General features: G+C 62.9%; 116 protein-coding genes and 1 pseudogene (2 of these 117 running past the window's edge). 50 read left to right on the top strand and 67 right to left on the bottom strand.

Features of this window, described 5'->3' with window-relative positions:
- Positions 1-126, top strand: the 3' portion of a protein-coding gene (locus ACR0JC_RS11985) for an SDR family oxidoreductase (protein ID WP_170342037.1). Its footprint begins 684 nt before the window's first position; only the last 126 of its 810 coding nucleotides appear in the window; its start codon lies beyond the left edge, outside the window; its stop codon occupies positions 124-126.
- A gap of 69 nt (positions 127-195) precedes the next feature.
- Here ACR0JC_RS11985 and ACR0JC_RS11980 read toward each other — a convergent pair whose 3' ends face one another.
- Positions 196-2,769, bottom strand: a complete 2,574-nt coding sequence (locus ACR0JC_RS11980) for an AsmA family protein (RefSeq protein WP_170342035.1) — start codon at positions 2,767-2,769, stop codon at positions 196-198.
- A gap of 314 nt (positions 2,770-3,083) precedes the next feature.
- Here ACR0JC_RS11980 and ACR0JC_RS11975 point away from each other — a divergent pair, with 314 nt between their 5' ends.
- The 4 genes from ACR0JC_RS11975 (at position 3,084) to ACR0JC_RS11960 (ending at position 6,662) form a co-directional block, all read left to right on the top strand.
- A complete protein-coding gene (locus tag ACR0JC_RS11975; protein WP_254920200.1) occupies positions 3,084-3,353 on the top strand; it encodes a potassium channel family protein in 270 nt (89 codons plus the stop codon).
- 162 nt (positions 3,354-3,515) lie between these two features.
- Positions 3,516-4,595, top strand: coding sequence for an AI-2E family transporter (locus tag ACR0JC_RS11970; protein WP_170342033.1), 1,080 nt, complete (start codon positions 3,516-3,518; stop codon positions 4,593-4,595).
- Positions 4,592-5,656, top strand: a complete 1,065-nt coding sequence (locus ACR0JC_RS11965) for an HlyD family secretion protein (RefSeq protein ID WP_170342031.1) — start codon at positions 4,592-4,594, stop codon at positions 5,654-5,656. The genes ACR0JC_RS11970 and ACR0JC_RS11965 overlap by 4 nt, the downstream gene beginning before the upstream one ends.
- The gene (locus ACR0JC_RS11960) at positions 5,646-6,662 is read left to right on the top strand and encodes a DUF2955 domain-containing protein (protein ID WP_170342029.1); all 1,017 of its coding nucleotides are present in this window, start codon (positions 5,646-5,648) and stop codon (positions 6,660-6,662) included. The genes ACR0JC_RS11965 and ACR0JC_RS11960 overlap by 11 nt, the downstream gene beginning before the upstream one ends.
- Positions 6,663-6,704: 42 nt before the next feature.
- Here the strand turns inward: ACR0JC_RS11960 and ACR0JC_RS11955 are convergent, their stop codons facing one another.
- The 9 genes and pseudogenes from ACR0JC_RS11955 to ACR0JC_RS11915 all read right to left on the bottom strand — a co-directional run bounded on the left by ACR0JC_RS11955 (position 6,705) and on the right by ACR0JC_RS11915 (position 15,887).
- Positions 6,705-6,848, bottom strand: coding sequence for a hypothetical protein (locus tag ACR0JC_RS11955; RefSeq protein WP_244952302.1), 144 nt, complete (start codon positions 6,846-6,848; stop codon positions 6,705-6,707).
- A 6-nt stretch (positions 6,849-6,854) separates the two neighbouring features.
- Positions 6,855-7,169, bottom strand: a pseudogene (locus ACR0JC_RS11950) (cupin domain-containing protein); the annotation flags it as partial.
- A gap of 252 nt (positions 7,170-7,421) precedes the next feature.
- Positions 7,422-8,732 carry a M16 family metallopeptidase gene (locus ACR0JC_RS11945; protein WP_170342026.1) on the bottom strand — a complete coding sequence of 437 codons (1,311 nt, stop codon included), beginning with the start codon at positions 8,730-8,732 and terminating at the stop codon, positions 7,422-7,424.
- The gene (locus tag ACR0JC_RS11940) at positions 8,729-10,069 is read right to left on the bottom strand and encodes a M16 family metallopeptidase (RefSeq protein ID WP_480763950.1); all 1,341 of its coding nucleotides are present in this window, start codon (positions 10,067-10,069) and stop codon (positions 8,729-8,731) included. The genes ACR0JC_RS11945 and ACR0JC_RS11940 overlap by 4 nt, the downstream gene beginning before the upstream one ends.
- An 80-nt stretch (positions 10,070-10,149) precedes the next feature.
- Positions 10,150-10,662 (bottom strand): DUF3035 domain-containing protein, encoded by a 513-nt coding sequence (locus ACR0JC_RS11935; protein ID WP_170342023.1) that lies wholly within the window; start codon positions 10,660-10,662, stop codon positions 10,150-10,152.
- Between the two features lie 50 nt (positions 10,663-10,712).
- Positions 10,713-11,189, bottom strand: a complete 477-nt coding sequence (lspA, locus tag ACR0JC_RS11930) for a signal peptidase II (RefSeq protein ID WP_170342020.1) — start codon at positions 11,187-11,189, stop codon at positions 10,713-10,715.
- Positions 11,189-12,778, bottom strand: coding sequence for a bifunctional phosphoribosylaminoimidazolecarboxamide formyltransferase/IMP cyclohydrolase (gene purH / locus ACR0JC_RS11925; protein ID WP_170342018.1), 1,590 nt, complete (start codon positions 12,776-12,778; stop codon positions 11,189-11,191). Before purH ends, lspA begins: the two co-directional genes overlap by 1 nt.
- A gap of 21 nt (positions 12,779-12,799) precedes the next feature.
- Positions 12,800-14,539: a heparinase II/III family protein gene (locus tag ACR0JC_RS11920; RefSeq protein WP_170342016.1), complete on the bottom strand. Its 1,740-nt coding sequence runs from the start codon at positions 14,537-14,539 to the stop codon at positions 12,800-12,802.
- A gap of 88 nt (positions 14,540-14,627) precedes the next feature.
- A complete protein-coding gene (locus tag ACR0JC_RS11915; protein WP_170342014.1) occupies positions 14,628-15,887 on the bottom strand; it encodes an RsmB/NOP family class I SAM-dependent RNA methyltransferase in 1,260 nt (419 codons plus the stop codon).
- Positions 15,888-15,975: 88 nt separating this feature from the next.
- On the opposite strand from ACR0JC_RS11915, the gene ACR0JC_RS11910 reads away from it, so the two are divergent.
- Positions 15,976-16,158 (top strand): DUF1674 domain-containing protein, encoded by a 183-nt coding sequence (locus ACR0JC_RS11910; RefSeq protein WP_040634455.1) that lies wholly within the window; start codon positions 15,976-15,978, stop codon positions 16,156-16,158.
- 4 nt (positions 16,159-16,162) lie between these two features.
- On the opposite strand, the gene ACR0JC_RS11905 is transcribed toward ACR0JC_RS11910, so the two are convergent.
- A complete protein-coding gene (locus ACR0JC_RS11905) occupies positions 16,163-17,023 on the bottom strand; it encodes a LysR family transcriptional regulator (protein WP_170342013.1) in 861 nt (286 codons plus the stop codon).
- Positions 17,024-17,121: 98 nt separating this feature from the next.
- Here ACR0JC_RS11905 and tmpA point away from each other — a divergent pair, with 98 nt between their 5' ends.
- Both tmpA and tmpB read left to right on the top strand, forming a co-directional pair.
- Positions 17,122-18,258, top strand: a complete 1,137-nt coding sequence (gene tmpA, locus ACR0JC_RS11900) for a 2-trimethylaminoethylphosphonate dioxygenase (RefSeq protein WP_480763949.1) — start codon at positions 17,122-17,124, stop codon at positions 18,256-18,258.
- Positions 18,255-18,845 carry a (R)-1-hydroxy-2-trimethylaminoethylphosphonate oxygenase gene (gene tmpB, locus ACR0JC_RS11895; RefSeq protein WP_170439911.1) on the top strand — a complete coding sequence of 197 codons (591 nt, stop codon included), beginning with the start codon at positions 18,255-18,257 and terminating at the stop codon, positions 18,843-18,845. The genes tmpA and tmpB overlap by 4 nt, the downstream gene beginning before the upstream one ends.
- Here tmpB and dapB read toward each other — a convergent pair.
- The gene (gene dapB / locus ACR0JC_RS11890) at positions 18,842-19,651 is read right to left on the bottom strand and encodes a 4-hydroxy-tetrahydrodipicolinate reductase (RefSeq protein ID WP_170342007.1); all 810 of its coding nucleotides are present in this window, start codon (positions 19,649-19,651) and stop codon (positions 18,842-18,844) included. The genes tmpB and dapB overlap by 4 nt on opposite strands.
- A gap of 92 nt (positions 19,652-19,743) precedes the next feature.
- Here dapB and rbfA point away from each other — a divergent pair, with 92 nt between their 5' ends.
- The 6 genes from rbfA (at position 19,744) to rpsO (ending at position 23,899) form a co-directional block, all read left to right on the top strand.
- Complete coding sequence (gene rbfA, locus ACR0JC_RS11885; RefSeq protein WP_093964142.1) at positions 19,744-20,139, top strand: 30S ribosome-binding factor RbfA; 396 nt, start codon at positions 19,744-19,746, stop codon at positions 20,137-20,139.
- On the top strand, positions 20,136-20,879 hold the full coding sequence (locus ACR0JC_RS11880; RefSeq protein WP_170342004.1) for a phosphodiester glycosidase family protein: 744 nt from the start codon (positions 20,136-20,138) through the stop codon (positions 20,877-20,879). The genes rbfA and ACR0JC_RS11880 overlap by 4 nt, the downstream gene beginning before the upstream one ends.
- 54 nt (positions 20,880-20,933) lie before the next feature.
- A complete protein-coding gene (gene truB, locus ACR0JC_RS11875; protein ID WP_170342001.1) occupies positions 20,934-21,839 on the top strand; it encodes a tRNA pseudouridine(55) synthase TruB in 906 nt (301 codons plus the stop codon).
- Positions 21,840-21,861: 22 nt separating this feature from the next.
- The gene (locus ACR0JC_RS11870) at positions 21,862-22,371 is read left to right on the top strand and encodes a DUF1643 domain-containing protein (RefSeq protein WP_170341998.1); all 510 of its coding nucleotides are present in this window, start codon (positions 21,862-21,864) and stop codon (positions 22,369-22,371) included.
- A gap of 95 nt (positions 22,372-22,466) precedes the next feature.
- Positions 22,467-23,486, top strand: a complete 1,020-nt coding sequence (locus ACR0JC_RS11865) for a calcium-binding protein (RefSeq protein ID WP_170341996.1) — start codon at positions 22,467-22,469, stop codon at positions 23,484-23,486.
- A gap of 143 nt (positions 23,487-23,629) precedes the next feature.
- Positions 23,630-23,899, top strand: coding sequence for a 30S ribosomal protein S15 (gene rpsO / locus ACR0JC_RS11860; RefSeq protein WP_068336567.1), 270 nt, complete (start codon positions 23,630-23,632; stop codon positions 23,897-23,899).
- Between the two features lie 74 nt (positions 23,900-23,973).
- Here the strand turns inward: rpsO and ACR0JC_RS11855 are convergent, their stop codons facing one another.
- A complete protein-coding gene (locus ACR0JC_RS11855; RefSeq protein ID WP_254430787.1) occupies positions 23,974-25,365 on the bottom strand; it encodes a metal-dependent hydrolase family protein in 1,392 nt (463 codons plus the stop codon).
- 48 nt (positions 25,366-25,413) lie between these two features.
- Here ACR0JC_RS11855 and ACR0JC_RS11850 point away from each other — a divergent pair, with 48 nt between their 5' ends.
- Positions 25,414-25,737 (top strand): potassium channel family protein, encoded by a 324-nt coding sequence (locus ACR0JC_RS11850; protein ID WP_170341097.1) that lies wholly within the window; start codon positions 25,414-25,416, stop codon positions 25,735-25,737.
- A 102-nt stretch (positions 25,738-25,839) separates the two neighbouring features.
- Here the strand turns inward: ACR0JC_RS11850 and ACR0JC_RS11845 are convergent, their stop codons facing one another.
- A complete protein-coding gene (locus ACR0JC_RS11845) occupies positions 25,840-27,441 on the bottom strand; it encodes a BCCT family transporter (protein ID WP_170341096.1) in 1,602 nt (533 codons plus the stop codon).
- A 611-nt stretch (positions 27,442-28,052) separates the two neighbouring features.
- On the opposite strand from ACR0JC_RS11845, the gene pnp reads away from it, so the two are divergent.
- Positions 28,053-30,203 carry a polyribonucleotide nucleotidyltransferase gene (gene pnp, locus ACR0JC_RS11840; RefSeq protein ID WP_170341993.1) on the top strand — a complete coding sequence of 717 codons (2,151 nt, stop codon included), beginning with the start codon at positions 28,053-28,055 and terminating at the stop codon, positions 30,201-30,203.
- A 92-nt stretch (positions 30,204-30,295) separates the two neighbouring features.
- On the top strand, positions 30,296-31,027 hold the full coding sequence (locus ACR0JC_RS11835) for a glycosyltransferase family 25 protein (protein ID WP_254430786.1): 732 nt from the start codon (positions 30,296-30,298) through the stop codon (positions 31,025-31,027).
- Here the strand turns inward: ACR0JC_RS11835 and ACR0JC_RS11830 are convergent.
- On the bottom strand, positions 31,024-31,911 hold the full coding sequence (locus ACR0JC_RS11830) for a LysR family transcriptional regulator (protein ID WP_170341991.1): 888 nt from the start codon (positions 31,909-31,911) through the stop codon (positions 31,024-31,026). The genes ACR0JC_RS11835 and ACR0JC_RS11830 overlap by 4 nt on opposite strands.
- Before the next feature lie 133 nt (positions 31,912-32,044).
- Here ACR0JC_RS11830 and ACR0JC_RS11825 point away from each other — a divergent pair, with 133 nt between their 5' ends.
- Positions 32,045-32,740, top strand: a complete 696-nt coding sequence (locus tag ACR0JC_RS11825; RefSeq protein ID WP_170341989.1) for a type 1 glutamine amidotransferase domain-containing protein — start codon at positions 32,045-32,047, stop codon at positions 32,738-32,740.
- 53 nt (positions 32,741-32,793) lie between these two features.
- Here ACR0JC_RS11825 and ACR0JC_RS11820 read toward each other — a convergent pair whose 3' ends face one another.
- Complete coding sequence (locus tag ACR0JC_RS11820) at positions 32,794-33,444, bottom strand: peroxiredoxin (RefSeq protein WP_093964131.1); 651 nt, start codon at positions 33,442-33,444, stop codon at positions 32,794-32,796.
- Between the two features lie 217 nt (positions 33,445-33,661).
- Between ACR0JC_RS11820 and ACR0JC_RS11815 the strand changes: the two genes are divergently transcribed.
- Positions 33,662-35,101, top strand: coding sequence for an aldehyde dehydrogenase family protein (locus tag ACR0JC_RS11815; RefSeq protein ID WP_170341987.1), 1,440 nt, complete (start codon positions 33,662-33,664; stop codon positions 35,099-35,101).
- A 63-nt stretch (positions 35,102-35,164) separates the two neighbouring features.
- On the opposite strand, the gene ACR0JC_RS11810 is transcribed toward ACR0JC_RS11815, so the two are convergent.
- Both ACR0JC_RS11810 and ACR0JC_RS11805 read right to left on the bottom strand, forming a co-directional pair.
- Positions 35,165-35,599: a glyoxalase superfamily protein gene (locus ACR0JC_RS11810; protein WP_170341985.1), complete on the bottom strand. Its 435-nt coding sequence runs from the start codon at positions 35,597-35,599 to the stop codon at positions 35,165-35,167.
- Positions 35,600-35,775: 176 nt separating this feature from the next.
- On the bottom strand, positions 35,776-36,627 hold the full coding sequence (locus ACR0JC_RS11805; RefSeq protein ID WP_170370256.1) for a bifunctional helix-turn-helix domain-containing protein/methylated-DNA--[protein]-cysteine S-methyltransferase: 852 nt from the start codon (positions 36,625-36,627) through the stop codon (positions 35,776-35,778).
- 132 nt (positions 36,628-36,759) lie between these two features.
- Here ACR0JC_RS11805 and nth point away from each other — a divergent pair, with 132 nt between their 5' ends.
- Together nth and ACR0JC_RS11795 are read left to right on the top strand one after the other, a co-directional pair.
- A complete protein-coding gene (gene nth / locus ACR0JC_RS11800) occupies positions 36,760-37,404 on the top strand; it encodes an endonuclease III (protein WP_170341981.1) in 645 nt (214 codons plus the stop codon).
- Positions 37,401-38,390 (top strand): adenosine kinase, encoded by a 990-nt coding sequence (locus ACR0JC_RS11795; RefSeq protein WP_170341979.1) that lies wholly within the window; start codon positions 37,401-37,403, stop codon positions 38,388-38,390. The genes nth and ACR0JC_RS11795 overlap by 4 nt, the downstream gene beginning before the upstream one ends.
- A gap of 224 nt (positions 38,391-38,614) precedes the next feature.
- Here the strand turns inward: ACR0JC_RS11795 and ACR0JC_RS11790 are convergent, their stop codons facing one another.
- Positions 38,615-39,838, bottom strand: a complete 1,224-nt coding sequence (locus tag ACR0JC_RS11790) for a SulP family inorganic anion transporter (RefSeq protein WP_170341977.1) — start codon at positions 39,836-39,838, stop codon at positions 38,615-38,617.
- Between the two features lie 288 nt (positions 39,839-40,126).
- Between ACR0JC_RS11790 and ACR0JC_RS11785 the strand changes: the two genes are divergently transcribed.
- The gene (locus tag ACR0JC_RS11785) at positions 40,127-40,417 is read left to right on the top strand and encodes a glutathione S-transferase N-terminal domain-containing protein (RefSeq protein ID WP_170341975.1); all 291 of its coding nucleotides are present in this window, start codon (positions 40,127-40,129) and stop codon (positions 40,415-40,417) included.
- A 9-nt stretch (positions 40,418-40,426) separates the two neighbouring features.
- A complete protein-coding gene (locus tag ACR0JC_RS11780) occupies positions 40,427-40,825 on the top strand; it encodes a glutathione S-transferase domain-containing protein (RefSeq protein WP_170341973.1) in 399 nt (132 codons plus the stop codon).
- A gap of 35 nt (positions 40,826-40,860) precedes the next feature.
- Here ACR0JC_RS11780 and ACR0JC_RS11775 read toward each other — a convergent pair whose 3' ends face one another.
- Complete coding sequence (locus tag ACR0JC_RS11775) at positions 40,861-41,346, bottom strand: RNA pyrophosphohydrolase (protein ID WP_170341971.1); 486 nt, start codon at positions 41,344-41,346, stop codon at positions 40,861-40,863.
- A gap of 135 nt (positions 41,347-41,481) precedes the next feature.
- On the opposite strand from ACR0JC_RS11775, the gene ACR0JC_RS11770 reads away from it, so the two are divergent.
- Positions 41,482-43,509 (top strand): NADPH-dependent 2,4-dienoyl-CoA reductase, encoded by a 2,028-nt coding sequence (locus ACR0JC_RS11770; protein ID WP_170341969.1) that lies wholly within the window; start codon positions 41,482-41,484, stop codon positions 43,507-43,509.
- 107 nt (positions 43,510-43,616) lie between these two features.
- Here the strand turns inward: ACR0JC_RS11770 and ACR0JC_RS11765 are convergent, their stop codons facing one another.
- On the bottom strand, positions 43,617-44,549 hold the full coding sequence (locus ACR0JC_RS11765) for a glycosyltransferase family 8 protein (protein WP_170341966.1): 933 nt from the start codon (positions 44,547-44,549) through the stop codon (positions 43,617-43,619).
- Between the two features lie 125 nt (positions 44,550-44,674).
- Positions 44,675-45,112, bottom strand: coding sequence for a DUF4399 domain-containing protein (locus ACR0JC_RS11760; RefSeq protein ID WP_170341071.1), 438 nt, complete (start codon positions 45,110-45,112; stop codon positions 44,675-44,677).
- Between the two features lie 229 nt (positions 45,113-45,341).
- Here ACR0JC_RS11760 and ACR0JC_RS11755 point away from each other — a divergent pair, with 229 nt between their 5' ends.
- A complete protein-coding gene (locus ACR0JC_RS11755) occupies positions 45,342-46,247 on the top strand; it encodes a LysR family transcriptional regulator (RefSeq protein WP_093964122.1) in 906 nt (301 codons plus the stop codon).
- 56 nt (positions 46,248-46,303) lie between these two features.
- Here ACR0JC_RS11755 and ACR0JC_RS11750 read toward each other — a convergent pair whose 3' ends face one another.
- Genes ACR0JC_RS11750 through ACR0JC_RS11735 form a run of 4 tightly spaced genes read right to left on the bottom strand, consistent with a single transcriptional unit; the run spans position 46,304 to position 49,214 of the window.
- Entirely contained in the window at positions 46,304-47,203 is a 900-nt protein-coding gene (locus tag ACR0JC_RS11750; protein ID WP_170341964.1) for an OmpA family protein, read from the bottom strand.
- Positions 47,200-47,772: a peroxidase-related enzyme gene (locus ACR0JC_RS11745; RefSeq protein ID WP_170341962.1), complete on the bottom strand. Its 573-nt coding sequence runs from the start codon at positions 47,770-47,772 to the stop codon at positions 47,200-47,202. Before ACR0JC_RS11745 ends, ACR0JC_RS11750 begins: the two co-directional genes overlap by 4 nt.
- 12 nt (positions 47,773-47,784) lie before the next feature.
- Positions 47,785-48,495, bottom strand: coding sequence for a GNAT family N-acetyltransferase (locus ACR0JC_RS11740; protein ID WP_170341960.1), 711 nt, complete (start codon positions 48,493-48,495; stop codon positions 47,785-47,787).
- Positions 48,492-49,214, bottom strand: coding sequence for a competence/damage-inducible protein A (locus tag ACR0JC_RS11735; protein WP_170341958.1), 723 nt, complete (start codon positions 49,212-49,214; stop codon positions 48,492-48,494). The genes ACR0JC_RS11740 and ACR0JC_RS11735 overlap by 4 nt, the downstream gene beginning before the upstream one ends.
- 50 nt (positions 49,215-49,264) lie before the next feature.
- Between ACR0JC_RS11735 and sfsA the strand changes: the two genes are divergently transcribed.
- Positions 49,265-49,972, top strand: a complete 708-nt coding sequence (sfsA, locus tag ACR0JC_RS11730) for a DNA/RNA nuclease SfsA (RefSeq protein ID WP_170341956.1) — start codon at positions 49,265-49,267, stop codon at positions 49,970-49,972.
- 29 nt (positions 49,973-50,001) lie between these two features.
- Here the strand turns inward: sfsA and ACR0JC_RS11725 are convergent, their stop codons facing one another.
- Positions 50,002-50,397 (bottom strand): RidA family protein, encoded by a 396-nt coding sequence (locus tag ACR0JC_RS11725; protein WP_254429964.1) that lies wholly within the window; start codon positions 50,395-50,397, stop codon positions 50,002-50,004.
- A gap of 251 nt (positions 50,398-50,648) precedes the next feature.
- Here ACR0JC_RS11725 and map point away from each other — a divergent pair, with 251 nt between their 5' ends.
- Positions 50,649-51,461, top strand: a complete 813-nt coding sequence (map, locus tag ACR0JC_RS11720; protein WP_170341954.1) for a type I methionyl aminopeptidase — start codon at positions 50,649-50,651, stop codon at positions 51,459-51,461.
- Here the strand turns inward: map and ACR0JC_RS11715 are convergent.
- From ACR0JC_RS11715 to ACR0JC_RS11700, 4 genes are read right to left on the bottom strand one after another with little or no spacing between them, the layout of a single operon-like run.
- The gene (locus ACR0JC_RS11715; RefSeq protein ID WP_170341952.1) at positions 51,449-51,628 is read right to left on the bottom strand and encodes a hypothetical protein; all 180 of its coding nucleotides are present in this window, start codon (positions 51,626-51,628) and stop codon (positions 51,449-51,451) included. The genes map and ACR0JC_RS11715 overlap by 13 nt on opposite strands.
- Before the next feature lie 23 nt (positions 51,629-51,651).
- A complete protein-coding gene (locus ACR0JC_RS11710; protein WP_170341950.1) occupies positions 51,652-52,287 on the bottom strand; it encodes an HAD family hydrolase in 636 nt (211 codons plus the stop codon).
- Positions 52,280-52,843, bottom strand: a complete 564-nt coding sequence (rsmD, locus tag ACR0JC_RS11705; RefSeq protein ID WP_170341948.1) for a 16S rRNA (guanine(966)-N(2))-methyltransferase RsmD — start codon at positions 52,841-52,843, stop codon at positions 52,280-52,282. Before rsmD ends, ACR0JC_RS11710 begins: the two co-directional genes overlap by 8 nt.
- Positions 52,840-54,051, bottom strand: coding sequence for an NAD(P)/FAD-dependent oxidoreductase (locus ACR0JC_RS11700; protein ID WP_170341946.1), 1,212 nt, complete (start codon positions 54,049-54,051; stop codon positions 52,840-52,842). The genes rsmD and ACR0JC_RS11700 overlap by 4 nt, the downstream gene beginning before the upstream one ends.
- Positions 54,052-54,150: 99 nt before the next feature.
- On the opposite strand from ACR0JC_RS11700, the gene ACR0JC_RS11695 reads away from it, so the two are divergent.
- From ACR0JC_RS11695 to ACR0JC_RS11680, 4 genes are all read left to right on the top strand, one after another.
- Entirely contained in the window at positions 54,151-54,636 is a 486-nt protein-coding gene (locus tag ACR0JC_RS11695; protein ID WP_170342425.1) for a peroxiredoxin, read from the top strand.
- A 120-nt stretch (positions 54,637-54,756) separates the two neighbouring features.
- Positions 54,757-55,002: a glycine zipper 2TM domain-containing protein gene (locus ACR0JC_RS11690; RefSeq protein WP_093964393.1), complete on the top strand. Its 246-nt coding sequence runs from the start codon at positions 54,757-54,759 to the stop codon at positions 55,000-55,002.
- Between the two features lie 11 nt (positions 55,003-55,013).
- Positions 55,014-55,361 carry an EF-hand domain-containing protein gene (locus ACR0JC_RS11685; RefSeq protein WP_170341944.1) on the top strand — a complete coding sequence of 116 codons (348 nt, stop codon included), beginning with the start codon at positions 55,014-55,016 and terminating at the stop codon, positions 55,359-55,361.
- A 49-nt stretch (positions 55,362-55,410) separates the two neighbouring features.
- Complete coding sequence (locus tag ACR0JC_RS11680) at positions 55,411-55,722, top strand: hypothetical protein (protein WP_170341942.1); 312 nt, start codon at positions 55,411-55,413, stop codon at positions 55,720-55,722.
- Here ACR0JC_RS11680 and ACR0JC_RS11675 read toward each other — a convergent pair.
- From ACR0JC_RS11675 to ACR0JC_RS11660, 4 genes are read right to left on the bottom strand one after another with little or no spacing between them, the layout of a single operon-like run.
- Positions 55,719-56,012, bottom strand: a complete 294-nt coding sequence (locus tag ACR0JC_RS11675) for a 4a-hydroxytetrahydrobiopterin dehydratase (protein WP_170341049.1) — start codon at positions 56,010-56,012, stop codon at positions 55,719-55,721. The two genes, ACR0JC_RS11680 and ACR0JC_RS11675, sit on opposite strands and share 4 nt — an antisense overlap.
- Positions 56,009-57,196 (bottom strand): GNAT family N-acetyltransferase, encoded by a 1,188-nt coding sequence (locus ACR0JC_RS11670; protein ID WP_170341939.1) that lies wholly within the window; start codon positions 57,194-57,196, stop codon positions 56,009-56,011. Before ACR0JC_RS11670 ends, ACR0JC_RS11675 begins: the two co-directional genes overlap by 4 nt.
- A 47-nt stretch (positions 57,197-57,243) precedes the next feature.
- Positions 57,244-58,011: a glycerophosphodiester phosphodiesterase family protein gene (locus ACR0JC_RS11665; RefSeq protein WP_170341937.1), complete on the bottom strand. Its 768-nt coding sequence runs from the start codon at positions 58,009-58,011 to the stop codon at positions 57,244-57,246.
- Complete coding sequence (locus tag ACR0JC_RS11660; protein WP_005980179.1) at positions 58,008-58,463, bottom strand: RidA family protein; 456 nt, start codon at positions 58,461-58,463, stop codon at positions 58,008-58,010. Before ACR0JC_RS11660 ends, ACR0JC_RS11665 begins: the two co-directional genes overlap by 4 nt.
- 296 nt (positions 58,464-58,759) lie before the next feature.
- Between ACR0JC_RS11660 and ACR0JC_RS11655 the strand changes: the two genes are divergently transcribed.
- Positions 58,760-59,587, top strand: a complete 828-nt coding sequence (locus tag ACR0JC_RS11655; RefSeq protein WP_170341043.1) for an MlaA family lipoprotein — start codon at positions 58,760-58,762, stop codon at positions 59,585-59,587.
- A complete protein-coding gene (locus ACR0JC_RS11650) occupies positions 59,577-60,185 on the top strand; it encodes an MlaC/ttg2D family ABC transporter substrate-binding protein (protein WP_170341935.1) in 609 nt (202 codons plus the stop codon). The genes ACR0JC_RS11655 and ACR0JC_RS11650 overlap by 11 nt, the downstream gene beginning before the upstream one ends.
- 60 nt (positions 60,186-60,245) lie before the next feature.
- Here the strand turns inward: ACR0JC_RS11650 and ACR0JC_RS11645 are convergent, their stop codons facing one another.
- The 4 genes from ACR0JC_RS11645 to ACR0JC_RS11630 are packed head-to-tail and all read right to left on the bottom strand — an operon-like array spanning position 60,246 to position 64,413.
- Positions 60,246-61,343, bottom strand: coding sequence for an ABC transporter ATP-binding protein (locus ACR0JC_RS11645; protein ID WP_170341040.1), 1,098 nt, complete (start codon positions 61,341-61,343; stop codon positions 60,246-60,248).
- A gap of 3 nt (positions 61,344-61,346) precedes the next feature.
- On the bottom strand, positions 61,347-62,246 hold the full coding sequence (locus ACR0JC_RS11640; protein ID WP_170341932.1) for a carbohydrate ABC transporter permease: 900 nt from the start codon (positions 62,244-62,246) through the stop codon (positions 61,347-61,349).
- The gene (locus ACR0JC_RS11635) at positions 62,239-63,111 is read right to left on the bottom strand and encodes a carbohydrate ABC transporter permease (protein WP_093964102.1); all 873 of its coding nucleotides are present in this window, start codon (positions 63,109-63,111) and stop codon (positions 62,239-62,241) included. Before ACR0JC_RS11635 ends, ACR0JC_RS11640 begins: the two co-directional genes overlap by 8 nt.
- 57 nt (positions 63,112-63,168) lie before the next feature.
- The gene (locus ACR0JC_RS11630) at positions 63,169-64,413 is read right to left on the bottom strand and encodes an ABC transporter substrate-binding protein (RefSeq protein ID WP_170341930.1); all 1,245 of its coding nucleotides are present in this window, start codon (positions 64,411-64,413) and stop codon (positions 63,169-63,171) included.
- A 218-nt stretch (positions 64,414-64,631) separates the two neighbouring features.
- Between ACR0JC_RS11630 and ACR0JC_RS11625 the strand changes: the two genes are divergently transcribed.
- The gene (locus ACR0JC_RS11625) at positions 64,632-65,369 is read left to right on the top strand and encodes a response regulator transcription factor (protein WP_170341928.1); all 738 of its coding nucleotides are present in this window, start codon (positions 64,632-64,634) and stop codon (positions 65,367-65,369) included.
- On the top strand, positions 65,366-66,805 hold the full coding sequence (locus ACR0JC_RS11620; protein ID WP_170341926.1) for a sensor histidine kinase: 1,440 nt from the start codon (positions 65,366-65,368) through the stop codon (positions 66,803-66,805). The genes ACR0JC_RS11625 and ACR0JC_RS11620 overlap by 4 nt, the downstream gene beginning before the upstream one ends.
- A 17-nt stretch (positions 66,806-66,822) precedes the next feature.
- Here the strand turns inward: ACR0JC_RS11620 and fliP are convergent, their stop codons facing one another.
- From fliP to fliF, 4 genes are read right to left on the bottom strand one after another with little or no spacing between them, the layout of a single operon-like run.
- Positions 66,823-67,551, bottom strand: coding sequence for a flagellar type III secretion system pore protein FliP (gene fliP / locus ACR0JC_RS11615; RefSeq protein ID WP_170341924.1), 729 nt, complete (start codon positions 67,549-67,551; stop codon positions 66,823-66,825).
- Positions 67,551-67,838 carry a FliM/FliN family flagellar motor switch protein gene (locus ACR0JC_RS11610; protein ID WP_170341923.1) on the bottom strand — a complete coding sequence of 96 codons (288 nt, stop codon included), beginning with the start codon at positions 67,836-67,838 and terminating at the stop codon, positions 67,551-67,553. Before ACR0JC_RS11610 ends, fliP begins: the two co-directional genes overlap by 1 nt.
- On the bottom strand, positions 67,831-68,427 hold the full coding sequence (locus ACR0JC_RS11605; RefSeq protein ID WP_170341921.1) for a FliH/SctL family protein: 597 nt from the start codon (positions 68,425-68,427) through the stop codon (positions 67,831-67,833). The genes ACR0JC_RS11610 and ACR0JC_RS11605 overlap by 8 nt, the downstream gene beginning before the upstream one ends.
- Complete coding sequence (gene fliF / locus ACR0JC_RS11600) at positions 68,427-70,022, bottom strand: flagellar basal-body MS-ring/collar protein FliF (RefSeq protein WP_170341919.1); 1,596 nt, start codon at positions 70,020-70,022, stop codon at positions 68,427-68,429. The genes ACR0JC_RS11605 and fliF overlap by 1 nt, the downstream gene beginning before the upstream one ends.
- A 119-nt stretch (positions 70,023-70,141) precedes the next feature.
- On the opposite strand from fliF, the gene ACR0JC_RS11595 reads away from it, so the two are divergent.
- The 6 genes from ACR0JC_RS11595 (at position 70,142) to thpR (ending at position 75,528) form a co-directional block, all read left to right on the top strand.
- Positions 70,142-70,639: a flagellar basal body-associated FliL family protein gene (locus tag ACR0JC_RS11595; RefSeq protein WP_170341917.1), complete on the top strand. Its 498-nt coding sequence runs from the start codon at positions 70,142-70,144 to the stop codon at positions 70,637-70,639.
- Positions 70,640-70,648: 9 nt separating this feature from the next.
- Positions 70,649-71,203, top strand: a complete 555-nt coding sequence (locus ACR0JC_RS11590) for a hypothetical protein (protein WP_170341915.1) — start codon at positions 70,649-70,651, stop codon at positions 71,201-71,203.
- Between the two features lie 65 nt (positions 71,204-71,268).
- Positions 71,269-71,784 carry a MotE family protein gene (locus ACR0JC_RS11585; RefSeq protein WP_254430785.1) on the top strand — a complete coding sequence of 172 codons (516 nt, stop codon included), beginning with the start codon at positions 71,269-71,271 and terminating at the stop codon, positions 71,782-71,784.
- Positions 71,785-71,830: 46 nt separating this feature from the next.
- Positions 71,831-72,700 (top strand): flagellar motor stator protein MotA, encoded by an 870-nt coding sequence (motA, locus tag ACR0JC_RS11580; RefSeq protein WP_170341910.1) that lies wholly within the window; start codon positions 71,831-71,833, stop codon positions 72,698-72,700.
- Positions 72,697-74,841, top strand: a complete 2,145-nt coding sequence (locus ACR0JC_RS11575) for a hypothetical protein (RefSeq protein ID WP_480763948.1) — start codon at positions 72,697-72,699, stop codon at positions 74,839-74,841. The genes motA and ACR0JC_RS11575 overlap by 4 nt, the downstream gene beginning before the upstream one ends.
- Before the next feature lie 123 nt (positions 74,842-74,964).
- On the top strand, positions 74,965-75,528 hold the full coding sequence (gene thpR / locus ACR0JC_RS11570; RefSeq protein ID WP_170341906.1) for an RNA 2',3'-cyclic phosphodiesterase: 564 nt from the start codon (positions 74,965-74,967) through the stop codon (positions 75,526-75,528).
- Here thpR and ACR0JC_RS11565 read toward each other — a convergent pair.
- From ACR0JC_RS11565 to betB, 3 genes are all read right to left on the bottom strand, one after another.
- A complete protein-coding gene (locus tag ACR0JC_RS11565) occupies positions 75,501-76,859 on the bottom strand; it encodes an MmgE/PrpD family protein (RefSeq protein ID WP_170341904.1) in 1,359 nt (452 codons plus the stop codon). The genes thpR and ACR0JC_RS11565 overlap by 28 nt on opposite strands.
- Complete coding sequence (locus ACR0JC_RS11560) at positions 76,856-79,300, bottom strand: GcvT family protein (protein WP_170341902.1); 2,445 nt, start codon at positions 79,298-79,300, stop codon at positions 76,856-76,858. The genes ACR0JC_RS11565 and ACR0JC_RS11560 overlap by 4 nt, the downstream gene beginning before the upstream one ends.
- Positions 79,301-79,441: 141 nt before the next feature.
- On the bottom strand, positions 79,442-80,896 hold the full coding sequence (gene betB / locus ACR0JC_RS11555; RefSeq protein ID WP_170341900.1) for a betaine-aldehyde dehydrogenase: 1,455 nt from the start codon (positions 80,894-80,896) through the stop codon (positions 79,442-79,444).
- 186 nt (positions 80,897-81,082) lie between these two features.
- On the opposite strand from betB, the gene ACR0JC_RS11550 reads away from it, so the two are divergent.
- A complete protein-coding gene (locus ACR0JC_RS11550) occupies positions 81,083-81,412 on the top strand; it encodes a hypothetical protein (RefSeq protein WP_170341898.1) in 330 nt (109 codons plus the stop codon).
- Positions 81,413-81,431: 19 nt separating this feature from the next.
- Here ACR0JC_RS11550 and ACR0JC_RS11545 read toward each other — a convergent pair whose 3' ends face one another.
- Together ACR0JC_RS11545 and trhO are read right to left on the bottom strand one after the other, a co-directional pair.
- Entirely contained in the window at positions 81,432-81,950 is a 519-nt protein-coding gene (locus ACR0JC_RS11545) for a potassium channel family protein (RefSeq protein ID WP_093964086.1), read from the bottom strand.
- 81 nt (positions 81,951-82,031) lie between these two features.
- Complete coding sequence (trhO, locus tag ACR0JC_RS11540) at positions 82,032-82,937, bottom strand: oxygen-dependent tRNA uridine(34) hydroxylase TrhO (protein WP_170341896.1); 906 nt, start codon at positions 82,935-82,937, stop codon at positions 82,032-82,034.
- Positions 82,938-83,033: 96 nt separating this feature from the next.
- Between trhO and pncA the strand changes: the two genes are divergently transcribed.
- Positions 83,034-83,627, top strand: a complete 594-nt coding sequence (gene pncA / locus ACR0JC_RS11535; protein WP_170341894.1) for a bifunctional nicotinamidase/pyrazinamidase — start codon at positions 83,034-83,036, stop codon at positions 83,625-83,627.
- Between the two features lie 4 nt (positions 83,628-83,631).
- Here pncA and ACR0JC_RS11530 read toward each other — a convergent pair whose 3' ends face one another.
- Positions 83,632-84,165, bottom strand: coding sequence for a hypothetical protein (locus ACR0JC_RS11530; protein ID WP_170341892.1), 534 nt, complete (start codon positions 84,163-84,165; stop codon positions 83,632-83,634).
- A gap of 166 nt (positions 84,166-84,331) precedes the next feature.
- Here ACR0JC_RS11530 and pncB point away from each other — a divergent pair, with 166 nt between their 5' ends.
- On the top strand, positions 84,332-85,624 hold the full coding sequence (gene pncB / locus ACR0JC_RS11525) for a nicotinate phosphoribosyltransferase (RefSeq protein ID WP_170341890.1): 1,293 nt from the start codon (positions 84,332-84,334) through the stop codon (positions 85,622-85,624).
- Positions 85,625-85,630: 6 nt separating this feature from the next.
- Here pncB and ACR0JC_RS11520 read toward each other — a convergent pair whose 3' ends face one another.
- The 6 genes from ACR0JC_RS11520 to ACR0JC_RS11495 are packed head-to-tail and all read right to left on the bottom strand — an operon-like array spanning position 85,631 to position 93,117.
- A complete protein-coding gene (locus ACR0JC_RS11520) occupies positions 85,631-87,076 on the bottom strand; it encodes an aldehyde dehydrogenase family protein (RefSeq protein ID WP_170341888.1) in 1,446 nt (481 codons plus the stop codon).
- Between the two features lie 34 nt (positions 87,077-87,110).
- The gene (locus ACR0JC_RS11515; protein ID WP_170341886.1) at positions 87,111-88,709 is read right to left on the bottom strand and encodes an ABC transporter ATP-binding protein; all 1,599 of its coding nucleotides are present in this window, start codon (positions 88,707-88,709) and stop codon (positions 87,111-87,113) included.
- On the bottom strand, positions 88,706-89,521 hold the full coding sequence (locus ACR0JC_RS11510; protein ID WP_170341884.1) for an ABC transporter permease: 816 nt from the start codon (positions 89,519-89,521) through the stop codon (positions 88,706-88,708). The genes ACR0JC_RS11515 and ACR0JC_RS11510 overlap by 4 nt, the downstream gene beginning before the upstream one ends.
- On the bottom strand, positions 89,518-90,465 hold the full coding sequence (locus ACR0JC_RS11505) for an ABC transporter permease (protein WP_170341882.1): 948 nt from the start codon (positions 90,463-90,465) through the stop codon (positions 89,518-89,520). The genes ACR0JC_RS11510 and ACR0JC_RS11505 overlap by 4 nt, the downstream gene beginning before the upstream one ends.
- A 49-nt stretch (positions 90,466-90,514) precedes the next feature.
- Positions 90,515-91,576, bottom strand: coding sequence for a ligand-gated ion channel (locus ACR0JC_RS11500; protein ID WP_170341880.1), 1,062 nt, complete (start codon positions 91,574-91,576; stop codon positions 90,515-90,517).
- A gap of 53 nt (positions 91,577-91,629) precedes the next feature.
- Complete coding sequence (locus ACR0JC_RS11495) at positions 91,630-93,117, bottom strand: ABC transporter substrate-binding protein (protein WP_480763947.1); 1,488 nt, start codon at positions 93,115-93,117, stop codon at positions 91,630-91,632.
- Positions 93,118-93,288: 171 nt separating this feature from the next.
- Here ACR0JC_RS11495 and panB point away from each other — a divergent pair, with 171 nt between their 5' ends.
- The 3 genes from panB (at position 93,289) to glpK (ending at position 96,526) form a co-directional block, all read left to right on the top strand.
- Positions 93,289-94,128 carry a 3-methyl-2-oxobutanoate hydroxymethyltransferase gene (gene panB / locus ACR0JC_RS11490; RefSeq protein ID WP_170341876.1) on the top strand — a complete coding sequence of 280 codons (840 nt, stop codon included), beginning with the start codon at positions 93,289-93,291 and terminating at the stop codon, positions 94,126-94,128.
- Complete coding sequence (gene panC / locus ACR0JC_RS11485) at positions 94,125-94,976, top strand: pantoate--beta-alanine ligase (protein WP_170341874.1); 852 nt, start codon at positions 94,125-94,127, stop codon at positions 94,974-94,976. Before panB ends, panC begins: the two co-directional genes overlap by 4 nt.
- 71 nt (positions 94,977-95,047) lie before the next feature.
- Complete coding sequence (glpK, locus tag ACR0JC_RS11480; protein ID WP_170341872.1) at positions 95,048-96,526, top strand: glycerol kinase GlpK; 1,479 nt, start codon at positions 95,048-95,050, stop codon at positions 96,524-96,526.
- A gap of 28 nt (positions 96,527-96,554) precedes the next feature.
- Here the strand turns inward: glpK and smpB are convergent, their stop codons facing one another.
- The 10 genes from smpB to ACR0JC_RS11430 all read right to left on the bottom strand — a co-directional run bounded on the left by smpB (position 96,555) and on the right by ACR0JC_RS11430 (position 104,738).
- The gene (gene smpB, locus ACR0JC_RS11475; protein WP_170341870.1) at positions 96,555-97,037 is read right to left on the bottom strand and encodes an SsrA-binding protein SmpB; all 483 of its coding nucleotides are present in this window, start codon (positions 97,035-97,037) and stop codon (positions 96,555-96,557) included.
- A gap of 47 nt (positions 97,038-97,084) precedes the next feature.
- The gene (idi, locus tag ACR0JC_RS11470; protein WP_093964071.1) at positions 97,085-97,627 is read right to left on the bottom strand and encodes an isopentenyl-diphosphate Delta-isomerase; all 543 of its coding nucleotides are present in this window, start codon (positions 97,625-97,627) and stop codon (positions 97,085-97,087) included.
- Positions 97,628-97,815: 188 nt separating this feature from the next.
- Complete coding sequence (locus ACR0JC_RS11465) at positions 97,816-98,229, bottom strand: c-type cytochrome (protein WP_170341868.1); 414 nt, start codon at positions 98,227-98,229, stop codon at positions 97,816-97,818.
- 112 nt (positions 98,230-98,341) lie between these two features.
- A complete protein-coding gene (locus tag ACR0JC_RS11460) occupies positions 98,342-99,355 on the bottom strand; it encodes a P1 family peptidase (RefSeq protein WP_170341866.1) in 1,014 nt (337 codons plus the stop codon).
- Positions 99,356-99,428: 73 nt separating this feature from the next.
- Positions 99,429-100,175 (bottom strand): SDR family oxidoreductase, encoded by a 747-nt coding sequence (locus tag ACR0JC_RS11455; RefSeq protein WP_170341864.1) that lies wholly within the window; start codon positions 100,173-100,175, stop codon positions 99,429-99,431.
- Positions 100,176-100,235: 60 nt separating this feature from the next.
- Positions 100,236-100,655 carry an alternative ribosome rescue aminoacyl-tRNA hydrolase ArfB gene (arfB, locus tag ACR0JC_RS11450; protein ID WP_170341862.1) on the bottom strand — a complete coding sequence of 140 codons (420 nt, stop codon included), beginning with the start codon at positions 100,653-100,655 and terminating at the stop codon, positions 100,236-100,238.
- Between the two features lie 262 nt (positions 100,656-100,917).
- A complete protein-coding gene (locus ACR0JC_RS11445; RefSeq protein WP_093964066.1) occupies positions 100,918-101,562 on the bottom strand; it encodes a queuosine precursor transporter in 645 nt (214 codons plus the stop codon).
- A 91-nt stretch (positions 101,563-101,653) separates the two neighbouring features.
- Positions 101,654-102,538 (bottom strand): esterase-like activity of phytase family protein, encoded by an 885-nt coding sequence (locus ACR0JC_RS11440; RefSeq protein ID WP_170341860.1) that lies wholly within the window; start codon positions 102,536-102,538, stop codon positions 101,654-101,656.
- Positions 102,511-103,374: a penicillin-insensitive murein endopeptidase gene (gene mepA / locus ACR0JC_RS11435; RefSeq protein ID WP_170341858.1), complete on the bottom strand. Its 864-nt coding sequence runs from the start codon at positions 103,372-103,374 to the stop codon at positions 102,511-102,513. Before mepA ends, ACR0JC_RS11440 begins: the two co-directional genes overlap by 28 nt.
- Positions 103,371-104,738, bottom strand: coding sequence for an MFS transporter (locus tag ACR0JC_RS11430; RefSeq protein ID WP_170341856.1), 1,368 nt, complete (start codon positions 104,736-104,738; stop codon positions 103,371-103,373). The genes mepA and ACR0JC_RS11430 overlap by 4 nt, the downstream gene beginning before the upstream one ends.
- A gap of 131 nt (positions 104,739-104,869) precedes the next feature.
- Here ACR0JC_RS11430 and ACR0JC_RS11425 point away from each other — a divergent pair, with 131 nt between their 5' ends.
- From ACR0JC_RS11425 to yaaA, 3 genes are all read left to right on the top strand, one after another.
- Positions 104,870-105,157 carry a YggT family protein gene (locus tag ACR0JC_RS11425; RefSeq protein ID WP_008757771.1) on the top strand — a complete coding sequence of 96 codons (288 nt, stop codon included), beginning with the start codon at positions 104,870-104,872 and terminating at the stop codon, positions 105,155-105,157.
- 76 nt (positions 105,158-105,233) lie between these two features.
- Complete coding sequence (gene recQ, locus ACR0JC_RS11420; protein WP_170341854.1) at positions 105,234-107,273, top strand: DNA helicase RecQ; 2,040 nt, start codon at positions 105,234-105,236, stop codon at positions 107,271-107,273.
- Between the two features lie 34 nt (positions 107,274-107,307).
- Positions 107,308-108,078: a peroxide stress protein YaaA gene (gene yaaA, locus ACR0JC_RS11415; RefSeq protein ID WP_170341852.1), complete on the top strand. Its 771-nt coding sequence runs from the start codon at positions 107,308-107,310 to the stop codon at positions 108,076-108,078.
- Here yaaA and ACR0JC_RS11410 read toward each other — a convergent pair.
- Positions 108,069-108,530, bottom strand: coding sequence for a VOC family protein (locus tag ACR0JC_RS11410; protein ID WP_170341850.1), 462 nt, complete (start codon positions 108,528-108,530; stop codon positions 108,069-108,071). The genes yaaA and ACR0JC_RS11410 overlap by 10 nt on opposite strands.
- Positions 108,531-108,539: 9 nt before the next feature.
- On the bottom strand, positions 108,540-109,753 hold the 3' portion of the coding sequence (locus ACR0JC_RS11405) for a response regulator (RefSeq protein WP_480763946.1). 1,000 nt of this gene lie beyond the right edge of the window; the window shows 1,214 of its 2,214 coding nt (coding positions 1,001-2,214); its start codon lies off the right edge, out of view; it ends in the stop codon at positions 108,540-108,542.

Genomic DNA, 109,753 nt, shown 5'->3' with positions numbered 1-109,753 from the left:
GCCTCGGACATGGCCAGCTATATCAGCGGTACGGTTCTCGCCGTGGACGGGGCGCTGTATCAGCGCGGCTCGGGTCAGTTCGGCCAGATGATGGGGCAGATGCTGCGCAGCATGAAAAAGGGGTGATCCGCGTCCGACAGGCTTGGCCGGCCTTGCCGAACACAGGCAGGGCCGTGGCCGATTGGCAAACCGCCCCTACTGCAACTGCAGGATATCCGGGATGCAGAGCTTTCTTTGTGCCGGCATCTGGTCTGCACCATCCGACCGCTTCAGCCTTTTCGGACCATCCTTGACTTTGACCTTGGGCTCAGCGAGCGCTCCCCTCAGTGTCACTGGCCACGGGCTGCGCGCAAGTGGCTCGCCAATCTTTCTTGGCTGGATGTTAAGGTCCAACACCTTGTCCGTCAGGTCGACAGCGCCAAAGACAACGACCTGAACATGATCTGTTTCCAGCGTCGTCTGTTTCGTCTCGATTTTTCCGTTGGAAATGCTGATCGGCGCGCGCAGGCACACGATTGGCGCCACTTTCTGTTTTTCCTTGGTAAATACCCACGGAAGAATACCCAGCCCGGCCAGATCCAGAAGCTGGGTTTCGATCGAACCGTCGCGCATTGAAACCGTGGCATTGCCACTCATGCTGCCGACGAATTGCTTGACGGTATCCGTGCCCCCCGTAACCGAGAAATCTGCGTACACCGTGCCGCTGGCGCCTTTCTTGAAGTTCAGGTTTTGCAGAAGGTCATCCAACTGCCATCCGCCCGCCTTTCCGGTCAGGGTCAGCAGATGCGCTTCATTCGAAAGATCCATTTGCCCGCTGACGTCGAAATGACCACCTCCGTATTCAAACTTCAGAGGTCCGGCCCGCAGCTCGTTTTCGTCCAGAGTCAGTTCGCTCTGCAGGCTGCTGATTCCCTTTGCACCCTCAATGTGACGCAGGTGTATGTCGACATCTACATTCACACCCGACAGCAAAATGGCCCTCCCGATGGGTTTGAGGGTCACATCCCTCAACGGACCTGTGTCACCGTCGTCTTTCTCGGCATCTTCCTGCTCAGGCGGTGAACCACCTATCTTGCGCAGTTGGGCGGCCGCCTGAACGATGGTTCTGATTTGATCGATTTTTATCAGATCGCTCTCGATCGACCCCTGCAGCACGGGATCGCTTGTTGCATCATCAAGATCCGCCGCGATTTTCAAGACCGACTCGGAAACCTCGACATTGGCTTTGGCATTCCAATCGGTGCCTTCACTTACCAGGTCGATTTCAAGATGGGCCCGACCGGTGTCCACCGGCTCCAGCGACAAGGCCTTCAGAAGGTCCGCGCCCGACGGAACATCCACGTCGATCGCCAGATCCAGATTCTCGAACTTGAGGACATTTTCTACGGACCCGTGCACCTCCAGGCTCCAGACCTCGGTTTCGCTTGTCTGACCATCCAGATTGGTCAAAGCAAGCTGTTCGATGTTTCCGTTCAAATGAAAGTTTCCCGAAAACCTGCCCAGCTGGTCATCGGGGCCCAACAGTTCGGGCGAGATCAGACTGCTTGCCGGAATATCAATCAAACCCTCGGCGGATACGCCCTGCAACTGCAACGCATCCTCGACCGAACCGGTCAGAATGATAAACGGATCGGCGGGGTTTCCGATCCTCAAATTGATGTTGCCCACGCTCAGGGCACCTTCGGGCGTTCTGGCAAGCTCGGAGAATTTGATCGGCGGCGGGCCCTCACCAGAGGTGTCCAGCGTGAAACCGTTCGTCTTGATGACCATCTGCCGTTGCGGGACCTGTCCCGGGACACTGTCGATGACCATATCCACGGCAATAAGCTTGAGGTCATACCGCGAGGCAGCCGGAGCCGGCTCGGCATCCTCAGGATACAGGCGAATGCGGGTCGTCAGAGAAACATCTTCCGGATTGCCCAATTTCCCGATTTGTCCGGTGACGGAAAGGCTTTGGCCACCATCCAGCTCGGCCAGAACAGACAGGTCATCAACCCGTGCGACGCCGTCTGCCAGTTTGAATGTTGCACCAACACTGCCCGAACCCTCCAACACGCGGTTGAGTTTCAAGACATCGAGCAGTTGACCCAACTGATCGACCTCGAGGGTCGCCTTGACCTGAAGGCCGGTCTCCACAGGAATCTGTTGGGCTTCGACCGAAATCTGATCAAAGTTCAATGCCACTTGGAACGGGTCCTGGGGCGGGAACGTGCCCTTCAAGTCAAAACTCTGACCGTTGAGCGACCCCGTTCCGACCGCCGAGGCAACATCGGTTTCGGCATCGCGCTGCAAAACCAGTTCTGGAAGCTGCAAGTCCAGTCCAATGCCGTTCAGGTCGTTCTGATAGAGTACGGTGACATCCTTGAGGTCGATCGTGCGATCCGTCAGGATACCGGCCAAAGGTTGGGTCGGGCGTTCCGAAGTCTTGTCGGTTTCGGCCCCGGTGCGCGAAAAGGACTGCCAGTTGGTCACGCCTTCTTCGTCTGTGATCAGGTTCAGACGAACCCCAGACACTGAAAGACTGCTCACCGACAGCTTGCTGTTCCACAGGTCCCGTGCAGATACGTCGAACTCGATCTGATCAATCGCTGCCAGATCCGCCTTGGGTGTGGCGGGCAATACCAGTCCAGCTGCTGATACCTGCAACTGACGACCAAGGCCCAAACGCACCTCATCCTCAATCAAGACCTGCTGACCCAGCTTCCTTGAGATCAGGTTCTCAACGAAACTGGTCCGCACCGACGAGAACAAAGCGGAAGACAGAAACAACCAAGCCGCGGCAAAAACCACAAGCGCGACCGCGCAACAGATCAAGACACCTTTGACAATTATTCGCACGTTATCCCTCAGCGTCCCGATTCAGCATGTGATTACCCTAGAGCATTTATCCATCATGTTAATGGAATACATGTTTCGCGCGCCTTCTGAGGCCACGAGATTGCCGTTGCCCGGGCCAACTCACCCTTTGGATTCACACAATCATCCAATTACTGCTATACGTGAATTCTTTTGCGAATGAGGGCATGATGAATTCACTGACCAGAATAACGCGTGGGATAGGCGTCGCTTTCAAGGACGGCAGAGTGAAAGGCATACTCGCCTTCACCGTCGGAATGATCCTTTGGGCGTCAGTGTTCTACCATTTTGTCGAGGGGTGGAGCTGGTTGGACTCCGTCTATTTTTCCGTAGTGACGATCTCGACAGTGGGTTTTGGCGACTTTTCTCCTGAAACCGCTGCGGGCAAGATCTTTACGATGGCGTACATAATCGTGGGTCTGGGTATCTTCGTCACCGCCGCTACGACCGTGGCCGACACGATCCTGTCCCAAGACGACGAGACCCCGCAAAAATAGGCTCTGGCAAGGTGAACTACGGCGTGCTTTGCGCCCCGGGATCCGCTTGCATTTCGGGGCTGAGTCAAACACCGCACTGCCGGGCATCCCCTAAAAGCTCAAAAAATATACATATTTACTTTTTTGAGTGTAACATACGGAAAAACATACCAGGGGGATGGAATGGAAAAGACTCAGGACGCAAAGATTGTCGACCTTGCGATAAGGTTGCTGTTTCTCGGGCTGTTTCTCTACAGCGCCTTGGTCATGGTCGCCCCGCTTGCAAGCGTGGTCATCTGGGCCACAATTCTTTGCGTTGCGCTTTATCCGGCCTTCGATTGGCTTCAGTCCAAGCTGGGAGGACGGAAGAAGCTGGCAACGACGATCCTGGTTTTGCTGGGTCTGGTTCTCACATTGGGGCCGGTCGCAACGGCGGTATCTGGGGCCGCGGAACTGGGGTCCGAGTTTGCCGAGCAAGCTGACAAGGGCGAGTTGAAGATACCTCCGGCGCCGGAAGGCCTGAAGGATCTGCCTCTGGTCGGTGCCAAGCTTGCCGATGCCTGGGGCATGTTCGAACGGAACCTGGATGGTGCGCTTGCAAAATACGGCCCGCAAATCCTCGAGATCACCAAATCGCTCTTTGGCAAAGTTCTGGGGATCGGAATCGGGCTTCTCGGCCTTGCGCTGTCGGTGGTGATCATGGGCGCCCTGTTCAGCCCCGGACCGGATCTGGTGCAGGGCCTTCAGCGCTTTGCCAACCGCGTCTTTGCGCCACGCGGCGGCGAATTCGTCACTCTGGCTGGGGCCACGATCCGGAACGTCACCAAGGGAGTAATCGGGGTTGCCGCCATTCAGGCCGTCGTTGTCTGGGTCCTGTTGGCGCTGTTCGGGATATCCTCGGCCGCGACGCTGGCGTTCATCTGCCTGATACTCTCGATCATCCAGATCGGCCCCGGCCTCGTCCTTCTGCCGCTGGTCATCTATGCATGGAGTTCCATGTCCGGCGGTGCGGCGCTGATCTTCACCGTTCTGGCCATTCCCGTCAGCATAATGGACAGCTTCCTGCGGCCGGTTTTCATTTCAAAAGGCCTGGAGACCCCGATGCTCGTGATCCTCATCGGGGTTCTGGGCGGGATGATGGCCTATGGCCTGATCGGCATCTTCATGGGGCCGGTCTTGTTCGCCGTCTTCTACGAGTTGTTCAAGGTCTGGATCGACGCCTCACCAGCGACGGATGACACCGCCGAGGGAGCCGCAAAATGAGGAAGACGATCTGGACGACACTGGCCGTCATTCTCATCTTCCTTATCTGGTATCTGGTTGCTGATCGAAAGACACCGTTCACCGGGAATGCGCGGGTAAAAGCCGTGGCGACCCAAATCGTTCCGCAGGTCACGGGAACCGTGATCGAAGTATTGGTGGAAAACGGACAGATCGTTTCGGCCGGCGATCTGCTGGTTCGGATCGACCCGAGACCCTACGAGATTGATCGCGACAGAGCCCAGGCCGACCTTGAGGCGGCCACTCAGGAGGTCGGCGCATCCTCGGCCGAGGTAAGTGCGGCGCAAGCCAAGTTGGCCCGCGCGCAGAGCGATCTGGATACGATGCGCATTCAGACGGAACGAGTCTTCGCGCTCGAGAAGAAAGGGCTGATTTCCATCTCGAAAGCCGACGATGCCCGAGGCCAGCTGGCCGAGTCCGAGGCGAACTATGAAAACGCCAAAGCAGATCTGGAGAAGGCCAAGCAAAGGCTTGGGGACGAAGGGAATGAGAATCCCAAAATCCAACGTGCCTTGGCGGCTTTGGCCGATGCCGAGCTCAATCTGGAATGGACCGAACTGCGCGCGCCGGCTACGGGCGTCATATCCAACTTGTTGATTGCACCCGGCACATACGCCCGGTCCGGCCAGGATCTGCTGACGTTTCTTGATGCGACGGACGTGTGGATCGAGGCGTATTTCACCGAGAACAATCTGGGGCGCGCCACCGTCGGGTCTCCGGTGGATGTCGTGCTGGATATGCACCCCGGTCAGATCATCCCGGGCAAAATCGAAAGCTTCAGCGCGGCGGTCTCGCTGAGTGGCGGCGACACACCCGGACAATTGGCAAGCCCGCCGAGCGCCAAAGGGTTTCTGCGCGAACCTGAACGGTTTCCCGTGCGCATCATACTGCCGGGCTACGAGGCCGGAAGCGCGGAAGACGACCTCAGGTTTCAGTTGAACGGTCAGGCGGATGTCATCATGTACCTCAGCGACAACGGGATACTGAACGCGGTCGGTCGGACATACATTCGTTTGGTTTCGATCTTTTCTTATGCGTACTGAGGACAGACACGCCGTTTACAGACTTGCACTGGGTGTGACCGCCGTCTTTTCCCTGGGGCTTTTCCTTGGGTGGCCATTGGCGGTTGTCGGCGCGGTGTTCACCGCGCTCTTCCTTCAGGCACCTACCGCATTACCGCTGGCCGCGTTTGCGAAACTGTTCATCTTCTCGATTGCGTTGATGTTCGTTTCTTTCCTGCTTTCATCGGTTTTCGCGCCCTATCCGGTCGTGTTTCTGATACTGGTGGCGATCGGGATAATCCTGTCCTTCATATGGTCCGTGTCTGGTGCCGGTGTCCTGCCGGGCGTCATCGCCCTGATGGGGGCGCTGATGATCCCCAACCTCGTTCTGCAATCTTCGGATCTGGCGCTGGTGCTTGTATTCTGGATCCCGCTGAACCTGTTGTTTGCCGGTTTCGTATCGACGCTGATGTTCACGCTTATTCCGGCCGCCCCCCAGAACGCCACGCAGGCCAAAGACGCATCCGCCGCTGATTTTGACAAGCATCGGCGCATCGTCAGAATGTCGCTTGTCACGGTTCCTTTCGCCCTGGCATTCTTTGTGTCTGGGGCGTCTGCCCTGCTGGTTCTGTTCTTTGTGGCCCTTCTCAGCCAGCAGCTCGCTGCGATGCCTGCCGCCGGCAAAGCCGTGGCCAAGGCGATGCTGACGGCAAACCTGCTCGGCGCAGCAGCGTCCATCATCTGCTACGAAGTCAACGTCATCGCGCCGGTCATTCTCACGCCGATCCTGCTGTGCTTTTTCGCTTGCGTGACGCTGGGCGCGCTCGGCAAATCCCAGATCCCGCTGGCCGCCGCCGCCGGATCGGCCCTGACGACGGTCCTGATTGTCTACGGCGGGTCGATTTCACCGTTTTCGGACGAGGCCGATGTCAAAAGCATCACTCGCGTTCTGCAAGTCGCAAGCGCAGCCCTGTTCGTCATCATAGCCTACGTGGTCGTGGATGAGTTCTGGCCGGAAAAGAAACGCGAAAACCCGGTGAATGCTTGACGCAGCCGCCAACTTTGGCGCCCGCGGTAAATTGGAACGACGTCAAAGCTGCAGGGGCGGCCCCAGAAACTCGATCTGCCATTTCTCGGAGAATGCGTTCAGCACGTCCCGGTCGGGAACTCCGTCTGCCATGATGTCTCCCAGCCCGTTGAAAAAGGCGACCGTGTCGAAGGATGGCAGTATCATGACCAGTTGCCGCGCCGGCCCGTCGGAAAGGTTCCGAAACGCATGCGCGGCGCCCCCGGGGATCGTTACGACGTCCCCTGTTTCTGCAACAAAGCGCCTACCATCGCACTCATAGAGATACTGCCCGTCCAAAACGCGAAAGATTTCAGTTTGTGGGTGACGGTGCAGAGGCGGGCCAAACCCCGGTTCATTTATTGTCTCTATGACCGATATATTCTCGTCGGTGGTGTCGTGCGGTATCCGGACAAACAACTGCAGTCCAATCGCCGGGACGTGGATGGGAGGGTCGGTCAACTTCGAATGCCAGAACTGATAGGGCATCAATGACCCCTCCTTCCTTACCCGCGAAAATAGTTCCGCTTCATGATGACATCTGTCCATCAAATGAAACAAGCCAGTCGGCGGAATCGCATGACCGCGAACACCGTAGAGGTTTCGTGGAACGGGCGCCGGAAACGTGGACGATCCAGAGGTTGCACACGCTTCCGGATCACGGGGTCCCGGGGCGAGCGGCGCTGAATGACCGCTCGTCGGGAATTCTGCAAAAGGCCTGCCGACTGCCGGCCCTTCGCGTCAGTTCGTGGTCTCAAGCCCCTCGGGTTTGCCTACAACCACGAAATGCAGCCCGTCCGGGTCCAGCAGCTCGGCCGCGACGCGGTTCACCTCGTCCAGCGTCACCGCGTTCACCTTGTCGTTTCGGGTCGCGATGTAGTCGATCGGCAGATCTTCCATCTGCATGCCCACCATGATGCCCGCGATCTGGGCATTGCCGTCAAAGCGCAACGGATAGGCACCGGTCAGATAGGTCTTGGCGTCGTCCAACTCTTTCTGGGTTACACCTTCGGTCGCGGCGCGCCGCCATTCGTCGCCAATTACCTCGATAGCCTGCGCGATCCGGTCATTGGCCGAGGATACCGACCCCAGATAGACCGAGGCCAGATCCTTGGGCACCAGATAGGTCCCGACGCCATAGGTCAGGCCGCGTTTTTCGCGCACTTCCTGCATCAGGCGGCTTTCAAAGCCGCCGCCGCCGATGATGTGGTTCAGGATGTAGGCCGCAAAGAAATCCGGATCGTCGCGGTCGATGCCCTTCTGGCCGAACAGCGCCACCGATTGCGGCGTGTCGAACTCGACCACGGTGACGCCGCCGGGGATCGTTACCTCGGCATTCCCGGGAATCGGTTTGCCCGTTTCGGGCAGGTCCGACAACAGATTGTCCAGCAACGCGCCCAACTCTTCGGGTGTGATGTCGCCCACCGCGCCCACATACAGACGGTCCTTGGCGAAGACGCCTTTGTAGGCGTCGATGATGTCGTCCCGGGTCAGGGCCGATACGCTGTCGATCGAGCCTTTGCCGTTGGATCCATACGGATGATCGCCATAGGCCATTTTGGCGAATGCCTCACCCGCGATGTCATTGGGGTCGGTCTGTTCCGAGCGCAGCCCGGACAGGACCTGCGCCCGAACCCTGTCGATCGCGTCCTGATCAAAGCGCGGCTGCTGGATGGTGGTGCGCAGCAGGTCAACGGCGTCGTCCCGGTTTTCAGTCAGGAACTGGGCCGAGATCGCAACACTGTCATCAGTGGCCCTGTATCCGATCGACGCGGCCAGAGATTCCAGCGCTCGCGCATAGGTGCGGGAATCCATGTCGCCCGCGCCTTCTTCGAGGAGGCCGCTCATCAGATAGACCGCGCCGCGTTTGTCGGGATCGTCCAGTGACGTGCCCCCGCGGAACCGCAGTTCCAGCGCAGTGAACGGGATCGAGTGATCCTCGACCAGCCAGGCCCGGATGCCGCCGGGCGAGGTGACCTCCTGAATCTTGATCTCGGCCCAGGCAGGCAGCGCGATCAGCAGGGCGATCAAGGGGGCAAGGAAACGGATCATTGGGTCACCTCGTCATCACGCATCAGCCAGCCGGTGACCGACGCTTCGGGCTGAAGCACCTCGCGCGCGGCGGCGATGATTTCGTCGCCGGTGACGGCCTGCAGGATGTCGGGCCAGGCCTGCACGTCCTCGACCGTCAGGCCGCTGGTCAGCGCCCGACCATAGCGGTTGCCGATTCCATCGACATTGTCTCGGGCGTAGACCTGTGCGGCGCGCAGCTGCATCTTGATCCGGTCCAGATCTTCCGGGTTGACGCCTTCGGCGATGAAATCGGCCACCGCCTGATCCATCGCATCCTCGGCCTCTTGCAGCGACACGCCTTCAGCCGGAACAACGATCAGGTCAAAGGTCGTGTCATCCAGCGACACCCCACGATAAAACGCCCCGGCATATACAGCCAGTTGCTGCTCAAGCTGCAGTTTCTCGTTCAGGTAGGACGTGGTGCTGCCGCCCAGAAGCTCGGCCAGCAGGAACAACGCCGCAGCCTTTTCCTGCGCACCGGCATCACGCTCGGGCGCGAGGTAGCTGCGCTGAACATATGGTTGCGACACCCGCGCATCCTTGAAGGTCAGACGTCGCTCGGCGGTCTGAGGCGGTTCCTGCGATCGGACCCGTTCAGGCAGGTCCGGGTTGGCGGGGATCACGCCATAATACGTATCGGCCAAGGCTTTGACCTCGTCCGGGTCCACATCGCCGGTCACCACGAGGATCGCATTGTTGGGCGCGTAATAGGTCTGGTAGAAGGACAGGGCGTCCTCCATGTCCAATGTCTCCATCTCGTGCTTCCAGCCGATCACCGGAACGCCGTAGCGGTGGTTGAGATACTGCGCCGCGCTCATCTGTTCGCCGTACAGGGCACGGGGGTTGTTCTCGGTACGCTGGTTGCGTTCCTCCAGGATCACGTCGCGCTCGGTGGCAATGTCGCTCTCGGTCAGCCGGATGTTGCGCATCCGGTCGGCCTCCATCTTCATCATCAACTCCAGCCGGTCGGCCGCGACACGCTGGAAATAGGCCGTGTAGTCATACGACGTGAAAGCGTTGTCGTTGCCCCCATTGGCAGCAACGGTGGCCGAAAGCTCACCCGCCTCCATCGTATCGGTGGCCTTGAACAGAAGATGTTCGAGGAAATGCGCCACACCTGACGACCCGATCGGCTCGTCCGCCGATCCGGCCCGATACCAGACCATATGCTGAACCACGGGCGCGCGGTGATCTTCGACCACGACGACATCCATGCCGTTGTCCAGGGTAAAGGTGGTGACGGCCTCGTGCCCGGTTTCGGCCAAAACCGGGGTTGCGGTCATCAAAGCGGCGCAAAACGCCAAGGCCCGAGCCATAGGGCATCCTCCGTTTCGTTACGGTGTTCAAACTACGGTGACGCCGAACGGGTTCAAGAGCGATGACGGAAAGTTAAGAATTATTCATCCGGCGGCGACGAGGGTGTTTCCACGCCCTGTCTGCGCAAAGCTTCGGTCTGCACCTGGGGATCGATGGAATTGCGCTTGTAGACCTGCGAATAGCGGTCCACCTTGAACAGGCGCAACCGCGTCCAGCGGCTTTGACGCTTGCGGAAATCCGCATCTTCCTGCGCCAGAACCTGGCGGGTGTTGGGGGAAACGCCATAGCGGCTGGAAGCCGTCACCAGCGCCCCATCAGACGACGGAATACCAGTGCCGGGGTTCAGCGCCCCGGGATTGCCACCCAACGCAGCCACGGCATCGGCATTCGGGTTTGGGTCGGTCAGGTTCGCGCCACCCGGCGTCGGCGCAGGCAGGAACGCATAATCTTTGGGCTGGGTCAGTGGCTTGACCGGCATGACCGAAAACTCGTCCGGCCCGGGCCCTGGCGCTTCGAGATGGCGCAGGCCGATATCGGAACATCCTGCGACCGCAGCAAGTGTCAGAGCAATAATGGCGCGCGGCATCCGCATCTTGGTCTCCAGCCTGTTTCAGGCGCTTTTATCGCATAACATCCGGCGCGTCACGAGGGCTTTTTGCCTTCGAACAGCACCAACCCGAGGGCACCCGCGAAAATGAACACGTCGGCGAGGTTGAAGACGAACGGGTTGTTGATGCCACAGCAGGACATGTTCAGGAAATCCAGAACGTATCCATACAACACCCGGTCAACCACGTTCCCCAACGCTCCGCCGATCAGCAACCCGCCGAAAACCAGCATCCGCCGCGATGCGGCCGTGCGCCAGAGCCAGACGAAAACGCCGATGCTGATGGCCAGCGAAATAGCGATGAGAAACCAGCGCGCGGCTTCGGAATTGCCCTGAAACAGGCCGAAATTGATGCCGCGGTTCTCGCCGTACCGAAAGGTCAGCAGCGGCGGCAGTACGTCGATGCCGCCGGGCCGGTCGGCCACGCGCAACACGTGGACCACCAGGTACTTGCTGAGCTGGTCGATCACAAATGCGGCCAGCCCGGCCCAGAGCAGAACCCGGACCCGCATCAGTGACGGAAGTGCCGCATGCCGGTGAACACCATGGCCAGACCGGCTTCGTCGGCGGCGGCGATCACCTCGTCATCGCGCATCGACCCGCCCGGCTGGATCACGCAGGTCGCGCCTGCGGCGGCGGCCTCCATCAGCCCGTCGGGGAAGGGAAAGAACGCGTCCGAGGCCACGGCCGAGCCGATAGTCAGCGGTTCGGGCAGGCCCAGACTTTCAGCCATACGCTCGGCCTTCTTGGCGGCGATCAGGGCGGAATCCACCCGGCTCATCTGGCCGGCGCCGACGCCCACCGTGGCCTCGTTCTTGACGTAGACGATGGCGTTCGACTTGACGTGCTTGGCCACTTTCCAGGCAAACAGCAGATCGCGCATCTGCTCGGGCGTGGGGGCCAGCTTGGTCACGACCTTGAGGTCATCCATCTCGATATGCCCGTTGTCCTTGTCCTGCACCAGCAGCCCGCCGGCCACCTGGCGCACGGTCTTGCCGCCGGCGCGCACGTCGGGCAGCGCTTCGGTGGTCAGCAGGCGCAGGTTCTTTTTGGCGGCAAAGATCGCCTTGGCCTCGTCGGTGGCGCCGGGGGCGATCACGACCTCGGTGAAGATGCCGGTGATTTCGCGCGCGGTTTCCGCGTCCAGCGGCCGGTTCAGCGCCACAATCCCGCCAAAGGCCGAGGTCCGGTCGCAGTCGAACGCCGCCTTGTATGCCTCGAGCAACGTGGCGCCCGTTGCAACGCCGCAAGGGTTGGCATGTTTGATGATGGCGCAGGCGGCGCTGTCGCGCGGGTCGAACTCGGCCACCAGTTCAAAGGCGGCGTCGGTGTCGTTGATGTTGTTGTAGCTCAGCTCTTTGCCCTGATGCTGAACGGCTGTGGCGACCCCGGGGCGGCCCGAGCCATCGACGTAGAACGCCGCCTGCTGGTGGCTGTTCTCGCCATACCGCAGGGGCTGTTTCAGTTCGCCGGCGAACACGCGGCGCTTGGGGGTGTCGATCTGCAGCGCGTCGGCCAGCCAGCTGGACACGGCCGCGTCATAGGCTCCGGTGCGGGCATAGGCTTTCTGCGCCAGCCACTGGCGGAAGCCCAGCGACGTCTTGCCGTAGTTTTCCTCGAGCTGATCCAGCAGGGCCGAGTAATCCTCGACATCGACCACCACGTTGACGAAGGTGTGGTTCTTGGCCGCGGCGCGGATCATCGCGGGGCCGCCGATGTCGATGTTTTCGATGCATTCGTCATAGCCCGCGCCCTTGGCCACCGTTTCCTCGAACGGGTAGAGGTTGACCACCAGCAGGTCGATCGGGCCGATGCCATGCTCCTGCATCGCCGCCACATGGGCGTCATTGTCGCGCAGCGCCAGCAGGCCACCATGCACCATCGGGTGCAGCGTCTTGACCCGGCCATCCATCATCTCGGGGAAACCCGTGACCTCGCTGACATCCTTGACCGCAAGCCCCGCATCACGCAGCGCCCTGGCGGTGCCGCCGGTCGACAGCAGCTCGACCCCGCGGTCGGCCAGGGCCTTGCCCAGATCGATCAATCCGGTCTTGTCGGAAACGGAAAGCAACGCGCGGCGCACGGGGTGAAGGTCGGTCATGGGTCCAAAGATCCTTTTGGCTCAGTCGAAATCGGGCTCGTCCCGGTGCACGTCGCGCACGGCATAGGCTGTATCCTGCGCCTTGCTCAGCGTCCACCGGATGCGCGTCGCATACTCGATTGCGCGGCCGGATAGAACGATCTGTTTTGTCGCGCGGGGCTTCAGACGGCCTTTTTCCAGGTAAACGCTTGGCTCAAGAGACAATTTTCCGGCGCCGTCATGGCGAAAAACCCAGATCTCGCCGCTTTTGAGCGCCATCGACACCGCAGATCCCCCCAGATCCAGCGCGGCGTCCACATCCGGATGAAGGTGAAACCGGATGTCAAAACCGATCCCTGACAGCTTGGATGCATCAACCGCCCGGTCAAACTGGCGTTTTGCCTTGTCGGTGGCCGTCAGAAGGATGTCTTCGCCGGTTACCTCGCGCCCGTCAAAGCGCAGCTCGATCGTACGGGCATGGGTAAGTCCGAACACCTTGGCGTACCCATCATGGCCCGCCATCACGCGCGCGCCTTCGAACGAATCCTCGAACTCTACCGGCACCTCGCTCGGGCCATCCACCAGCGCTTCGTTCGCGGTTCCCTTGGTCGGGGCAGCCAACCGGGCGCTGGAGTATCCATCCAGGCAAAGGGTCGAGTGCGAAGGCGTGGCCCGCCCGGCCCGGCGCCACTCCAACCCGAAGCTTTCGCCAGAACCGCAATTGACGATCAATGGCCGACGACCCGAGGTCAGCTCGAAAGCCAGCGTCGAGGCGTGCGCCATGTACGAGGCCGCCCCTTTGGCCGGGGGTGCTGCGTCGATGATCACCGTGGTGCGGGCGGCGGCCAGACGGGCATAGCCCATGGTCAGACCTTTGACGGGTTTGGGCTTGACCCCGCTTTGGGCCAGCGCCTGTTCCAACCGGCCTTCTATACCGCGGCCACCGCCGTGAAACCGGGCCAACCCGCCGTCTGCATGACGCAGGCTGCGCAGGGTCGGGGCAATCCGTTTGATTGCTGCCGTCTGAGCGGCGGGCGTACCGCGCCCCACTTCGCTGAGCGCGGCGGATGTCCAGGCCAGTAGGGTAAAGACCTCGAGCAGTTCCTCCGGATTCCGCGTGGGAATGCCGCCTTGGGCGTCGATCTGAGCCTCGCATTCCCGCGCCAAAGCCCGAACGGCCGGGTCCGAGATGTCTTCCATTCCCTCCAGCGCCAAACCGGCCTGAACCAGGCCGGCCAGCGCCTCGAAACGGGGCAGCCCCGGTGTCGCCGCGTGCCAGCGTTTGGACAGGAACCAGGTCTGCTGTGACAGCGAGCGAAAAAACAGGCGGCTATGGGCCTCGTCCATGCCGCGCAGCAGGAACAGCGCGTGGTTGATCCAGCGGATCAGGCGGCGTCCGGTCAGGTCCGGGGCCCAGCCCGGACTCTGCCCCTTGCCGTGGGTCTCGATCCAGCCCCAGACCCAGCGTTGCGCCTTTTCTCGTGCCGCGGCATCGCCCACCGCGGCCAGATCGTCCAGCCATGCAAACCCGTGCCGCTCGTCGTCGAACGCGGCGTTGGGGGCCACGACCTCCCACAAGCCCGTGTCCGGGGCTTCGACCAAGTAACCCGCAAACAAGAGATTTCCCGCCACCAGTTGCCGCCCGCGCGCAAATGAACCGACGGTGCGCGGCTCGGGCTGACCGACAAATCCACCGACGGGTTTGCGGCGCTGGCTGAGACGCGCATACAGACGGTTCTGAAACCGCACCCATCGGTTGGCCATGGTGTCCGAATTCGACATGACGTGTGTTGCTCTGCCCCTGCCGCTCTGCTGGCGTTTGAACCAACGATAGCCGGGCCGGTTCGTCAAGTCATCGAAAAGCGACCGGTCAGGCCGATTTGTTCAAGCAGGCGATGTAGAACCCATCCATGCCGCCCAGATCGGGCCAATAATCGGGACGCAGGCGCAGCCCGCCTTCCTCGGTCAGCCAGTCGGGCTGAACGCCGGGCACCAGCAGCGCGGCCCGGTCCACCTGCATGTCGGGATGTTGCGGCAGAGCCTCTTCGATCTGCACTTCGCCTTCGTCGGGCAGCAGTGAGCAGGTGCAATAGACCAGTCGCCCGCCGGGTTTCAGCAGGGTCCAGGCATGGGCCAGCATCCGGGCCTGCAACGCGATCAGCCCGCCGAACTCGGAGCCGTCCTTGGCAAAGGGCAGATCCGGGTGACGCCGGATGGTGCCGGTCGCCGAACAGGGCGCGTCCAGCAGGATCGCGTCGTACTGGCCCTGGTGGTCCAGCGCGTCACCGGCGACCACCCGGGCCGACAGACCGGTCCGTTCAAGGTTTTCCCGCACCCGCGCCAGCCGGGCCTCGGAAACGTCCAGCGCGGTGACCTCGGCGCCCGCCGCCGCCAGTTGCAGCGTCTTGCCGCCGGGCGCGGCGCACATGTCCAGAACCTGCTCGCCCGGACGGGGCGCCAGAATCCGCGCTGGCAGGGCGGCGGCGGCATCCTGCACCCACCAGTCTCCGTTGGCATAGCCCGGCAGGGCCGAGACCTGACCCGCATCGGCAACCCGCACCGAGCCGGTCGGCAGTTCGGTGCCCATGGGGATCGCTGCGCCGGGTTTTGGCGTCAGGTCCAGCGGTGCGCCGGAGAAATGGGCCTGCTCCATGCCCTTGACCGCCTCCGTGCCCCAGGCCGCGATCAGCGGTTCGCGCAGCCAGTCCGGCAGGCGCGGCACCCGCATCTTCGGCCAGGCCTCGGGACCTTCGGCGGCGATCTTGCGTAGAACCGCGTTGACCAGCCCCTTGAGCCGCCCGTGCTTGCGCGAGCGGCCGACGATCTCGACCATCGCGTTCACGACGCCATGCGCAGCCTCACCCTGGCACAGTTCGACCGTTCCCAGACGCAGCGCGTTCTGGACGGTCAGCGCCGGTGTGCGCCGCAGATGTCCCTCCAGCAGGCGGTCTGCGCGCTCAAGCCCGCGCAGGGTCTCCAGTGCCAGCCGCTGCGCCCGCGCGCGGTCTTCGGGGGCAAGGCGGTCCAACGCTCCGGCCGCCAAGCATTCGGACAGCAAACGGCCCTCGCCCAGGATCTGATCCAGCAGATGGATGGCGCTGCGCCGCGCCGCTGTCGGGGTGTTGGACATGAAACCGCCTTTGCAAGGTTTTCGCCCGCATTGCCATCAGCGGACGAGGGCGTATATCAAGGACATGCACGGAAAGGAACCCGATGTCATGAGCGACGACCGCACAGACCTGCCACCCGCCGCCCGGCGCGCCCTGGCCGAGGCCGAAGAGCGCCGGCGCAAGGCCGAAGCCGAGGCCAAACCCCTGCCCAAGGAACTTGGCGGGCGCGACGGCCCCGATCCCGCGCGCTATGGCGATTGGGAGAAGAAGGGCATCGCGATCGATTTCTGACCGCTCAGACTGCCGCGCGCAGGGCCTGCAGGAAATCGCCGATCAGGGCCTGCTGCTTTTTCGACTGCGCCCGGTCCCGCGGCCATGTCAGCCAGTATCCGTCGCGGGTTTCCAGGTCGAAACGCCCCAGCCGGATCAGGCGGCCCGAGGCCAGATCCACCGAGGCCAGGGCGACCGACCCCAGAACGACCCCCAGCCCCTGCCGCGCCGCGCTCAGGGCATGTTCCATCGAGTCAAAGCTCAGACCGGCGCGTGGCAGGTCTGTATCGCCTGTCTTCTGCATCCAGTCCTGCCAGCCGGGCCGTTCGCCGCGCAGGTCGATCACCGGCGCGCCCCAGTCGACGCCCGGTGCCGCCATCGGGGTCAGAATCTCGGGCGCGATCAGGTCGGCGGCGCGCCCCGGCCAGTTGCCGCGCCCATAGCGGATCTGAAGCCAGGTCCGCTCGTCCTCCAGCGAGGACCGCCGGGCCACCGAATCCGTGGTGACCTGCACCTCGGGCCGCAGGGCGCGAAAGCCCCCCAGGCTGGGCAACACCAGCGCCTGGATATGCGAGGACAGCCCGGCCACCCGCAGCGCGCGCGGGGCGGTGCCGAACAGATCCTCGGTGTTGCGTTCCAACGCGCGCAGGCTGTCCTGCACCAGCGGCAGATAGCTTTCGCCCTCGACCGTCAGCGACACGCCGCGCGCCTCGCGCACGAACAGGGACCGGCCCAGCCAGGATTCCAGATTGGCGATGCGCTGGCTGACCGCCGCCTGAGTCAGGCCGAACTCGCGCGCCGCGGCCGAAAATCCGCCCAGCCGCCCGGCCGCCTCGAACACGCGCAGCCAGTCCAGCGGGGGCAGGCCGACCTTTTTCTTGCTCATTAGATTTTCCAACCCTCAGATGGAACAAGCCTTAATTGTCGTAATGCCATATCCCGCGTATCTCCTCAATCAAAGCCCGCGCTGAACAGGAGAGCCCCATGCTGCGCCACGCCATCCATGACCCGGCGGTCGTTTCGGTTGAGTTCGAAGACGGCACCCGCGCCCGTTTCCACGCCATCTGGCTGCGCGACAATGCGCTGGACCCGCAGACGCGCGACCCCGGCAACGGCCAGCGTCTGATCACGATCGGCGACATTCCGGCGGGGATCGCGATCCAGGCGGCCGAGGTGGCGGGCGGCGACCTGCAGGTGACCTTCGCCCCCGAAGACAAGACCGTCACCTTTCCCGCAAACTGGTTGGCCGCGCATGTCTATGACCGGGACCAGACCCGCCAGATGGGCTGGCTGTCGCCCGGCATCACCACCTGGGACGGCGGGTTCTCGGCCCCGGCCGGCAACTGGACGCATGTGCACGAAAACCCCACCGCCAAGCGCGACTGGCTGGCGGCGGTCGCCGAATACGGCTTTGCCAAGCTGACCGGCGGCCCGACCGAGCCCGGTTCGCTGCTGAAGGTCGCCGACCTGTTCGGCTATGTGCGCGAGACCAACTATGGCCCCTATTTCGAGGTGCGGACCGAGGTGAACCCGACCAACCTGGCCTATACCGGCCTTGGCCTGCAGGCGCATACCGACAACCCCTATCGCGATCCGGTGCCCACGCTGCAGATCCTCTATTGCCTGGAAAACAGCGCCGAGGGCGGGGAGTCGATCGTGGTCGACGGCTTTCGCGCGGCCCAGCGCCTGCGCGAAGAAAACCCCGAAGGCTTTGCCCTGCTGGCCGGCTATCCCGCGCGGTTCGAATACCGCGGTTCGGACGGGGTATGCCTGCGCGCGCGCCGTCCGATGATCGAGCTGTCGCCAGATGGCGAATTGATCGGCATCCGCTTCAATAACCGGTCCTCGGCCCCGTTCGTGGATGTGCCCTTCGACCGGATGGAGGCCTATTACGCCGCCTACCGCCGTTTGGGCGAGATCATCGACGACCCGGCCATGGGCGTGGCGTTCAAGCTGGAACCGGGCGAGAGCTTCATCGTCGACAACACCCGCGTCCTGCATGCGCGTCTGGGATATTCGGGTGCCGGGTCGCGCTGGCTGCAGGGATGCTATGCCGACAAGGACGGGCTGCTGTCGACCCTAGCCGCGATGCGGATGGCGCAACCGGAGGCGGCGGAATGAAACCCGATTTCCAGACCCTGACCCGCGACAACATCGTGGCCTTCATCGCCGATATCTTCGACCGGCGCGGAGGCGAGGAATACCTGGGCGAGCCGGTCACCATGGCCCAGCACATGCTGCAGGGCGCCACCATCGCCGAGCAGAACGGCATGCCCGAAGAGATCATCGTGGGCGCCCTGCTGCACGATATCGGGCATTTCACCTCGGAATTCGGCACCTACCACCCCGACGACACCGAGGATCGCCACCACGAGGACGCCGGCGCCGAGGTGCTGGAGCGGTTCTTTCCGTCGGTCATCACCGACTGCTGCCGCTATCACGTCGCGGCCAAGCGGTACCTGTGTGCAACCAGGCCCGAGTATTTCAACCGTCTGTCGGCGGCCTCGGTCCATACGCTGGAATTGCAGGGCGGCCCGATGAGCGCCGAGGAAGTCACTGCATTCGAGGCCAACCCGAACCTGAAGGAAATCATCCAGGTCCGGTATCTGGACGAGGCCGGCAAACGGCCCGACATGGACACCCCCGGCTTCGACCATTTCGCGCCGATGGTTCAGCGCATGGTCGACCGGCATCTGGGCGAGGGTTAAAGCCCCAGCACATCCACCATGTCATATTGGCCGGGGGCCTTGCCCTGCCCCCAAAGCGCCGCCTTCAGCGCGCCTCGGGCAAAGATCGCCCGGTCGGTCGCCACGTGGCGCAGCACGATCCGTTCGCCCGCCGCGGCGAACAGCACGTCGTGTTCGCCGACGATGTCGCCACCGCGGATGGCGTGAAAGCCGATATGGCCCCGCTGCCGGGCGCCGGTGATCCCGTCGCGGCCCCGGTCGGCGACATCGGCAAGGTCTACGCCCCGCCCCTCGGCCGCGGCCTCGCCCAGCATCAGAGCCGTCCCCGAAGGCGCATCGACCTTGTGATGGTGATGGACTTCGATCACCTCGATGTCGAAATCCTCGTCCAGCGCGGCGGCGACCTTTTTGGTCAGCTGCACCAGCAGGTTCACGCCCAAGCTCATGTTGCCCGCCCGCACGATCACCGCATGGCGCGCGGCAGGTTCCAGCGCAGCGATCTGTTCATCGCTCATGCCGGTTGTGCCGATCACATGCACGCAGCGCGCCTGCGCCGCCAGTGCGGCGAACTCCAGCGTCGCCTCGGGCGCGGTGAAGTCGATCACCGCCTGGGCTTGCGCAAAGGCCTCGAGCGGATCGTCGGTGACGGTCACGCCCAGCGGCTGGGCGCCCATCGCGGTGCCAACGTCCTGACCGATCCAGTCATGGCCAGCGCGCTCGACCGCGCCGACCAGCCGCGCCTGATCGCTGTCGGTGATGGTTTTGATCAGCATCTGCCCCATCCGGCCCGAAGCCCCGGTCACGACGATTCCCGGAATATGCGTCATTGCGCTGGTCCTTCTTCTGAAATTCGGCTCAAAGCCTCCTACCCGGTTCGGGGCCGCTTGGCAAAGCCCCGCTTTGCGCTTAGATCGGGGACATGGCTAAGAACAAATTCCACGACGGCCCCGGCCCCTCGCAACGGCAACTTCGCGTCGGCGAACTGATCCGCCGCACCCTGTCCGAGGTGCTGGCGCGCGGCGACGTGCACGACCCCGACCTGAACCGCCTGTCGATCACCGTGGGCGAAGTGCGCACCTCGCCCGATCTCAAGATCGCCACCGCCTATGTGTTGCCGTTGGGCGGCAAGGGGCAGGACACCGTGATCGAGCTGCTGGCCCGCAACAAAGGCGAGCTGCGCCGCATGGTCGGCAAGAAGGTCGGCCTGAAATTCGCCCCCGACCTACGCTTCCGGCTGGACGAAACGTTCGACCGCATGGACGACACGCGCCGGATGTTCGAACAGGACGCCGTGCGCCGGGATCTGGACGAGTGATCCGCAGGGCGGCCGCTCTGCTCGCGCTGCTCTGGGCCGGACAGGCCGGTGCGGTGACCTGCGAGCGCGTGGCCCACGAAGACCGGCGCTATACCGTGTGCGAGGTCGACGCCACCACCGAGGACCTGCGCCTGTTCCTGTATGACGACGCGGGCCAAGTACTGGGCCATTTCTCGTCGGTGAACGAGGAACTGGCCGATGCGGGCCAACGCCTGAGCTTTGCGATGAATGCCGGCATGTATCACGAGGACCGCTCGCCCGTGGGCCACTATGTCGAAGACGGGCAGGAACTCATGCGCGTGATTCCCAACCCCGGCCCCGGCAATTTCGGCCTGCTGCCCAACGGGGTGTTCTGCATCCGCGAAGGCCGCGCCGACGTGTTCGAGACGCTGGGCTATTTGGACCGCAAACCCGAGTGCCGCTTTGCCACCCAATCCGGCCCGATGCTGGTGATCGACGGAGAATTGCATCCGCGGTTTCTCGAGGATTCGACCTCGCGCTATATCCGCAACGGGGTGGGCACCAGCGCCGATGGCAGCCGCGCGGTGTTCGTGATCTCCGAGGATTACGTCACCTTCCATGAATTCGGCCGCCTGTTCCGCGACGTGCTGAACACGCCCAACGCGCTGTTTTTCGATGGCAACATCTCGCGCATGTATGATCGGGCGGCGAACCGGTCGGACGTGGGATTTTCGCTGGGGCCGATCGTCGGCGTGGTCGAGGACATCCCGACAAATTGACAGCGCCGGACCGATCCGCTAGGTCGCGCGCCTCAGCAGAATTCTAGGTGCATCATGGGACGCAAACGCAAGGGTCGTGACATTTCCGGTTGGCTGGTGGTCGACAAGCCCGCGGGCATGACCTCGACCGCCGTGGTCAACAAGGTCCGCTGGGCGCTGGATGCCAGGAAGGCGGGCCATGCCGGCACGCTCGACCCCGAAGCCACCGGCGTTCTGGCCGTCGCTTTGGGCGAGGCCACCAAGACCGTTCCCTACATCACCGATGCGCTCAAGGCCTATACCTTTACCGTGCGGCTGGGTCAGGCCACCAATACCGACGATGCCGAGGGCGAAGTGATCGCGGAAAGCGACCTGCGCCCCACCGATGACGAGATCAAGCAGGCCCTGCTGCCCTTCGTGGGCGAGATCATGCAGGTGCCGCCCAAGTTCTCGGCGGTCAAGATCGACGGTCAGCGCGCCTACAAGCTGGCCCGCGACGGCGAGGATGTCGAACTGGCCGCCCGGCCCCTGTGGGTCGAGGAACTGGTGCTGGTCGACCGGCCCGACCCCGACCATGTCGTTCTGGAAATGACCTGCGGCAAGGGTGGCTATGTCCGCTCGATCGCCCGCGACCTGGGTGCGGCGCTGGGCTGCCATGGCCACGTCAAGGAGCTGCGCCGGATCTGGTCCGGCCCGTTCGAGGCGGAGGACGGCCTGAGCATCGAACAGATCGACGAGATGGCGAAATCCACGGCGCTGGATGACTACCTGCGCCCGCTGGAAGAAGGGCTGGCCGACCTGCCCGAGTTGAAATGCACCCCCGAAGGCGCCACCCGCCTGCGCAACGGCAACCCCGGCATGGTTCTGGCCAGCGACGTGGAATACGGCGACGAGGCCTGGGCCTCGGTCGACGGCAAGGCCGTGGCGGTGGGGGTCTACAAATCCGGTGAACTGCACCCCAGCCGGGTGTTCGCCGGCTAGGTCCCGTGCTAAGCGAAGGCGCATGATCACCCGGTCCCACACCAAGGGCGACGCGCCCTCGACAGCCGTCTATTCCGACTGCGAACGCTATCGCTACAGCCTGACCCGCATCTGGGATCCGGCCGGGCGCCGGGCGCTGTTCGTGATGCTGAATCCTTCGACCGCGACCGAGGTGCAGAATGACCCGACCGTCGAGCGTTGCGAGCGGCGCGCGCGGGCTTTGGGGTTCGGGGCGTTCCAGGTGACCAACATCTTTGCCTGGCGCGACACCGACCCGCGCAAGATGCGCGCGGCGGCCGATCCGGTAGGGCCCGAGAACGACGCCGCCATCCTGGCCGGCGTGGACTGGGCCGATCAGGTTATCGCCGCCTGGGGCACCCATGGCGCGCATCTGGATCGCGGCCCGGCGGTCGAGCGCCTGCTGCGCGGCACCGGCCAGCCGCTGTTCCACCTGGGGCTCAGCAAGGCAGGCCACCCCAAGCATCCGCTCTACATCGCGTATACCCAGCAACCCGAACCGTGGAACCGGTGACAAAGGGTTAACCACAGACTCAGGTTGGCTTTGACCAACCCTTTGGCAGCATGGGATATTTCACACTCGGGGCGGCACGCTTTCGGAGGGTTCCCATGTTTCTGCTCGGATTGTTCGGCCTGGCCGCAATGGGCGGCGCAGCATACGCGATCAGCGACGTATTCTCGGGGGATGAGGACGAGGACAACGACGATGTCATCGAAGAAGATGCCGTCGAAGACATTCCCGAAGGAAATCTGCTTGAGATTGACGATTCTTTCGAAGACCCGGCCGAGGCCGAGGATGCGTCCACCGGAACCATACTGTCGGATGTGGACGGAAACCTGGTTATCGCCGGCGGACCGGGCGTGGACAATCTGAGCGGGGCCGAAGGCAACGATCAGATCAACGGCTATGACGGCGGTGACATTATCGATGGTGGCGCCGGAGATGATACGTTGTTCGGCGCTGACGGGGATGACTCACTCGACGGAAACACTGGCGATGATATTCTGCACGGTGGCAACGGTCACGATGACCTCTCGGGGAATGCCGGTGACGACATCTTGTACGGTCATGCCGGCGACGACCAGTTGGTTGGTGGCGAAGGCGATGACGATCTGTACGGCGGTCAGGGCAACGATGACCTTGCCGGGGGTGAGGGCGAAGACGCGCTGCAAGGCGGCGACGGCGAAGACATGCTCGCCGGCGGCGCAGGGGCAGACACGCTGTTCGGCGGTGATGGCAACGACACGCTGACCGGCCGGGACGATGGCGACACGCCCGCCAGCGATTTTCTGAACGGCGGCGCGGGGGACGACACGATCCTGACAGGTGCCGGAGATGTCGTCACCGGCGGTCAGGGAGCGGACCAGATCGCCATCGATGGAACGGGCACCGGGAAGGAAGTCAGCATCGTGGATTTCACCCCCGGAGAAGACAAGCTGCTGATCGAATGGAACGGCCCTGACGCGCCCGAAATCGGGATCGAACAAGACGCGGACAACGCCGATCTGACGCGCGTTCTGGTCAACGGGCGTGAGGTGGCCTATCTGTTCGGCGCCCAAGGTCTTGGGCCCGAGGATATTCAACTGACTCCGGGTCTGGACCCGACCCTGACCAGCCCCATGGGCTGAGATACGCAGAATCCCTTTGCCATTTATTCCGATTGCGCCTATACGCGCCCATCCGCATCGGAATCGGTGCGGTTTTCTCCATGGGCCTGTGCTGGACGACATCCCGGCCTGCGCCATCAACTCTAACCTTAAAGGAGACCCCGATGTCGATCACTGCCGCTGAAAAAGCACGCGTTATGAAAGAGTTCGCAACCAAGGACGGCGACACCGGTTCGCCTGAAGTCCAAGTTGCCATCCTGACATCGCGCATCAACACCCTGACCGAGCACTTCAAGACCCACAAGAAAGACAACCACGGCCGTCGTGGTCTGCTGAAGATGGTTGCTCAGCGCCGCAAGCTGCTGGACTATCTGAAGGGCAAAGAAGAGGCCCGTTACCAGGACCTGATCAAAAAGCTGGGCATCCGCCGCTAAGCGCGGACTACACCGCTTTCAAGTTCGAGACGCCCGCCATTTGGCGGGCGTTTTTTTTCAGAGGCGCGCGGCGCTCAGTCCAGCGTGTTCTTGTAGACCACACCGTCTTTCATGATCAGGTCGAAGTACTCGCCCGGATTCCCAACCAACTCAAGGTTTTCAAGCGGATTACCGTCGACGAGGATCAGGTCGGCATAGGCACCCTCTTTGATGACCCCCAGCGGGCCGTCTTGATACGGGTGCCGGGGGCCGCTCAGTTCCAGCAACCGGGCGTTTTCAGAAGTGGCGATTTTCAACACTTCATACGGGGTGAACCATTCGCCCAATCGCACCAGATAAAGGCTTTGTTGATACGCCTTGGAGGCGTCCAGAAGCTGGTCGGTCCCAAAGGCCAGGTTCACCCCCACCTCTTTGGCCATCGGGTACAGGTTCGCAACGGCATCTGTGACCTGCTTGTATTTTGCCGCGCTGATCGGGCTGTCCCAGACCATGTCCTCTTCTTTCATGGTCTGGGGGCTTAGCCATGCCCCTTTTTCTTTCATGAGCTCGAGCGTTTCACGAGACGCGAAGAAACCATGCTCGATGCTCATGACGCCGGCTTCGACTGAGGTGCGAATCCCGCGGTCCGTCATTACATGGGCCAGTACGTAAGTATTGAAGTTCGCAGCTTCTTCGACGACCGCTTCGATCTCATCAACAGAGTATTCGCTCACATCCAGCGGATCATACTGTGAGGATACGCCACCGCCCGTGGTTATTTTGACTTGGGAGGCACCGTACTTGAGAATCTCGCGGGTCCTTCTGCGAACCTCGGGGACCCCATCGGCCACCATCGCCATCATGTTCTTTTCCCAATAACTCAACTCGGAAGTCGAGTTTCTTGGGTTTTCCAACAAACTGTGGAAATCGGCATGACCCGATGTTTGGCTCATGAACGGCCCCGAAGGCAGAATGCGGTGCCCGGGGTATTCGCCGGAATCGATCAGTCTCTTGATTGCAAATGGATTGCCGCCGGGATCGCGCACTGTTGTGAAGCCGCGCATCAGGGTTTCCTTTGCCCCTGTCATCGAACGAATGGCCACTTCCGACATATCGCCTTGATTGAAGATCAAGACGGTTGCTGGGGTATACGCATATGTCGTGTGCCAGTGCACATCGATCAGACCCGGGATCAGGGTGCGCCCACCGCCATCGATCACCGTTGCACCTTCGGCCGAGATCGGGTCTGTCGACACAGCTGCAATCAGGTTGCCCTCGATCAGAACATTCGCGTTCTCGATGCGCCCGTCGTTGACGCCATCAAATACATGCACATTGGTGATCAGGGTCTGAGCCGGGTCTTGCTGCGCGGAAACCGAGGTGGCGGCAAGCAGCGCCACTAGAAGATGAATTCGCATAAAGTATCTCCTGTCAAACACCGTCATCTTAGCAAATAATCCGATTTGTAAATGCGGAATTTCACTCAAAAACATGCATCCTGAACGTATCCTCGAAACAGCCGAAAGGCGTACAGAATGATAGCTCTGATCCTCAATGCCTACCGTCTGCTCAAGGCGATCGTCCGATCGTGGGATGATCCGCATTTTCGGGGCGGTTTGCTGCTATGTATTCTTATTCTTCTGTCCGGGACGCTGTTCTACAGCAGCGTCGAGGGCTGGCATTGGGTGGACGCGCTTTATTTCAGCGCGACCACTCTGTCGACGGTCGGGTTCGGCGATCTGTCCCCGGCGACCAAGATCGGCAAGGTCTTCACCGTGATCTACATTTTCGTTGGGGTCGGCGTGTTCATCGCAATGTTCATTCAATTTGCGAAGGCTTTGTTGCGAGATCCTGAATAGAGACTTCCGACCCGGGTCAAACCTTTGGAACTATGACTGGGTCCGGTTTAACCGAAAAAACGCCCGCCATTTGGCGGGCGTTCATTGGTCGATGAAGTCGGTTCAGATCTTGGCGCGTTCGGACTTCAGCGCCAGCCACAGGCAGTAGCACATGATCAGCACCACAAGCGTGAACGGGATGCCGGTTGACACCGCCGCCCCTTGCAGTGCGGCAAGCCCGCCACCCAGCAGCAGCGCAATCGCGACCAGACCTTCCAGCGTGCACCAGAACACACGCTGCACCACAGGGGCGTCCATCTTGCCGCCTGCTGTGATCGTGTCGATCACCAGCGACCCCGAGTCGGACGAGGTGACAAAGAAGACCACGATCAAAATCAGCGCGATCGGGGCCACGATGCCGTAGAGCGGAAGCTCTTTCAGGAAGCCGAACAGCGCGCCTTCGGGGGCATAGCTGTCGATCACCGTGGCCTTGACGCCCTCGGCGCCGCCGACGTTCAGCATATCGATGGCCGCGCCACCAAAGGTGGACATCCACAGCGCGCAGACCGCTGTCGGCGCCAGCAGCGCACAAATCACGAATTCACGCACCGTGCGCCCCTTGGAGATGCGGGCAATGAACATGCCCACGAAAGGCGACCACGCGATCCACCAGGCCCAGTAGAAGGTTGTCCAACCGTGGAAGAAGCTGGTGTCTTCCCGCCCGAACGGGTTCGACAAAGCCGGCAGCAGCCTGACGTAATCGGTCATCACGCTGAAATAGCGCGAGATCGCCGTGCCGATCCCGGTCACTGCGATCACGAACAGGAACAGGCCCACGGCCATGATCATGTTGATCTCGCTGAGCCGCTTCACGCCCGCGTCCATGCCCATCAGCACCGAGCCCAGCGCGATCATCGTGATACCTATGATCAGCAGGACGACGACGGTGGGGCTGGGTTCGATGCCGAACACCTCGTAGAGACCGGCGGCAACCTGTTGCGCGCCCAGCCCCAGCGATGTGGTCAGGCCGAACAGGGTGGCAAACACCGCCAGCGTGTCGATCGCATGGCCCCACCAGCCCCAGACACGTTCACCCAGCAACGGGTAGAAGGCCGAGCGCAGGGTCAGCGGCAGACCGAGATTGTAGCTGAAGATCGCAAGGCTCAGGCCCACGGCGGCGTAGACCGCCCAGCCCTCCAGCCCCCAGTGGTGGATGGTACCGACAACACCAATGTATTCATTGCCCGGCACCGCGATGTCGATGCCCAAAGGACGGGCGCCGCCATCCTCGGCGAAATTGTAGTAGACCGGCTCTAACACGCCGAAAAACAGCAAACCGATGCCGATCCCGGCCGCGAACATCATCGCAATCCAGCCGGCGTAGGAGTAATCGGGCTTGGCGTCTTTGCCGCCGATGCGCACCTTGCCCACCGGCAGAACGATCAGGGCCAGGCAGAACAGCGTGATTGCATCCACCGACAGGACGAGGAACCAGTCGAAGGTGCTGGTCAGCCACGGCCGCAGCCAACCGAAGAACGTTGCTGCGGCCTCTTGATTGGCCAGAGCGATCAGCACGAAGGCGAAGATCAGGATGCTTGAGATGAGAAAAACCGGGTTGTGAATATCCAACCCGAATGGGCGAACATTGTCCTGCCCCAGCTCGTATTCCGTTTCGAAATCATAGATCCGCGGATCCGGATCCAGCATTTTCTTGGTCTGAGACATGTGGCCGTCCCTTTCGTTCGCGCGAATTGCAAACGCCAAGGTATTCGGCCGTCGGACGACAGTGAGTAGTCTTACCCCCTTGGCGCCTTTTCGTCGTCTGGACCGCGGGTTCCGTGGTAAGAGGCTACACTGCAATCACTTTTTCACAAAATGCATTCGCCTACGGGAATATGTCTGCGCATGGCCAGCGATGGCCTGACCGAGGTCGAGAGGACGGGGTCGCATTAGTTTCGCGGCTTTCCTACCACCGTCGCAGCCCGGAGTTTCTCTCCAGCCTCTGCCGCGCCGATTTCCGATCTGCATATCCTCGATGACGAGCGATGGTCCTGTTTGCGAGCGGGTGCACGCCAGATGCTATGCGGGCTTACGCATCGGAACGTTCGCGGTGTCGGCTGACGCAAAGGCGAACCACGGCAGATGCAGGACCGTGTGCCTTCTGCGGCCTTATCCCTTTCAATCCGACGCAATCTCATGTATGCGCGCGGTATCTGAGACGTTGTGCCCTGACCCCGGCACTCGAATGGAAGATAAATTGGGGTCGGCGGCAATGGGGCCGCCACGCAAAACGGGAGACCCGCAGGGGCGGGAGTGCTCCCATCTAGGATATGCATATGTTTGATGTAACGAAGAAATCGATGCAGTGGGGCGAGGAAACGCTCACACTGGAAACCGGCAAGGTTGCCCGTCAGGCTGACGGCAGCGTGATTGCCACGCTGGGCGAAACCAGCGTCATGGCCAACGTGACCTTTGCCCGGGAGCAGAAGCCCGGTCAGGACTTTTTCCCGCTGACCGTGCACTATCAGGAAAAATACTATGCCGCCGGCAAGGTGCCGGGTGGCTTCTTCAAGCGCGAGGCCCGTCCGACCGAGAAAGAGACGCTGACCGCGCGCCTGATCGACCGTCCGATCCGTCCGCTGTTCGTTGACGGGTTCAAGAACGAAGTTCTGGTGATGTGCACCGTGCTGAGCCATGACCTGGTCAACGACCCCGACATCGTGGCGATGATCGCCGCCTCGGCGGCCCTGACCATCTCGGGCGCGCCCTTCCGCGGACCGATCGCCGGTGCCCGCGTTGGTTTCGTGGATGGCGAGTACGTCCTGAACCCGACCGTTGACGACATGCAGGACCTGCGCCTGAACCCTGAACAGCGTCTGGATCTGGTTGTTGCCGGCACCAAAGACGCCGTGATGATGGTGGAGTCGGAAGCCTACGAGCTGACCGAAGCCGAGATGCTGGGCGCCGTGACCTTCGCGCACGAACAGATCCAGCCGGTGATCGACCTGATCATCTCGCTGGCCGAAGACGCCGCGAAAGAGCCCTTTGCCTTCGAAGCCCCCGACTACTCGGAGCTGTACGCTGCCGTGAAAGCTGCCGGTGAAGAGCAGATGCGTGCCGCATTCGCAATCACCGACAAGCAAGAGCGCACCGCAGCTGTCGCCGCCGCGCGCGAGGCCATCAAGGCCGCTCTGACCGAAGAGCAGCTTGAGGACTCGAACCTGGGTTCGGCGATGAAAAAGCTCGAAGCCAGCATCCTGCGCGGCGACGTGGTGAAGGGCGGCAAGCGGATCGACGGTCGTTCGACCACCGACGTGCGCCCGATCGTGGCCGAAACCGGCCTGCTGCCGCGAACCCATGGTTCGGCCCTGTTCACCCGTGGTGAAACCCAGGCGCTGGCCGTGACCACGCTGGGCACCGGCGACGACGAGCAGTTCATCGACGCGCTGCACGGCAACTTCAAATCGAACTTCCTGCTGCACTACAACTTCCCGCCCTACTCGGTCGGCGAAGTGGGCCGCGTCGGTTCGCCCGGTCGCCGCGAAATCGGCCACGGCAAACTGGCATGGCGCGCCCTGCAGGCGGTTCTGCCGGCTCCGACCGATTTCCCCTACACCATCCGCGTGGTGTCCGAGATCACCGAGTCGAACGGCTCGTCCTCGATGGCATCGGTCTGCGGCGGTTCGCTGTCGATGATGGATGCGGGCGTTCCGCTCAAAGCTCCGGTGGCCGGCGTGGCCATGGGTCTGATCCTGGAAGACGACGGCGACTATGCCGTTCTGACCGACATCCTGGGTGACGAAGACCACCTGGGCGACATGGACTTCAAGGTTGCGGGTACCGAAAACGGCATCACTTCGCTGCAGATGGACATCAAGGTCGCCGGCATCACGCCCGAGATCATGGAAAAAGCCCTGGCTCAGGCCAAGGACGGCCGTCTGCACATTCTGAACGAGATGAGCAAGGCGCTGAGCGAGACCGCCGAGTTCTCGATCCACGCACCGCGCATCGAGACCATGCAGATCCCGACCGACAAGATCCGCGAAGTGATCGGCTCGGGCGGCAAGGTGATCCGCGAGATCGTGGAAACCAGCGGCGCCAAGGTCGACATCAACGATGACGGCATCATCAAGATCGCATCGCCCGATGGTGAGTCGATCAAGAAAGCCTACGAGATGATCCACTCGATCGTGGCTGAGCCGGAAGAAGGTCAGATCTATACCGGCAAGGTCGTGAAGATCGTCGATTTCGGCGCCTTCGTGAACTTCTTCGGCAAGCGCGACGGTCTGGTCCACGTGTCCCAGATCGAAAACCGCCGCCTGAACCACCCTTCGGACGTTCTGAAGGAAGGCCAGGAAGTGAAGGTCAAACTTCTGGGCTTCGACGATCGCGGCAAGGTCCGCCTGTCGATGAAATGCGTCGATCAGGAAACCGGCGAAGAGATCGTGCCCGAGAAGAAGGAAAAGAAAGAGGAAGGCGCGGAATAATCCGCCCTGCCCCTTGCTTGATCCAAGACCCCGGTTCCGGCCGGGGTCTTTTTTGTTTTACCGAGGCCTTTCCCGGGCCGCAGCCCTGTTCTATGCACGACACCATGCGATCCTTCATCATCCATATGTCCTCCAGCACCGCGCGCCGCCCCAATGCCGAGCAGCTCTGCGCCGACCTGCCCAGTGCCGAGCTGATCGAAGCGGTCAATGGGCGCGATCCGGCGCAGATTGCCGGGGTCACGCTGCATCCGGGCAACCTGCACCGCCCGCACTATCCCTTCGCGCTGCGCCCGGCCGAGATCGGCGTCTTCGAAAGCCACCGTCGGATCTGGCGCAAGATGGTCGACGAGGGGATCGACCTGGCTATCACCGCCGAAGATGATCTGCGCATCGATCCCGACCGGATGAACGCTGCACTGGATCTATTGCGCCCGATCGCGACCCCTGATCACTACATCCGCATCCCGGTCAAGCAGCGCGAAACCGCAGCCCAGACCCTAGCTGAGCGCGACGGCCTTCGTCTGATCCTGCCCAAGGTCATAGGGTTGCAATGCGTCTGTCAGGTGGTGGGACGGAAGGCGGCGGAACGTCTGCTGGCGGCCACCGACCGCATTGACCGCCCGGTGGACACGTTCCTGCAGATGCACTGGATCACGGGCCAGCCCGTCCACGCGCTGTTGGGCAGCGGCAACCAGGAAGTGGCCGGTGAAATCGGCGGCTCGACGATCCAGACGAAACCGCCGTTGACCGATAAGCTGACCCGCGAGTTCAAGCGCGCCGCCTATCGCGCGCAACTGCACCTGCATCCGCAGCGCCCCGCCTAGTCGGGCACCGCATCGCCCAGTTCCTCGACCAAGAAATCCATCGCCCGGCGCACCCGCAGCGGCAGATGACGCCGTTCAGGATAGACGACCCAACTCGCGCGGCTTGGATCTTCGTACCCCTGCAGTATCGGCTCCAGCTCAGGGGGGCGCTTCGCGCCCAGAAAAATCTCGGGCGCGTACATGACCCCCAGACCTTGCCGCGCGGCAGAAAGAACGGCGTGCGGGTTGTTGGCCTGCCACCGGCCATGCACCCGAACCTCGATCGGGTCGCCCGAGCCGGGGTCGCGGAATACCCACCGGTCATTGTTGGTGATCAGGCACTGATGATGCCGCAGGTCGGCCGGATGGGTCGGCCTTCCGTGCCGGTCGAGATAGCCGCGCGCGGCCACGCAGACCATCCGTCGGGTGGCCAACCGCCGCGCGATCAGCCCGCTTTCGGTCAGCGTGCCATAGCGGATGGCAAAGTCGAAGCCTTCCTCTGTCAGGTTCAGAAGGCGCGAATTGAAGTCGATGGTGACCGAGAGCTTTGGGTGCAGGCTTGCGAACCGCGCCAAAGCGGGCGCCACGAACTGTTCAGCAAACGGCCCGGCGGCCGAAACGCGAATGCGCCCTGCGATCTGGGCCCGATCCCCTGCCGCCGACTGGTTCGCTTCTTCCAGACCCGCCACAAGCCCGGCCACACGCGCGTGATAGTCGCGTCCGGCGTCGGTCAGGCGCACCACGCGGGTCGAACGCGCCAAAAGCTTGACGCCCAAACGATCCTCAAGCCGGGCGACCTGACGCGAGACATGACTGGCCGAAACCCCAAGCCGCCGGGCCGCGGCGGTGAAGCCCCCCGTCTCAACCACCATCAGGAATTCTTCCAGCCCGTCCCACAGCGCCATCTCGCAGCCTCATTATTTCATGTCAGCAACAATGCTTTGCCAAATCCGGCACTAATCAACAAGCGGCAACAGCCATATATCCCGATCACACAAGACACGGGCCGGGTGAACCGGCCGAACGAGGAGAAAACACATGGCTTCGACTGCAAAGAAAATTCTGGTCGTCCTGACATCGCATGACCAGCTGGGCGACACCGGAGAAAAGACCGGATTCTGGCTCGAGGAGCTGGCCGCTCCGTATTATGTGTTCAAGGATGCCGGGGCCGAATTGACGCTGGCCTCGCCCAAAGGTGGCCAGCCGCCGCTGGACCCCAAAAGCAGCGCACCCGACAGCCAGACCGACGACACCCGCCGGTTCGAGGCCGACCCCGAAGCGATGGCGGCATTGGCCAACACGGTCAAACTGTCCGAGGTGAACGCCCAGGACTATGACGCGATCTTCTATCCCGGTGGGCACGGGCCGCTGTGGGACCTTGTGTCGGATAAGAAATCGATTGATCTGATCGAGACGTTCTGGTCAGCAGGGAAACCGGTCAGCGCTGTGTGTCACGCCCCGATCGTTCTGGCGAACGCCAAGGCCGCGGACGGGTCGCCGCTGGTCAAGGGTCGTACCGTCACCGGCTTCACGAATGAAGAAGAAGACGCCGTCGGCCTGACCGAAATCGTGCCCTTGCTGGTCGAGGATACGATGAAGGACCGGGGTGCGCAGTTCAGCAAGGTGGACCCGTTCCAACCTCACGCCGTGCAGGACGGCAAACTGATTACCGGGCAGAACCCGGCTTCGTCCGCTGCGGTTGCAAGGAAAGTGCTTGAGGCGCTTGAGGCCTGAGGACGTTCAATGCGGTACGGGGCGGGACATGATGTGCCCCGCCCCTTTCGATGTCAGCTCGGCGCCTTGGTCTTGCGCAGATAGGGGAAGATCGTCTCGAACTCGCCGAACTTCTCCTTGGCTTCGTCATTTGAAACCGACGGCGGGATGATTACGTCTTCGCCCGGCACCCAGTTGGCCGGGGTAGCCACGCCCTTGGCGCTCATCTGCAGGCCGTCGAGCGCCCGCAGAATCTCGGCGAAATTCCGGCCCACGGTCATCGGATAGGTCATCGACAGTTTCAGCTGCTTGTCCGGCCCGATGATGAAGACCGAGCGCACCGTGGCGCTGTCCGCCGGGGTTCGGCCGTCGGGCAGATATGCCTCGGCGGGCAGCATGTCGAAGGCCTTGGACACTGCCAGTCCGTCATCGGCGATGATCGGAAAGCCGGGGTTGGCCTTGCCATAGGCCTCGATGTCTTTCTTCCACTTCTTGTGGTCCTCGACCCCATCGACCGAAACGCCGATCACCTTGGTGTTGCGCTTGGCCCATTCGTCGTTCAACTGCGCCACGGCCGAAAACTCGGTGGTGCAGACCGGAGTGAAATCCTTGGGGTGCGAGAACAGGATCGCCCAGCTGTCGCCGATCCAGTCGTGGAACTGGATGGTGCCCTGGTCCGTTTCAGCGGTGAAATTGGGGACGGTATCGTTGATGCGCAAACCCATGATGCATCTCCTTTCCTATGAAAACCCGAGTCGGTTGATGCAAACCTAATCACTTTGCCCTCAGGTTAAACCATTGATGTGGCACAGGGGCAAAAAACGTACGATCAATAATTTGATCAAATTTCCAGAATTGCCTTGCCCCAAGGGGGCCGCAGTGACAGAGTGCCCGGGAAAACCGACCGCGCGGTCGAATGAATGCGGATCAAGAGGACACGCCATGATCGAGAAACGCGACTTTTACATCAACGGCCAGTGGGTCGCCCCCAGCCAAGCCAATGATTTCCATGTGATCGACCCCTCGACCGAGGAGCCTTGCACGGTGATTTCGCTGGGCGGGCAGGCCGATACCGACGCGGCCGTGGCGGCGGCCAAGGCGGCGCTGCCGGGCTGGATGGCCACCCCGGTCGAAGAGCGCATCGCGCTGGTGGAAAAGCTGATCGAGATCTACCCAACCCGCGCCGAAGACCTCGCGCAGGCGATGTCGATGGAGATGGGCGCGCCGATCGACATGTCGCGCACCCAACAGGTGGGCGCCGGGATCTGGCATCTGAAGAATTTCATTCGCGCTGCAAAGAATTTCCAGTTCGAACGCCCCCTGGGCGACCATGCCCCCAATGACCGGATCATCTACGAGGCGGTCGGCGTCGCCGCTCTGATCACCCCGTGGAACTGGCCGATGAACCAAATCACGCTCAAGGTGGGCGCGGCGGCGATCGCGGGTTGCACGATGGTTCTGAAACCGTCCGAGCAAAGCCCGCTGAACGCGATGATCTTTGCCGAGATGATGCACGAGGCGGGCTTCCCGCCGGGTGTCTTCAACCTGGTGAACGGCGACGGCGTGGGCGTGGGTTCGCAACTGTCGGGGCATCCGGACGTCGACATGGTCAGCTTCACCGGCTCGACCCGTGCGGGCACGGCGATTTCCAAGAACGCCGCCGACACGCTCAAGAAGGTGCATCTGGAACTGGGCGGCAAGGGCGCCAACGTGATCTTTGCCGATGCCGATGACAAGGCGGTCAAGCGCGGCGTGCTGCACATGATGAACAACACCGGCCAGAGCTGCAACGCGCCCAGCCGGATGCTGGTGCAGCGCCCGATCTATGATCAAGCCGTGGAAACCGCGGCCGAGGTCGCCAATAAGGTCACCGTGGGCCCGGCGATGCAGGAAGGCCGCCATATCGGCCCCGTCGTGAACGAGCTGCAATGGACCAAGATCCAGGCCCTGATCACGAAAGGCATCGACGAGGGTGCGCGCCTGGTCGCCGGCGGTCCCGGTCGCCCCGAAGGGTTCAACAAAGGCTATTTCGTGCGCCCCACCGTGTTTGCCGACGCCAACAACCAGATGACCATCGCGCGCGAGGAGATCTTTGGCCCGGTCCTGACCATGATCCCCTTCGATACCGAGGAAGAGGCCATCGAGATCGCCAATGACACGCCCTATGGCCTGACCAACTATGTCCAGACGCAGGACGGCGCCCGCGCCAACCGCATGGCGCGCAAACTGCGCTCGGGCATGGTCGAGATGAACGGCCAGTCGCGCGCTGCCGGTTCGCCCTTTGGCGGCATGAAACAGTCCGGCAACGGGCGCGAAGGCGGTGTCTGGGGGCTGGAGGACTTTTTGGAGGTCAAAGCCGTCAGCGGCTGGACCCCGGAATAACCCCGGCACAGGAAAGGTCAAAATGCGGGGCAAGGCGCGGACAGGCACCTTGCCCCGTTTTCGTCAGGCCGGGCGTACCACCAGCTGCGGTTCGCCGTTCGACGTATGGCGGGCTGACCGACCGTCCCAGCCTATCTGACCGCTGACGCGCTGGCGGAAGGCCGAGAAGGTGTCAAAGGTCACCACGTCGACCGGGGTGTCGAACTGCAGGGTGATCCGCCGGTGCGCACCGTCGCCCAGCATCGTCAGGCCGCGGATTTCCCCTGTGAAGGGCTGGCCCAGATAGGTGCCCTGCACGCGGTCTCCGACCTTCAGGTGCAGCCGGTTTCCGGCCATCGCGTGCAACGTGTTCCAGTCGCGCGCGCCGTGCTGATGAGCGATCATCTCAAGCGATTGCGCATGGCTCAGGGCCACGCCGGCGCCACGCAGTTTCTCGCGCAGGCGTTTGGCCTGCACTTTCAGCTCGCCCACGGGGGCGATGTTTCGGGTCTGTGTCATGTCTTGCCTCGTTTCCAAAACGGGCGCGAGTATTGGACGGGGCTCGCCTTGCCATCCGCGCGCCGGGAAAGGGCAACAGATGTGTTTTGAACCGGGTTTCACCAAAGCCAAAGGGCCGCGAGCGGCAGGAGACCCGAACCTGCGCGCCTTGTGGCAGGCGCGCGGGCCTTAGTCAATCAGGCATCGGCCTGCGCCGCCTCATAGGCCAGCATGGCGCGTTTGACGGGCAACCCCCAGTGATAGCCGCCCAGCCCCCCCGATTTGCGCAGCGCGCGGTGGCAGGGGATCAGCCAACTGACCGGGTTGCGGCCCACCGCCGTGCCCACCGCCCGCACCGCCTGCGGCGTGCCCACGGCCTGCGCGATCTGAGAATAGGTGGTCACCTGGCCCGAGGGGATCTGCATCAGCGCCTCCCACACCTTGATCTGCAAGGGTGAGCCGATCAGGTACAGTGGTGTTGGTTCAAGCCGGTCACTGGCCGCGCCAAAGGCCGACAGGACCCACGGGCGCAGGCGCATCGGATCCTCGACAAAGTCGGCCAAAGGCCAGCGCGACAGCATGTCCTGCATCGCGGCCTCTTCGCCGGTCTCGGCGGCAAAGGCCATGCCGCAGATGCCCTTGGCCGTCCCCATCACCAGCGCCGGGCCAAAGGGGCTTTCGAACCAGCCCCAATAGAGGGTCAGCCCGGCCCCCTTGCGGGCATATTCGCCGGGGCTCATCGCCTCCCATTTCAGGAACAGGTCGTGCAGGCGGCCGCTGCCGGACAGACCGACACTATGTGCGGTCTCCAGCGTGGTAAACCGCTCGCGCAGCAGCGCCTTGGCATGGCCCAGCGTCAGGTATTGCTGGTAGCGTTTCGGCGACACGCCCGTCCAGCGCGAGAACAGGCGCTGAAAATGGGCGGGGCTCATGTCCATCTGGCGGGCCAGTTCTTCCAGCGACAGCGACTCGCCGCCCTGGTCGATCAGATCGATCGCGCGCCGCATCACGTTGTAGTGGTAACCGGATTCGGATGTCTGGACGTTCATGGCATTCACCTTGCTGTGGCTTGCCCCATCCTAGCCGCGCTGGGCCCGACCGTGCGACCCGAAACTTGCGCATTGCCGGTGCAGCGGGCTTTGGGCTTGTCACCCGGCACCGCGGGCGGCATTAAGGCCCGGATGGCAAAGCAGCTTGATTATCACACGATCCGCGAGATCTTTACCCGGTTCCAGCAGGCCGACCCCGAACCCAAGGGCGAGCTTGGGCATGTGAACGTGTACACGCTGGTCGTCGCCGTGGCGCTTTCTGCGCAGGCGACCGATGCGGGCGTCAACAAGGCCACACGCGCGCTGTTCAAGATCGCGGACACACCGCAGAAAATGCTCGACCTCGGCGAAGAGGGGTTGATCGAGCACATCAAGACCATCGGCCTGTTCCGCCAGAAGGCCAAGAACGTCATCAAGATGTCGCGCATCTTGGTCGAGGACTACGGGGGCGAGGTTCCCAACTCGCGCGCCGCACTGCAGTCGCTGCCGGGCGTCGGGCGCAAGACCGCGAACGTGGTGCTGAACATGTGGTGGCGATACCCGGCGCAGGCGGTGGACACCCATATCTTTCGCGTCGGCAACCGCACCGGTATCTGCCCCGGCAAGGATGTGGATGCCGTGGAACGCGCCATCGAAGACAATATTCCCGTGGACTTTCAGCTTCACGCCCATCACTGGCTGATCCTGCACGGCCGGTACCACTGCAAGGCGCGCAAGCCGCAATGCGGCACCTGCCTGATCCGCGACCTGTGCCAATTCGAGGACAAGACCCTATGAAAACCTATCACCTGACCGGCATCGGCAACGCCGTTGTGGACGTCATCTCTCAGGCCGACGACAGCTTTCTCGAGATGATGGGGATCGAAAAAGGGATCATGCAGCTGATCGAACGCGAACGCGGCGAGGTGCTGTATGCAGCCATGGAAAACCGGGTGCAGACGCCGGGCGGGTCGGTGGCCAACACCATCGCGGGCGCGGGTGCGCTGGGTCTGGACGCGGCCTTCATCGGGCGGGTGCATGATGATGCACTGGGCCGGTTCTATGCCGATGCGATGAACGAGGACGGCGTGGATTTCGTAAACCCGCCCGTGCCGGGGGGCGAGCTGCCGACCTCGCGCTCGATGATCTTCGTGTCGCCCGATGGCGAACGGTCGATGAACACCTATCTGGGCATCTCGTCGGAACTGTCCTCGACGGACGTGCCGGCCGAGGTGGCGGGCAACAGCCAGATCATGTTCCTCGAGGGGTATCTGTTCGACAAGGAGAAGGGCAAGACCGCCTTCCTCGAGGCTGCGCGCGACTGTCGCAACGGCGGCGGCAAGACCGGCATCGCCATCTCCGACCCGTTCTGCGTCGAGCGTCATCGCACCGATTTCCTGCTGCTGATCGAACACGAGCTGGATTTCGTGATCGGCAACGAGGCCGAGATCAAATCGCTGTTCGAGACCGACGATTTGGAAGAGGCGCTGCGGCGCACGGCTGCGATCTGCCCGCTGGTGGTCTGCACCCGCTCGGGCGACGGGGTGACGGTTCTGCATGACGGCATTCGCATCGACGTGCCGGTCGAGAAGGTTGTGCCGGTGGACGCCACCGGCGCGGGCGACCAGTTCGCCGCCGGATTCCTGTTCGGCATGGCGACGGGCCGCGACATGGAGACCTGCGCCCGCATCGGCAACGTCTGCGCCAGAGAAGTGATCAGCCATATCGGCCCGCGCCCCGAGGCGAACATGCTGGAACTGCTGCGGGACGAAGGGTTGGTTTGAGCGGGGGCACCCGCTCAAAGGCTACCGCCTAAAGGGCAGGATCTCGGCAATCAAGCCGTCGGGGTCCCGCCGAATCCAGCGGATGAGCTTGGGCGTAGTTTGGGTGTTCTCCGGCACCACGCACAGGTTCGCTGTGCTTTGCACACCAAAATTCAGCAACCGGCCATATAGCGCCGGTGGACGCCAGCCAGTTCAACCTGTTCAGTTGAGGGCGCGTGGGTTCCTCACCGATCTGGCGGGGTCCAGTCCGTCTGGACCGACTCGCGCCGGCTAAGCCGCAGGGCAAGCCCGATGGCGACGCCGACACCGATGGCCACGGTCAGGTCGATGAAGACGGTCAGCAGCATGGTCAGAACCAGCAGCGCCCGATCGCTGGGGCGCGCGCGGGCATATTCACCCCATTTGTGCGGCTCACTCATGTTCCAGGCGGTGATCATCAGCAGCGCGGCCAATGCCGGCATGGCCAGATAGCCCGCCGCCGGGGCCGCAACCAGCATGATCAGCAGGATCGTCAGCGCGTGGATGATGCCCGCAACCGGCGTCTTGCCGCCCGCCTTGATGTTCGTCGCCGTGCGCGCGATTGCCCCGGTGGCCGGCAGCCCTCCGAACAGGGCCGAGGCGATGTTGGCCGCGCCCTGGGCCGTCAATTCCGCGTTGGGCCTGTGCTGCCCGCCGATCATCCGGTCGGCGACCATGGCCGACAGCAGCGATTCCACTCCGGCCAGAAAGGCGATCACGACCGCCGAAGGGAACAGCTCGACAAAGCGCGACAGCGACAGGTCGGGCAGCTGGGGCGCAGGCAGGGTCGAGGGCAGATCACCGAACCGCGAATGGATCGTGTCGACCCCCAGCCCCATCAGCGCGACCAGCGCCGAGGCAACGCCGACCGCGATGATCAGCCCCGGAAAACGCGGCGCGATCCGGCGCAGGGCAACGATCAGAACGGCCGCCAGCAGGGCGGTTCCCGTGGCCGGCAGGTTCAGCGTGTCGCGCGCGTCCCATAGCGCGGGTACTTTCTCAAGAAATTCGGCGGGCAGATTTTGAATCGACAGGCCGAAGAAATCCTTGATCTGGCTGGTGGCGATGATGACGGCGATGCCGATGGTAAAGCCGTTGACAACGGCCTCGGGCACGAATGAGATCAATCGCCCGGCCCGGAAATAACCCGCGATCAGCAGGATGAACCCTGCCATGAAGGTGGCCATGACCAACCCGTCATATCCGTGTTCGGCAATCACGCCGAACACCACCACGATGAAGGCGCCGGTCGGGCCTCCGATCTGGACCCGGCTGCCCCCCAGCGCCGAAATGACGAACCCCGCGACGATGGCCGTGACCAACCCCTGCGCCGGGTCCGCGCCCGAGGCGATGGCGATCGCCAGGCTCAGCGGCAGGGCCACCATGGCAACCGAAATCCCGGCGATCAGATCCGCCGTAAACTGAGCCATGTCATAGGTTTTGAGCGTCGTCAGAATCTTGGCTGGCGCATGAAATCCACCATCCGCAAAAGGCCGCTACTGCTGCGCGGCCCGGGAAACGCGCCAGATTTGCGCCGATTTATGCACCGGGTCAAGTGTGGCAAGTGTGCGCAGTCGATGCGCGCGGTCCACCCGGGAACCACCCGCGAAACAGTGTGTTTGTTGACTGTGGCGTTCAGGCAGGCGGCCCACCGATTTTTCTGGCGGGCTTGGCCCGAACGTCGCTATGCTTTCGGCACCAAAAAATGGGAGGCTGTCATGAGAGCGCTGCTGTTCACGACGGGATCGCCATTTGCACGGGCGGTCAGGATCGTTCTGGACGAACTTTCGCTGGATTTCGAAAGGCGAGAGGAGATCACCACGCCCAGCGCCGAGCAACGCGCGCAGGCGACTCCGACATTGCAGGTGCCGACATTCTGGGACGGCGATCTCGTGCTGTGGGAAAGCGGCACCATCGTCGAATACCTGCTGGCGACCTATCCGGACAGGCCGGAGGCTGCGCCCAAGCTGGCGCCCTTTGCCTATCGGCCCGGAGACGCGCAGTGGTAGGACAAGCTGGTGTTCTCGACCATCCAGACCTTCGGCAACGCAGCCACGACCATCTCGCAAATGAAATGGTCCGGGGTGGGCGTGGACCAGAACGCGCATCTGCAGCGGTCGGCCGAGAAGCTGGCCCACATCCTGGGCTGGCTGGAAGACCGGCTGACCGGCGAGGACGGATTCGTGCCGGGCTACCTGTCGATGCAGGACATCTTTCTGGCCGCCCATGTGCGTTTCGTGCAGGCCCGGCCGCTTGGGGTGGATCTGAAGCTGGACCGTTACGGCAAGGTTTCGGCGCTGCTCGACCGGCTGGATGCGCGCGACAGTTTCAAGGCAAACCCGATCTGGTGGTGGGAACCGGGCGTCGTCAGCTATGAGCCCGACGGCACGCCTGTCTACGCAAAACAGAATGCCTGAGCCGGGACGCCGGAGCGGAGTTGCGGCGGCCCGATTTAGCGCAGATACCCACGAAAAGCCTCCATGACGCGCTCGTAGACCTCGCGCTTGAAGGGCACGATCTCGGCGATCAACCGTTCCGGGTCCTGCCATTTCCAGCGGGTGAACTCGGGGTGGTCGGTCTGAATGTCGATCTGGTCGTCGGTCCCCAGGAACCGCAGCAGGAACCATTTCTGCTCCTGCCCACGATAACGGCCCTTCCAGATGTGGGGCACGATGTCGTGCGGCAGGTCATAGGGCAGCCAGCCGTCGGTCTCGGCCACGATTTCCACGAGGTCGGGGGTGACGCCGATTTCCTCCTGCAATTCGCGCAGGGCAGCCGCGCGCGGAGATTCACCCTCGTCCACGCCGCCCTGGGGCATCTGCCAGGCGTCCTCGAACCGGTCGTTGCGCTGGCCGACGAAGATCTGGCCCTGATCGTTCATCAGCATCAGGCCCACGCAGGGGCGGTAGGGCAGTTTGGCGATCTGTTCTGGGGTCATGGGCGGGCCTCGTGATGTGGTTGGCCAAGCTGTAGCAACTGGCAAAGCGGCGGCAAAGGGGGTGACGTCAGGTTTCGCGTGACACCGGCGCGGTGCGGCGCGATTGTCGGCCCCGAATTGAGGGAGAGTTTCAAGATGACTGCGTACCCGAACCTGCTGGCCCCGCTGGATCTGGGCTTTACCACGTTGAAGAACCGGGTCCTGATGGGCTCGATGCATACCGGGCTGGAGGAAACCGGCGACTGGAACCGGGTGGCCGAATTCTATGCCTCGCGCGCACGCGGTGGCGTGGCGCTGATGGTGACGGGCGGCATCGGGCCGAACCTCGAAGGCTCGGTCCTGCCCGGCGCTGCGATGATGGCCAGCGACAAGGATGTGGCCAATCATTCCGTCGTCACCGACCGGGTGCATCAGGCGGGCGGCAAGATCGCCATGCAGATCCTGCATGCGGGCCGCTATGCCTATGGGCCGAAATGCGTGGCCCCCAGCCCAGTGAAATCGCCGATCTCGCCCTTCCCCCCCAACGAGTTGGACGAAGAGGGCATCGAGAAGCAGATCAGTGACATCGTTAACGCCGCCGTGCTGGCCCAGAAGGCGGGCTATGACGGGGTCGAGATCATGGGGTCCGAGGGGTATTTCATCAACCAGTTCCTGGTGACCCATACCAACAAGCGCACCGACCGCTGGGGCGGGTCCTATGAGAACCGGATGCGCCTGCCTCTGGAAGTGGTGCGCCGCACCCGCGAGGCGGTGGGCACCGATTTCATCATCATCTACCGCCTGTCGATGATCGACCTTGTGCCCAACGGCTCGACCCATGAAGAGGTGGTGCAGCTGGCGCAAGCGGTCGAGAAGGCCGGGGCGACGATCATCAACACTGGCATCGGCTGGCACGAGGCTCGGATTCCCACAATTGCCACCAGCGTCCCGCGCGCGGCCTTTGCCTGGGTGACGAAGAAGCTGATGGGCAAGGTGGGGATTCCGGTCATCACTTCGAACCGGATCAACACGCCCGAAGTCGCCGAAGAAGTGCTGTCGACCGGCTGCGCCGACATGGTCTCGCTGGCGCGGCCGATGCTGGCGGATGCGGATTTCGTGGCCAAGGCGATAGCCGGTGAATCGGCCAAGATCGCGCCCTGCATCGCCTGCAACCAGGCCTGCCTGGATCACACCTTCAGCGGCAAGCTGACATCGTGCCTGGTGAACCCGCGCGCCTGCCACGAGACCGAGCTGGTGATCGAAAAGGCCGCCGCGCCCAAGCGCGTGGCCGTCGTGGGCGCGGGTCCGGCGGGCCTGTCCACCGCGATGACGGCGGCTGAACGCGGCCATGACGTGACCGTGTTCGACAAGGCCGACGAGATCGGCGGCCAGCTGAACATGGCCAAGCAGGTGCCGGGCAAGGAAGAATTCTGGGGCTTGGTGGACTGGTATCGCACCATGCTGGACACGCTGGGCGTCACTGTGGAACTGGGCCGCGCGGTTGGCGCCGACGATCTGGCCGGGTTCGACGAGGTGGTGATCGCCACCGGCGTCAACCCGCGCGACCCGCAGATCCCCGGCGAGGACCGCGACAATGTCGTGAACTATATCGACGTGCTGCGCGACAAGGCCCCGGTGGGCAAATCGGTGGCCGTGATCGGCGCCGGCGGCATCGGCTTCGACGTGTCGGAATACCTGCTCGAGGAAGGCCACTCGCCCACCACCGACCTGCCCTTGTGGATGAAGGAATGGGGCGTCGCCGACCCTGAACAACACCGCTCGGGCCTGGCGCCCGAAGGCCCGCAGCCCGAGGCGCCCAAGCGGCAGGTCACGCTGCTTCAACGCAAGAAGCAGGCGCATGGCAAGGGGCTGGGCAAGACCACCGGCTGGATCCACCGCGCGACGCTGAAGATGAAGGACGTGAACTTCGTGGGCGGCGTGAACTACGAGCGCATCGACGACGAGGGGCTGCATGTCTCATTCGGAGAAGAGCGCGCGGACCCGACGGTTATCAAAGCCGAAACGATTGTCCTTTGTGCCGGACAGGTGCCCGAGCGGTCGTTGGCCGATGCACTGATCGAACGCGGGATCACCCCGCATGTGATCGGCGGCGCGGATGTGGCCGCGGAACTGGATGCCAAGCGGGCGATCAACCAGGGCACGCGGCTGGCCGCTGCACTTTAGGGAAGACCCGTTCCGTCCACTGCCCCAAGGCGAGAACACCCAGACAAAAGAAAGCCACCCGAACGATGCCCGGGTGGCTTTTTTGAGAGTTGAGCCAATTCCCCGCCTTAAACGGAAAAAGTCAGACCTGTCTCGTTCTCGAACAGTACCAAGTATTCCTGGTAGTCCCGAAAGGCGCGGCGCAGAAGAATTTGTGACGCTGGCTTCGCGCGCCAGGGCTTCTTGCCTCCGATATAGTGCCACATCTTCGGGTTCCGGCTTGCCTGTTTCAGTTGGTTTCGAAATTCGGCAGAGGTATGCCGGAATTTCGGACTGTGAGCGTCGTACCAAATCTGCGGCCGCGTGTTCCATTGCTGAGGAAGTCTGAGCCACTGACCCGCAAAAATCTGGTTCATCCGATCCTGCTCGGGCAGGTCGTGGATATGCGGGATCAGCTTGTCGAAATCGCCCAGCTCCTTGCCTGCGGGTGAATTCCGGATCGCTTCGCAATCCATCAGAAGGATGCCCGCGTTGAAGTAGTTCTCGCCGGGCAGAAAGCCCAACCGGATGCTGCGCAAAACGCGTGTGACCGACTTTTGGTGTTCGTGCCCCGGCCTCAGAACACTCTGCAGGGATGGGCGCAGAAAGCGGCCTTCGCCCAACGTGACCAATCCCATGTCGACACAGGCCCCGATCCCGTGGCCACTCATGTCGAGCTCCTGCAACTCGCAGACATCGCCCAGCACAAGAGTGTCGGCGTCAATGAACAGACACCGGCCCGAAAAGAATTCGGGCAGAAACAACGGCAGCAGCGTGATTTTCGGGTATTTCGTCTTGAACTCTGAAAACCGGCCGAGCGTTTCGGACTGGAACTCCCGGTAACAAACCGTGCCGTTGTCGACCGCACGATCCAGCTGGTCGACGGCTGCGATGTCTTGTGCGGTAAAATCCTGACCGAAAACGGTAACGTCAACAGGCCGGCTGGCGTTCTTGACCACGGAATAGGCCGACAGCAATGCGGGATACAGAAAGTTCCGGTCGACCCCAAAAACAACGTTCATTCAAATACCATGGCTCCGCCCCCGATCAGAATCGTGTATAGGCGACGCAAGCACATGTAATCAAACCGAAACCGTCCCGCCGCTCTCGGCGGGTTGGTCCCGGCGCTGCGGTTGACCGGTACGGGTTACTCCACAGTGATCGTTATCACCTCGGAAACGATCGGCGTCGCGTGAGGCACATGACCCGCATCGCCCAGGACCAGTTGCAACGTGTGCGTCCCGGGGGCAAGCTCCAACGTGACTTCGGTCTGACCACCACCGAAATGCAGGTGGTTGTCATCAGCCGGCAGCCCATATGCCAGTTCGTCGGCCCCGTCCTCACCCTGACCCAATGGGGGGCGATCGATCAGCAAATGGTGATGGCCGGTGTTTTCCTTTTCCGTCCCGGCTGGCGCAACGCCCATACCGCGGAGGCCAAAGACCACCGTCACCGGCGACGTTACCGTGTCGCCGTCCGACAGGTTGACGAAATAGACCTCAGCGTCCGGGTTCGATGGCGTCTCCCCTCCGGCCCAGGCCAAGGGGGCAAACAGGCAAAAAATAGTTGCTAGAATGGCTTTCATGATCTCCTCCCTGGTCACAAAAATGCCATTCTGACTTTAGCACGTTGCGAGAAATTACCAGAAAAGAACACGCAAACAGGGGGCGGATGCAGGAGGGAAACCACTGTTTCCGCGTTTCCGAAGCGCAAACGATCCGATTCAAAACCCTGATATTATCCCATGTCTGCCCAGTTTCCGCCCAGATTGGAGGCGATGGTCGGTCAACGAACAGACGACCTGGGGAACGAGAATGGACCGACTGACAGAAATGGAGGCCTTCGCCAACGTGGTGGACCAAGGTGGTTTCACCGACGCGGCCAAAAAGATGGGCATTTCCAAATCAGCCGTGTCAAAGCACGTGTCGAGCTTGGAGGCCCGCTTGGGCGCGCGTTTGCTGAACCGCACGACGCGCCGCGTGTCGCCGACCGAGATCGGGCTGGCCTATTACGACCGCGCTCGCCGTGTGCTTAATGATGCAGGCGAAGCCGACGCGCTGGTGACGTCGATGCAATCGGCGCCTTCAGGTCTGCTGCGCATCAGTGTGGCTACTGATTTCGGGGTGAACCACCTGTCGCCCGTTCTGTCCGGTTTCCTGGCGGCCTATCCCGACATCACCGTGAACATGGTCTTGAACAATCGCTATGTTGAGCTGATTTCCGAAGGGTTCGACGTGGCCGTGCGCATCGGCGAGCTGGAAGACAGCACCCTGCGCGCCCGCAAGCTGACCGAAACGGTCAAACGCATGGTTGCGGCCCCCAGCTATATCGAGAAGTTCGGGCGCCCGGCAAAGATCGATGACCTCAACGAACACAAGCTGCTGCATTACTCCAGCCAGTCCTCGGGCAACGTCTGGAAGTTGACCGCGCCCTCGGGCGAAAAGAGGCAGGTGCGCACGGCCGGTTGGCTGAGCGTGAACGACGGTCAATCCCTGTTGAATGCGGCGATCTCGGGCCTCGGAATCGCTTACCTGCCCAGCTATCTCTACGCGGACGCGCTGAAATCCGGCCAGGTGGTCGACGCGATGCCCTCGCTGCCGGACGAGGTTCAGGGCGTCTATGCGGTGTACCCGCCGGGCCGGTTCACCCAGCCCAAGGTGCGGGCGTTCATTGATTTCCTCGTCGAGTCCTTTGCCGAAAAAGGTCCGATGGATTGGTAAGACCTCCCAGTGAAGACTGACCGGCCCGCGCAAGTTGCGCGGGCTTTTTTTCTTGGTCAGTTCAACAGCAGAACAGCCTCGACCCGGCGGTTCTGTTCGCGCCCTTCCGGGGTGGCGTTGGAAACGATCGGGGCGAGGTAGCCGACGCCCTGCGCCTGCACGCGGTCCTCTGCCACTCCATGTGCCTCGATCAATCGCGCACGGACAGCCTGGGCGCGGCGTGTGCTAACTTCGATATTGGCCTGCAGGTCGCCGGTGTCATCGGTGTGCCCAACCAGCGCCAGCCGCGCGCCGGGGGTCTCGGCCAGGTAGCCAGCCAGCAGGCCCAGCGACTCGAACGGCCCGGCCCCCAAGGCGACTTCGCCTGTCTCAAAGCTGAGATCGCCGAGTATTACGTGTCCATCCCGCACCAGGTTGGCAACCAGCCCGTCGCCCCCAATCACCGTTTCCTCGACCACCAGCGGCGGTGGGGTCTGACCCTTCGGAGTGACGCGGATCATCTGCACATACCCGTCGGGCGGGTTTCGGCTGATCAGCAAGGTCAGGGCTTCGGCTCCACGAGTGGCTGACAGAAATCGATAATCATTGATTGCGACATACATGTCGGGCGTCGGCACCACCTCGGTTCCAAAGCGGAAGTCGAACCCACCGCAAGTGCGGGCCTCACATTCAAAAGCGATCTCGAAACCCTGCGCCTTGAGCTGATCCCGCAGCGGGTCGAGGATCTGCAGCGTCGTGCTGGAACCGGCCTGCAACCGCCATGTGGTGCGCTCGATCCGGCCTTCGACCGTGCGCGCGGGAACGGCGTTGTCTGCAAACGGGCCGGTCGGCAATTGGTAGCTGTCCAGCGGGCTGACGCGCTGGCTGATTTGTCGGGCGCTCGCTGGCAGCGACAGGTCCTGCGCCGCCGCAGGACCCGCGATCAGACAGAAAAGAAGGACAGAAAATCGGGTCATCGAAACTGCGCGTGATACTCGTCATTGGGCACCATCGCCGTGGCACTGGCGACCCGGTTGGACATGTTGAAGAAGCCCGCAACATTTGCGATGTCCCAGATGTCGCGGTCGGTGAACCCCGCATCGCGCAGGTGCTGGCGGTCCGGTTCCTCGATCTCGGCGCTGGCGGTGGTCATCTTTGCGGCGAAGTCCAACATCGCGCGCTGGCGGGCATCCAGCGGCGCCACACGGTAGTTCATCACCAGCATTTCACCCAGCTTGGGATCACCTGACAGCTGACGCACGGCGGCACCATGGGCCACCAGGCAATAGAAGCACCGATTGATCGACGAGACCACGACTGCGATCATCTCACGTTCCAGCTTGCTCAGCCCGCTGTCCGCCAACATCAGGTCATTGTACATGCCCGTGAACGCGTTCAGCTTGTCGATGTCAAAGGCGTTTGCCTTGAGTACGTTCGGGACCATGCCCAGCTTCTCGACGCAGATATCGAAGTATTTCTGCGTCTCGGGCGGCAGCGGATCCACCATTGGCAGGTCAAGCGCGGTGGGCATGTCTCGATCGGTCACGTCTGTCTCCTCTCAGACCAGCTGGCGATAGTGATACTCTCCGACGCGTTCCATCCCCAGAGAGTGGTAGAGCGCGTTGGCGCCGGTATTGGCCTTGGTGCAGATCACGCTAAGGGTATGCGCGCCATTGTCCAGCGCCCAAAAGGCCGCGGCGCGCATTGCCCATTGGCCCAGCCCCTGCCGGCGGTGGGCGGGTACGATCTCAAGCGCGTGCAGCATGGCGATACCATCATGTATGGCGACATAAGCGGTGCCGGCCGGTTGATCGCGGTGACGCAGCAACAGTCCGGTTTTCGGACCTGTTGCCCGTTCCATCACGGCCAGCCGGGCAGGCCCGATGCCACCTTGGGCCCAGATTTCGCGCATGATTGCCAACGGCTCCCACAGGCAGAACACCGTGACCGGCGGGACCGGCTGGTCCGTCAGCTGTGAGACCGGGCAGGCATAGATGTTGACCGGATCCAGTACCTCGTATCCGCGTTGCGCGAGGGTTTCGTCCAGGTCCGCGTCGTGGGGGCGCAGGCAGAAGATGCGCTTTTGGCCCATCGCAAGCATGGCCGCCTCGGCCGCCTCGATGTCGGTCGCTGTGACCGGGCCGGTACGGCTGGCCGCCGATACGCGTGATCCACCGCCCTGCCCTTCGCGCAGCAGAAACGGACCCAATTGCTCATACCATGCGGCGGGCCAGGTGCCATCGACCACTGCCGCCCAGTCTACCGTCACAGGCCAAGCTCCTTGGCCAGTCGCGTCGTGACCGCATCGATACGCGACCCGTCAGTGCCCCGAACAACCACGTTGGCCCCGAAGACGCCGTTGATCTGGAACGGGTAACACCCGATCGACACGTCGCCGAATTCCTCGGCCACGGCGGCCAGGGTCGCAGCAATGTCACCTTCTCCCCGATCTACGCGCAGGGTCTGCGACAACAATGGCTTGCCTCCGGTCAGGGTGGGCAGCACGCTGGCTACCATCGCCTGGAAGACCAATGGGACGCCGGCCATCACATGGACATTACCTAGTGTGAACCCTGGCGCGGTGGAAACCGGGTTGTCGATCAGCGTTGCCCCGTCAGGGATGCGCGCCATGCGCAGGCGCGCTTCGTTCAGCTCCAGCCCCGATTGGTCGTAGTGCGCCTGCAGCAGGGCGCGGGCATCGTCTCGCACATCGATTTGCGCCCCGAACGCGCGGGCGATGCAATCGGCGGTGATGTCGTCATGGGTAGGGCCGATGCCCCCGCTGGTGAACACATGGTCATAGCCCTGCGACAGCGCCGTGACGGCGGCCTCGATCGCCGGTGCCTCGTCGCTGACGATGCGGACCTCTTTCAGATCGATGCCGTGTTTGGTCAGCTCCTGCGCCAGATAATGCATGTTGGCGTCGCGGGTTCGGCCGGACAGGATTTCATCCCCGATCACCAGCATTGCAGCGGTTGGGTTGGGCATGGCACGCTCTCCTCTTGATCGACCTTTGCGGCAGGTATAGGCCCGGAACCATGCGCTTTCAAACCCCTCTTGTGCCCGCCCGCCTGATCCGCCGCTATAAACGCTTTCTGGCCGACTGCAGGCTTGAGGACGGGCGCGAGGTGACGGCCCATTGCGCCAATCCGGGTTCGATGATGGGTCTGGCCGAACCGGGCGAAAAGATCTGGCTTGAGTCTAATGAAGACCCGAAGAAAAAGCTCAAATTCGGCTGGCGGCTGGTCGATCATGAAAACGGCCATTTTACCGGCGTTGATACTTCGGTCCCCAACCGGGCCTTGCGCGCTGCGCTCCAAGCCCGGGAGATCCCCGCATTGGCCGCCTATGAAACCGTGCGGCCCGAGGTCAGATACGGCCAGAACAGCCGCATCGACTTTTTGCTGACGCAACCCGGGCTGCCCGACGCCTATGTCGAGGTCAAAAGCGTGACCCTGTCGCGCGAACCGGGGCTGGCCGAATTCCCCGACAGCGTCACCGCTCGGGGCACCAAACATCTGGGGGAGCTGGCTGAAATGGCCGCGCAAGGACACCGGGCCATCCTGCTCTACCTTGTTCAGCGCACGGACTGCCGCAAATTCGCGTTGGCCGCGGATATCGATCCGGCCTACGCGGCAGCGTTTGCGACTGCCCGGGCCAATGGGGTTGAACACGTGGTCTGTGGTACGCGCATCTCACCGGATGGCGTCTGGGTTCAGCCGCAGGCGACGATTTCCAGCGACTGAAGGCCGGTCGATTTCCGCCGCACAGCAATTCAATCGGGGACGACGGCGTCGACCTCGATTTCAACCAACCATTCGGGATTTACGAACCTGTTGATCGCCATGATCGTGTCCACGGGTCGCGCGCCCAGACAGTACAGCTTGCGGGCCTCGATCGCCTGCTTCCAATTGTCGATATCGGTCAGGATCACGCGGGTTCGGACGATGTCCTGCAAACCCGATCCGGCACGCTCCAGCGCATCCTTGATGATCTCAAAGCATTGCTTGGTCTGCAGATAGACGTCCCCGACCCCGACTGTCTTGCCTTGCGCATCGACCGGGGCAGTCCCCCCGACCGCGATGAAATTCCCCACCCGGACGGCGCGGCTGAAGCCGACGACCGCCTCCATGGGGTTTCCATTCGATATCAGTTCCCGTTTCTGCGACATTCATCCGGCTCCTCTCTTCCCGACCAAATGAGTCTGTGTACATTCATTTGGCCCCAAATCCGGGCATCGGTCGAGGCCTTTTGACGCCGGGCCGGACCACCCGCGCAAAACGCGGCAACGTCCCTTGACGTTTCGCCCCCCGCATCCAAATTCAGATCAGGGCAGGCACCCGCGTCCCTGCGCCCTCTGGTACTTTCTGCACAAGCAGCGTAGAAAGGATGCTGCGCAGAATTTTTTGGAGCCCCGCACGAATGAAAGAGCATCGTGGCCGTCTGACGAAGGACGGTATCCGCATCTACGAACAGGCTGACTTTGCCGGCATGCACGCGGCAGGGGCTCTGGCGGCGCGCATCCTCGATGATATTGCCGAGCATGTCTTTCCCGGCCAGACCACGGGCGAGATCGACCGGATCATCACCCAGATGGTTGAGGACGCCGGCGCGAAATCGGCCACTATCGGTTACAAAGGCTATCAGCACGCCAGCTGCATCAGCGTGAACCACGTGGTCTGCCACGGGATTCCCGGGGACAAGAAGCTCAAGGATGGCGACATCCTGAATATCGACGTGACCGTGATCGTCGACGGTTGGTTCGGCGACACGTCGCGCATGTACGTGGCCGGAAAGCTGCCGCGCAAGGCCGAGCGGCTGATCCAGGTGACCCACGACGCCCTGTTCAAAGGCATTGAGATGGTCAAGCCGGGCAACACCTTCGGTGACATTGGCCATGCGATCCAGTCTTACGTCGAAGCCCACCGCATGAGCGTCGTGCGCGATTTCTGCGGGCACGGGCTTGGCCGCGTGTTCCACGCGCCGCCCAACGTGCTGCATTACGGCCGCCCGGGCACCGGCGCGGTTCTGGAAGAAGGTATGTTCTTCACCATCGAGCCGATGGTAAACTTGGGCCGTCCCGAGACCAAGACGCTGGCCGATGACTGGACCGCCGTGACCCGCGACAAGTCGCTGTCGGCGCAGTTCGAGCATTCGGTGGGTGTGACGGCGGACGGGTTCGAGATCTTTACCCTGTCACCGGGCGGCAAGTTCCACCCGACTTACTCCTCCTGATCGGCAGCCTGATCGCGTAGAAGCTTCAGCAGCATGGTGTCCGGGCCCCAAGGCGTCACCGCGTCCTGAATAAAGACGGGTGCGGGCCGAGGCTGTGGCTCGGGTCCTGAGGTGGCCTGCGCCTGGAACCGGGCGGGCCAGAGTGGGCGTGAAAGTGCGCGGTCCATGACCGCAGTCTAGCACAGGCCGGTCAATGACCCAAAAGCCGCGGCACCTCTTTCATGTCACGGATGACTTCAGCCCCGAGCCCGGCCATGCGCGCGCCGTCATTATGCGGCGCATAGGCAAGGCACCTCATCCGGGCCTGGATCGCGGCGGTCACACCGTTCGCACTGTCCTCGATGACGACCGGCGACTTCGCACCGAAATGTCGAGCCGCGGTCTGGAACAACCCCGGTTCGGGCTTGGCGCTGCCGACCTCATGGGCCGAGAAGATCGCGCCCTGGAACCGGTCCCACAGCCCGTTCTGGCCCAGGGTGATCTGCATCTTCTCGCGACGCCCGTTCGAGGCCACACAGAATGGAATGCGCTGTTCGTCCAGATGGCGCAGCAACTCGGGGATTCCCGGAATCACGGGAACACCCGCGCGCAGAACATCATAGATCTGCGCATAGATCTGCTCGGTCCAGTCATCGGGCAGGTCAGCACCCATCTTGCGAGCCGAGTCCCGGACGCCCGACATGGTGCCGCCCACGAACATCGACATGCAGTCCTGCAGCGACAGGTTCAGCCCATACCCGGCCAGGTTGTCGACCATCACTTGGTTGGAGATCGTTTCACTGTCGACCAAGACACCGTCGCAATCAAAGATCACCAGATCATGCATGCGTTCCGTCCCGCCACATCAGAGAGATATGGGTGTCGCCGTATTTGCGCGCATCGTGCAGCCTGAAGCCTTCGGGCGGGGCCATCGGGGCGTTCTCTTCCCAGACCACCAGCGCGCCATCGGCCAGCCGGCCGCCCTTCAGCGCCGCTGCCAGAGCCTTTTGCCCCAGTCCCTTGCCATAGGGCGGGTCGAGGAAGATCAGGTCGAACGGCGCGCCGGGATTGTCGCCCAGCCGTGTCGCGTCGCGGCGGATCAGGGCGGTGCGGTCGGCGCTGCGGGTCAGGTCGATATTTTTGCGGATCAGCCCCTGCGCTACCCGCCCGTCATCGACGAAGGTGACATGCGCCGCGCCGCGCGACAGCGCCTCGAGCCCCAGCGCGCCGGTGCCGGCGAACAGGTCCAGCACCCGCAGCCCGTCGAAATCGATCAGGTGGTTCAGCACGTTGAACAGGCTTTCGCGCACCCGGTCGGTGGTGGGGCGCAGATGCGCGCCCGCATCCCCCTTGCCGACCGAGGCCAGCGCCCGGCCCCGGAAGTCTCCGGCGATGATCCTCACGCCTTGAGCAGCGGTTTCAGATCCGCTGCCGGGTCGGCCACCACCGCCGGATCGGCGGTTTTCCCTGCGTCGATCAGGCGCTTGCCGACCATGTAGGCGCGCGGGTCGTTCATCGCGTCCACCGCCAGCAACTGATCGCCCTGGTAATACCAGAACGAGGTGGTCGCCCCCTCGCCCGGTCGGGTTACGACCCGGTCATAACGCGTGTTCAGCCCGGCGATTTGCAGCTTCACGTCATACTGGTCCGACCAGAACCAGGGCGTGGCCACGTAATCCTTGCCCGCGCCCAGCATGTTCTGCGCCACTACCTCGGCCTGGTCGATGGCGTTGGGCACGCTTTCCAGACGGATGCGCCGGCCCTTGTAGGGGAACGAGGCGCAATCGCCCGCCGCCCAGATATCGGCGGCAGAGGTGCGGCCCTGCACATCGGTTTTGATACCGTTTTCGATGGCAAGCCCGGCCGCTTCGGCCAGTTCGGTGGCCGGAGCGATGCCCACGCCGATCACCACGAAATCGACCTCGAGTTCGGTCCCGTCGCCCAGCACCGCGCCGGTGACCTTGCCATTCTCGCTGGTGATCCGGTCCAGCCCTACGCCTTCGCGGATGTCCACGCCATGCGCGCTGTGCAGTGCGCGGAAATAGTCGCTGGTCTCGGGGGCCGCGACACGCTGCAGGATGCGGTCAGCCATCTCGACCAGCGTCACCTGCACGCCGCGTTTGGCGCAGACCGCCGCGGCCTCGAGCCCGATATAACCGCCGCCCACGATCAGCGCCCGCGCGCCTTGGGTGACGGCGGGGGCCATCGTGTCCACATCGGCCAGCGTGCGCACCACATGCACGCCCGCCAGGTCTCCGCCGATCGCGGCAGGCAGGCGGCGCGGATGCGAGCCGGTGGTCAGGGCAAGCTGGTCGTAGGATATCACCTCACCGCTTATGGTCACGGTCTTGGCCGCCGGGTCGATCGCGCCCACCTGCTGGCCCAGACGCAGGGTGATATCGTTCTCGGCATAGAAACTTTCGGGGCGCAGGTAGAGCCGTTCAAGCTCCATCTCGCCCAGCAGATAGGCCTTGGACAGCGGCGGGCGCTGATAGGGCAGCACGGGTTCCGCCCCGATCAGGGTGATCGCCCCGTCAAACCCGCCTTTGCGCAGCCCGGCCACCAGTGATGACCCCGCCTGCCCGGCTCCGATCACGACGATATGGCTCATCTGGTCCGCCCCCTGTCGATTTCCCGTGGCTTGTGCCACCCGCCCACCTATATTGCGGCAAGGAGCGAGTTTGCAATTTCAATCGACAGGAGCATGAAGATGATTTCAACCGGCGACACCCTGCCCGAAGCAACCCTGATCCAGATGGGCGCTGACGGACCGGAAGAGGTGCGGGTCTCCAGCAAGGTCAAGGGCCGCAAAGTGGTAATCTTTGCCGTGCCCGGCGCGTTCACCCCTACCTGCCACTCGGCCCATGTGCCCAGCTTCATGCGCACCAAGAACCAGTTCGCGGCCAAGGGCGTGGACGAGATCATCTGCGTGTCGGTCAACGACCCTTTCGTGATGAAGGCCTGGGGCGAGGCCACGGGTGCGACCGCGGCCGGGCTGACCATGCTGGCCGATCCGGCCTCAGAGTTCACCAAGGCGATCGGCATGAATTTCGACGCCCCGCCCGCCGGCCTGATCTCGCGCTCCAAGCGCTACGCGATGCTGGTCGAAGACGGCAAGGTCGTGGCGCTGAACCTCGAGGAAAGCCCCGGCGCCTGCGAGATTTCGGCCGGAGAAGGCTTGCTCGAAGTCATTTGACAGGGCGGCCCCGGTGCGAACCGGGGCCATGCCACAGGTCATGTTGGATGAAGGCCAATTAACTTGGCCCGCACCGTCGGAATGTGTCAGTGTTCCTGCATGGGAACCGGGAGCTCATTCATGAAAAGATTTTTAGCAGTCATTACTTTGGGCGGCGCGGGGCTGTTGACCGCGTGCGGGCCTGCGCCAACACCGCAGCAACAGGCTGCGCGCCAGCACGAGATCGCCTGTCTTGGCGGCACTCTGGGCGGAGCGTTGATCGGCGGCGCCATCGGCAACCAGTTCGGAGGTGGGTCGGGCAAGGATATTCTGACCGCAGCCGGCGCCGTGGCCGGCGGGGTCGAAGGCCAGAGATTCGCATGCTGAGGAGCGCCAGGATGAAACACTCGGTTCTATTGATGTCGGCCCTGATGATGGCAGCACCTGCCGCAGCAGACAGCGTGGCCGAACTGAATGAGCGCGAATTGAACGCGATCGACGCCAACAATGACGGTTTCCTGTCGCGCGACGAATTCGATGCCTTTTCGGATTATGCCTATCAGGAAATGGACGATGACAAGAACGGCACGCTCGGTCTGGACGAAGCCAAGCCGTTCATGGATATCAAGATGTTCCAGAAGATTGACCGCAATCGCGACAACTCTATCTCTCGGTCAGAGTATGACTCGCAGATGAATGACGATTTCCTGTCTGCGGACAAAGACCGGAACGGTCAGTTGGATTGAGGCCCGGCGCCCCGGAACGGCTGACCCTGTGACCAACAGGAGCGCAGGCATGAGAGTATTTCATTGGCTTGGTGCGGTCGTATTGCTGGCAGCGTGCGACGTCCCGCAGGCGCCGGTCGTGACCGGGCCGGATGGGCAAGCGCGCATTCAGATCAATACGGCTGGTCTGACCTGCTATCAGACGCGCTGTCTCGACATCAATCCCGCGGCGCGCAGCGTGCGGATGATGGGCAACCGCACCGCCGGGATCCCGCGCGACATCGAAGTGAGCGACGGCACCGTGACCCCGGCCGAGTTCCGCCGTCTGGGCGAGGTAGCGATGCTGGCTGGGGGCATGGGGTCGCGGGGCGACCGCGGCTAAAGCAGGCTGTCCATCTTGCGCGCAAGCTTGGCGTCCTGAGACGACAGGCCGCCTACGTCATGAGTGGTCAGCACCACCTCGACCGTGCGGTAGACGTTGGACCATTCGGGATGGTGGTTCCATTTTTCCGCAAAGATCGACACTTTGGTCATCCAGCCGAAGGCATCGACAAAATCGTCGAAGATGAAGGTCTTGGTGATCGCGTCACGATCCTTGACCATGGTCCAGCCGTTCTTGAACAGCGGATCCAGCAGCGGGCCACGGGTCTCGGTCGACAGAAGTTCGCTCATTGCTGTTCCTCCGGGTTGGCTTTTCTGAACGGGCCGTAATCCGTCAGAATTTCGATCTCTTCCCCCACCGCGCGGGCCTCGGCCTCGAGATACCGCGCGACGGCGTCAGCAAAGCCGGGATCGGCGATCCAGTGCAGGCTGTGCGTGCGCGTGGGCAGATAACCCCGCGCCAGCTTGTGTTCTCCCTGCGCGCCGGCTTCGACGCGGTCAAGACCATGCGCGATGGCAAAGTCGATCGCCCTATAGTAGCACAGTTCGAAATGCAGGCAGGGGTGATGTTCGTTGCAGCCCCAATAGCGCCCGAACAAGGTCTTGCGCCCGATGAAGTTCAGCGCCCCCGCGATCGGGTATCCGCCCCGCTCGGCCAGCACCAGCGCCACGTCATCGGCCATGGTTTCGTGAACGATGTCAAAGAATTGCCGCGTCAGATAGGGCGAGCCCCACTTGCGTGCGCCGGTGTCCTGATAGAACTCCCAGAACGCGTCCCAGTGTTCGGGGCGCAGATCGGCACCGGTCAGGGTGCGGATCTCGCCGCCAAAGGCATTGGCCTCCGCCCGTTCCTTGCGGATGTTCTTGCGTTTGCGCGAAGACAGCGCGGCGAGGAAATCGTCGAAATCGGCATAGCCGTCGTTCAGCCAGTGAAACTGCTGCGAGTCGCGCGCCAGCAGGCCCATCCGCTGCCCGGCCAGCGCCTCGTCCTGGGTGCAGAAGGTAACGTGAAGCGACGACAGGCGGTTGTCGGCGGCCAGTTGCACCGCCCCCTGCACCAGCGCCGACATGGCGATCCCGTCATAGCCGGGCCGTGTCAGGAACCGCCGCCCGGTCGCCGGGGTGAAGGGCACAGCGATCTGCAATTTGGGGTAATACCGCCCGCCCGCGTTTTCATAGGCATGGGCCCAGCTGTGATCGAAGATGTATTCGCCCTGGCTGTGCGACTTGGCAAACATCGGCGCGGCCCCGATCAGCAGGCCGTCCAGATAGGCGGTCAGGTATTGCGGCTGCCAGCCGGTGCCCCGCCCGACCGAGCCGCTGTCTTCCAGCGCGCGCAGGAACCGGTGCGTGGTGAACGGGTCCAGCGGGCGGGTGCCGTCGGCGGCCTCGGGGCAGGCGCAACTGTCCCATTCGGCCGCCGGGATCTGATCCAGCGCCGACAGAACCCGTATCTCGATCTGTGACTGGTCCATGTGCCCTCCTGCGTCCCCTGAACTATCTGTGACGCCAGCAGCCGGGTTCAACCCGGAATGGCGGCCAGATAGTTCTCGAAGGTCACGTTGTCGGCCACCTTTCGCGCCTCGGCCTCCTGTTCGGCCGAGCGCACCGTCCAGCACAGGATCGGCACGCCTTGCGCCTTCAACTCGGCCACGCGGGGGCGGGCCAGGTCCTGCACCTCGTGGCTGATGAAGCTGGCGCCAACCCGGTTGAAATCGGGGATGTCGCGCAGGTGGTCGCAGACCTCGGCCGGCAGATGCTCGACTTCGGGCTTGTAGGAACAGGTCGTCAGCCCACGCGGAATCTCCGGCGCCAGCCGGGCCAGCTCGGCCACGGAGTTGGGGTTGAACGACATCAGCGCGACCGGACCGTCATAGGACTTCAGCAGCGCGACCGCATCCCGTTCCAGCCGCCCGTCCACAGGCCCCATCGCACCGTGCTGATCCTTGAACTCGATCAGCAACGGCACGCGGCCCGCCACCAGTTGCAGAACTTCCTCGAGCGAGGGGATACCCTCGTCCCCGTGCAGCAGCGGAAGGTCCGCGGCCTCGGCCCGGGTGATCTGCTGAATGGCGCCCGGCCGCCCGGTCAGGCGCGTCAGATCATAGTCGTGGAACACCATGGCATGGCCGTCCGACGTCAACTGCAGGTCAATCTCGATCCCGTAGCCCGCAGCAATGGCGGCCCGGATGGCCGCCCGGCTGTTTTCCGGGCGGTTCTGGCGAATGTCATGCAACGCCCGATGCGCGATCGGCGCGCCCATGAACACACGAGGCAGAGACGGTGTCATTGGATCTCGAAAATCCCTTCGATCTCGACGGCCACGCCCAGCGGCAGCGATGCGGCGCTGACGGCCGAGCGCGAATGGCGGCCGGCATCGCCCAGCGCCTCGACCAGGAAGTCGGACGCGCCGTTGATCACCTGCGGCTGGTCGGTGAAATCGGCGGTCGAGTTCACGAATCCGGTCAGCTTGATCACCCGTACCAGCTTGTCGATGTCCCCGCCGCAGGCCGCTTTGACCTGGGCCAACAGGTTGATGGCACAGACCCGGGCCGCCGCCGCACCGGCGGCCACATCCATATCGGCGCCCAGCTTGCCGGTTATCAACGCATCGTCCTTCGAGATCTGGCCCGACACATAGACGATGTTGCCCACCCGCACGAACGGCACGTAATTGGCTGCCGGTGCGGGGGCGTCCGGCAGGGTCACGCCCAGGGATTCCAGTTTGGCTGCGATGCTCATGTGATTGTCCTCAACTTCATGTGACTCGGGCGGACGCTAACCGGGAACACCGCCCACGGAAAGCCGGAAACCGGCAATTTCGCATTTGCCCGCGATTTGGGCAGGTCTCCACTCATGCGGATGTGTTGAATGCAGGCCACTTTACCCGGGTCCGGCGCGCGGGTTAAACGCTAGGAGTTTCCTTTCGAGTGCGAAACGACTATGTGCCGTTGAATTGGTCCGTTGTGCCAACGAGAAAACGTATTGATTGAGTGTCCGGCTGGATTACATCCGGACGATCGGGAGTAACCAAGACCGTGTCCAACCGGATCCGTTTCAAGCACATCGTCGCAGTGTCGCTGTTCGCGGTTCTGTCGGCCTGCGCGTCGCAACCCCAGGACGCAGCGGCCCGCGGCGAGGTCTTCGACCCCTACGAAAACGCAAATCGCGGCATTCACAAGTTCAATCTGGGCGTCGACCGGTTCCTGTTCCGCCCGGCCTCGAAAGGCTATGTGAAAATCGTACCCGACCCGATGGTCACCAGCTTCAACAACTTCGCTGAAAACATCTCGTTGCCCGGACAGGCCGTCGACTATCTGCTGCAGGGCAATCTGAAACAGTCGGGCAACGCCCTGCTGCGGTTCGTGATCAACTCGACCGTGGGCGGGTTCGGTCTGTCCAAACCGGCGGATGAGTTGAACCTGCCGCCGGTTGATACCGATTTCGGCGAAACGCTTCATGTCTGGGGCTTCGGCGAAGGGGCTTATGTCGAACTGCCGTTCTACGGCCCCTCGACGACCCGGGATGCGGTCGGCGTTGTGGTCAACCTGTTCTCGAACCCGATCAACTTCTCGCCGACGCGACCGGCCGACAACCTGGGCGTCTATGCCGAGGTGGTACGGCGGATGGGCGATCGGGGCAGATTCTCGGACACGGTCGACTCGATTCTGTACGAAAGCGCAGACAGTTACGCTCAGGCCCGCCTGATCTATTTGCAAAACCGCCGGTTCGAACTGGCAAGGGACGATGAGGATGCCTATCTGGGTCTGTATTCCGATCCCTACGCCGATACCGGCACCGACCCGGTCAGGGACCCATACCTTGACCCTTACGAGGACCCATATGAGGACCCCTATGCTGAATAACGCCATGAACCGCCGTACCTTTGCCGCCACCGCCCTGGCCGGGCTGGCCGTGGCTGGCCTTCCGCAGCAGACCCTGGCGTTGACCGAGGCCAGCGCGACACAACTGGTCAACAGCGTCGTTGCCGACATCACGCGCGTGATCGAGTCGGGCAAATCCGAAAGCGCCATGCTGCGCGATTTCGAAAAGATCTTCGTGCAATATGCCGACGTTCCGATCATGGCACGCTATGCGCTGGGCGCCGACGCCCGCAGCGCCAGCAATGCCCAGATGCGCGAATTCACCAAGGCTTTCCAAGGGTATATCTCGCGCAAATACGGTCGACGCTTCCGCGAATTCATCGGGGGTGAGGTCACCGTGAAGAATGCCCGCAAGATCAAGGCCGGCTACGAGGTTCGCAGCAGCGTCAAGCTGCGCGGCGAAGCGCCGTTCGAAGTGACCTTCCTGGTGTCGGACAAATCGGGTCGCGACAAGTTCTACAACATGTTCATCGAAGGCGTGAACCTGCTGCTGACAGAGCGGACCGAGATCGGCGCCATGCTGGATGCGCGCAAGGGCAACCTGGATCAGTTGATCAATGACCTGAAAAAGACCGGCTGAACCAACCGGTCAGAGTAGTGATGACGCCGCGCAGGATCCCTGCGCGGCTTTTTTCGTGGCTCAGTTCAGGCGTTCGCCTGTCGCTTTCGCAAAATAGGACACTTTGCTCATGTCAAAGGCCAGGTTCAGCATCTGACCGGCCCTGGCACTGGTCTCAGCATGCAGGCGGGCTGTGACCTGTTTGCCGCCCAGTTCCGACACGACGTAGGTATCGGCACCGGCCGGTTCGACCATATCGACCAGGCAGGCGGCCTCTTGCACACCGGCACCAGCGCGGAACCCGGATTCAGCGATATCCTCGGGGCGCAGGCCCAGGATCACCTCTTCGGGCAGGTCCAGATCGCGCGTATCCGTCAGCACGATCGGGTCAGCCCCATCCCGCGCAATGGCGACCTGCGTGCCGGTCCCGTTGCGCTGGACCCGCGCCGGGATCAGGTTCATCGCCGGCGAGCCCATGAAATCGGCCACGAACAGGTTGGCGGGGCGATTGTATATCTCGGCCGGAGTGCCGATCTGCTGCACCACACCGCCCTTCAGCACCACGATCTTGGTGGCCAGGGTCATCGCTTCGATCTGGTCATGGGTCACATAGACGATCGAGGCATCCAGCGTCTGATGCAGCTTCTTGATCTCGGTCCGCATCTCGACCCGCAGCTTGGCGTCCAGGTTCGACAGCGGTTCGTCGAACAGGAACAGCTTGGGGTCGCGCACCAGCGCCCGGCCCATCGCCACACGCTGACGCTGACCACCCGACAATTGGCTGGGGCGGCGGTTCAGCAACGGCTCGATCTGCAGAAGCGAGGCGACCTCTTTCAGCTTGGCGTCCTGAGTTGCCTGATCGACGCCGCGCACCTTCATGCCAAAGGTGATGTTCTTGGCCACCGACATGGTCGGGTACAGGGCGTAGGACTGGAACACCATCGCGATGTCGCGGTCTTTGGGGCTGACATGAGTCATGTCCTTGCCGCCAATCGACAGCGTCCCGCCCGAGATCGGCTCGAGCCCGGCGATGCAGTTCAGCAGGGTCGACTTACCACAGCCGGAAGGGCCGACCAGCACCAGGAAGTCGCCCGGTTCGATCGAGATGTTGATGTCCTTCAGAATCTCGGTTGCGCCGTAATTCTTGTACAGGTTTTGGATATCGAGGATGGGAGCCATGGGTTATCCCTTCACGGAACCGGCGGTCAGGCCGCGGATGAAATACTTACCGGCAACGACATAGACGAGCAGCGTTGGCAGCCCCGCGATGATCGCGGCGGCCATGTCGACGTTGTACTCTTTGACGCCGGTGGTTGAGTTGACGATGTTGTTGAGCGCCACGGTCACGGGCTGCGTGCCCGCCTGGCTGAACGAAACGCCGAACAGGAAATCGTTCCAGATCTGGGTGAACTGCCAGATCACGGTCACCACGATGATGGGCAGCGACAGCGGCAGGAAGATCGACCAGAAGATCCGAAAGAACCCGGCACCATCCACTCGCGCCGCCTTGGTCAGCTCGGCCGGGATGGTGACGTAGTAGTTGCGGAAGAACAGCGTTGTGAAGCCAAGCCCATAGATCACGTGGACGAAGATCAGGCCCGGAATGGTTCCGGCGATCCCCATCATGCCCAGCAGACGCGCCATCGGCAGCAGGACCACTTGGAACGGGATGAAGCAACCGAACAGCATCAGAGAAAAGATGATGTTGGCCCCTTTGAAACGCCACTGCGCGACGACAAATCCGTTCAACGCCCCCAGAAGGGTCGAGATTGCCACGGCAGGGACCGCAATCAGGACCGAGTTCCAGAAATAGGGCCGCAGGCCTTCGCACTGGATACCGGTGCAGGCGCCTGACCAGGCGGTTTTCCAGGCATCCAGACTGACCTCGCGCGGCAGCGAGATCAGCGATCCCGTACGAATTTCCTCGAGGCTTTTGAGCGATGTGGTCAGCATCACGAAAAGCGGCATCAGGTAGTAGAGCGCAAAAAGACCAAGCAGGACATACAGCAACCAACGCAGGGCAATCTTGCCCGTGGCACTCTGGCTGCGGGTTCGGGTTTGGGGCATCGACAGATCAGTCATTTTTCGCCCTCAGTTCTGAGTAGAGGTAAGGAACCACGATGGCAAAGACGACCAGCATCATGATCATCGCGGACGCCGCCGCCTGGCCGATATCGCCGCGCGAAAACGCCATCGCGTACATGTATGTTGCGGGCAAATCGGTTGCGTAACCCGGACCACCGCCTGTCAGGGCAATGACAAGGTCAAAGCTCTTGATCGCAAGGTGCGCCAACACGATGAAGGCCGACAGGAAGATCGGAGCCATCGACGGAATGATGATTGCCGTATAGATCCGCCAAGTGGGGATGCCATCGACCTGCGCGGCCTTGATGATCTCACCATCCACCGAGCGCAGTCCGGCCAGGAACAGCGCCATGACAAAACCCGAGCTCTGCCAGATCGCGGCGATGACGATCGTGTAGATCGCGTAGTCCGGGTTCACCAGCCAGTCGAACTTGAAATTCGGAAAGCCCCAGCCCTGGACCATGGCCTCGATACCCAGACCCGGGTTCAGGATCCACTTCCACGCGGTGCCGGTCACGATCATCGACAGCGCCATCGGGTAAAGATAGATCGTGCGGATCGCGCCTTCGACGCGGATCTTCTGATCCAACAGGATCGCCAGCAGCAGGCCCAGCACCATCGCAATCACGATGAACAGCGCGCCAAAGACGTAGAGGTTGTTGATCGCCGTGTCCCAGCGGGGCGAGTCAAACAGGCGTTCATATTGGATGAAGCCCTTGATCTCGTATTTCGGCAGCAGTTTCGATCGGGTCAGCGACACCCAGGCAGTCCATCCGATAAATCCGTAGACAAATATCAATACGGCGATGAACGACGGTGCCAGCACCACCTTGGGAAGGTGGTTTTCCAGCCATTCGGACATTTTTTCCTCCGGGGAAAGATGCTCTGCCCCGCAGTATAGGGGGCAGAGCGTGTTGGATCAGTAGCTGTTTGCCACCGCGTCCGCCAGTTGCTGAACTGCGTCAGCCGAGGACATATCCGAGTTGAAATGCGCGGTCACGACGTCGGTGATCGCACCAGCCTGCGCACCGCGCAGCGCCATGCCATGCGCGTAGGACGGCAGCAGCGAGCCATTGGCGGACGAAGCGCCCATGTCTTCGGCCGAGATCTTGGCGCAGATGTCGAACTTGTCCAGTGCGACGTCGGTCCGCGCCGGAATCGAACCCTTGTTCAGGTTGAACACTTCCTGGAACTTGGGGGCCACGATCAGCTTGGCGAGCAGCTCCTGACCGGCGCGCTTGTCGTCGCCGTCCACGTCGAACATGGCAAAGCTGTCGACGTTGTACAGATAGCCGTCACCGGGGGTCGAGGCACACAGGAAGTCTTCGCCGGGGACTTTGCCGGCGGCCAGGAATTCGCCCTTCGCCCAGTCACCCATGATCTGGAAGGCGGCCTCACCGTTCATGACCATGGCGGTGGCCAGGTTCCAGTCGCGGCCCGAGAAGTTCTCATCAACGAACCCGCGCAGGGTGCGCATCTGGTCAAAAATCTGAACCATCGTGTCCGAGGTCAGAGTCTCGGGGTCCAGATCGACAAAGGCCTTCTTGAAGAACTCGGGTCCACCGATGCCCAGCGCAACTGCTTCGAAGACGGTTGCGTCTTGCCAGGCCTGACCACCGTGGGCCAGCGGGATGATACCTGCGGCCTGCAGCTTCTCGGCAGCGGCGTTGAACTCTTCCCAGGTGGTCGGCATCTCGATGTCATTGGCGGCCAGGATGTCGGCATTTGCCCAGATCCAGTCGATACGGTGCACGTTGACCGGTGCGGCACACCAGGTGCCTTCGCACTGCATGTGCGCCGCGATCGAGGCGGGCAGGACTTCGGCCCAGCCCTCGGCCTCGGCAACGTTCGAAATGTCCGCCAGAACACCCTCTTCGTACCATTCCTGGATCGCCGGGCCTTTCAGCTGAACGGCGGTCGGCGCGTTGCCGGCCAGAACGCGGGCGCGCAGCGCGGTCATCGCCGCGTCTCCGCCGCCGCCTGCAACGGGCATATCCGTCCAGGTGCCGCCATTGGACGCGAATTCCTCCTGCAGAACGGCGACCGACTTGGCCTCGCCGCCCGACGTCCACCAGTGCAGAACTTCGGCCTGCGGTTCGGCCATCACCGACGTGCCAGCCAGAACGGCCAGCGACGACGCCGTGGCGAGTGCGAAACGTTTCATGTTTGGTATCCTCCCAGATCCTTGTTTGCTGCCGCGGGGCAGCGATGCGGGACATTACCGGCAGCGGCTTGCCGTCTGGCAATGACAAATTTCCCATGTATCCGGCGCGGGCTGCAAATTTTCCCGCCTTTTGTTACAGCGTGTTACGTTGACCTTGAATCTGTTGCAGTCTGTTACAATTGAGGGCAGCGTCGAGGGGGAAATCGGGGAGGAACAGCGTGAGCATTCCACGTCTGCTGGTTGTGGATGACGATCCGGAAATCCGGTCGATGTTGACCCAGTTCTTTCACCAGAACGGGTTCATTGCCCTGCCAGCAGCCACCGAGCGCGAGGTGCAGGCACACCTGAAATCAGGCCGCATCGACCTGATCCTTCTGGACGTCATGCTGGGTGACGAGAACGGGGTCGAGATCTGCGCCCGGCTGCGCCGCGAGCAGGACGTGCCGATCATCTTCGTGTCGGCCCTGTCGGCCGATCACCAACGCATGGCCGGGTACGAGGTTGGCGCCGACGACTACATCGCCAAGCCGTTCAACCCGCAACTGCTGCTGGCGCGCGTGCGCGCGGTGATGCAGCGCGCGCGGCGCACGCCATCGCTGGCCTATCGTCGGCGTATCCGTACGTTCCGCTTCGGCGGCTGGGTCTATGACGGCAAACGTGACGAGGTGCATGCCCCGGACGGGTACCAGGTGTCGCTGTCGCAGCGCGAAACCGCGCTGCTCAAGGTGCTGCTGGCCAACCCGCACATTCCGCTGACCCGCGACGAGATCGCCGCCGCGCTGGACGTGACCGGCACCGGTGACAAACCCGAAGCGCAGGGTCGGGCCATCGACGTCCTAGTAGGGCGGCTGCGGTCCAAGATCGAGACCAACCCCAAAGATCCGCAGATGCTGCGCACGGCCCGCGGTGTCGGCTATGTCTTCGCCTGCGAGGTCACCGTGGAACAGGAGGCATGACCCTGCGCCTGCGGGATCTGGGCTGGGCCTGGAGCCTGGGTGCGTTTGCTGCCGGGTTACTGGCGGCCGGACTGTGGTTTTCATCCGTTCGCAACTGGGACGCATATCTGACCCGGGCCTATGTTGCCGGGTTCTCGGTCTACGAAGATCTGCGCAAAGGTCGCGCCTCGCATCCCGACGTGTTGATCACGCCACTGCCGCCCGAGGCCGCAAGTCTGGCCGATGCGGGTGAATTCGAGCAGTTGCCCGACCTTGCAGGACGCCGGTTTCTGACCAACCTGTCCATTCTGACCGACAGCTCCGCGCCGCTCAGCGGGCGGAACCTGACGCTTGCGGTCTTGTCCGACCGGCTGGTCTATCCGGTATCCGACATCGTGTCAGGCAGCGATCAGACCGGGCCGCAGAAGATGGGCAACCTGACACGCCTGCTGGCCACCTATTGCAGCGAACCCATTCTGGTGGGCCGGTTCGGACAGGGCGCGTGGCAGAAGATCGACGGTACGCAGGTCTGGGGGTGCGATGCGGCCCCGGCCGACCTGCGCCTGCCTGCGATCTTTCTGGCCGTCGTGGCACTTGCGATCATTCTGACATCAGTCGGCAATGTGACAGACAGCTTTTTGCGGTTCTCCCAGTCGCTGCGTGACCGCCGGCGCAGCGGGGGTCCGGACAGCTACGACATGTCCGGGCCGGCCGAACTGCGCGACATCGTATCGGCGGTCAATACGCATCTTGAGGACGAACGCGCACAGCTGGAAAAGCGTGCCACTGTCTTGTCCGGCGTCAGCCACGACCTTGGGACGCCAGCGGCCCGCGTGCGTCTGCGCGCGGCGCTGATTCCGGACGCCGAGTTGCGAGAGAAGCTGGAGTCCGATGTCGACCAGATGACCGGCATGATCGAAAGCGTGTTGACCTACACCCGCTCGGAACTGAGCATCGAGGACCCGCGCCAGATCTCTCTCACCTCACTGGTCGAGTCGCTGGTTGCCGACTACCAGGATATGGATCTGCCTGTGACCCTGAAACAAGTCGCCCCGGTCGAGGTGGAGGGCGCGGCGTCGCTCTTCATGTCGCGGCGCGGGCATGGCTCGCTTCCGGAAACCCGCCGCATCCTTGTCATGGCGCGACCGATCTCATTGAAACGGGCGTTGACGAACCTGATCGACAACGCGCTGAAATACGGGCGCCACGCGACGGTTGAACTGGAAACCGACGCGGAAACCGCCACGATTGTCGTCGAAGACAAGGGAACCAACTTGTCCGTTTCGGATATCGAGGCGCTGATGGCCCCGTTCCGGCGCGGTTCGAACATCGGGTCGTCCGACGGGTTCGGACTGGGCCTGACAATCGTTGCAACTGTGGCAGAGCAGCATGGCGGCTCGCTGCGCTTTGAAGCGGGTGATCAGGGTCTGCGGGCACGGCTGCAGATCCGGCGCTGAGACTGTCCACACGCAGGCTAGGAATAGCTTCGCACCAAGGCACTTGCGATCAGGGACCACCCATCTGCAATCACGAAAAACGCCAGTTTGAACGGCAGCGAAACCGTGGCGGGCGGCACCATCATCATCCCCATCGACATGAGTACCGCGGCCACTACAAGATCGATGATCAGAAACGGTAGAAATATCAGGAATCCGATCTGGAACGCGCGGGCAACCTCGGACAGCATGAAGGACGGCATGAGAACCGACAGTGGCGCCTCCGGCGACAGCTCCATCGAAGCGGTGTCGGGGCGCAAGGCCGCCATGGCCCGAAACGTGTCACCATCCAGCCGCGCCACCATGAACTCGCGGAACGGCACCATGGCACGTTCCAATGCAGGCTCTACCGCGAGTGTTTCTTCGACCATCGGTCGGATCCCGGTGTCCCAAGCCTGGGTAAAGACCGGCTCCATGATGAAGTAGGTCAGAAACAGCGCCAGGCTGACGATCAGCATGTTGGGCGGGGACTGTTGCAATCCGATCCCCTGCCGCAGAATGGCCAGTACCGTGACCAGAAAGGGGAAACAGGTCACCATGATCGCAAGGCCGGGTGCCAGGCTGAGCACCGTGATCAGCAGGATCAACTGAATGGTTCGCGCCGATATGGATCCGCCGTCGCCCAATGACAGCGACAGCTCCTGTGCCGATGCCAGTGCTGGCGTCAGCACAAGGATCGCAATTGCACACCAGGCCGCCCGGCGCATCATCCAAGTCCGTTCTGGAAATCCGAAATCTCGGTCAGACGCACCGCCAATTGACCGGCATTGTCCCCCTCCATTTCCTCGAGCAGACCACGGGCGACCAATTGATCGCCGACATACAGATCCACCGGATCTTCGACCCGTTTGTCCAAGGTCAGAACGGCGTTCTCACCCATGGTCAACAGGTCGCGTATCAAGGGGCGCGCCCGACCAACGGAAACCGTCACCTCTATGGGAACGGCTTCGAACGGGTTGGGTCTTTCAGGTTTGGATGCAGGTGCGTCACTCATTTGACAAAGCCTCTTTTGCCTCAAAAACATATGCGTCGAAAGCGGCGGCGATCGCGTCCAGCAGCGCGGCGCAATCAACCTCGGACCGGGCGGTGCCGACCTGCAACCGCGCCTGACCCGGCAGCAACTCGGGGTCCGCGACGACCTTGGGGAGGGGCGTGATGTCGGCGGGCAACAACGCCTCGACATCCCCTTCAACACCGGGTGGAACCAACAGAAGGATCGGTTTTGCAACCTGCGCCTTGGCCATTTCGCTCAACTGCTCGATCACGCGGGCGGCAAGCCCCCGATCCAACGCGTGCGGAAGGACGGTCTGAACCAGAGCACTGAACATCGGTTCAAGCGACAAGGTCATCCGGGTCAGAGCTTCGTGGTAGGTGAAGGACATATCGGAGAAGGCAGCCCGCATATCCTCGGTCAGCGCAGCGCGACCTTGGGCTTGGGCCTGCAACGCATCCTCCCACCCGGCACCATATCCGCGTTCGAAAGCGGCAAGCCGCTCTTCCTCCAAAGCTTCTTCGTCCAGCAATCGCAGATTCGCGCCGTCGGCCTGAGCGGTGAAATCCTCGAGCAGGTGGGCGATCGACATCACACCTTCTCCTCGTTTTCTTCCAGCCAGCTCCGCAGAATTTCGACCGTCTCTTCCTGTTTGTCCCCGATCATGGCGCGCAGACGGCCGACCGCATCTTCGCTTGCCGTGGACCCAATCGCAGGCACAGAGCCTCCGTTTTCACCCTGGCCTGTGAGAGCGCTGAATTCCTGTCCATCAGCTTCTGAGATTTCACCGACAAGAAATGGCGCGCCGCCATCGGCGGAGGCTTCGGCAGGCGGCAAGGCTGGCACTGCGGCCGAACCGGTCAGGATCGGCCGGATCACGAACAACCCCATGACCAGCGATACGATGGCCAACACTGCCATCTGTATCAGCGACATCGTATCCAGATGGATGCTTTGCCAGACCGAAGCGGTCGCCAATGTTCCTTGCGGTTCGACATTGGGCAGTTCCAGGGATTTCAGCGTGATGACATCCCCGCGATCCGCATTGAAGCCCACGGCCGAGGCGACAAGCTCTTCCAGAGCGTCCAGTTCCGGCTGTGCCATCGGCATAAAAACCTCGGCACCGGTGGCGTCCGTTGTTCGGGTTCCGTTGACCAGCACGGCAACCGTCAGGCGTTTGATGGCCCCCGGCACCCGCAGAACTTCAAGCTCGGTCTCTGAAACCTCATAGTTGATCCGCTCGCGGGTTTGCGTGGCTGAAGAATTCGATTCATCGCTGCCATTGCCGTCCCCGTCCGGCAGGTTGGACGCGACCGTCACATCAGACGATTGATTGCGGGAGGTATCCGACCGTTCCTCGACATCGGTGCTGATTGCGACACGGCCCTTGGGGTCGAACCGCCGCTCTCTTATGGATTCGGTCTCGGTGACCGTGTCGACGCTGACTTCGACCACCGCATTGCCAGGTCCGACGCGTGCCTCGACCAGCCGCAGGACGCGGTCGCGCAGGACCTTGGCCTTGTCATCGGCAGTGTCGGCGGCAACCGCCGTCTCTTGCGGGCCGATCACCGCACCGTTGGAATCGATCACCGCGACATCCTCGGGCGCGAGGCCGGTCACGGCGGAGGCCACCAGAAAACGGATCGCCTTGGCCTGCTCAACCGTGATCTTGGCCCCGGATGGCACCAGATAGACCGAAGCGGTTGGCGAAACGCTCGGCTGGAACGGGCTTGTGGACCCGCTGGCAATGTGAACCCGCGCCTGCCCTACGTGAGGACTGCTGACGATGGTTCGCGCCAGTTCACCCTCCTTCGCGCGCCAATAGGCAGCGTCGAACATCTGCGAGGTTGTACCGAACCCACTCAGCGTATCCAGCAGTTCATAACCCCGGCTGCCATTTGCAGGCAGACCCTCGCTTGCCAGGGTCATGCGCAACTCGTCGCGTTGCGAGCCCGGAACATAGATTGAGCCGCCACGAATCTCGTAGGTGACACCGCGTTGATCCAGGGCCCGGACGATATCCCCCGCTGCCCCGCTTTCCAGCCCCGCATAGAGGAGTGTCATGGATGGCGATGTCACCAACCGCGACATCGCCAGGACACTCAGGAACACGACGACAGCCGCCCCCGCCACGATGATTTGTTTGCGCCTGCCCAAACTTGCCCAGACAGTTCCGATCTGCTGCACGCTCACCTCCGACTCGCCGACATTCTGTGCGGCTCGTGCCCTGTTTGAACGATTGCCCTTAACAATCGGTTAGTCCCTGCGGGGTTATGACGGGTGCCGAACGCAAGAATGAGGACGCCATGACAGACGCGACCGTGGATGAGGCAGAAGGCCCGAAGAAGTCAGGCAAAAAGGGACTGATGATTGGCGCGGTTCTGGCGCTGCTGGGTGCTGCGGGCGGGTACTATGTGACCGCGTCCGGGCTTTTGGGCAAAGCCCCAGAGGCCGAAGGAAAAACAGCGGAAACCGCGGACGTCGGAGATGCAATCGATGCGTTGCCGGATGTCGGGTTCGTCGACCTACCGCCCGTGATCGTGTCCGTGAATTCCGGCGATTCGCGCCATCTGAAATTCCACGCTCAACTTGAGGTGGCCGCCGGTCACGAGGCCGAGGTGGAAAAGATGATTCCCCGCATCATGGACGTGATGAACGGCTATCTCCGGGCCATCAACCTGTCTGACCTCGAAGACTCGCTGGCTCTGGTTCGCATCCGCGGGCACCTGCTGCGGCGCATCGGCATCGTCGTTGGCGAAGGTCGGGTACGTGACGTTCTGGTCACGGAATTCGTATTGAACTAGGAGGCGAAATTGGAACTGATCTCGGACATTCTGCTGGTCGCCGGCGCCTTGGGGGCCGGATTGTACTGTTTTGTTCTGTCCCGACGCCTCAGGCGGTTCACGGACCTGGAGCGGGGCGTCGGTGGCGCGGTTTCCGTGCTGTCCGCACAGGCGGAAGAACTGAAAAAATCCCTGGATGCCGCGCGTGCTGCATCTGACCAGTCCGGACACAAACTGCAGGATCTGACCGAGCGCGCCGAGTCAGTCGCACAGCGGCTTGAGTTGATCATGGCGTCGATGCACGACGTGATCCCTGAGGACAAACCCGCGACTGAAGCGCCTGCAAGTTCCTCGGCCGAAACCACAAACCCGTCACCGCTCGAGGCGGAACCGGTCTCGCTGAAAGAGGAATCCGGGCCTCGAGCACCCGAGCAACCCGCCAAGCCTGCAGCTGTGGAACCAAAGCCATCCAAGCCGGAAGCCGAGGTCAAATCCACCAACGACTCCGCAGAGGATCCGGGCCCGATTCCCAAAGGCCTATTGTTCTTCAGGCACAAGGCGCAAGGTAGCGAGGCCCGATCCTGATGCGCAGCCTGCAACCTGCCCAGCGTCGACCGCGTGGTGGCGTTCTGACCCTCATTTCAGCCTTGATGATCAGTTCCGCCATCTTACGGCTGGGGCTGGAGGCTGGGCCGGCTTTGGCAAGGGGGTCTGACCCCTCGGAAGTCTCGGCACACAGCGCCGGCTCGGACGAAAAGCCGGACATGCAAGCCTTGCTGACCGAATTGCTGCGTCGGGAAGCAGCCGTCAAACAGCGGGAGAGCGTGCTGCGCGACAGGGAGCGTGCCCTGGAGATTGCCAACGAGGCCATCGCGACGCGCCTTTCCGCTTTGCAAGAGGCCGAGGTATCGCTGCGCGAAACATTGGCCGTGGCGGACAAGGCGGCTGAAACCGACCTTACCCGTCTGACCGATGTCTATCAGAACATGAAGCCCAAGGACGCCGCGGCGCTGTTCGAAACGATGGACCCGGTTTTTGCGGCCGGTTTCCTGTCGCGTATGCCGCCTGAGGCTGCTGCGGGTGTGATGGCCGGTCTCAGCCCCGAGGCCGCCTATACCATCAGCGTCGTAATGGCCGGACGCAACGCCAACGCCCCCACTGAGTAGCCGCCATGAGCCCCACCCTCAAAGACCGCTCTGCCGGAGAGACCACATGATCGGAATTCTTGGAATCGTCGTTATTTTCGTAATGGTGTTCGGCGGCTACCTCGCCGCCGGCGGCAAGATGGCCATCATCCTCAAATCTCTGCCGTTCGAGATGATGATGATCGGCGGGGCTGCCATCGGCGCCTTTCTGATCAGCAATGACATGTCGGCGGTCAAACACACGATCAAGGATCTGGGCAAGGTTTTCAAAGGCCCGAAGTGGAAGCCCGAAGACTACCGCGATCTGCTGTGCCTTCTGTTCTCGCTGATCCGGCTTGCCCGTTCAAATCCGGTCGAGCTCGAGCAGCACATAGAAGACCCTGAAAACTCAGCCATTTTTGCGGCCTTCCCCAAGATACAGGCGGACAAAGAGGCGGTGGACCTGATTTGCGACACCATGCGGTCGGCGGCGATGAACTATGACGATCCCCATCAGGTTGAAGAGGTTCTGGAAAAGCGGATGGATGCCAATTTCCACCACGCCATGCATTCCAGCCACGCCCTGCAAACCGTGGCGGACGGGTTGCCGGCACTGGGGATCGTCGCGGCCGTTCTGGGTGTGATCAAGACCATGGGCTCGATCGACCAACCGCCCGAGGTCTTGGGCAAGTTGATCGGTGGTGCCCTTGTCGGGACTTTCCTGGGCGTCTTTCTGGCCTACGGGCTGGTCGGCCCCTTCGCCGGAAAGCTGAAAGCGGTCGTGGAGGAAGACAATCACTTCTATCAACTGATCCGGGAAGTTCTGGTTGCAAACTTGCACAATCACAACCCCGCAATGTGTATCGAGGTTGGTCGCCAGAACACGCCGACCCACAATCGCCCCGGCTTCACCGAATTGGAAGAAGCCTTGAAAGAGATCAAGCAGGCAGCAGCATGATCCGGGTTTTGCTCCTGACCCTTGGCCTGAGCGCATCGGCAACTGGAGTGCTGGCAAAGGATGTTCCGGTGCGGTCCGGCGAACATGACGGCTTCACGCGGCTTGTTCTCAGCGTTCCTGCGGGCACCAACTGGAGCCTCGCCCACCGGAAAAATGGCGCGCGCTTGGCTGTCGAATTAGACGACGTGGAATTCAAGACCGGATCGGTCTTTGCACGATTGTCCGCAGGCCGGCTTGAGGCGATATCGCAGGCCGATCCCGGCGCACCGCTTGAGCTGGACTTCGGCTGTGACTGCGCCGCGACCGCTTTTTTGTACAAGGATACGATGATCGTTGTGGACATAGCGGCGCAAAAAGCCTTGCCTCCGCCAAGTCTGGACATTCCATCGATCATGATCCCAGAGCAGACTTCCAAACGTCGTCCACAGGCCGAAGCCCCATCAATTGAATTGGTTGCCCCCCTTCTGCAACTGGATCGCGATGGCCTGCAGCAGCGCCTTTCGACCCGTCTGTTGCAAGGCGCGGATCGCGAGCTTGTCGACCTGAACGTCACACCTCCGGGTCCGCGTGCTTCGGTGCCGGAAGCGCTTCCAGACATCGCGCGGGATCTGCCTGCCCATATCCAGGTAAGCTCGATCCTTGACGAGTTGGGCAAACTGGGAGAGCCACCTCTGCAACCTCTGGAGTCGCTGCCAGCGTGTATTTCGGATGCCGAATTGGGGTTCGACACCTGGTCTGACGGTCGACCCTTTGCGCATCAGGTGGCTGAGCTGCGTGCAGGGCTGTTCCTGGAGTTCGACAGGGTCGACAGATCCATCGCGCTCAAGCTCGCAAAGCTGTTGGCACACTGGGGTTTCGGTTCAGAGGCCATTCAGGTTCTGCAGTTGATGGAAGATGCATCGCCGGAACAGGAATGGGTTCGAGCGGTCGCGCAAATAATTGATGATCAGCCTGTATCAGAGCCTAATCAACTGCTTGGGTCGCAACGCTGCGACGGCGCGGTTGCCATGTGGGCCGCGATGGCGGATGGCCAGTTGCGGGATGATGCGCAGCAGGAACGGATGGAACAGGCGTACCTGAGGCTTCCTGAGCATCTACGCCGGATCCTTGGGCCCCGGCTGGCCGACATATTCGTCAAATCCGGTCAGCTTGAGGCCGCCCGGCGGGTGCTACGTTCGGTGGATCGCATCCAAACTCTGCAACACCCCGAGGTGACACTCGCGCAGGCAACTGTTGCTGCCGCTGAGGGAGATGCGGACACCGGCGACATTTTGTTGAACGACGTCATCGACAACCCAAGCTCGGATTTGGAAGCCCCGCTTGCCCTGGCCCGGCTTGTTGAAAAGAAGTGGGCAGAGGGTGGGGCCGTTTCTCGACGCCAAATCGATCTGATCTCGGGCTACGCGATCGAACTGCGCAATTCTGAATTGGGCCCGGTCATGGCCCGCGGTCACGCCCTGGCGCTTGCCCTGGGCGGCGAGTTTTCTGCGGCCTTCAATATCCTTGATGCCCATCGCGGAGACGAGACCTGGTCCGGCACGCGCAATCGTATCTTGCATCTGGCAGCAGAGCGCGCGGATGACCTGACCTTTCTGCTGTATGCAAGTACCCTGAAACCACACGATTTAGAGTCTATTTCGACCGGGACTTCGCTGTTGCTTGCCAAGCGTTTTGCGGACCTCGGCTTTGCCAAGCAAGCCCGAGACTTGACTGGTGCAGGTTCGGATGGGACACGCAGGCGCGAACGCGCCATCCTTCGGGCGCGGGCCGCGCTGCTGGAAAACCGACCGGATCTGGCCCTTCGCGAATTGGCCGAGGATCCCTCCGATGACGCTGAAAGGGTGCGGGCACAAGCCCTGACCGATATGGGCAATTACGCGGCCGCCGTTGAGGCTTGGCGAAACATAGGGGATGAGGATACCGCCGCGCGCCTGTCATGGTGGGCGGGGTTCAACTTGGAAAAAGTTGGGGCGAAGGACACAGCGCTGGGGCAGGTCATAGATCTGAGCTCGGCACTGCGTGCGCCAGTGCAGCGAGAACCGGACAAGCCAATTTCAGACGCTGAACAGCTGCTTGAGGCCAGCGCCGACACGCGGCAGAAGATAGCCGAATTGCTGAACGTGACAACTGAATTGGAATAGTCAGGATCCGCGCGACGAACAGCCGGCTTGTGCGCCTCGCATTGAGAGCATGCGCTTGTCTGAAAGAGCAAGCACCGCCAGACTGCCCGGCAAATTCAACCTTATCCAGATCAGGGGCAACGGATGTCCGAAGCGCTCATTCGATGTTTTGTCGCCATTCCCGTATCTTCCGAAATCGCCCAGATATGCGCCGACGTCGCGCGCGCAGTACATTGCGGTCGAAGTTTGCCTGCTAAAAACCTTCATCTGACGCTGGCTTTCCTGGGCGACCAGACCCGAAACGCCTTGATCGAATTGAATGATCACCTCGAAGCGCTGAAGCGCCCGGCCTTTTCCATCAGACTGTCCGGGCTGGGCAGTTTCGGAAACTCCCTGCACATGGTGGTGGAGCCCGATCCTGAACTCCTGCACCTGCATGAAAGCGTCCTGCAGTGCATTAGGCGGGCCGGGCTGACGCTACAACGCCGCCGCTTTCGACCGCATATCACCATAGTTCGGGGTATTGAATCGTCTCTAAACAAGGCCTTTTTGCATACCCCAGTTCCCCAAGACACCATGGTGGTGACCCAGTTCAACCTCAACTCTTCGACACTTCGGCCGGACGGCGCACGATATGAAACGCTGTCGACCTATCCTCTGCAGTTGCAAGGCTGGTCCGGTCAGGCTGACGACTTGGCCGACCGGTAGAGAGGCTGCACCATGTCACTAAACCGGGTGCCTGGATCGGTAAGGTTCAAAACCGCGCTTCTCAGATTCTTGGCAGCAGACCCTCCGATTTCCGGAGAAGAAAACTCGACAAACTTGTCGATGACGTCCTGTCGCGACATCGGAGACTCAGGCCCTCCCCGGGCATGGATGTCGCCCGAGCGGAAAACGCGACCGTCATGCGTCGTGACCTGAACGTCGGCCCAGCGCCCGGCGGGAAAGCGGGAATTATGGCGGTCCGACTCGGATACGGTGATGCGACTCAGGAAATCGGCGACCATTGGATCGGACAATCCATCGCCGCTGATGTGCTCGACCCCGATCCGCCCGTGTACCGCAAAAGTCGAGACGGCAAATGGCAGCGAGTATTGCGCCTGCGAAGTCGTCTCGGGCATCCCCGAATACAGTTGAACCGCTTCGTGAAAACTGTGGATCTCGACGCGGGCGATCTGGTCATGGGTCAGAGCGTGCCTTGTCATGACCGTGCGCAGCCCGTCGATGGCGGCATGGGCCCAGCGGCAGATCGGATAGGGTTTCACATATTGATGTTCCATCTGCCAAAACGTTCCGAGGTCCTGCCAATAGGGTGCGGCGCGGTCCTCCTCGATGGTGATGGCGGGGGCGCCGGTAAAGCCGCGCTCGGCCAGAATTGCCGCCGACATGCCCACCAGCGCGCCCCAGCCCGACCCGTCATGCAGCATGGTCGGGTTGGCAATCTCGCGCATCATCTGGCTGCGGGGGCCGTGATATTCGGCAATGCCAAGGCCTTGGCGCAACTGGTCCGGTGAATGGCCCCGCAAGCGGGCCGCCATTGCAACCACGCCCAGTGCGTTCCAGGCCCCCGAGGTGTGATAGTCACTGACGGTGGCATGCAGCACGATACCTGCGCGGCCCGCAATTTCGTAGCCGGTGATGACGGCGGCCAGCGCATCGGGTCCGGAAAGATCAGGGCAGTGCTCGGCCAATGCGCACAGCGCGGGCACGACCACCACGCCGATATGCCCTTTGGTCGGGTTGTAACCGTCGTGCCCGTCGAGATTGTCGGTCTGCGTGGCGGCCGCGTAGGCCGCGCCCGCCAGGCTGACCCGGCGCCCGTCGCACAGCATCCGCGCCGAGAACGCAGGATCTGTCGATCCGTACAGCAATGCGGCAGTATCGCGGGCGATCACGCCGGCCTCCATCGGGGTCGATGCGATCACGATGCCCAATGTATCCAGCAGCATCAGGGCCGCCGATTCGCGCGCGCTGTCGGGCATCTGGTCCGCCGGGCGGTTCAGAACAAACTCGGCAACGCGGGCGAAGGTTTCGGTCACCTGGCGCCCTCCATCGCCGGTTTCTGGTCTCGCAGGCGCAGGCCCTTTGGGTCGAAAGGAGGCGCATGCAGGATCCACGCCCTGTGCGGCTTGCCCAGGATGAAGACATGCACCTCGTCACCCGGCTGAGCCACCGCTGGGTTGGCGTATCCGATGGCCAGTGACTTGCCGACCGTATAACCATAGGCGCCCGAGGTGACGCGCCCGACGGGCGTACCATCTGGGGTGAAGATCGGCTCGCCCCCACTGGCATCGGCATCGTGGGTGACATCAACCTCGAAGATCGACAGCACCTCGCGCGCGGGATTGTCCTTGATCGCCAGCCAGGCCGCCTTGTGCAGGAAATCCTTGTCTGGCTTGATCAGCCCATCCAGACCGACTTCATGCGGCCAGTACTCCTGCGAATACTCGCGCCCCCATGAGCCATAGCCTTTTTCGATCCGCAACGCGCCCAGAGCACGGCCGCCGACCGGCCCGCCACCACAGGCGCGGGCAGCGTCCAGAAGCGCTGTATAGAGTCTGATTTGGTCCTCTTCGGCGCAGTGCAGCTCCCACCCCAGATCGCCGGTGAAGCTGACGCGGATGGCAAGGCAGGTGACCCCGGCAACCTCGATCGTGGCCGAGCGCATGAAGCGGAACGCCTCATTCGAGAGGTCGGCGTTGGTCAGCCGTTGCAAGGCCTCGCGCGATTTCGGGCCGGCGATGTTGAAGCCTGCGATGCGGTTTGTGGCAACCTCGAAGGTGGTGCCCTCGGGTAGGTCCACCATGTTGAAGAACCTCTGGTGATAGCGTTCGGCCATGCCCGAGCCGATCATCATGTATTCGTCTTGGGCCGTCTTGGTGATGGTGAAATCGCCCGCCACGCCGCCACGCACGGAAATCAGCGGGGTCAGGCAAGACCGCCCCACCTCGGTCGGCACGCGGTTGGCCACCAGCCGGTCGAGCCAGTCATGCGCGCCCGGCCCCTTGACGACGTAATTGGCAAAGTTCGAAATGTCGATCACGCCCACACTTTCACGCAGCATCCGGGCCTCTTGCCCCACCGGTTCGAACCAGTTCTGGCGGGTGAAGCCGTTGGTTTCGACCATTCCGGGCCGGTCGGCGAACCACAGCGGGTGTTCCCAGCCGCAGTTGAGGCCGAAGACCGCGCCCAACTGTTTCTGCATCTCATAGGCGGGGCGCACGCGGGCGGGGCGGCCGGCGCTGCGTTCCTCGTTCGGGAAATGGATGGCGAAGCGGTGGGAATACTGGTCGGCGACCCGCGCCTTGGTGAAGTTCTTGTCGGCCCAGTCGCCGAACCGCGCCAGATCCCAGGCGAACATGTCGTATTGCGGCTCGCCCTCGATCATCCATTGCGCGGCCAACAGCCCCAGCCCGCCCGATTGCGAGAATCCGGGGATGATGCCGGTGCAGCAGAAATAGTTGCGCAGTTCGGGCACTGGACCCCAGATGGCGTTGGAATCCGGAGACCAGATCATCGGGCCGTTGATCACCCGTTTCACACCTGCGGTCGCGGCCACCGGCACACGTTCGGTCGCGCGGATCACGTTCTCCATGATCCGGTCCAGATCGTCGGGAAACAGGTCATGGGCGAAATCCAGCGGTGTGCCGTCCTCGGCCCAGAAGCGCATGTCCTTCTCATAAGCGCCGATCAGCAGGCCGTTGCCCTCCTGCCGGAAGTAATACTCGCCGTCGCGGTCGGCGATCGAGGGCAGGCGGCGGCCGAGTGCTGCGACCTCGTCAATCGCCTCGGTCACGAAATACTGATGCTCGGTCGGTTGCAGCGGCAGTTCCAGTCCCGCCAGTGCGGCCACCTCACGCCCCCACAACCCGGCTGCGTTGACCACCCATTGCGTGTGGATGTCGCCCTTTTCCGTGCGCACGATCCACGAGCCGTCGGGCTGCTGTTCAGTCCCTATTACGGGGCAAAACCGTTGAATCTCGGCCCCCAGCGCGCGCGCGCCGGCGGCATAGGCATGGGTCACGCCCGAGGGGTCTACGTTGCCGCCATCGGGTTCATACATGATGCAACGGATGTCATCGAACTGCGCCAGCGGGTGCAGCTCCATCGCCTGTTCGCGGCTGATCTCATGGAAATTCAGGCCATAGAATCGCGCCTTGGCCTCTTGCAGGCGCAGCTGGTGTTCGCGCGCCTCGGTCTGGGCCAGATACAGCGAGCCCGGCTGGAACACGCCGCAGCCCTGCCCGGTTTCCTGCTCCAGCTGCTTGTACAGGTTCATCGTGTAGTGCTGGATGCGCGTGACGTTGTTGTTGTCGTGCAGCCCGTGGATATTGGCCGCCGCGTGCCACGTTGAACCGCTGGTCAGCTCGTCCCGTTCCAGCAGGATCACGTCGGTCCAGCCCAGCTTGGCAAGGTGGTAGAGGATCGAACAACCGACAAGGCCCCCTCCGATCACGACGGCCTGTGCATGGGTTCTCATTGGGCTTTTCTCCTGACTGGCGGGGGCGCGTCACCCTCTGCCTCAGAAGTCAGCCACAGTGTGCGGACACCGTATGCTCTGTTCCCGACCCCAAATGTCGGGAACAGGGCAAGTTGGACCGGAATCCCGGTTCGGGATCGTCTAGTAGGGTGCCTCGACGTCGTTCATCGAGACATAGACGGTTTTCATTTCCGAATAGTGGTTGATCGCCAGCTTCGAATTCTCGCGCCCGACGCCCGACATTTTTGACCCGCCGAACGGCGCTTCGACCGGGGCCAGGTTGTAGGTGTTGATGTAGCAGGTGCCCGCCTCGAACTCGGCCACCACGCGATGGGCGCGGGTCAGGTCGTTGGTGAACACGCCGGCGGCCAGGCCGAACTCGGTGGCGTTGGCGCGGGCCATCACCTCGTCCTCGGTCTCGAAATCCAGCACCGACATGACGGGGCCGAAGATCTCCTCGCGGGCAATGGTCATGTCGTCGGTCACGTCGACAAAGACCGTGGGCTGAATGTAGAAGCCCGGGCGATCCAGCCGCGCGCCGCCATGGACCAGCCGTGCGCCCTCGGCCTTGCCCTTCTCGATATAGCCCAGAACGATGTTCATCTGGGCCTCGCTGACCATCGGGCCGAAGTTCACGGCCTCATCCATCGGGTCGCCGATCTTCACCTTGGCAAGGCGTTCGGTCAGGCGGGTCAGGAAGGCCTCTTTGATGCCCTTCTGCACAAAGACCCGCGTGCCGTTGGAACAGACCTGACCGGATGAGTAGAAATTGCCCAAGATCGCGCCCGAGACGGCGTTGTCGATATCGGCGTCGTCGAACACGATCATCGGCGACTTGCCGCCCAGTTCCATCGTGACGTGTTTCATGCCTTCGGCCGCGGCGGCATAGACCTTGCGGCCCGTGGGCACCGAGCCGGTCAGCGATACCTTGGCCACGCGCGGGTCGGTGACCAGCGCGGCGCCCACGTCGCCATAGCCCTGAACCACGTTGTAGATGCCTTTGGGCGCACCGGCCTCGATCAGGATCTCGGCCACTTTCAACGCCGACAAGGGGGTGGTTTCCGAGGGTTTGAACACCATCGCATTGCCGCAGGCCAGCGCCGGAGCGCCCTTCCAGCAGGCGATCTGGGTCGGGTAGTTCCACGCGCCGATGCCGACGCAGACGCCCAGCGCCTCGCGGATGGTATAGACGAAATCGCCGCCGCCCAGCGGGATATGCTCACCGGTCAGTGACCCGGCCAGCCCGCCGAAATATTCCAGCGCATCCGCGCCCGAGGTCGCATCGGCCACCAGCGTTTCCTGCAACGGTTTGCCGGTGTCATGGGTTTCCAGGATCGACAGCTCGCGGTTGCGGTCGCGCAGGATGTCGGCGGCGCGGCGCAGGACGCGGCCGCGCTCGGTCCCGGTCATGGCCGCCCAGGCCTTTTGCGCGCGCTTTGCACTTGTTAGAGCCTGTTCGATGATCTGCGGCGTCGCCGAATGCAGGCGGGCGATGACCTCGCCCGTGGCCGGATAGATCACGTCGATCGGGGTGCCTGCGGTGTCTTCGACATATTCGCCATCAACAAAGTGGCTGGCCTTGGGCTGAACATTCATTGCGGATCCTTTTTTCTCGGGCCCCGGGGAGTCAGGTGCCGGTCGGTTTCATCCGCAGGTAATAATTATTGATTGATCAGTCAATAAAGCGCTGCTTTGGGCGAATTTTTGCCAACAAAAAAGGGACCCTCTTGAAAAAAATGGTTAATGTTCCATTTCTGTTCTGCATGATCGGAGGATCACCAGATGGAACAGTCATTGCGCAAATCCACCCCGATGGGGCCGACCAACGACTACCACATTCTGCCCGTCACAGACCGTCAGATGAACTATGCGCGCGCGATCGCCCAGCAGTCCGCTCTGGAGATCCCGGTCGAGGCGCAGCGCGACCGGCGATCCATGTCCGATTGGATTTCGGCGCACAAGCCGCACGATCCCTCCCCCTTTGCCGACTACCCGACGGGTAAACAGGTGGCCTTTGCCGAGTGGATCTCGCGCACAAAACGCCGCCCGATCCCCAGCGAGTGCTTCCGCGACAAACGTGCGATGTCGCAATGGATTGATCGGAACAAGTGAAGAAATGTGGCCGGCGGGCTCAGGCGTCTTTGTCATGGCGATGACGATGCGACCGACCATACAGCCCCACGGCCGCTGCCACGAACAGGCCCAGTAGAATATAGCCGGTAATCGCCTCAGCCACGGCAAGGGCGCGGCACACACCAACTGGCCGCAAGTCACCAAAACCAACCGTCGTGAAGGTAACATACGAGAAATACAGGACATCCGCCGGACCGCGGGCGCCTTCAACGCACAGATCGTAGTACCCGTATGACCCGTAGACTGCAGCGAACAGAAACGGCACGACCTGGATGAAGGAAATTCCCATCAGCAGCAACTGCCGCTTGGGCGAGCGCACAAGCGCCATGTAGTACCAGGTCTGCGAGAAAAGCCAAATCGCCAACCCGATGGTGGCCGCGGCTCCGATTGTGTCGCCGGCGGCGGATTCGGTCAGGTGTGAAAGAATGTACCAAGCCAGAGCACTGAGCATGACAAGGCCCATCGCTGCGATCAGCGTGGGCTTCCAATCCTGCAATGTGGTTGGATCATGCGCCATCGTCCCCCCTCCCCAAGCACGGGTACCGGCCATATTTTAACGCCGGGCGCATCATCGCAAGCTTTTTTGCGGGATTCGAAGCTATTGTCCGCCGATATGCTCTTCGCCCCGCGCCCGTGCCAGCGTGATCTGTTTCTGCCGTTCGCGGAACCGCGCCTTGTCGGCCTCGGACGTCTCGTGGATGCACTGGTGGCAGGACACGCCATGCTCGTATTCGGGGCGGTCCCCGTCCTGAGGCAGGATCGGGCGGCGGCAGCCATGACACAGCTGGTGCGGCCCCTCGACCAGCCCGTGCCCGACCGAGACGCGATTGTCGAACACGAAGCATTCGCCCTTCCAGGTGCTGTCCTCAGGCGGGACCTCCTCAAGATAGCGCAGGATGCCGCCCTTCAGGTGATAGACATCCTCGACCCCTTGCCCCAGCAAATAGTTGGTGGATTTCTCGCAGCGGATGCCTCCGGTGCAGAACATGGCGACGCGCTTGTTGTGGAATCGGTGCTTGTTCTGCTCCCACCAGGTGGGAAAATCGCGAAAACTGGCCGTTTTAGGGTCGATTGCGCCGTCGAATGTGCCGATCGATACCTCATAGTCGTTGCGCGTGTCGATCACCACCACATCGTCCGAGCGGATCAAGTCGTTCCAGTCCTGCGGCTCGACATAATGGCCGGTGCGGGCGCGCGGATCGACATCCGGCTGGCCCATGGTCACGATCTCTTTCTTCAGGCGCACCTTCATCTTGCCAAAGGGCGGCTGGCTGGCGGTGGCTTCTTTCCATTCCAGATCGGCACAACCCGGCAGCGCCCGGATATGCGCCAGCACCGCGTCGATCCCGGCGCGGGGGCCGGCGATGGTGCCGTTGATGCCTTCATGCGCCAGCAGCAGCGTGCCCTTGACCGACTGCGCGCGGCACAGCTCCCGCAGCGGCGCGCGCAGGGCGTCCGGGTCGGCAAAACGGGTAAAGTGATACAGTGCGGCGATCGTGTACATGGCCGCGATCTAATGCGCGGCCCCCCGCAACGCAAGAGACCGCATTGACGACCCCCGCCCGCCCGCCTACCGATAGGACACGCAAAGGAGGCCGCCATGACCCATGCCCTGATCGTGATCGACGTCCAGAACGACTTCTGCCCCGGCGGTGCGCTGGCGGTTCCCAACGGGGATGAGATCGTCGCCCCGATCAATGCCATGATGCCCGATTTCGATGCGGTGATCCTGACGCAGGACTGGCACCCGGCGGGTCATTCCTCGTTCGCGTCATCCCATCCGGGCAAGGCGCCTTATGACGTGGTCGAGATGCCCTATGGCCCGCAGGTCCTGTGGCCCGACCATTGCGTTCAGGGCACGCCCGGCGCCGAATTCCACCCCGACCTGCGTACCGATGCCGACCTGATCCTGCGCAAGGGCTTCCGCAGCGCGATCGACAGCTATTCGGCCTTCTTCGAAAACGACCGCACCACGCCCACCGGGCTGGAAGGCTATCTGCGCACGCGCGGGATCGACCGGCTGACGCTGGTAGGCTTGGCGACCGATTTCTGCGTGCATTATTCAGCTGTGGATGCGGCCCGGCTGGGCTTTGACGTGACCGTCAGAACCGGCGCTTGCCGCGCAATCGATCTGGATGGATCGCTCGCAGCGGCGGAACAGGCCATGCGCGACACGGGTGTTACGTTGGCCTAGCGGTTCAGGGCGTCGCTCCGGCCGCAGCCAGGTATTTCAGCAGGACGAACACGATCACCGCAAGGCCAAGGGCGAAGCCAATGCGCCCGGGCACGGTTCTTCGGTCAGGTTTTGCGGGCGCAGGTGTGGCCGGCTGCGGGCGGCGCACCGGATCGCGGCGTTTGATGCCGATCCCAGGCTGCGCGCTGCGAACATGGCGCAGAAAGTCGCGCAGATCGAATTCACCGCAATACTGGCCGCGCAATCCCGTGGCCCGAATATTTGCAAACAGCTGGCGCAGGATCTTTTCGCGGGCCGCGGCGTCTTCGGGCGGATAGAAACCACGCGATTCACCACTGCCGTGGCTGTCCAGAATATATCCGGCATCCACGAACACCTGACGCAGCTTCGGTGACGCCCCCCTCAGAGCATCGGCCGTCTTAACGTCGCGAAAACGCGCACAGACCGTTGCGGTTTTCGGCTCGGTCTTAGCCGACGAACCGCAATCGCCCCCATCTTTTGCAATCGTTACAATATCAAAGTCGTAAGCCAGACCCATTCAACCAACTACTACCTTCTCTTACCATCCCACCGTTTAACTAGACCGCGAAAAGAACAGACATTATGCCCGCATTATGGCCTGTCCTTGGCATTGTTACCAAATCCGCGACTCTTGCCATTCACCGCCCCGATTGATCTAACAACGGAAATGGCAGGAGTTCCCCATGGTCGACATCGCGACCCGTGTCTACAATCACAAATGGAAGATCGACCCGATTGTCCGGTCTTTGATCGACACAGACTTCTACAAATTGCTGATGTGCCAGTCAGTGTTTCGAAACCGACCTCAAACAACGGTCGAGTTTTCCTTGATCAACCGGTCGAATCACGTCCCCCTGGCCAATCTGATCGACGAGGGCGAGTTGCGCGAACAGCTGGATCACATCCGCTCGCTCAGCCTCAGCCGGGGTGAAAGCACCTGGCTGAGAGGCAATACATTCTACGGCAAACGCCAGATGTTCCGCCCCGATTTCATGGAATGGTTCGAGAATCTGCGCCTGCCGCCCTATCACCTCGAACGCCGCGGCGATCAGTACGAGCTGACATTCGAAGGCAAATGGCACGAGGTCATGCTGTGGGAAATCCCGGCGCTGGCGGTGCTGATGGAGCTGCGCTCGCGCGCGGTTCTGAACGACATGCGCCGGTTCGAGCTTCAGGTTCTCTATGCCCGCGCCATGACCCGTGTCTGGGAAAAGATCGAAACGCTGCGCGGCATTCCCGGTTTGGGGATCGCAGATTTCGGCACCCGGCGGCGGCATTCCTTCCTGTGGCAGGACTGGTGCGTGCAGGCGATGATCGAAGGGCTGGGCCCGGCGTTTACCGGCACCTCGAACTGCCTGATCGCCATGCGGCGCGAGGTCGAGGCGATCGGCACCAATGCACATGAACTGCCGATGGTCTATTCGGCGCTGGCCGAAACCGACGAAGAACTGGCCCGCGCGCCCTATGACGTGCTGAGCGACTGGCATGACGAACATGACGGCAACCTGCGGATCATCCTGCCCGACACCTATGGCACCAAGGGGTTTCTGGACCGCGCGCCCGACTGGCTGGCCGGATGGACCGGCATCCGCATCGACAGCGGCGATCCGGCCAAGGGCGCCGAGATCGCCATCGACTGGTGGAAATCGCGCGGCGAGGATCCCAGCCAGAAGCGGATCATTTTCTCGGACGGGCTCGATGTGGACAAGATCCGCGAATTGCATGGCCAATTCGCGGGCCGGGTGAAGGTCTCGTTCGGGTGGGGCACGTTGCTGACCAACGATTTCCGCGGTCTGGTGCCCGGGGATGCGCTGGCGCCGTTCTCGCTGGTGTGCAAGGCGGTCTCGGCCAATGGGCGTCCGACGGTGAAACTTTCGGACAACCCCGAAAAGGCGATGGGGCCGAAAGACGAGATCGAGCGCTACAAGCGCGTCTTTGGCGTAGGGGAACAAGAAGCGATCGAAGTGATCGTCTAGCCCGGCTCAGCCGTGATGGGCGGCCACGGTTTTCAACTGGGAAAAACCGTACAGCGCCTCGAACCCCTTTTCGCGGCCATGGCCCGATTTGCCGACCCCGCCGAACGGCAGTTCGACCCCGCCGCCCGCGCCGTAATTGTTGATGAACACCTGCCCCGCGCGCAGCCGTTTGGCCAGCCGCATCTGCCGCGCGCCGTCCCGCGTCCAGACCCCGGCCACCAGCCCATAGTCGGTGCCGTTGGCGATTTGTATGGCCTGTTCCTCGGTGTCGAAAGGGATCAGAACCTGCACCGGGCCAAAGATTTCCTGCTGCGCCAGCGGATGATCGGGCGGCACGTCCCCAAACAGCGTCGGGCGCACATAGGCCCCGCCCGTCGGCGCGTGATCCACGACCCGGCCTTGTGCGGCGACCTCAAGATCGGCCCCCTGCGCCAGAAAGCCGGTTACGATCTGCTTCTGCCGGTCCGAGATCAGCGGCCCGACGCGCAGATCCTCGGTCGCGGGGCCGACGGTCAGGTCGGCATAGGCGGCGGCCATGCGCGCCTTGACCTCGGCATAGACCCCGCGCTGAACCAGAACACGCGACCCGGCCGAGCAGGTCTGACCCGCGTTCTGGATGCCCGCATTCACCAGAAACGGCAGCGCGGCCTGCAAATCGGCATCATCGAACACCAATTGCGGAGATTTCCCGCCCAGTTCCAGCGTCACCGGCACCACGTTGGCCCCGGCCGCCTGCTGCACCAGCGCGCCCGTCGCCACGGACCCGGTGAACGAGATATGATGCACACCCGGATGCGCCGACAGGGCCGCGCCCGCCTCGGCTCCGATGCCGGGAACCACGTTCAGCGCACCGGCGGGCAGCCCCGCCTCGGTGGCCAGATGGGCAAAGGCCAGTGCGGTCAGACAGGCCTCTTCCGCCGGTTTCAGAACGCAGGCATTGCCCATGGCCAGCGCCGCCCCGACCGAGCGGCCGATGATCTGCATCGGGTAGTTCCACGGCACGATGTGGCCGGTCACGCCATGCGGCTCGCGCAGGGTATAGACGGTGTAGCCGTCCAGATAGGGGATGGTCTGACCCATCACCTTGTCCGCCGCACCGCCGTAGAATTCGCAATACCGCGCCAGCGCCAGTGCGTCGGCGCGCGCCTGGGTCAGCGGTTTGCCAACGTCCAACGCTTCGAGCAGCGCAAGCTCTTCGGTCCTGTCCCGCACCAACTGCCCCAGCCGGGTCAGGATGCGGCCCCGCTCCAGCGCGGTCGTCCTGCCCCAGTCACCGTCCAGCGCCGCCTGCGCGGCCTGCACGGCGGCATCGATCTGCGGCGCCCCACCGCGCGCAATCCGGCACAGCGGCGTGCCGTCGGACGGGTTGGTCAGATCAAGCGTGTCGTCGGTTGCTACCCAATCGCCGCCGATCAGGCACAGGGTGGGGTCAAACCAGATGGGATTTAGCATATCTGCCTCCAAAATAGGCTCTAACAATGGGATTTCATGCTGCGCCCTGCCCGATCTCGGGCAATTTCGGCACGGCTTGGATCAGGGATTGCGTATAGGGGTGCTGCGGGTCCGCGAACACGCGCTCGGTCTCGCCCTGCTCGACGATCCGGCCTGCTTGCATCACCATCACCCGGTCGGTGATGGTGCGCACCACGCTCAGGTCATGGCTGATGAACAGGTAGGTCAGGTCATAGGCCGCACACAGCTCGGCCAGCAGGTCGAGGATCTGCGCCCGCACGGACACGTCGAGTGCCGAGACGGCTTCGTCGAACAGGATCAGCTCGGGCCGGATGATCAGGGCGCGGGCGATGGCGATGCGCTGGCGCTGCCCGCCCGAGAATTCGTGGATGTATTTCCCCGCATCGTCCGGCGAGAGGCCTACGGCGGTCAGCATCTCGGCGATCCGATGCTGCCGTTCGGACCCGGTGGGCGGCGTTCCCAGCAGGTGAAAAGGCTCGGTGATCAGGCGGGCGACACGGTGGCGGGGGTTGAAGCTGCCGAACGGGTCCTGGAACACCACCTGCATCTTGCGGCGCACGGCCAGATTGGGTTTGCGACCGGTGAACACTGGCAGGCCGCCCAGCAGGATCTGCCCGCCCTGAACCTCCTCAAGCCCCAAAACAGCCCGTGTCAGGGTCGATTTTCCGCAGCCGGACTCGCCCACAAGTCCAAGGCGTTCGCCCCGGTTCAGCGTGAAACTGACGTGATCCACGGCCCGGTGATGACCCGGCTTTTCGAACAGCCGCGTGCGCGGCAGGCGATAGTCGCGCACCACGTTGCGGACCTCGAGCAACGGCGCGGGTGCGGGCTGTGCAGGCAATGCGACTCGGTGGCCCGAGGCCTGAAACAGCATCCGCGTATAGGGATGCTGCATGTGGCGCAGCAGGTGGTCGGTGGCCCCGGTTTCGACCACCCGCCCCTTCTGCATCACCACGATCCGGTCGGCCATGCCCGCCACCACCGCCAGATCGTGGGTAATCATCAGCAGGCCCATGCCGTATTCCGTGACCAGCCCTCGCAGCAGATCGAGGATTTGCGCCTGCGTGGTCACGTCCAGCGCCGTCGTCGGCTCGTCCGCGATCAGCAGCCGGGGGCGCAGGGCGATGGCCATGGCGATCACCACCCGCTGCCGCTGCCCGCCCGACAGTTCGTGCGGATAGCGCGACAGGGGAAAGCGATCAGGCGGAAGGCCGACGCGGGTCAGAACCTCTTGGGCGCGCGCGCGGGCGGCGTCGGCGGGCATGGCCTTGTGGATCAGGATGGTCTCCATCACCTGATCACCGATGGTCTTCACCGGATTGAGCGCCGTCATCGGCTCTTGGAACACCATCCCGACGGCCGCGCCGCGCAGGGCGCACATTTCCGCCTCGGGGCTGTTCAGAACCTCGTGCCCGTTCAGGCGGACCGAGCCGCCGGCCACCGCCCCTGCGGGCAGCAACTGCATCACCGCCAGCGCGGTCATCGACTTGCCCGAGCCGCTCTCACCGGTGACGGCCACGATCTGCCCGGGGTCGATGGACAGGCTGACCTGGTCCAGAACGGGGACCCCGTGGATCGACAGCGACAGGTTATGGATTTCCAGCAGGCTCATGCGCGGGCCACCCGAATTCGGGGATCCAGCCAATCGCGCAACCCGTCGCCCAGCAGGTTCAGCCCCAGCACCGTCACGATGATCGCCAGCCCCGGAATCAGAGCCAAATGCGGGGCAAAACTGACCATCGTCTGCGCATCCGCCAGCATCCGACCCCAGCTGGGCGTGGGTGGCTGCGCACCGAGGCCGACATAGGACAGCCCCGCCTCGGCCAGAATGCCCAGGCTGAACTGGATGGTGCCCTGCACGATCAGCAGATTGGCGACGTTGGGCAGGATGTGCTCGGCCGAGATGCGCGCCGCGCCCTTGCCCGCCACGCGGGCCGCCAGGATGAACTCGCGCTCCCACAGGGACAGCGCCGCGCCGCGGGTGATGCGGGCAAACACGGGGATGTTGAAGATGCCGATGGCGATGATCGCGTTCACCGCACCAGGGCCGAAAACGGCGGTGATCAGGATGGCGATGACCAGCGAGGGGAAGGCAAAGACCAGATCGTTGCCACGCATGATCAGTTCGTCCAGCCACGACCCCTTGCGCGCCGCGGCCGTCAGCCCCAGCGGCACGCCCAGCGCCATGCCGATGCCCACCGCCACCAGCGCCACCGCGATCGAGGTGCGCGCGCCGACCATGATCATCGAGAATATATCGCGCCCGAAATGATCGGTACCGAACCAGTGCTGCGCATTGGGCGGCTGCAGCTTGTCTGGGATGTTCAGGGCGGCGTGGTCATAGGGTGTCCAGACGAAGGACAGAAGGGCCATCAGCACCACCACCGAGGACAGCGCCGCCCCCAGGATCAAAGACCGGCTCATGTGCGGCTCCGCAACCGGGGATCGACCGCGGCATAGGCCAGGTCGACCAGGAAGTTCACCGTGATGACCGCAAAGACCAGCAGCATCACCACCGACTCCACCACGATCAGATCCCGCGCCGAGATCGCCTGGAACACCAGCCGCCCCAGCCCGGGCAGGTAGAAGACCTGCTCGATGATGATCGACCCAGCCAGCAGGAACGAGAACTGCAGCCCGATGATGGTCAGCACCGGGATCAGCGCGTTGCGCACCCCGTGCCGCCACAGCGCCTGACGGCGCGACAGGCCCTTGGCGCGGGCGGTCCGCATGAAATCCTCGCCCAGAATGTCCAGCAGCGCCGAGCGCATGACCCGCGCCAATATCGCCGCCTGCGGCAGGGCCAGCGCGATGGCCGGCAGGGTCAGCGAATGCAGCCCGGCCCACAGGCCCTTGTCCCACCCCGCGAACCCGCCCGCGTTGAACCAGCGCAGATTGATGGCGAAGATCAGCACCAGCATCATCGCGAACCAGAAATTCGGCACCGCGATGCCCAGCTGCGTGGCCCCCATCACCGCCAGATCGCCCGGTTTCCCCCGGCGCGCGGCGGCATAGATACCGACCGGAAAGGCGATCAGCGTCGACAGTGTCAGCGCATAGAGCGCCAGCGGCAGCGACACCCACAGCCGGTCGGTCACCATCTGCGCCACCGGCGTGCGATAGGTGTACGAGGTGCCGAAATCTCCGGCCAGCATGCCGCTGACCCAATTCAGATAGCGCTGCGGCCGCGACACGTCCAAGCCCAGCTCGGCGCGCAGGGCGGCCAGCGTTTCGGGCTGGGCGTTCACCCCCAGCATGAACGAGGCCGGATCCCCCGGTGCCACCTCGATCACCGCGAAGATGACCACCGAAGCGACGGCCAGGCTGAGTGCCAGCGAAATCAGACGTTTGAGCGCATATCGGAGCATTGCCGCCACGTTAGGCCGGGATTGGCCGCCGGTCCAGCGGCACAGCGCGTCAGGACTGCATCAGAAACGCCCAGACCGCGTAGCCCACGATCGCGGCATAGCCCAGCGGATAGATCCACTTGATCGCGTAGTTGTCCAGCTTGCGCGCCGTGTCCTCGCGCCCCGAGACTTTGAGCCGCCGCAGCATCACGTTGAACACCACCAGCGCCCCGGTCATCAGGAACATGCATTGCAGGATGAAATCCAGAAAGGTCAGATAGCCCAGCTTGGGCAGATCGGCCGAGATCGCCCAGTTGAAGGCGACAAAGACCAGCAGGTTGGCCCCGGCGATGTCGATCCGCTTGCGGTATTCGTCCAGAAAGAACAGCGCCCAGCCGACCAGAACCAGCACCAGCATCGGCAGGAACACCCGAATGACATAATAGGTCAGGTGGCGCTTGCCCTGAAAGACCAGCGACACCTGATCGCTTTCATTGCCCGACAGGCCGGTCGTGGTCGAGGCCAGCATACGGGCATTGCCCAGAATCCACTCCTCTTCGCCCAGCGTGTCGCCCAGCCCCGAAAACTGGTCAAGCGCGTAGTAATGCACGAAGTCGGACGGAAAGACCGAGACGACCTCGAAATGGAACTCCTGCGTGTCGAAGGGGAACCTGAGGAAGTTGAAATGCGGCGCCTGCAGCGTCAGCGAGGATTTCTCGACAAACGTCACATGCCCATCATAGCGCAGGGCGGCCGCGGATTCGTGCACCCAGCGGTTGGATTGCTGGTTGTGGATGACGAAGGCCGGAACCACCGCATCCCGTGTGGCTGCATGCCGCACGAAGGCCGGCGGATCGAACACGCGGAAATCGCGGCCCAGCTCATCCGGATCGAACGCCAGGGCCGGATCGCTCCATTCAAACCGCAGCACGACCACGGCGCCATAGTTCTCGGCCTTCTGATCGACCGAGGTGATCTGGTCGATCTTGATGCCGACGCCGACCTCGACCGGGTTCTCCGGGGTGCCCAACAGCGCGCTGTGGCCATCCTGAAACAACCCTTGCGCACCCAAAGGCACCGACAGGGTCAGGGCGACCATGAAGAAAAACACCGAAACCAGGCAACGTGTCATCTGAAACAGACCCTAATATGGGGAAACAGGCCCGCCGGGCGGACCCGTAAGGCTCATTCCGCCCAGCTGATCGCGGTCAGGTCGATGGCCGCCGTGGGCGCGTTTTCCCACAGGCCCTGAACCCCGGCCTTGGCCACGCCCAGTTTGGCAAGTTGGAACAGATAGGCGTTGACGTAATCCTCGGCGATCATGCGCTGCGCCTCACCCATAAGGCGGGTGCGTTCATCGGGGTCGGTGGTGGCGTTCAGCGTCGCCATCAGGGCCTGGAAGTCCGGGTTGTCATATTGGAAGTAGTAATCCGGCCGGGCATAGATGCCGATGTCCATCGGCTCGGTATGGCTGACGATGGTCAGGGCGAAATCCTTGCCCTTGAACACGGTTTCCAGCCACTGCGCCCATTCCACGTTGATGATCTCGGCCTTGATGCCGACCTCGGCCAGCTGCGCGGCCACGATCTCGCCCCCGCGGCGGGCGTAGGAGGGCGGCGGCAGGTGCAGCGTGGTTTCGAACCCGTCAGCAAACCCGGCCTCGGCCAGCAGGGCGCGGGCCTTGTCCGGGTCATGCGCGGACTGGCCGGTCAGATCGACATAGGCCGGGTTGTGCGGCGCGAAATGCGTGCCGATCGGCGTGCCATAACCGAACATCGCGCCGTCGATGATCGCCTGGCGGTCGATCGCATGGGCCAGCGCCTGCCGCACCCGCACATCGTCGAAGGGCGGCTTCTTGTTGTTGGTCGCCAGAATGGTCTCGCCCTCGGTCGAGCCGACAAGCACCTGGAACCGCGGGTCGGCCTCGAATTGCGGCAGGTTCTCGGGGGCGGGGAAATTGTCGAACACGTCCACATCCTCGGCCATCATCGCGGCAAAGGCGGCGGTGGGGTCCGAGATGAACTTGAACGTGGCCTTCTCCAGCGCGGGTTGATCGCCCCAGTAATCGGGGTTGCGCTCCAACGTGATGCGGTCGCCCTGGGCCCATTCGGCGAACTTGTAGGCGCCGGTGCCGACCGGGTTGGTCTTGATGCCCTCGATGCTTTCGGGTGCCACGATCACCGCGTCGCCCCAGGCCAGGTTGAACAGGAAATTGCCGTTGGGTTCCGCCAGAGTGATTCTGACGGTCAGCGGGTCCACGACCTCGACGGTTTCGATCCCGGCGAACAGGGCCTTCTGCGCATTGGCGCTGTCCTCGGCGGTGGCGCGGTCGAGGCTGAACTTCACGTCCTCGGCATCCATCGTGGTGCCATCGTGGAACGTGACGCCATCGTGCAACGTAAAGGTATAGACGGTGCCGTCCTCGGAAATCTCCCAGCTTTCGGCCAGCCCCGGCACGACCAAGCCATCGCCCATGAACCGGGTCAGCCCTTCGAACACGTTGGTGTAGACCACCGAATCGATGGCTTGCGCGGCGGCGCTGGTCGGGTCCAGATGCGGCGGCTCCAGCTGCATTGCGATGGTGATGTCCGACCGGGCCATGGCCTGCGAGGCGAGCAGCCCCACGCCCAGCGCCATGGCGCCGGCAAAGGTGCGAAAGAACGGCTTGGTCATGTAAATTCCCTCCCAGAATGTGCGGATGGGCGGCGGATGACGCGGCCCTGACGGAATCAATGTCCCTGCAAACCTTGGGTCATTCAAGGAAATGTTCGCGCAACCGGGGTTTCTCTGGCCCCTGCCGATCTGCTATGCCGCGCTGCAACATGAACCCCGCGAGGAGCGAGCATGAGCGCCACCGCCCGCAAGAAAGCCCCGAATGCCGAGGATATCCGCGCCCGCAAAGGGGGCGATCCGCTGGTCAGCCTGACCGCCTATACCACGCCGATGGCCCGGCTGATGGACCCCCATTGCGACTTCGTCCTGGTGGGCGACAGCGTCGGCATGGTGCTGCACGGGCTGAGCTCGACCCTGGGCGTGACGATGGAGATGATGATCCTGCACGGGCAGGCCGTGGCGCGCGGGCTGGAGACGGCGATGATGGTCATCGACATGCCCTTTGCCAGCTATGAAGAAAGCCCCGAGCAGGCCTTCCGCAACGCATCCCGGCTGATGGCCGAGACCGGCGCCGCCGCGGTCAAGCTGGAAGGCGGGGTCGAGATGGCCGAGACGATCCGCTTTCTGGTCAAGCGCGGCATCCCGGTGATGGCGCATGTGGGTCTGACGCCGCAATCGATCAACACGCTGGGCGGCTACAAGGTGCAGGGCCGCGACGAACAGGCCGAGACGGTGCTGGCCGACGCCCGCGCCGTGGCCGAGGCCGGGGCGTTTTCGGTCGTGCTCGAGAAGGTTCCGCAGGGTCTGGCCGACCGGATCACCGCCGAGCTGCCCATCCCCACCATCGGCATTGGAGCCTCGGCCGGCTGTGACGGTCAGATCCTGGTGGTTGACGACATGTTGGGCTTTTTCACGGCCTTCAAACCGAAATTCGTCAAACGCTATGCCGATCTGGGCCCGCTGGCCGAGGCCGCCATCGCCGAATACGCCGCCGAGGTGCGCGCCCGCACCTTCCCCGCGGCCGAACATGTGTTTGCCGATCAGGCCCCTGCCAAGGGGGGCAAGGCATGACCGCGCCCATCCTGCGCACCCTTTCGGAGCTGCGCGCCAAGACCCGGGCCTGGCGCCGGGCGGGCCAGACCATCGGCGTAGTGCCCACCATGGGCGCGCTGCATCAGGGGCACCTGTCGCTGGCACAGGCGGCGCGGGCCGATTGCGACCGGGTGATCGTGACGATCTTCGTCAATCCCAAGCAGTTCAACAACCCCGAGGATCTGGCCAAGTACCCGCGCACCGAGCAGGACGACGCGGCCAAGCTGGCGCCGCTGGGGGTCGATGCGATCTATGTCCCCGACCCGGACCAGATCTATCCGGACGGGTTCGTCACCACCGTGTCCGTCGCCGGCCTGACCGACGTAATGGAGGGCGAATTCCGCCCCGGACATTTCGACGGCGTGGCAACCGTCGTGGCAAAACTGTTCCTGCAGACGCAGGCAGACAGGGCCTATTTCGGGGAAAAGGACTATCAGCAGTTGATGGTCGTGCAGCGCATGGCCCGCGATCTGGACATCCCGACCGAGGTGATCGGCTGCCCCACCGTGCGCGAGCCCTCGGGGCTGGCGATGTCCTCGCGCAATCTGCGCCTGTCGGACCAGGGGCTGGCGACCGGGGCGCGGATGCATGCGGTGATGCAGGACATGGCCGGGCAGTTGGCGCAGGGCGCCGCGTTCGCCGGTCTGGTGGGGCCGGCCCGCGACACGCTGCTGGCGGCGGGCTTTTCCGAGGTGGAATATATCGACCTGCGCTGCGCCGAAACGCTTGCGCCGCTGACCGCCGCCACCCGCCCCGCGCGCCTGTTCGCCACCGCCTGGCTGGAAGGCGTGCGCCTGATCGACAATATCCACGTGCCGTTGGCCTGAAACTGGGGTCTGGAACGGCCCCGACCAATCGCCTAATGTCCCCTGAAAATGACGACCGGGGGAGCACGGGCATGACCTATATTCTGGCAATCGATCAGGGCACCACGTCCTCGCGCGCGATCCTGTTCGACGCGCAGATGCAGCGCGTGGGCACCGCACAGCAGGAATTCACCCAGTATTTCCCGCAGGAAGGCTGGGTCGAGCACGACCCCGAGGAAATCTGGGACAGCGTCCTGAACGTATGCCGGCAGGTGATGGACAAGGTGGGCGCCTCGGCCGAACAGATCGCCGGGATAGGCATCACCAACCAGCGCGAAACCACCGTGGTCTGGGACAAGACGACCGGCAAGGCCATCCACAACGCCATCGTCTGGCAGGACCGCCGCACCGCCGAAATCTGCCAGCGGTTCCGCGACGCGGGCTGCGAGGATGACGTGACCGCCCAGACCGGCCTGCTGCTCGACCCGTATTTCTCGGGTACCAAGGTCAAGTGGATACTGGACACCGTACCCGGCGCGCGCGACCGGGCCGAGGCGGGCGAGCTGCTGTTCGGCACCATCGACAGCTTCCTGATCTGGCGCCTGACCGAGGGCCGCGTCCACGCCACCGACGCCACCAACGCCGCACGCACCCTGCTGTTCGACATCCACAAGGGCAACTGGAGCGCCGAGATCTGCGATCTGCTGGACGTGCCGCTGTCGATGCTGCCCGAGGTGCGCGACTGCGCGGCCGATTTCGGCCAGACCGGCCTGTTCGGCGGAGCAATCCCGATTCTGGGCGTGGCCGGCGACCAGCAGGCGGCCACGATCGGGCAGGCCTGTTTCCAGCCGGGGATGATGAAATCCACCTATGGCACGGGCTGTTTTGCGCTGCTGAACACCGGCACGCAGCCGGTGGAGTCGAAAAACCGCCTGCTGACCACCATCGCCTATCAGCTGGACGGTCAGCGGACCTATGCGCTGGAAGGCTCGATCTTCATCGCGGGCGCGGCGGTGCAGTGGCTGCGCGACGCGCTGCGGATCATCGACTCGGCCCCGCAAAGCGGCGAACTGGCCGCGCAGGCCGACCCCAACCAGCATGTGGTTCTGGTGCCCGCCTTCACCGGGCTGGGCGCGCCCTATTGGAAGCCCGACTGCCGCGGCGCCATGTTCGGTCTGACCCGCAACTCGGGCCGGGCCGAGATCGCACGGGCCACGCTGGAGAGCATCGCTTTCCAGACCCGCGACCTCTGGCACGCGATGCAGGGCGACTGGGGCGCCGAGGCCGACGTGATCCTGCGGGTCGATGGCGGGATGAGCGCGTCCGACTGGGCGATGCAGGGTCTGTCGGACATTCTGGGCGCGCCGGTCGACCGGCCGGTGATGCAGGAAACCACGGCGCTGGGCGCGGCCTGGCTGGCCGGGATGAAGGCCGGGGTCTATCCCGATCAGGCGGGATTCGCCGACACCTGGGCGCTGGACCAGCGGTTCGAACCGATCCTGCCAGAGGCTGACCGCGAGGCGGCCTATGCGCGCTGGAAACGGGCGGTGCAGGCCACCATGGCGTTCTGATCCACTCTGACCCGCGGCGCAGCCCGGGTCAGCCGTGATCCTTCAGCAGGCGCTGTTTCTGGCGCGACCAGTCGCGCTTGGCCTGGGTTTCGCGCTTGTCGTGGTTTTTCTTGCCCTTGGCGATGCCGATCTTCAGCTTGGCCCGGCCCTTGTGGTTGAAATACAGCACCAGCGGCACCAGGGTCATGCCCTTGCGCTGCGTGGCGGCCCACAGGTTCGACAGCTCTTTGCGGGACACCAGCAGCTTGCGCCGGCGGCGCTCGTCATGCTTGAACACCTTGGCCTGCTCGTAGGGTGCGATGTAGCTGTTGATCAGCCACAGTTCGCCATCCTCGACCGCGGCATAGCTTTCGGCGATGTTGGCCCCACCCGCGCGCAGAGACTTGACCTCGGACCCTTCCAGCACGATGCCGCACTCGAGATCCTCTTCGATCGCGTAATCGAAGCGGGCCCGCCGATTTTCGGCGATCACCTTGTAGTTGGGGTCTGTCTTCTGCTTCTGCTTGGCCATGACGCCGTGATGTATGCGGCTTCGTCAGCCCTTGCAAGATGGGCGCGTCAGGATTTGGCCGAGATGATCAGGTCGGGGCCAAAGATCGTGTCGGCGTGGTTGTGCAGATAGATCTTGAGCCACGGCGTGAACCGTTCGGGATGACGGCGCACTTCGGCCAGCAGATCGTGGTAGTCGATCCAGCGGATCTCCATCACTTCGTCGGGGTTGGGCTCGATCTTCAGGGGTCCGCGCACATGCGCCAGGAACACGTCCACGACCTCGTTCTCGACCATCCCGTTGCCGACATCCGCATGATATTCCAGCCGGTGCCGGTATTCCGGATACAGGCCGGTGATGCCCAACTCCTCGCGCAGGCGGCGCACGGCGCAGTCCGAGGAGTTCTCGTCCCAGTCGGGATGGGTGCAACAGGTGTTCGCCCACAGGCCGGGCGTGTGATACTTGCCCAGCGCGCGGCGCTGCATCAGAATCTCAGTGCCCCGCACGACGAAGACCGAGACCGCCTTGTGCTTGAGCCCCTTTTCGTGGGCTTCCAGCTTGTCCACGGGTGTCAGCTCGCCATGAACCCAAGCCGGGATCATGATTCCCATCTGTCCTCTCCTGATATGACTGCGTCGGTATGGCGGCATCGGCGACTGGGCGCGATGCGCTGGCGGGTTGGGCGCAGTGTTTTTTGGTCTGCGACAAAACTGGCGATGATCGACGCTTCAATCAAGCGCAAGAAAGGCCGCAGGGCTGCGGCCTTTTGTACTTGTTCCGATTTTTCAGCAAGTGCGGCTTATTCGGCCGAAACGCTCTGCAGATAGGCAAAGACGTCCTCGCCACCCTTTTTCAGCTTGAAGGTCATCTTCGACTTGGCCGATGTTTCACCCAGGTAGTCTTTCAGGAACGCCTTGGGGTCTTGAACATAGGCGACGAAGCTTTCCTCGTCCCAGACCAGACCTTTTTCGCCGGCCGCAACCAGGCTGTCACCGTATTTGAAGCCTTCCTCTGCACCAGCCGCGCGGCCAGCGATACCGTACAGGTTCGGCCCGGTCTTGCCGCCCTTGACGATGGCTTCGCCGTCGGGCGTTGCGATCATGTGGCAAGACTTGCACTTGTTGAAGGTCTTGGCACCGGCTTCGGCGTCGCCTTCGGCCAGGGCCGGCACAGCCAGCAGGCCGACGATGGCAGTCGCGATGATACGTTTCATTGGCGTTGCTCCGATATGAATTGGCTGCCCTTTAACCAGTATCAAACGCGCGCAGAGTCAATGCGCAATTTGACGCGCGGCGGCGACCTGACGCAGCCAAAAAGGTATATTTTCAAGGCGTATTTTGCAGATCTGACCAGCACGGCAACAGGTCGCCCGGCGCCGGTTTCGCATGGAATACCGCGCGTGCGATGGCGCGGGCCAGGCACAGGGCGGCGGCGTGGCCCAGCAGGGCCAGATCGGCCTCGGCCGAAGGGGTTCGCCCCGTGCTGACGCCGAACACGAGGTCACCGTCGCCCGGTGTGTGGGCGGGCAGGATGGCGCGGGCGATCCCGTCATGGGCGGCAACCGCCATGCGCTGGCATTGCGGTTTGGTCAGGGCCGCATCGGTGGCGACGATCGCGATGGTCGTGTTGGCCTTGTCGGGCGGAGGATGGCCCATTGCCCGGGCCTTGCGGCTGGGCGCGGGGTCCCCCAGACCGGACGCCGCATCCGGCCCCAGCCCGCCGAACTCGGCCCCGATCTCGAACGGGGCGGCCCAGAAATGCCGGTCGCCCGGGGTGGTGACACTGCCCAGCGGGTTGGCCGCAACCAGCGCACCCACAGTCACGCCACCCGGCAAAATCGCCGAGGCGGAGCCCAGCCCACCCTTGCACATGGCCGTCAGCGCGCCGGTTCCGGCCCCGGCGCTGCCCAGATCGAACGTCTCCGCCGCGGCGTCGAATGCGGCCCGGCCCAAGGCGCGGTACGGGTTTTCAACCCACGCCTTGTCGCCGCCGTTCAGCAGGTCAAACAGAATCGCCCCGGGTACGATCGGCACCACGGCTGACCCCACCTGAAACCCGCGACCCTGTGCATGCAGCGCGTCCATCACACCAGAACAGGCATCCAGCCCGAAGGCCGAGCCACCTGAAAGCACGATCGCATCCACCCGGTCAACGGTCTTGTCGACCGCCAGAAGATCGGTCTCACGCGTGCCGGGGGCGCCCCCCATCACATGCACCGAGGCCCGCAGCGATTGATCTCCGGTCAGGACGGTGACGCCGGATTTCAGGGCCGCGTCCTGTGCGTTGCCCACCAGCAGGCCGGGCACGTCGGTGATCAGGTTTCTGGATCCGGGGGTCATTGAAGTTTGTCCTTTACTGCGGGAAAGCGGGCTGCCTCTGGCGGGGATATCTCTAGCCAGATGAAGGACAGGCTCAGATGCAGCGGCCCCCGTCCACCTCGAGCGCGGTGCCGGTGATCATGCTGGCCTCGTCCGAGCACAGGAAACAGGCGGCGTTGCCCATGTCCTGCGGGGTCGAGAACCGGCCCAACGGGATGGTCGACAGGAACTTGGCGCGGATTTCGGGCGTGTCTTCGCCCATGAAGGATTTCAGCAGGGGCGTTTCCCCCGCCACCGGGCAGATCGCGTTCACGCGCACACCGGACGGGGCCAGTTCGACCGCCATGGTCTTGGTTGCGGTGATCATCCAGCCCTTGGAGGCGTTGTACCAGTTCAGGTTCGGGCGCGGTGACAATCCGGCGGTCGAGGCGACGTTCAGGATCGCCCCCGACCCGCGCGATTTCATATGCGGCACCAGCGCCCGCGCGGTCAGAAAGACCGACTTCATGTTCACGCGATAGACGCGGTCGAAGTCTTCTTCACTGACCTCCTCCAGCGGCGTCGGAAGGTGGGTCACGCCGGCATTGTTCACAAGGATATCGAGGTGGCCGTAGAGTCCCAGCGCCGCATCCGCCATCGCCTGGACCGAGTCGCCGTCGGAGACATCCACCTGGCAGTGTTCGGCCAGCGGGCCCAGCGTTGCCGCCATGTGACGCGCGGCATCCCCGTTGATATCGGCGATCATCACCCGTGCGCCCTCGGTCAGGAATTTCTGCACGATCCCGGCCCCGAACCCGGATGCGCCGCCGGTCACGATTGCGGTTTTTCCCTCCAGCCTCATGGCCTTGCCTCCCTGCCGCCTGTTGCGGTCAGACTAGCAACGGCAGGGAAAGATGCCAGATCAATCTTCCGCCACCTTGCCGCGCAGCGCCTTGACGTCGGACCGGGCCTTTTTCGCCGCCAGCCGGCGCTTGACCGAGCCATAGGTGGGCTTCGTCGCGATCCGCCGCTTGGGTTTGACCAGCGCCTTGCCGATCAGCTCGGCCAGACGGGCGCGGGCGATCTCGCGGTTGCGGGCCTGGCTGCGGGTCTCGTCGCATTGGATGATGATCGCGCCATCCTTGGTCCAGCGCCGCCCGGCCAGCCGTTTCAGCCGCGCCTTGACCGGATCGGGCAGCGAGGGCGAGCGCGCCGCCTCGAAGCGCAGCTCGACCGCGGTCGAGACCTTGTTCACGTTCTGCCCGCCGGGACCCGAGGCGCGGATGAAGCTCTCGGTCATTTCCCAATCGTACAGGGTGATATCGTCGGTGATGCGCAACATAGACGCGACCTTACAGGCGCCACCCGGAAACAGAAAGGGCCGCCCCGGCGGGACGGCCCTTCGAAAGTTCAGGAGGTCGGGTCGGTTAGATCAATCGACCAGCCGGAGCGCGCGCTCCGCCAAGGGCTGCCCTAGCAGGCGGTCCCCCCGGTTGTTCCGACACCTCTCTCCAATCTCTTTCTCGACACTGGATCACCTCCTTTTCTATCTGTTGCGGTTGAAAATGATGGTGACACAACTTGTGCCATTCTCAAAGCGTTTTTTACGCGGGCTGTGCGGTCAGGCGGGCGACGATCACCTTGAAGGGGATCAGCGCGACCAGGGCCAGCGACAGCTTCACCAGCCAGTCGGCAAAGGCCAGCGTCACCCACAGTGGCGCCTCGGGGCCCGACAGCATGAAGGGCACAGGCTCCCACGCCCAGTTGATGGCCGCATCCGCATCGGCGCCGAAGACGGTCACCGAGGCCGAGAACGCGATTGTGAAGAAGATCGCTGTATCCAGCGCCGACCCGACCAGTGTGGACACCAGCGGCGCGCGCCACCAGCGGCCTTCACGCATGGCGTTGAACACGGTGACGTCGGTCAGCTGCGCGATCAGGAACGCGGTTCCCGAAGCCACGGCGATGCGCAACGGCACGGCGGCGTAGGTGAAGCCGTCACCCTGCAGCATGATCTGGCTGCCGATCAGCGAGCAGATCACGCCGGTGACGAAGCCGGCGAACACGACCTTGCGGGCCGGGCCCACGCCATAGACGCGGTTCATGATGTCGGTGACCAGAAAGGCCAGCGGATAGGTGAAGGCACCCCAGGTCAACAGCCCGTCAAAGATCAGGAACTGGACCAGGATGTTCGAGGCCACGACGATGGCGGCCATGGCAATAATGCCGGGGATAAAGTTGCGTTGCATGTTCTGATGCCCGTTTTGACAAGGTAGCGGCGACTTGGCCAAGGGACCGTCCCAAGGCAAGCCGCGCTTCTAGACCCGGGATCGGCCCGTGTCAATCCGGCAGCAGATACTCGACCAGTTCGGTACGCTGCAGCGCCAGAAAGTTGTCGTCCGAGATCATCGTGGCCCGCAACCGCCTCTGCCCGTCGCGCCAGACCGACAGCCCCTCGAGATTGTCATGGGTTCCGGTTCCGGTCTGGAACAGGGTTTCTTCGGCCGTAGGTGTATCACCCTCGATCTGCCACCGACGCAGACGCGACCGGAACCCGGTCAGCGAGACCGCGCGTTCCAGCACGTAGAACCGCCCGTCCGGGCCGAAATCGGCCGCTACGGGCAGAAAACCGTCCCGCTGGATAAGGACGAAGGGCGTGGACCAGGCGCGCCCGTCCCAGCGATAGACCGGAATGTCGCCATTTGCCGTGCGGCTTTTCTCGGGCAGCGTGTACAGGCGGCCCTGCGTGTCGATGGCCAGCCCCTCGAACGAACCATTCTGGTCGAGCCCGTCAAAGGCCTTGGGGCGCGGCAGCACCTGCGCATGGGCACCGGGCGCAGCATAACGGGCCACGCGATGCACGCCTTCGAACGAAATGTAGAAGCTGCCATCCGGCGCCAGCGCTAGCCCCTCGGAGTCACCCGAGCTGCCGGGCATGATACGTCCCCGGCTGGACAGAACCGGCCAGTGGCCAACAATACGGATGCCGACAATCTGATCGCCATCCCGGTCGATGCGGACCGATACCAGGGTGGAGCGGTCGCTCAGCACCCATGCGCGCTGCCCGTCATCCGAGACATGGATGGCGGAAAACCCGCCGAACCAGTCATGGCCGGCGCGCCATGCAAAGCTGCCCAGATATTCGGCCGATTTGACTTCGACCGCCCAGGCGGAGCCGGCCAGAAACAGGCTGGCGATCAGTTGGACTGCAAGACGGCGGCGCATTGCTGGGGCAGATCCGCCAGAACATATTCACGCCGTTTCTTCGGAGGCGGCGCGTTGGGGTCGGGCGGCGGCGGGTTCAAGATGTTGCGCACCCACTGCTCGGCCTCGGCGCAGCCGTCGCCTTTGGGCGGCGGATCCTGATTGACGCACCCGCGCGAGCCGCGCGGACAGTTCAGCCGGACGTGGAAGTGATAATGATGCCCCCACCATGGCCGGATCTTGCGCAGATAGGCGCGATTGCCCTGTTCTTCCTTGCACATCTGCACCTTGGCGCCCGGAAACACGAAGATGCGGGCCACGCGTTTGTCCTTGGCCGCCTCGCGCAGGATGGCGTGGTGCTGTTTCGTCCAGTTGCCGTTCACATAGGCGCCGTTCGCGCGCCGCAAGGAGACCGACGAGATGTTCTCGCGCGCCTTGCGCGACAGGCGCATGTTGTCACCGGGCAGCATCCAGATGTCGATGTCTAGGCCCAGCTGGTGGCTGCGGTGGCCCGAGGTCATCGGCCCGCCGCGCGGCTGGCTGATATCCCCGATGTAAAGCCCGTTCCATCCCGGTTGTCTCGCCGCAAAACGGCTGAGGTCCTGCACAAAGTCGATGGCTTGCGGATGGCCCCAGTTGCGGTTGCGCGACAGACGCATCGCCTGCCAGGTGGGTCCGGTTTCGGGCAGTTGCACCGATCCGGCCGCGCATCCGCGCGAATAACTGCCGAAAGCGGCCGGTTTTTGTTGCGAACTGTACTTCTGAGCCCCGAACAACTGCTTGGCCAGCGGTTGGGCCCCAGCGGCCCCGGCCAGCGCAATTCCTGCCAAAAATACCAAAAAACGTAATGAAATCATCTGCTCTGATCCCCTTCCGGTTTGACCCAGCGCATTAGGAACAATCCCAGAATAAACAACCCGACGATCGGAGACACCCCCAACCGCGCGCTGCCGGTCGCGGTTGTTGCAATTCCGATCATCAAAGGCGCCGCAAAAGCGGTGGCGCGGCCCGACAGACCATAGAGGCCAAAGCTCTCGACCGGGGCGGCCGGATCGGTGTGGCGCACCATCAACGACCGGCTGGCCGATTGCAGGATGCCGCCCATCCCGCCGATCAGGATGCCGCAGCCAAAGAATACAATGTCCGGCAGGCCCGAGCCTTGGGGCAGGGCGATGCCGAAGATCTGCGTCCGGTCCATCGACACGATGGTGGTGCAGACCAGGATCAAAACCCAGATCGCAGTCAGGATCACTGGCTTGGGGCCGAATTTCCAGTCCAGCTTGCCGCCGATCCAGGCGAAGACCGCCGAAGCCAGCACGCTGATGATGCCGAAGACGCCAATCTTGATCAGGTCCCATTCCAACACCAGCCGCGCATAGACGCCGCCGAAACTGTACAGCCCGTTCAGCGCGTCCCGGTAGAACATCGATGACCCCAGATAGCTGGCAAGGCTGACCCGGTACCGCAAAGCGGCCACGGATTTGCCCAGCAGGCGCAGCGCCTTGGATACGCTGCCCTTTTTGTCGGCGGCGGGATCGTCGCGCACCCACAGGAAATACGGGACCATGAACAGGATAAACCACCCGGCGGTGAACGGCCCCACAAAACGCGTGCCTTCCCGTGCGCCGGCGTCCAGCCCGAACAGCGGCTCCATTCCGATCAGCGTCTTGCCGTTGGGCTGCTCGACGAACAGCGCCAGCATGATCGCCAGGGAAATCAGCCCGCCGAAATAGCCGAAGGCAAAGCCCGAGCCCGAGATCTCGCCCACCTCGTTGTCATCACCCAGATCGGGCAATTGCGAGTTGATGAAGATCAGCGCGTATTCCGCCCCCACGAAGCCCAGACCGAAGGCCGACAGCATCAGCCACATGTTCGACCCGTCCGGCAGCGTGAACCACAGCGCGGCAGACCCCGCGGCATACATCACCGAAAAGGCGAAGATCCACGGGATGCGCCGCCCCGAGACATCGGCCATCGCACCCAAGAGCGGCGCGCCGAAGGCGATGATCAGCCCGGTGATCGTCAGGCAGTTAGCCCAGACCGTCTGCGCCTGCGCGGCGGCGGCTTCGGCATCCATCCCGGCGGTTGCATAATATTCGGCGGCAACGCCGGCGAAATACGGACCAAAGACAAAGGTCACCAACAGGGTGTGATACGGCTGGCTGGCCCAGTCGAAAAACCACCAGCCCCAGATGCGCCTGCGCTTGGAAATCTCTGCCATCTCTGCCCCTTGCCTGCTTTTGATTTCATAAGACGGGCCTTTGGGGCATTTCGCAAGCGTTCTGTGACTGCGGGCTTGCCTAATGCCACTTGGGCACTTAGGTCTCAGGCCGTACGGAAAACGAGGTGCCCATGCTGTCGCTGATCCAAATCCTGCTGCTGATCCTGGACATCGTCTGGTTCATCATCCTGGCCCATGTGATCATGAGCTGGCTGATCAACTTCCAGGTCCTGAACCTGCATCAACAGCTGGTCGCCCAGATCTGGTACGGCCTGAACCGCCTGCTCGAGCCGATCTACGGCCCGATCCGCCGCATTCTGCCCAACATGGGCGGTCTGGACCTGACGCCGCTGGTGGTGCTGATCGGCGTCTATGCGCTGCGGATCGTCCTCATCAACAACGCGGTCTATTTCTACTGACCTCTTGTTCCCTGATTCCGACTGTGTGATTGTCCGTTCAAGAGCAGTCAAATCTTGAAACAGGGCACCCCCGCACATGTTCGACGCCGCGCCTCTGCTGCGAGATGTCTTTGGATTCGATGACTTCCGCCCCGGGCAGGAAGAGATCGTCGATGCCGTGACCGCCGGCGAGAACGTGCTGGCGATCATGCCCACCGGGGGCGGCAAATCTCTGTGTTTTCAACTGCCTGCCCTGCTGCGCGACGGGGTCACGGTGGTGATTTCGCCGCTGATCGCCCTGATGCGCGACCAGGTGCGGGGGCTGCAAGAGGCCGGGGTCGAGGCTGGTGCGCTGACCTCGGGCAACACGCCCGAGGAAACCGACGCCGTGTGGGAGGCGCTCGAGGCCGGGCGGCTGAAACTGCTCTACATGGCGCCCGAACGGCTGGCGGCGGGCTCGGCGCTGGGGATGCTGCGACGGATCAATGTCAGCCTGATCGCCGTGGACGAGGCCCATTGCGTCAGCCAGTGGGGCCATGATTTCCGCCCCGACTATCTGCGGATCGGAGAGCTGCGGCGCGCGCTGAACGTGCCCTTGGCCGCCTTCACCGCTACGGCGGATGCGGAAACCCAGGACGAAATCGTCGAGAAACTGTTCGACGGCACGCCCCCGCGCAAATTCCTGCGCGGGTTCGACCGGCCGAACATCCACCTGGCCTTTGCCGCCAAGGACAGCCCGCGCAAGCAGATCCTGGATTTCGCCGACGCCCGCCGGGGCCAGTCGGGCATCGTCTATTGCGGCACCCGCAACAAGACCGAAGTGCTGGCGCAGGCGCTGCGCGAACAGGGCCACAGCGCCTGCCACTATCACGGCGGGATGGAGGCCGAGGACCGCCGCATCGTCGAAACCCGCTTCGCGCGCGAGGACGGGCTGATCGTGGTGGCCACCGTGGCCTTTGGCATGGGCATCGACAAGCCCGACATCCGCTGGGTCGCCCATGCGGACCTACCCAAATCGATCGAGGCCTATTACCAGGAAATCGGCCGCGCCGGCCGCGACGGCGGCCCGGCCGAGACCCTGACCCTGTTCGGCCCCGACGACATCCGCCTGCGCCGCAGCCAGATCGACGAGGGGTTGGCCCCGCCCGAACGCCGCGCCGCCGACCATGCCCGCCTGAACGCTCTGCTGGGTCTGGCCGAGGCGTTGCATTGCCGCCGCCAAACTCTGCTGGGCTATTTCGGAGAACAGGCCCAGCCCTGCGGCAAATGCGATCTGTGCGACAGCCCGCCCGAGCTGTTCGACGGCACTACGCCGGTGCGCATGGCCCTGTCGGCGATCCTGCGCACCGAGGAATGGTTCGGTTCGGGCCACCTGATCGACATCCTGCTGGGCAATGACACCGACAAGATCCGCGCCCGGCGGCATGACGAATTGCCCACTTACGGCATCGGCAAGGACTGGTCGCGCCCGCAATGGCAGGCGATCTTCCGGCAGATGATGGGCCATGACCTGGTCCGCCCCGACCCTGAACGCCACGGCGCCCTGCGCATGACCGAGGCCGCCAAGCCGATCTTGAAGGGCGAGGCGCAGATCACCCTTCGCAAGGACACGCTGCGCAAGGCCACCCGCCGGCCCGCGGTCAAGATGATGGTCTCGGAAGAGGATGCGCCCCTGCTGTCGGCGCTCAAGGCCAAGCGCCGCGCCCTGGCCGAGGCCGCCCGCGTGCCCGCCTATGTCATCTTCCCCGACCGAACGCTGATCGAGATGGCGGAAAAACGCCCCATGACCCTGGACGAGATGGCCCGGATCGGCGGCGTGGGCGCAAAAAAACTGGACCGCTATGGCGACACCTTCCTCGAAGTAATCGCGGGCGAGGCGCAGGCGGTCCACCCGGCGCGCCGCAAGCTGGCCGGGCGTGAACAGGGAAATATCTACGACCGTCTGCTCGAGGTGCAGGCACAGCTGGCCCGAGGCCCGGACGGGATCGACAAACCATTGAGCTGTTCGGCCGCGCAACTGGCGAAGGTTGCGCAGATGCGGCCCGACGACGACCGCGCGCTGGAGCAAATTCTGGGCGACCGCCGCGCCGAACGTTTCGCGGCCGCCTTTCTGGACGTGCTGCGCGCGGCGGGCTAGGTATCGGCGGGCAGGCACGTACAAGGGGGTAGATATGCTGGTGGTGATCTCTCCGGCCAAACGGCTGGACTGGGCAGAACGGGACGCGACGCCGACCCAGCCCGATTTTCAGGACGACGCGATCCGGCTGGCGAAAACCGCGCGCAACCTGACGCTGGGGGATCTGAAAAAGCTGATGAGCCTCAGCGACGATTTGGCCCGGCTGAACCGCGACCGGTTCCGCGCCTTCGCCGAGGCACCACAGCCCGAAGCCACCCGGCCGGCCGCGCTGGCCTTTGCCGGCGACACCTATCAGGGGCTCGAGGCCGCTTCGCTGGACGCCCAGGAACTGGCCTGGGCGCAGGATCATCTGCGTATCCTGTCGGGGCTTTATGGCCTACTGCGCCCGCTGGACGCCATTCAGCCCTATCGGCTGGAAATGGGCAGCAGGTTGAAAACCCGACGCGGCACGTCCTTGTACGACTATTGGCGCGACCAGCTGAGCAAGGCGCTGAATGCGCAGGCCGACGAGATCGGCACCGGTACGCTGGTGAACTGCGCCAGCCAGGAATATTTCGGCGCGGTGACCCCCAAGGCGCTGAAACTGCGGGTCATCACCCCTGTCTTCATGGAGGACAAGGACGGCACGCCAAAGACTGTCAGCTTCTTCGCCAAAAAGGCCCGCGGATCAATGGCGCGGTACATCATCCAGCACCGGCTGACCGACCCTGCGGACCTGCGGGATTTCGACACCGGCGGCTATGTGTATCGGTCTGAGTTGTCGGAACCGGACAAACCGGTATTCGTGCGACCCTATCAGGCCTGATCCAGCATCGAGGCATCATACGCTACCAGTTCGACCGTGTTGCCCTCAGGGTCCGTGGTAAACACGCCGCGCCAACCGATCCAGCCGAACCGTTCGACGCGATAGGGCTGGCCGATTTGATCATACCAGCGCATGACGGCCTCTTGTTCCGCAAAGGGAAGAGACAAGGCGATATGGTGCAGCGACGATTGCGCCCCGGTCATGGGTTTGTCGGCACCGGTGGGGTGCAAGCCCGGCCGCGGCGCCGCCCCATGGTGAAACAGCGCCAGAACCTGTGTGTGTCCTTCGAACCCTTCCGCAATCCGAAAGAACGTTATGGCGCTGTCATGACCGCCATTCAGGCGGGTCAGCCCGATGACGTTTTCATAGAAATCAACCATCGCTGCCATGTCGGCGCAGCGTATTGCGATTTCACCCAAAGCGCGGGGGCGAAACCCTCGTTCTTGTGACATGGCGCCAGCCTAGACCGCACCGGCCGGCGCGACAATCACGTGTTGCGCATCTTTCGGGCAGTTGGACTGGATCATCTCGCAAATCAGCTTCTTCTGAAGCGGTTTCGTCAGGTAGTGATCCAACCCGGCCGCTAGGATGCTGTGCTCGTCACCCGCCAAGGCATGAGCGGTCAGCGCCACGATCGGCACATGCTGCCCTGTGCCGATTTCGCGTCTACGGATCTCACCCGTGGCCTGCTTTCCGTCCATCTTGGGCATCGAGATGTCCATAAGGATCAGGTCAGGGGCAAATTTCGCAAAGGCTTCGACAGCCTCAAGCCCGTTGGCCACCAGCTTGAGGTCTATGTTCAGATCCTTGGTCATCTTGCTCAGGATCAACTGGTTGGTGCGATTGTCCTCGGCGGCCAGAACCCGCATCTTGCGCAGCTTCGTGTTTTCGCCAGACGATTGGGCCGGCTCCGCGCGGCAGGGCGGGGAAACAGGCGCAGGCAACACAGCGGCGCCCAGCACCTGAAGCTGCGAGAACAGCTCGGCCCGTGGGATCGGTTTCTGAACCACCCCTTGTATCAGCCGATGGTTCGGATCGGCGTGCGCGATGGCCGGGTTTGCGGACATCAGCACGATCGGAACGTCGGACCAGCCTCGCTTGCGCAGAGTTTCCGCCAAATCCAGCCCGTCCATGTCAGGCAGATCGTGATCGCAAAGGATCAGGTCGACCGACGCTTCCACCGCCCTCAGCGCTTCGGTGCCTGTGGCGCAAACCGTCACCTCGGCCCCCAAACGCCGCAGCTGCTTGTTCAGAATGGCCCGATTGACCGCCAGATCCTCGACCACGAGGACATGTTTCAGCCTGTCCGCCAAGGCAGGTGGAGCCGGTTGAGGGCCTTCGGCGGTGGGCAGTGTGATCCGGAACCCAAAGCACGATCCCTTGCCGGCCTCGCTCTCGACCCAGATCGAGCCACCCATCAAGGTAATCAGGCGTTTGGTGATGGCCAGACCAAGGCCAGTGCCGTCAAAGGCGCGGGTCTTTTCGTTTTCAACCTGATTGAACTCGCCGAAGATGTGCTCGATCTTGTCCGCTTCGATGCCGATTCCGGTGTCTTCGATCGCAATGTGGATGTCGCAGGTCTTCTGATCGGCATGCGGTACTCCGGTGACCCGGATCAGAACATGGCCCTGGGCGGTGAATTTGACCGCGTTGCCCACCAGATTGGTCAGCACCT

The sequence above is a fragment of the Ruegeria sp. CH5 genome (assembly GCF_056537025.1).
This window is presented reverse-complemented; position numbering and strand designations above follow the sequence as displayed.

What these genes read in the sequence shown, in the direction of transcription:
- rpsO (WP_068336567.1), top strand. Translation starts at nt 23,630, where the DNA reads ATGTCGATCACTGCCGCTGAAAAAGCACGCGTTATGAAAGAGTTCGCA.
- ACR0JC_RS11820 (WP_093964131.1), bottom strand. Translation starts at nt 33,444, where the DNA reads ATGGGTTTGCGCATCAACGATACCGTCCCCAATTTCACCGCTGAAACG.
- tmpA (WP_480763949.1), top strand. Translation starts at nt 17,122, where the DNA reads ATGCTGCGCCACGCCATCCATGACCCGGCGGTCGTTTCGGTTGAGTTC.
- panB (WP_170341876.1), top strand. Translation starts at nt 93,289, where the DNA reads ATGAGCGCCACCGCCCGCAAGAAAGCCCCGAATGCCGAGGATATCCGC.
- ACR0JC_RS11785 (WP_170341975.1), top strand. Translation starts at nt 40,127, where the DNA reads ATGAGAGCGCTGCTGTTCACGACGGGATCGCCATTTGCACGGGCGGTC.
- ACR0JC_RS11690 (WP_093964393.1), top strand. Translation starts at nt 54,757, where the DNA reads ATGAAAAGATTTTTAGCAGTCATTACTTTGGGCGGCGCGGGGCTGTTG.
- ACR0JC_RS11575 (WP_480763948.1), top strand. Translation starts at nt 72,697, where the DNA reads ATGATCCGGGTTTTGCTCCTGACCCTTGGCCTGAGCGCATCGGCAACT.
- ACR0JC_RS11920 (WP_170342016.1), bottom strand. Translation starts at nt 14,539, where the DNA reads ATGTCGAATTCGGACACCATGGCCAACCGATGGGTGCGGTTTCAGAAC.
- arfB (WP_170341862.1), bottom strand. Translation starts at nt 100,655, where the DNA reads ATGTTGCGCATCACCGACGATATCACCCTGTACGATTGGGAAATGACC.
- ACR0JC_RS11775 (WP_170341971.1), bottom strand. Translation starts at nt 41,346, where the DNA reads ATGACCCCAGAACAGATCGCCAAACTGCCCTACCGCCCCTGCGTGGGC.
- ACR0JC_RS11835 (WP_254430786.1), top strand. Translation starts at nt 30,296, where the DNA reads ATGCACGACACCATGCGATCCTTCATCATCCATATGTCCTCCAGCACC.
- ACR0JC_RS11530 (WP_170341892.1), bottom strand. Translation starts at nt 84,165, where the DNA reads ATGGGTCTGGCTTACGACTTTGATATTGTAACGATTGCAAAAGATGGG.
- ACR0JC_RS11755 (WP_093964122.1), top strand. Translation starts at nt 45,342, where the DNA reads ATGGACCGACTGACAGAAATGGAGGCCTTCGCCAACGTGGTGGACCAA.
- purH (WP_170342018.1), bottom strand. Translation starts at nt 12,778, where the DNA reads ATGACCGACCTTCACCCCGTGCGCCGCGCGTTGCTTTCCGTTTCCGAC.
- pncA (WP_170341894.1), top strand. Translation starts at nt 83,034, where the DNA reads ATGACCCATGCCCTGATCGTGATCGACGTCCAGAACGACTTCTGCCCC.
- ACR0JC_RS11610 (WP_170341923.1), bottom strand. Translation starts at nt 67,838, where the DNA reads ATGAGTGACGCACCTGCATCCAAACCTGAAAGACCCAACCCGTTCGAA.
- ACR0JC_RS11735 (WP_170341958.1), bottom strand. Translation starts at nt 49,214, where the DNA reads ATGCCCAACCCAACCGCTGCAATGCTGGTGATCGGGGATGAAATCCTG.
- ACR0JC_RS11550 (WP_170341898.1), top strand. Translation starts at nt 81,083, where the DNA reads ATGGAACAGTCATTGCGCAAATCCACCCCGATGGGGCCGACCAACGAC.
- ACR0JC_RS11455 (WP_170341864.1), bottom strand. Translation starts at nt 100,175, where the DNA reads ATGAGGCTGGAGGGAAAAACCGCAATCGTGACCGGCGGCGCATCCGGG.
- ACR0JC_RS11865 (WP_170341996.1), top strand. Translation starts at nt 22,467, where the DNA reads ATGTTTCTGCTCGGATTGTTCGGCCTGGCCGCAATGGGCGGCGCAGCA.
- ACR0JC_RS11825 (WP_170341989.1), top strand. Translation starts at nt 32,045, where the DNA reads ATGGCTTCGACTGCAAAGAAAATTCTGGTCGTCCTGACATCGCATGAC.
- ACR0JC_RS11965 (WP_170342031.1), top strand. Translation starts at nt 4,592, where the DNA reads ATGAGGAAGACGATCTGGACGACACTGGCCGTCATTCTCATCTTCCTT.
- ACR0JC_RS11715 (WP_170341952.1), bottom strand. Translation starts at nt 51,628, where the DNA reads ATGGACCGCGCACTTTCACGCCCACTCTGGCCCGCCCGGTTCCAGGCG.
- ACR0JC_RS11645 (WP_170341040.1), bottom strand. Translation starts at nt 61,343, where the DNA reads ATGGCTCCCATCCTCGATATCCAAAACCTGTACAAGAATTACGGCGCA.
- ACR0JC_RS11545 (WP_093964086.1), bottom strand. Translation starts at nt 81,950, where the DNA reads ATGGCGCATGATCCAACCACATTGCAGGATTGGAAGCCCACGCTGATC.
- ACR0JC_RS11845 (WP_170341096.1), bottom strand. Translation starts at nt 27,441, where the DNA reads ATGTCTCAGACCAAGAAAATGCTGGATCCGGATCCGCGGATCTATGAT.
- ACR0JC_RS11695 (WP_170342425.1), top strand. Translation starts at nt 54,151, where the DNA reads ATGATTTCAACCGGCGACACCCTGCCCGAAGCAACCCTGATCCAGATG.
- ACR0JC_RS11595 (WP_170341917.1), top strand. Translation starts at nt 70,142, where the DNA reads ATGACAGACGCGACCGTGGATGAGGCAGAAGGCCCGAAGAAGTCAGGC.
- ACR0JC_RS11460 (WP_170341866.1), bottom strand. Translation starts at nt 99,355, where the DNA reads ATGACCCCCGGATCCAGAAACCTGATCACCGACGTGCCCGGCCTGCTG.
- ACR0JC_RS11760 (WP_170341071.1), bottom strand. Translation starts at nt 45,112, where the DNA reads ATGAAAGCCATTCTAGCAACTATTTTTTGCCTGTTTGCCCCCTTGGCC.
- ACR0JC_RS11830 (WP_170341991.1), bottom strand. Translation starts at nt 31,911, where the DNA reads ATGGCGCTGTGGGACGGGCTGGAAGAATTCCTGATGGTGGTTGAGACG.
- glpK (WP_170341872.1), top strand. Translation starts at nt 95,048, where the DNA reads ATGACCTATATTCTGGCAATCGATCAGGGCACCACGTCCTCGCGCGCG.
- ACR0JC_RS11970 (WP_170342033.1), top strand. Translation starts at nt 3,516, where the DNA reads ATGGAAAAGACTCAGGACGCAAAGATTGTCGACCTTGCGATAAGGTTG.
- ACR0JC_RS11815 (WP_170341987.1), top strand. Translation starts at nt 33,662, where the DNA reads ATGATCGAGAAACGCGACTTTTACATCAACGGCCAGTGGGTCGCCCCC.
- ACR0JC_RS11410 (WP_170341850.1), bottom strand. Translation starts at nt 108,530, where the DNA reads ATGTCACAAGAACGAGGGTTTCGCCCCCGCGCTTTGGGTGAAATCGCA.
- ACR0JC_RS11605 (WP_170341921.1), bottom strand. Translation starts at nt 68,427, where the DNA reads ATGTCGATCGCCCACCTGCTCGAGGATTTCACCGCTCAGGCCGACGGC.
- panC (WP_170341874.1), top strand. Translation starts at nt 94,125, where the DNA reads ATGACCGCGCCCATCCTGCGCACCCTTTCGGAGCTGCGCGCCAAGACC.
- ACR0JC_RS11430 (WP_170341856.1), bottom strand. Translation starts at nt 104,738, where the DNA reads ATGGCAGAGATTTCCAAGCGCAGGCGCATCTGGGGCTGGTGGTTTTTC.
- ACR0JC_RS11940 (WP_480763950.1), bottom strand. Translation starts at nt 10,069, where the DNA reads ATGGCTCGGGCCTTGGCGTTTTGCGCCGCTTTGATGACCGCAACCCCG.
- mepA (WP_170341858.1), bottom strand. Translation starts at nt 103,374, where the DNA reads ATGATTTCATTACGTTTTTTGGTATTTTTGGCAGGAATTGCGCTGGCC.
- ACR0JC_RS11795 (WP_170341979.1), top strand. Translation starts at nt 37,401, where the DNA reads ATGAAAACCTATCACCTGACCGGCATCGGCAACGCCGTTGTGGACGTC.
- ACR0JC_RS11945 (WP_170342026.1), bottom strand. Translation starts at nt 8,732, where the DNA reads ATGATCCGTTTCCTTGCCCCCTTGATCGCCCTGCTGATCGCGCTGCCT.
- recQ (WP_170341854.1), top strand. Translation starts at nt 105,234, where the DNA reads ATGTTCGACGCCGCGCCTCTGCTGCGAGATGTCTTTGGATTCGATGAC.
- ACR0JC_RS11510 (WP_170341884.1), bottom strand. Translation starts at nt 89,521, where the DNA reads ATGAGCCGGTCTTTGATCCTGGGGGCGGCGCTGTCCTCGGTGGTGGTG.
- ACR0JC_RS11770 (WP_170341969.1), top strand. Translation starts at nt 41,482, where the DNA reads ATGACTGCGTACCCGAACCTGCTGGCCCCGCTGGATCTGGGCTTTACC.
- ACR0JC_RS11560 (WP_170341902.1), bottom strand. Translation starts at nt 79,300, where the DNA reads ATGAGAACCCATGCACAGGCCGTCGTGATCGGAGGGGGCCTTGTCGGT.
- idi (WP_093964071.1), bottom strand. Translation starts at nt 97,627, where the DNA reads ATGGGAATCATGATCCCGGCTTGGGTTCATGGCGAGCTGACACCCGTG.
- truB (WP_170342001.1), top strand. Translation starts at nt 20,934, where the DNA reads ATGGGACGCAAACGCAAGGGTCGTGACATTTCCGGTTGGCTGGTGGTC.
- smpB (WP_170341870.1), bottom strand. Translation starts at nt 97,037, where the DNA reads ATGGCCAAGCAGAAGCAGAAGACAGACCCCAACTACAAGGTGATCGCC.
- ACR0JC_RS11505 (WP_170341882.1), bottom strand. Translation starts at nt 90,465, where the DNA reads ATGCTCCGATATGCGCTCAAACGTCTGATTTCGCTGGCACTCAGCCTG.
- ACR0JC_RS11700 (WP_170341946.1), bottom strand. Translation starts at nt 54,051, where the DNA reads ATGAGCCATATCGTCGTGATCGGAGCCGGGCAGGCGGGGTCATCACTG.
- ACR0JC_RS11790 (WP_170341977.1), bottom strand. Translation starts at nt 39,838, where the DNA reads ATGGCTCAGTTTACGGCGGATCTGATCGCCGGGATTTCGGTTGCCATG.
- ACR0JC_RS11870 (WP_170341998.1), top strand. Translation starts at nt 21,862, where the DNA reads ATGATCACCCGGTCCCACACCAAGGGCGACGCGCCCTCGACAGCCGTC.
- thpR (WP_170341906.1), top strand. Translation starts at nt 74,965, where the DNA reads ATGTCCGAAGCGCTCATTCGATGTTTTGTCGCCATTCCCGTATCTTCC.
- map (WP_170341954.1), top strand. Translation starts at nt 50,649, where the DNA reads ATGAAAGAGCATCGTGGCCGTCTGACGAAGGACGGTATCCGCATCTAC.
- dapB (WP_170342007.1), bottom strand. Translation starts at nt 19,651, where the DNA reads ATGACGCATATTCCGGGAATCGTCGTGACCGGGGCTTCGGGCCGGATG.
- betB (WP_170341900.1), bottom strand. Translation starts at nt 80,896, where the DNA reads ATGAATGTTCAGCCCAAGGCCAGCCACTTTGTTGATGGCGAATATGTC.
- ACR0JC_RS11660 (WP_005980179.1), bottom strand. Translation starts at nt 58,463, where the DNA reads ATGAGCATCGCAGCCAAACTGGAATCCCTGGGCGTGACCCTGCCGGAC.
- ACR0JC_RS11675 (WP_170341049.1), bottom strand. Translation starts at nt 56,012, where the DNA reads ATGAGCGAACTTCTGTCGACCGAGACCCGTGGCCCGCTGCTGGATCCG.
- ACR0JC_RS11630 (WP_170341930.1), bottom strand. Translation starts at nt 64,413, where the DNA reads ATGAAACGTTTCGCACTCGCCACGGCGTCGTCGCTGGCCGTTCTGGCT.
- lspA (WP_170342020.1), bottom strand. Translation starts at nt 11,189, where the DNA reads ATGCGGGTCCGGGTTCTGCTCTGGGCCGGGCTGGCCGCATTTGTGATC.
- ACR0JC_RS11500 (WP_170341880.1), bottom strand. Translation starts at nt 91,576, where the DNA reads ATGACACGTTGCCTGGTTTCGGTGTTTTTCTTCATGGTCGCCCTGACC.
- ACR0JC_RS11810 (WP_170341985.1), bottom strand. Translation starts at nt 35,599, where the DNA reads ATGACACAGACCCGAAACATCGCCCCCGTGGGCGAGCTGAAAGTGCAG.
- ACR0JC_RS11670 (WP_170341939.1), bottom strand. Translation starts at nt 57,196, where the DNA reads ATGGACCAGTCACAGATCGAGATACGGGTTCTGTCGGCGCTGGATCAG.
- ACR0JC_RS11915 (WP_170342014.1), bottom strand. Translation starts at nt 15,887, where the DNA reads ATGTCCAACACCCCGACAGCGGCGCGGCGCAGCGCCATCCATCTGCTG.
- ACR0JC_RS11520 (WP_170341888.1), bottom strand. Translation starts at nt 87,076, where the DNA reads ATGCTAAATCCCATCTGGTTTGACCCCACCCTGTGCCTGATCGGCGGC.
- tmpB (WP_170439911.1), top strand. Translation starts at nt 18,255, where the DNA reads ATGAAACCCGATTTCCAGACCCTGACCCGCGACAACATCGTGGCCTTC.
- ACR0JC_RS11635 (WP_093964102.1), bottom strand. Translation starts at nt 63,111, where the DNA reads ATGTCCGAATGGCTGGAAAACCACCTTCCCAAGGTGGTGCTGGCACCG.
- ACR0JC_RS11445 (WP_093964066.1), bottom strand. Translation starts at nt 101,562, where the DNA reads ATGCAACGCAACTTTATCCCCGGCATTATTGCCATGGCCGCCATCGTC.
- ACR0JC_RS11465 (WP_170341868.1), bottom strand. Translation starts at nt 98,229, where the DNA reads ATGAAACGTATCATCGCGACTGCCATCGTCGGCCTGCTGGCTGTGCCG.
- rbfA (WP_093964142.1), top strand. Translation starts at nt 19,744, where the DNA reads ATGGCTAAGAACAAATTCCACGACGGCCCCGGCCCCTCGCAACGGCAA.
- ACR0JC_RS11585 (WP_254430785.1), top strand. Translation starts at nt 71,269, where the DNA reads ATGATCAGTTCCGCCATCTTACGGCTGGGGCTGGAGGCTGGGCCGGCT.
- ACR0JC_RS11725 (WP_254429964.1), bottom strand. Translation starts at nt 50,397, where the DNA reads ATGTCGCAGAAACGGGAACTGATATCGAATGGAAACCCCATGGAGGCG.
- ACR0JC_RS11640 (WP_170341932.1), bottom strand. Translation starts at nt 62,246, where the DNA reads ATGACTGATCTGTCGATGCCCCAAACCCGAACCCGCAGCCAGAGTGCC.
- ACR0JC_RS11910 (WP_040634455.1), top strand. Translation starts at nt 15,976, where the DNA reads ATGAGCGACGACCGCACAGACCTGCCACCCGCCGCCCGGCGCGCCCTG.
- ACR0JC_RS11805 (WP_170370256.1), bottom strand. Translation starts at nt 36,627, where the DNA reads ATGAACGTCCAGACATCCGAATCCGGTTACCACTACAACGTGATGCGG.
- trhO (WP_170341896.1), bottom strand. Translation starts at nt 82,937, where the DNA reads ATGTACACGATCGCCGCACTGTATCACTTTACCCGTTTTGCCGACCCG.
- ACR0JC_RS11710 (WP_170341950.1), bottom strand. Translation starts at nt 52,287, where the DNA reads ATGCATGATCTGGTGATCTTTGATTGCGACGGTGTCTTGGTCGACAGT.
- ACR0JC_RS11955 (WP_244952302.1), bottom strand. Translation starts at nt 6,848, where the DNA reads ATGATACTGCCATCCTTCGACACGGTCGCCTTTTTCAACGGGCTGGGA.
- ACR0JC_RS11440 (WP_170341860.1), bottom strand. Translation starts at nt 102,538, where the DNA reads ATGCGCCGCCGTCTTGCAGTCCAACTGATCGCCAGCCTGTTTCTGGCC.
- nth (WP_170341981.1), top strand. Translation starts at nt 36,760, where the DNA reads ATGGCAAAGCAGCTTGATTATCACACGATCCGCGAGATCTTTACCCGG.
- ACR0JC_RS11425 (WP_008757771.1), top strand. Translation starts at nt 104,870, where the DNA reads ATGCTGTCGCTGATCCAAATCCTGCTGCTGATCCTGGACATCGTCTGG.
- ACR0JC_RS11515 (WP_170341886.1), bottom strand. Translation starts at nt 88,709, where the DNA reads ATGAGCCTGCTGGAAATCCATAACCTGTCGCTGTCGATCCACGGGGTC.
- ACR0JC_RS11850 (WP_170341097.1), top strand. Translation starts at nt 25,414, where the DNA reads ATGATAGCTCTGATCCTCAATGCCTACCGTCTGCTCAAGGCGATCGTC.
- pncB (WP_170341890.1), top strand. Translation starts at nt 84,332, where the DNA reads ATGGTCGACATCGCGACCCGTGTCTACAATCACAAATGGAAGATCGAC.
- ACR0JC_RS11905 (WP_170342013.1), bottom strand. Translation starts at nt 17,023, where the DNA reads ATGAGCAAGAAAAAGGTCGGCCTGCCCCCGCTGGACTGGCTGCGCGTG.
- ACR0JC_RS11685 (WP_170341944.1), top strand. Translation starts at nt 55,014, where the DNA reads ATGAAACACTCGGTTCTATTGATGTCGGCCCTGATGATGGCAGCACCT.
- pnp (WP_170341993.1), top strand. Translation starts at nt 28,053, where the DNA reads ATGTTTGATGTAACGAAGAAATCGATGCAGTGGGGCGAGGAAACGCTC.
- sfsA (WP_170341956.1), top strand. Translation starts at nt 49,265, where the DNA reads ATGCGCTTTCAAACCCCTCTTGTGCCCGCCCGCCTGATCCGCCGCTAT.
- ACR0JC_RS11650 (WP_170341935.1), top strand. Translation starts at nt 59,577, where the DNA reads ATGCTGAATAACGCCATGAACCGCCGTACCTTTGCCGCCACCGCCCTG.
- ACR0JC_RS11935 (WP_170342023.1), bottom strand. Translation starts at nt 10,662, where the DNA reads ATGCGGATGCCGCGCGCCATTATTGCTCTGACACTTGCTGCGGTCGCA.
- motA (WP_170341910.1), top strand. Translation starts at nt 71,831, where the DNA reads ATGATCGGAATTCTTGGAATCGTCGTTATTTTCGTAATGGTGTTCGGC.
- ACR0JC_RS11960 (WP_170342029.1), top strand. Translation starts at nt 5,646, where the DNA reads ATGCGTACTGAGGACAGACACGCCGTTTACAGACTTGCACTGGGTGTG.
- ACR0JC_RS11680 (WP_170341942.1), top strand. Translation starts at nt 55,411, where the DNA reads ATGAGAGTATTTCATTGGCTTGGTGCGGTCGTATTGCTGGCAGCGTGC.
- fliP (WP_170341924.1), bottom strand. Translation starts at nt 67,551, where the DNA reads ATGCGCCGGGCGGCCTGGTGTGCAATTGCGATCCTTGTGCTGACGCCA.
- ACR0JC_RS11750 (WP_170341964.1), bottom strand. Translation starts at nt 47,203, where the DNA reads ATGACCCGATTTTCTGTCCTTCTTTTCTGTCTGATCGCGGGTCCTGCG.
- yaaA (WP_170341852.1), top strand. Translation starts at nt 107,308, where the DNA reads ATGCTGGTGGTGATCTCTCCGGCCAAACGGCTGGACTGGGCAGAACGG.
- ACR0JC_RS11765 (WP_170341966.1), bottom strand. Translation starts at nt 44,549, where the DNA reads ATGAACGTTGTTTTTGGGGTCGACCGGAACTTTCTGTATCCCGCATTG.
- ACR0JC_RS11495 (WP_480763947.1), bottom strand. Translation starts at nt 93,117, where the DNA reads ATGACCAAGCCGTTCTTTCGCACCTTTGCCGGCGCCATGGCGCTGGGC.
- ACR0JC_RS11620 (WP_170341926.1), top strand. Translation starts at nt 65,366, where the DNA reads ATGACCCTGCGCCTGCGGGATCTGGGCTGGGCCTGGAGCCTGGGTGCG.
- ACR0JC_RS11665 (WP_170341937.1), bottom strand. Translation starts at nt 58,011, where the DNA reads ATGACACCGTCTCTGCCTCGTGTGTTCATGGGCGCGCCGATCGCGCAT.